This is a genomic window from Kosakonia oryzae, assembly GCF_001658025.2.
Lineage (GTDB): Bacteria > Pseudomonadota > Gammaproteobacteria > Enterobacterales > Enterobacteriaceae > Kosakonia > Kosakonia oryzae.
The window spans coordinates 3674690-3790032 of sequence record NZ_CP014007.2 but is presented as its reverse complement, the minus strand read 5'-3'; the positions used below and the strand labels follow the sequence as shown (position 1 = coordinate 3790032).

The window sequence follows — 115343 nt, the reverse complement described above, 5'->3', positions numbered from 1 at the left end:
TGAAAGTGACAACGTGCTGGAAACTAACCTGGCCTGCTTTGTGCATCTCAACCAGTGCTTTGTAAGCGGTGAGCGGTGTACCACCGGTTGGCAGACCAAGGATAAACGGACGATCTGCCGTAGGTTTGAATGCGTTGATACGATTTACGATATGGCGGGCTGCCCATTTTCCGACTTGTTCAGCTGTCGCCAGGGGAATCAGTCTCATTGTTCACCTCAAAGTTAAATGAATAAAGTTGGCGGAATGCTTGCTGGCTCGGTGTTTAGCGTAACCTGAATTCGTTACAGAGCGGGAGCAGTCCGCGTTGATATTTTTGATCATAAAATAAGTTTTGCTTGTTTGCTAGCAGTCGGGAGGCTTATTGACGATAGTTAGTGACTTTTATCACAAAAAAAATGCTTTTAATTTGCGAGGCGAATTAATTTTTCACACACTCTGCAAGGTAGTGAAAAAATAGCCTGTAGGGTAGTGAATAAATAGCCGTGATTTCAGGTTAGTTACACAATAAAAAACGACTGTTTCAGTGAGCTCACGATGGGTTCATAGGGGGAATAAAAGTGAGTATTCTAGGTTATTTACAAAAGATTGGCCGTGCGCTGATGGTGCCTGTCGCCACTCTGCCTGCGGCGGCGATACTGATGGGTGTCGGCTACTGGATTGACCCGGTTGGCTGGGGTGGACAAAACGCTCTGGCGGCGTTTTTCATCCAGTCCGGCTCTGCCATTATCGATAACATGGGCGTGCTGTTCGCGGTGGGTGTCGCTTACGGTATGTCCAAAGATAAAGATGGCGCAGCTGCGCTTGCCGGCTTTGTTGGCTTCCTGGTATTGACCACGTTGTGTTCACCTGCTGCGGTTGCCATGATCCAGAAGATTCCTGCGGATCAGGTTCCTGCTGCATTCGGCAAAATCAAAAACCAGTTTATTGGTATTCTGGTCGGGATTATTGCCGCCGAACTTTACAATCGCTTCAGCAATGTCGAATTGCCGAAAGCGCTCTCCTTCTTCAGCGGCCGCCGTCTGGTGCCGATCCTCACATCATTCGTGATGATCGTGGTCGCTTTCATCATGATGTTTATCTGGCCGGTTGTGTTTAGCGGTCTGGTTGGTTTTGGTGAGCATATCCAGAAAATGGGTTCAATCGGTGCGGGTGTCTACGCCTTCTTTAACCGTCTGCTGATCCCGGTTGGTCTGCATCACGCGCTGAACTCCGTGTTCTGGTTCGATGTTGCTGGCATCAATGACATTCCTAACTTCCTTGGCGGCGCACAATCTATCGAAGCCGGTAAAGCGGTTGTCGGCATCACTGGTCGTTACCAGGCGGGCTTCTTCCCGATCATGATGTTCGGTCTGCCGGGTGCGGCGCTGGCGATTTATCACTGCGCACGTCCGGAAAACAAAGCCAAAGTGCTGGGTATCATGATGGCTGGCGCGTTCGCCGCGTTCTTTACCGGTATTACTGAACCGCTGGAATTCTCTTTCATGTTCGTGGCGCCGGTATTATATGTCATCCATTCAATCCTGACGGGGATCTCTGTTTTCATCGCCGCGAGCATGCACTGGATTGCCGGTTTTGGCTTTAGTGCGGGTCTGGTGGATTTGGTGCTCTCTTCGCGCAACCCGCTGGCAACCCAGTGGTGGATGCTGATCCCGCAAGGGCTGGTATTCTTCGTTATCTACTACGTGATCTTCCGCTTCACGATCACCAAATTCAACCTGCTGACGCCGGGTCGTGAGCTGGCTGTTGCCGGTGACGAAGCTGATGGTCAGGATGTAAACGTAAGCGCGGACAGCGAGCAGGATGTGAGTGGGTTGGCGCGTCAGTATATTGCCGCAGTTGGCGGTACTGATAACCTGACCGGCATTGATGCTTGTATCACCCGTTTGCGTCTGAACGTGAAAGATTCTGCACTGGTGAACGATGTGCTGGCTAAACGCCTGGGCGCAACCGGCGTTATCCGTCTGAACAAAACCAGCGTGCAGATTATCGTTGGTTTTGTGGCGGAAAAAATCGCCAATGCGATGAAGACCACCGGTCATGTTCCGGCAGCAGGTAATGCAGCGCCGGCCGCTGCGCCAGTGGCGAGTGTTAAGCCTCAGGCTGTACCGAACGCAACTGTGATTGCTGAACTGGTATCGCCGGTAACGGGTGAACTGGTTGCGCTGGAGCAAGTGCCTGATGAAGCTTTCGCCAGCAAGGCTGTTGGCGACGGCGTGGCGGTGAAACCGACCGAAAGCATTGTGGTTTCTCCGGCAGCGGGCACCATCGTTAAAATCTTCAATACCAACCACGCATTCTGCCTGGAAACCGAAAAAGGCGCTGAAATCGTTGTGCATATGGGCATCGATACCGTAGCGTTGGGCGGCCAGGGCTTTACGCGACTGGTGGAAGAAGGTGCCGAAGTTGTGGCAGGCCAGCCGATACTGGAAATGGATCTGGCGTACCTCAATGCTAATGCCCGCTCAATGATTAGCCCGGTAGTTGTCAGCAATATTGATGACTTTAGCGGTCTGGTTATCAAGGCGCAGGGCCAGCTTGTTGCCGGTCAGACGCCGCTGTATGAGATTAAAGGCAAGTAGTCGCTCCTGAGTAAGCATTAATGCCTTAAGCGGCGGGGGAGAACCTCCGCCGCTTTTTTTTGCTCCGCATTTAATCAATGCCATACTGTTGCCGCTTTATTACAGGGGATACGATGAAACGGATGCGCTTTTCTCACTGTTTGCCACGGTTGCAGAGAGACTACCCACGAGCACAAGCCGTAGCCGATTACCTTTCCAGCGGGCAACGCTGATTTGTATAAGTAAAGGTTGTTTCCTGCGCCCTGTTATTAGATCATATGCCGTTATACGTTGTTTACGCCTTGAGGAACCCGTGATGAGTGAGGCAGAAGCCCGCCCGACTAACTTTATTCGCCAGATCATTGATGAAGATCTGGCCAGTGGTAAGCACACTACCATCCACACCCGTTTTCCGCCGGAGCCGAATGGCTACCTGCACATCGGCCATGCGAAATCTATCTGCCTGAACTTCGGCATCGCACAAGATTACCAGGGCCAGTGCAATCTGCGTTTTGATGATACCAACCCGGCGAAAGAAGACATCGAATACGTTGAATCGATCAAAAACGATGTGCAATGGTTGGGCTTTCACTGGTCTGGCGACATCTGCTACTCCTCGGATTACTTCGACAAGCTGTACCAGTATGCGATCGAACTGATCAACAAAGGTCTGGCCTATGTTGACGAGCTTTCTGCTGATGAAATCCGTGAATATCGCGGTACGCTGACTCAGCCAGGTAAAAACAGCCCGTTCCGCGATCGCAGCGTAGAAGAGAACCTGGCGCTGTTTGAGAAAATGCGTTCCGGCGGCTTTGAGGAAGGTAAAGCATGCCTGCGTGCGAAGATCGATATGGCATCGCCGTTTATCGTGATGCGCGATCCGGTGTTGTATCGCATTAAATTTGCAGAACACCATCAGACCGGCAACAAGTGGTGCATCTACCCGATGTACGACTTTACCCACTGCATTAGCGATGCGCTGGAAGGCATTACGCACTCCCTGTGTACGCTGGAATTCCAGGACAACCGTCGTCTTTACGACTGGGTGCTGGATAACATCACCATTCCGGTTCATCCGCGCCAGTACGAGTTTTCGCGTCTGAATCTGGAATACACCGTGATGTCGAAGCGCAAGCTGAACCAGTTGGTCACCGAGAAGCATGTGGAAGGCTGGGATGACCCGCGTATGCCGACCATCTCCGGTCTGCGCCGCCGTGGTTATACTGCCGCTTCCATCCGTGAATTCTGTAAACGCATTGGCGTGACCAAGCAGGACAACACTATCGAAATGGCTTCGCTGGAATCTTGCATCCGTGAAGATCTTAACGAGAATGCGCCGCGTGCAATGGCTGTTATCGATCCGGTGAAACTGGTTATCGAAAACTATCCGCAGGGCAGCAGCGAAATCGTCACCATGCCTAACCATCCGAATAAACCGGAGATGGGCACGCGTGAAGTGCCGTTTAGCGGCGAGATCTGGATCGATCGCGCTGATTTCCGTGAGGAAGCGAATAAGCAATACAAACGTTTGGTGTTGGGCAAAGAAGTGCGCCTGCGCAACGCGTATGTGATTAAAGCTGAACGCGTGGAGAAAGATGACGAAGGCAATATCACTACCATTTTCTGCTCTTATGATGCGGACACGTTGAGCAAAGATCCGGCTGATGGTCGTAAGGTGAAAGGTGTGATCCACTGGGTAAGCGCGCAGCATGCGTTGCCGGTAGAAATCCGTCTTTATGATCGCCTGTTCAGTGTACCGAACCCGGGAGCAGCGGACGATTTCCTTGCCACCATCAATCCGGAATCGCTGGTGATCAAGCAGGGCTATGCTGAACCCTCTCTGAAAGAGGCGCAGCCGGGTAAAGCGTATCAGTTTGAGCGCGAAGGTTATTTCTGCCTCGACAGCCGTTATGCAAGCGCTACCAAAGCTGTCTTCAACCGCACCGTTGGGCTGCGCGATACCTGGGCAAAAATAGGTGACTGATTAAGTCAACTACGGACAATCAGCTTAAAACGCCGCGAACTGCGGCGTTTTTTTTGTTTATCCATTAGGCCATTACCTCACAATGCATTCGCGACGCGAATTAATGTCGTCTCTTATTGATGTCTACTTATCCCACCTTAAAAGATCACATATCGATAATCTTAGCTAAATGTAATATGTAATCGCTACCAATGAGCATTATATGCTGGTTAATTGCGTTTAAATTATTCATTTAACCGATCTATGTAATTTGTTTCAAAACACTACCAATTATGTGCACTTCATCATAATCCTGCATTTTGCTCACTAAAAAGCATTGATAATTCGCGTCGCGAAAAATAGTCTTAAGTCGGCAGTTACTTCGGGGGTATTTCATAACTACCTAAACTTTTTGCTTTTTTTCTCGCCGTTGCGGCGGTTTATATGCGTCCAGAAGGAATCACTCATGCGTATGTTTAGTGGTAAACGTAGTGCACTGGCACTGGCTATTGCCAGCGTCACAGCAATGTCGGGCTGGGTTGTATCTCCACAGGCTCATGCAGCAGGTTTTATCGATGATTCCACGCTCACGGGCGGTATTTATTACTGGCAGCGTGAACGTGACCGCAAAGATGTTCTGGAAAATAAATACAAAACGAACCTTTCGCACTCGACCTGGAACGCCAATCTGGATTTCCAGTCGGGTTATGTCGCTGATATGTTCGGTCTGGATATTTCGGCTTTTACCGCGATTGAAATGGCAGAAAATGGCGATAGCGCGCATCCGAACGAAATTGCATTTTCCTCCAGTAACAAAGCTTACAAAGAAGACTGGTCAGGAGATAAAAGCGGGATCAGCCTGTATAAAGCCGCCGCGAAATTTAAATATGGCCCGGTCTGGGCGCGCGCGGGTTACATTCAGCCAACCGGGCAAACGCTGTTAGCGCCGCACTGGAGCTTTATGCCGGGCACCTACCAGGGGGCGGAAGCCGGGGCGAATTTTGATTACGGCAATGCAGGTGCGCTGAGCTTCTCGTATATGTGGACCAATGAATACAAGGCGCCGTGGCATATCGAGATGGATAAGTTTTATCAGAATGACAGAAAAACCAAAGTCGACTATCTGCACTCGCTCGGCGCGAAATATGACTTCAAAAACGACCTGGTGCTGGAGGCTGCATTTGGCCAGGCGGAAGGCTATGTCGATCAATACTTCGCTAAAGCCAGCTACAAATTTGATGTGGCAGGCAGCCCGCTCAGCACCAGCTACCAGTTCTATGGAACCCGCGACAAAGTCAGCAATGGCGGCGTGAACGATATTTACGACGGCACTGCATGGCTGCAGGCGTTGACCTTTGGCTACAAAATTGGTCAGGTTGATTTGCGTCTTGAAGGTACCTGGGTCAAAGCTGACGGCCAGCAAGGATACTTCCTGCAACGTATGACGCCAACTTATGCGTCATCCAACGGGCGCCTCGATATCTGGTGGGATAACCGCTCTGACTTTAATGCCAACGGTGAAAAAGCTCTCTTCTTCGGCGCGATGTATGACCTGAAGAACTGGAACTTGCCAGGCTTTACGGTCGGCGCATCTTACGCCTATGCGTGGGACGCGAAGCCGGCTGATATGGCAACACCGGATGCGTATTACGATCCAAACTACCGCCTGAAAGAATCCGCTTACAGCCTGGATGCGATCTATACCGTTCAGGATGGTCGCGCCAAAGGCACGATGTTCAAGTTGCACTTTACCCAATATGACAACCATTCTGACATTCCGAGCTTCGGCGGCGGCTACGGCAATATCTTCCAGGATGAGCGCGACGTGAAATTTATGGTTATTGCACCGTTCACTATCTTCTGATGCGTTTGCCGGGTTATGCCCGGCTGAAATACAAGGAATAAGTAATGAAATCAGTACATTTAAGCATCTTAGCCAGCGCAATCTTCGGGGTATTAAGCAGCCCCGTACTGGCAAACCAGAGCACTGTCGACGCCATCAGCCAGTTTCATCTTAACTACGCGGTGAAAGATAACTTTGCCGCACAGAACGGCATTGATTGTGCGAAGCTTGGTGCCGACTGGGCTTCCTGCAATAAAGCGGTGATCACGCTGACCAACAAGGGTGAGGCTGTAACCGACAAGGATTGGACGATTTACTTCCACAGCATCCGTCCGATTCTGGAGGTGGCAAATGATCAGTTCAAGGTCACCCATATCATGGGCGATCTGCACAAGCTGGAGCCAACGGACAAATTTACCGGCTTCCCGGCAAAGCAGGCGGTGGAAATTCCGATTGTTAATGAGTACTGGCAATTGTTCGTCACCGATGTGCTGCCTCGCTGGTATGTGACGGCCGAAGGGGCAACGGCAAAAGTGATTGCCAATACCGATACCGAAGATCTGTTCCAGTTTGTTACGCCGCTCGACGGCCAGTGGAAACGTACGCCGGATGATAAAAACATCCTGATGACCGCTGAAGCACGCTTTGAGAAAAATAGCGACGTAAAAGCGCTGAACCTCTCCACGTTGCGCGGCCAAATTGTCCCCACGCCGCAGGAGGTAAAAATCTCCGGTCAGGATGTGGATCTGAGCAAAGGCGTGAAGCTCGATCTCTCTGCGCTGGGTGCGGATGCGCAGGAAGCCGTGAAGTCGCGCTTCGCGCTGCTGGGCGTCAAAGAGGGCAGTTATCCCATCCGTACAGAGATCGCAGTGAAGGCTTTTGCGGGTGATGAAGCCATATCGGGTGCCTATCAGTTGCATATTGGGGCAAATGAGGCGGTAATCACTGGCTTTGATCAGGCTGGCGTGTTCTACGGCCTGCAATCTTTGCTGTCGCTGATCCCTTCCAGCGGCGAGCAGAAAATTGCACGGCTTGAAGCAAAAGACGCACCGCGCTTTGATTATCGCGGTATTCAGCTTGATGTGGGACGTAACTTCCACAGCAAAGATGCCGTACTGCGCCTGCTGGATCAGATGTCAGCTTATAAGCTGAACAAATTCCACTTTCACCTTACTGATGATGAAGGCTGGCGTATTGAGATCCCCGGTCTGCCTGAGCTGACCGACATCGGCAGTAAACGTTGCCACGATCTGAGCGAGAAAACCTGCCTGCTGCCGCAACTGGGTTCCGGCCCGGACAGCAACAACAATGGCAGCGGCCACTTCAGCCGTACCGATTACATCGACATACTGAAGTACGCGAAAGCGCGACAGATTGAAGTGATCCCGGAAATTGATATGCCGGCGCACGCCCGTGCAGCCGTGATCTCAATGGAAGCACGCTATGACCGCCTGATGAAAGAGGGTAAAGAGAAAGAGGCGAATCAGTACCGTTTGCTTGATCCGACGGACACCTCTAATACCACCGGGGTACAGTTCTATAACCGTACTGGCTATCTGAACCCTTGCCTCGATTCGTCGCGCAATTTCGTCGATAAGGTGATTGGCGAAATCCAGCAAATGCACAAAGAAGCGGGCGTACCGCTGAACACCTGGCATTTTGGCGGTGACGAAGCGAAAAACATCTATCTGGGAGCGGGTTATACCGACCAGAAAAAACCGGAAGCGGGCAAAGGCATCATCGATCAGAGCAACCAGGACAAACCGTGGGCGAAGTCTCAGGTCTGCCAGACCATGGTCAAAGAGGGTAAGGTTGCAGATGTTGAGCATCTTTCCAGCTACTTTGGTATTGAGGTTAGCAAGCTGGTGAAAGCGCACGGTATCGGCACCATGCAGGCATGGCAGGATGGCCTGAAAGATGCCAAAAATGCCGCCGAGTTTGCCACCGATCACGTCAATGTTAACTTCTGGGATACGCTCTACTGGGGCGGTTTCGATTCGGTAAATGACTGGGCGAACAAAGGGTTCCGCGTCATTGTCTCGAACCCGGACTATGTTTACCTCGACTTCCCGAACGAAGTCCACCCGGCGGAAAGCGGCTACTACTGGGGCACGCGCTTTAGCAATGAGCGCAAGATCTTCAGCTTTGCGCCAGACAACATGCCGCAAAATGCTGAAACCTCACTGGATCGTGATGGCAATCCATTCAACGCGAAATCAGATAAACCATGGCCTGGAGCCTATGGTCTTTCTGCTCAGCTGTGGAGTGAAGTGGTACGTACCGACAACCAGATGGAGTACATGATTTATCCACGCATGATTGCGGTCGCAGAACGTGCCTGGCACCGCGCCGGTTGGGAACAGGATTATCAGGCCGGTCGCGAGTACAAAGGCGGTGAAACTCATCTGGTCGATGTAAAAGCGCTGGATAAAGACTGGACCCGCTTTGCAAATCTGTTAGGTCATCGTGAACTGGCAAAACTGGACAAAGCCGGTATCAACTATCGCCTGCCTGTACCGGGCGCGCGCGTGGTTGGCGGCAAGCTGGAAGCCAATACCAGCTTCCCGGGAATGGTCGTGGAATATTCTACGGACGGCGGTAAAAACTGGCTGCGTTATGATGATAAAGCGCGTCCGCAGGTAAGCGGGGAAGTGCAGATCCGTACCGCCAGCCCGGACGGCAAACGTTTCAGCCGTGTGGATAGTGTGAAAGCGTAATTATTGTTGAAGTAATCTGCCCGGCGGCGAAAACCTGTCGGGCATTTTTGTTTCTGCAGGGCAAAAAAAAAGCCAACCTTAAGGTTGGCTTGAGTATGAAAAGGGGTTATTTCGCGTCGTGCGCGTGTTCATCTTCGCGGCAGTCACCCTCGGCGCAGTGGCCATACAGGTAAAGACTATGGTTCGTCAGACGAATGCCATGTTTCGCGGCGATTTCACGCTGGCGCGCTTCGATGGAATCATCACTGAATTCGATCACTTTGCCGCAGTCGAGGCAAATCAGATGATCGTGGTGATGTTGCTGAGTCAGTTCAAAAACGGATTTCCCGCCTTCGAAATTATGACGGGTCACAATGCCGGCGTCGTCAAACTGGTTCAGTACACGATATACTGTTGCCAGCCCGATCTCTTCGCCCATGTCGATCAGTCGTTTATATAAATCTTCCGCACTGACATGATGGTTATCCGGTTCCTGAAGCACTTCCAGGATTTTTAACCGAGGAAGCGTGACTTTCAGGCCAGCCTTCTTTAATGCGGTATTGTTGTCAGTCATGCGGAATCTGTCCTGTTGCTATACGATTCACTTCCTCAATGGAAGTTAGAAGGAATGCACCTGGGATAATGCGTCTCATTATAGAACTGCCATGGCTAAATGAAAACTGCAAGTCCTCAAGTAAAGTAAGCTTTTAAAACGTGGTGTCACCAGCAACTCCTGTGCTTCATGACACCACTTTAGCAGGGCTTATTGTACAGCGATGGAGAAAAAAGTTAAAAATTTGTAGCAATTATTTCCATTGCTTTTACCTATTAATACTACGTAACCCACAGATTACGCCGTAAAATCAGGCATTGATGATGTCATCAAGGTGCAGCTCTTCGCGAACTTGCTTAACCCATTTTTGTACACGTTCTGCGGTCATTTCTGGCTGACGATCTTCGTCAATCGCCAGACCAACGAAATGGTCATCATCCACCAGCCCTTTAGAGGCTTCGAAATGGTAGCCTGCAGTTGGCCAGTGGCCCACGATGGTCGCGCCGCGCGGCTCAATAATATCGCGGATCGTACCCAGCGCATCGCAGAAATACTCTGCATAGTCTTCTTGATCGCCGCAGCCAAACAGCGCAACTAACTTACCATTAAAATCAATCTCTTCCAGCGTCGGGAAGAAATCATCCCAGTCGCACTGCGCTTCGCCATAATACCAGGTCGGAATGCCGAGCAACAGAATGTCATATCCTTCGATATCTTCCTTGCTGCTCTTGGCAATGTCATGTACGTCGGCAACGTCCTTACCAAGCTGACTCTGAATCATTTTCGCAATATTTTCGGTGTTGCCGGTGTCGCTGCCGAAGAAAATACCTGTAATTGCCATGAGTAAAATAACCTCTTGAAACCTAATGAATATGATGGTGGCGCTCTGCCCACAGATAAGGGCAATCATAGCAGAACAGAGAAGCGCGCGAAAACAGCTATCGCCGCGGAGTGCACTGTATGACACATGAAAACGTAAAAATAAGAGAGGTGATTCGGAGTAATTACTTTCCGCGCAATGCGCTCAACTGTGCCAGCAGCATCTCTTCGATAAGTTCGCTGCGGCTCATGTCACGCGCATCGGCAAGTTCGTTTAACGCATCAACGGCTTCCACGTTCAGTTTTAACTCGACGCGTTTAAGCCCACGAACTTTATCGCGTTTTAGCTGATTGCGTTTGTTGATGCGTAACTGTTCATCACGCGAGAGCGGATTCGTCTTCGGCCGTCCCGGGCGACGCTCATTCGCGAACAGATCCAGGGTTGTACGGTCCGTTTGTTCTTTAGCCATGTTTAAGCATACTACGGGAAAGACAAGCAATCGGGCTGCCGCCCGGGCTGAATAGCGCGCCATCATACATCAGCATAACGGGCGCGCCAACGGGCGGACGCGTTCTGGCGACCGGTCGCCGCCTTTTTAATCAGTTTGACTTTTCAGCGAGATAACGATTAATTGCCCGCATCACCGCTTCAGGTTTTTCCGCATGCACCCAGTGGCCGGCGCCAGCAATCACATGCGCGCGCGCCTGCGGGAACTGTTCAAGCAAAGCGCTCCGGTACTGCTCTGTAACGTAAGGGGAGTTGCCGCCGCAGACAAACAGTGCCGGATAAGGCCATGCGGGAATGGTTTCCCAGCCGACAATATGCGGATATTGCTCCCACAACACCGGCACATTGAAACGCCACGCCCCCTCAACAAACGATTTCAGCAGAAACTGGATTACGCCTTCTTCTTTTATATGCTCGCGCATTAGCGAAGCCGCTTGCTGGCGCGTAGTGACCCGCGCGTCAGTGACCGCATTGATCGCGGCAAATATCTCGTCATGGCGGCGAACGTGGTAATCGACCGGTGCAATATCAATCGCCACCAGCTTTTCTACGCGCTCCGGCGCCAGCGCCGATAGCGCCATCACGGCTTTGCCGCCCATTGAGTGACCAATAAAGAGAGCTTTGTCGATGTGATGGTCATCCAGCGTATCCAGCAGATCTTGCGCCATTGCCGGATAGTTCATTTCGTCGGAACGGGGGGAAAGACCGTGGTTGCGCATATCAACCTGCACCACGTCGTACTCCTGCACCAGTTCGCGTGCCAGTACGCCGAGGTTATCAAGGCTACCAAACAGTCCATGGACAAGGACGACAGGAGAATTGTTGTGCGGATGTTGTGCAGATTGCGCTCGCGTATTCAATTTCATAGGAAAGTTCTTTTTTTCACTCTGGCGGGTTAGGTTATTATGGTGAACATTCTGCCGCCCGGCTGCAAGGTTAAGAATTACTCTTACTTTTGTCGCCATCCTGGTTTGACGCTATCCGCTGTTGAGATTTCACTTTATAATCCCAACACTTGTATTCAGATTAGATATAGCACTGGATTAAGATGAAAACGATCGAAGTTGATGATGAGCTCTACAGTTATATTGCCAGCCATACTAAGCATATCGGCGAGAGCGCATCCGACATTTTACGGCGCATGTTGAAATTTTCTGCCGTATCACCGGCACAGCCTGCTGCTTCTCTTGCACCGGTAAAAGAGCCGCGTACCGTCGTTGCTGTCGAAGGCATCAAACCGGCCAATACCGCAAAAGATAAAGTCCGCGCCGTGCGTGAACTGCTCCTCTCTGATGAATATGCCGAGCAGAAAAAGGCCGTCAATCGTTTCCTGATGGTGCTGTCTACCCTCTATTCACTCGACGACAAAGGCTTTACGGAATCCACTGAATCACTGCACGGGCGCACAAGAGTATACTTTGCCATCAATGAGCAAACCCTGTTGCAGAACGGCAACCAGACTAAACCGAAGCAGGTGCCGAACACCCCATACTGGGTCATCACCAACACCAATACGGGCCGTAAATGCAGCATGATTGAGCACATCATGCAGTCAATGCAGTTCCCGGCGGAATTGATTGAAAAAGTTTGCGGCACAATTTAATCCTTGCATTGAAAGGACCAGGCAATGGCTAACCACCCGCGTGCGGGTCAACCTGCACAACAGAGCGATTTGATTAACGTCGCCCAGCTTACTGCGCAGTACTATGTGTTGAAACCTGAAGTCGGTAATTCAGAACATGCGGTGAAATTTGGCACTTCCGGCCACCGTGGCAGCGCCCATCGCCACAGCTTCAACGAGCCGCACATTCTGGCCATCGCTCAGGCGATTGCCGAAGAGCGTGCAAAAAACGGGATTACCGGGCCGTGCTATGTGGGTAAAGATACTCACGCGCTGTCTGAACCGGCGTTTATCTCCGTGCTGGAAGTGCTGACGGCAAACGGTGTGGATGTGATCGTGCAGGAAAATAACGGCTTCACGCCGACGCCTGCCATCTCAAACGCCATTCTGGTACACAACAAAAACGGCGGCGCGCAGGCGGACGGTATCGTTATCACCCCGTCGCATAACCCACCAGAAGATGGCGGGATCAAGTACAACCCGCCTAACGGCGGCCCGGCGGATACCAACGTTACCAAAGTGGTCGAAGACCGCGCTAATGCGCTGTTGGCGGATGGTCTGAAAGGCGTGAAACGCCTTACGCTGGATGCTGCGCTGGCTTCCGGCCATGTGACAGAAAAAGATCTGGTGCAGCCATTTATTGAAGGGCTGGCGGATATCGTCGATATGGCGGCGATTCAGAAAGCGGGCCTGAAACTGGGCGTCGATCCGCTGGGCGGCTCCGGTATTGAATACTGGAAGCGTATCGCGGAGCACTACAAGCTGGATCTGAGCATCGTTAACGATCAGGTCGATCAGACCTTCCGCTTTATGCACCTGGATAAAGACGGCGCGATCCGCATGGATTGCTCCTCCGAATGTGCGATGGCGGGCCTGTTGGCGCTGCGCGACAAGTTCGATCTGGCGTTTGCTAACGATCCGGACTACGACCGTCACGGCATCGTTACCCCGGCCGGGCTGATGAACCCGAACCACTACCTGGCGGTTGCTATCAACTACCTGTTCCAGCACCGTCCGCAGTGGGGCAAAGATGTCGCCGTCGGTAAAACGCTGGTCTCTTCAGCGATGATCGACCGCGTGGTGAACGACCTTGGCCGTAAGCTGGTGGAAGTGCCGGTGGGTTTCAAATGGTTTGTTGATGGTCTGCATGACGGCAGCTTTGGCTTTGGCGGTGAAGAGAGCGCGGGCGCGTCCTTCCTGCGTTTCGACGGTACGCCGTGGTCAACGGATAAAGACGGCATCATCATGTGTCTGCTGGCGGCTGAGATCACTGCCGTGACCGGAAAAAACCCGCAGCAGCATTACAATGAGCTGGCGGCACGCTTCGGCGCGCCGAGCTACAACCGTTTGCAGGCTTCTGCCTCCTCCGCGCAGAAAGCCGCGCTGTCCAAACTCTCTCCGGAGATGGTGAGCGCCAGCACGCTGGCAGGTGACCCGATCACTGCGCGTCTGACGGCTGCTCCGGGCAATGGCGCATCGATTGGCGGCCTGAAAGTGATGACCGACAACGGCTGGTTCGCCGCGCGTCCGTCAGGTACTGAAGACGCCTACAAAATCTACTGCGAAAGTTTCCTCGGTGACGAACACCGGAAGCTGATTGAAAAAGAAGCGGTAGAAATTGTCAGCGAAGTGCTGAAAAACGCGTAATAAAAAGGCTCCTTCGGGAGCCTTAATTTTTTGCGGATCGGGCGTGTTACCCGCTACAAACTCACCCCAGCGCCACCATCAGTGCACCGGCAGTAATTAACGCCACGCCCGCTGCTGCCACCAACGAGACTTTCTCACCAAACAGGATCACGGCCAGGATCACGGCAAACACCACGCTCAGCTTATCGATGGGAGCAACCCGCGACACGTTGCCGCTTTTGATCGCCATAAAATAGAACAGCCACGACAGCGCGCCCGCGACGCCGCTCAGCACCACAAATAGCAGCGCTTTTTTATCGGCCAGCACGGTGGCGACCAGCGACAATTTGCCCTGCACTACGACCACACCGACCAGAAATACGGCCATGACCACCGCACGGATCGCCGTGGCGGTATTAGCGTCGAGATGTTGCAAACCGATCTTGCCGAAAATAGCCACCAGCGCAGCGGTGACCGCAGATAACAACGCATAAATTAGCCAGGCGCTCATCATTACCCTCCTAAAAAACAGCAGGATACGCCTTCAAAGCATAAACCGGTAGCCAATCCCTGTTTCAGTAAGTAAATGGCGTGGGCGGGCAGGATCGGCTTCGAGTTTCTGGCGCAGATGGCCCATATAGATGCGCAGGTAGTGGCTGTGCTCGATGGCATTTGGCCCCCAGACCTGGCTTAGCAGTTGTCGCTGAGTTAACACTTTGCCGTGATTGTTCAGCAGCACGGCCAGCAGACGAAATTCAATGGGCGTCAGATGGATCTCTTCCTCACCGCGTTGGATGCGGCGGTTAGCCAGATCGACGCGAATATCGGCAAAGGTCACCACTGGTTCGCCGGGGGTTGCGGCCGCATGACGGCGCAGGGCAACGCGCAGGCGGGCCTGTAATTCGCCAATGCCAAACGGTTTGCTGAGGTAATCGTCGGCGCCGGCATCAAGAGCCGCAATTTTGTCGCTCTCTTCAGCACGCGCCGAAAGGACAATCACCGGCATCTGGCTCCACTGGCGCAAATCGCGGATAAAATCCAGACCGTCGCCATCCGGCAGACCCAAATCTAGGATCACCAGATCGGGTTTGCGGGTGGCGGCTTCAATCAGGCCGCGCTGCAAGGTCTCCGCTTCATGGACGCGAAGCCCCTCAGCTTCCAGCGCGGTACGCAGAAATCGGCGAATGGCTTGTTCATCTTCGACAATCAGAACGTTGATCACAGATCCTCAGATAATTCATCCAGTTGCGGCGGTGTCTCACGTGGAAGTGTAACACAAAACAGCGCGCCCCCTTGTGAGCGATTGCGGGCACTAATGGTACCGCCATGAACCTCAACAATCGCCTGGCAAATCGCCAGCCCAAGACCGACGCCAGGAATCGCTGATTCCTTGGTTCCTCGCGCGAACTTATCAAAAATGGCCTGCTCCTGTCCTGCCGGAATACCTGGCCCGTTATCCCACACATCCAGCATCAACTGTTGCGGCGTATCATGGGCGGTAATACCGATCTCCGCCCGCTGTCCTGCGTATTTCACTGCATTTTCCAGCAGATTGATCAGCACCCGCTCAAATAATGGGCCGTCAACATGTACCAGCATTAACGGGTCGGGCAGGTCGAGGTTGATATGGCGGCCGCCAAGCCCGGGTTCCAGCGTTCTGAGTGCGCTGCCAACCACCTCTTCCAGCGTTAGCCACTCTTTTTTAAGATTAAAACCACCGGACTGAATACGCGCCATATCCAGCAGATTATTCACCAGCCGCGTGGTATTCAGCACATGTTGACGGATCTCGTTGGCCTGCGGCGCATGCGAGGAGCCTTCACTTGCCAGATCGAGCGTCAGGATCTCCGCCTGGCCAAACAGCACAGTCAGCGGCGTGCGCAGGTCGTGGGAGAGCGCGGCCAGCAAAGAGTTACGAATGCTTTCCCGCTCGCTGGCGAGGCGAGCCTGTTCTTCGCTGGTGGCTAACGCCTGGCGTTCAAGCGCGCTGGCAACCAGCAGAGTGAAGGTTTCCAGCAGGCGTTGCTGCTCCGGGATCATCAACTGGCGCAAGTTGGCCGGTTCCACAATCAATAACCCATGGGTTTTTTGGTCGCTTTTAAGCGGCAAAATTTGATACGGCACGCCGGGCAGGGTGTCGGTTCCCGCTCCGGCTGGCTGGCCTTTATCAAAACTCCAGCGGGCAATCGCATCATCCCAGGGGGTCATGCCGTGGGTTTGCGTTACCGCTTTCAACTGCCCGTGGCTGTCCGGCAGCAATAATTTGCTGCGCGCATCAAAGGTGGACTGGATAAACGTTTCGCTGGTAACGGCGATATCCTTGTTATTACGCCCGACCGCCAGCGCTTTCGACATCTCATAAAGATGGCGGGTACGCTGCTCGCGGTAGCGCGCCACGCGCGCCTGATAACGCACCCCGGCAGTGAGATTGCCAATGACCAAACCGACCGTCAGCATTACGCCAAAGGTCAGCAGATATTGCACATCGGAAACGGCCAGCGTGCCGCGCGGAGCGATAAAAAAGAGATCAAAACTGAGAACGTTAATCACCGCGGCGAACGCGGATGGCCAACGACCATAAAACAGCGCGACCAGCACCACGCCGAGCAGGTAAATCATCACCAGGTTGGCGGCATCGAAAGCCGCCAGCCACTGTGCGGCGATCACGGTAATTGCCGCGCAAAGGGCGAGGGCGACGGCACAACCTTTTAACTGTACCCGCCAGCGCTCAATAAACGGGCGTGCATCTCCGGTGCGAGAGGGCAAGGTAACCGGAGCATCGTCCAGCGCGATGATCACCAGGTCGAGATCCGGCGCGCGGCGCGCCAGCTTATCGGCAAACGATTCCGGGTTCCACCAGCGGTGCTTATTGCGTCGGCCAATAATAATTTTGCCGAGGTTATGCTCACGGGCGTAACGCAGAATCGCCTTATCTTCCGCCGGATCGGAAAGCGTGGCCGTTTCGGCCCCCAGTTCCTGTGCAAGGTGCAGGGCGCTTAAAATCGCCCGCCGTTGCGGTTCCGGTAATTTATGTAGCGACGGCGTTTCAACATACACCGCATGCCAGACGCTGCCCAGCTTGGCCGCCAGCCGCGCCGCCGTGCGAATCAATTTCTCATTGCCCGCGCCATGCCCGACGCAGAGCAGAATGGCATCACGCGTGTGCCAGACTTTCTCTTCGCCCTGACGATCGCGCCAGGCGCGCATCTGATCGTCTACGCGGTCGGCGGTGCGGCGCAGCGCCAGTTCGCGCAGGGCAATCAGATTGCCTTTACGGAAGAAGTGTTCGATAGCGCGCTCGGCCTGGCCGCCGATATAGACTTTGCCTTCGTGCAGGCGCTGGCGGAGATCGTCCGGCGGCAAATCCACCAGTACGACCTCATCTGCGCTGTCGAAAAAAGGATCCGGCACGGTTTCACGTACCTGGATACCGGTCACGCCGCTGACCACATCGTTGAGGCTTTCCAGGTGCTGGACGTTGACGGTTGTAAAGACATTGATACCCGCTTCCAGCAGCTCTTCTACATCCTGCCAGCGTTTCGGATGGCGCGAGCCGGGCGCGTTACTGTGCGCCAGCTCGTCCATTAAAATGAGCGCTGGACGGCGCGCAAGGGCGTCGTCCAGCGAAAACTCCTGAATAAGTCGCCCGCGATGGGCGATACGGTGGGGCGGCAGGATCGCCAGCCCTTCCAGCAGCGCGGCGGTCTCTTTGCGCCCGTGGGTCTCCACTACGCCAATGAGAATATCAAGCCCCTGCGCCCGCAGACGCTGCGCCTCTTGCAGCATTGCGAACGTTTTGCCCACACCGGCGCAGGCGCCGAAGAAGATTTTCAACTTTCCCCGGTGCGCTGTTGCGGCATGCTCCAGTAAGCGGTCGGGATTAGGGCGCAAAGGCTCGTCAGTCATGCTTTATTTATCCTTGAGCGCATCCAGCGCCAGATTGAGTTCCACAATATTGACCACCGGCTGGCCGATAAAGTTGACCAGCGGCGTGGTGGTATGTTCGGCCACCACTTTTTCCACTTCTGTCACTGGTAAGTGACGGGCTTGCGCCACACGCGGGATCTGCCAGGCGGTGGCAGCCGGAGAGAGTTGGCCATCAAGGCCGCTCGCCGAGGTAGTAATCAATTCCACCGGAACATGCGTATCCGCTTGTGGATTCTCGGCGCGCAGTTGCGCCACGCGCGCCGCCACTTCTTTATCCAGCTCCGGGTTGCTGCCCGCCAGGTTGCTACCGCCGGACGCCATTGGATTATAAGGCGCATCGGCCGTGGCAGAAGGGCGGCCGTGAAAATAAACCGGCGTGGTAAAGTCCTGACCCAGCAAGCGTGAACCGCGCACGGTATCGCCCTCACGGATCAGCGAACCGTTCGCCTGCGCGTTAAACCACCATTGCCCGAGCGCGGTGGTCACCAGCGGGTAGAGCCCGCCGGTAATCAGGGTGAAGAGTATCAAAAGCAGAAATGCGGGACGGAATAAAGTCATTTTTTATACCTCTTACACCAGGCCAAACAGGGTCAAAATCAGGTCGATCAGCTTGATACCGATAAACGGCACCACCAGCCCGCCCAGCCCGTAGATCCACAAGTTGCGGCGCAGCATGGCGGAAGCAGTAAGCGGCTTGTAGCTCACCCCTTTCAGCGCCAGCGGGATAAGAAACACAATCACCAGTGCGTTAAAGATCACCGCGCTTAAAATTGCCGACGCTGGGGAGTGCAGATGCATGACGTTCAGCGTATTCAGTTGCGGATAGGTTGCTGCAAACGCCGCCGGAATGATGGCGAAGTATTTCGCCACATCGTTGGCAATACTGAAGGTGGTCAGCGAACCGCGAGTCATCAGCATCTGCTTACCGATATGCACCACTTCAATCAATTTGGTGGGGTTTGAATCAAGATCCACCATGTTGCCCGCTTCTTTGGCGGCCTGGGTGCCGGAGTTCATCGCCACCGCAACGTCGGCCTGTGCCAGCGCTGGCGCATCGTTCGTGCCATCGCCAGTCATCGCCACCAGACGACCTTCCGCCTGATACTGGCGGATCAACGCCAGTTTTGCTTCCGGCGTCGCTTCCGCAAGGAAGTCATCGACACCGGCTTCAGCGGCAATCGCTGCAGCGGTTAAGCGGTTATCCCCGGTGATCATTACTGTTTTAATGCCCATTTTACGCAGTTGGGCAAAACGCTCTTTAATCCCGCCTTTGACGATATCTTTCAGCGCGATAATGCCCAGCACTTTCGCCCCTTCGGCAACGACCAGCGGCGTGGCGCCCTGGCGGGCGACGCGTTCGACCAGCGTTTCCACATCAGCCGGGAATTGACCGCCATTGGCGGCGATATGACGGCGGATAGCATCCACCGAACCTTTACGGATCATCCGATCCTGCACGTTGATGCCGCTCATGCGGGTTTGCGCAGTGAAGGGTATAAAGGTGGCTTGCAGGCTCTGCATATCGCGCTTGCGCAGATTAAAGCGGCGTTTCGCCAGTATCACAATACTGCGGCCTTCCGGCGTTTCATCCGCCAGCGAAGAGAGTTGCGCAGCATCGGCCAGTGTTTTTTCATCCACGCCCTGCGCGGGCAGGAAATCGGATGCCTGGCGGTTACCTAAGGTGATGGTGCCGGTTTTATCCAGCAGCAGCACATCGATATCACCTGCGGCTTCCACCGCACGGCCGCTGGTGGCAATCACATTCGCACCCAGCATGCGGCTCATCCCGGCAACGCCAATTGCAGACAGCAGCCCGCCGATAGTCGTTGGGATCAGGCACACCAGCAGGGCTACCAACACCGTCACGCTGACGGCCTGGCCACCATATACCGAGAATGGCCACAAAGTGGCGGTTGCCAGCAGGAAAACAAGGGTCAGGGCAACCAGCAGAATGGTCAGTGCGATCTCGTTCGGTGTTTTGCGCCGCTGCGCACCTTCCACCATCGCAATCATGCGGTCGAGGAACGTTTCGCCGGGGTTAACGCTGCACTGGATCACCAGCCAGTCAGAAAGAATGCGTGTCCCGCCCGTGACCGACGCGAAATCGCCGCCGGACTCACGGATCACCGGTGCCGATTCACCGGTGATCGCGCTCTCATCAACCGATGCACCGCCTTCAATCACTTCACCATCGCACGGAATAATGTCACCGGCTTCAACCAGCACCACATCGCCTTTACGCAGGTCGGCTGCCGGAATATGGTCGATTTGCGCATCATGCTGCGGGGCGCGTAATTTGCGGGCGAAAGCGGTTTTTTTCACCCCTTTCAGGCTATTGGCCTGCGCTTTGCTGCGGCCTTCCGCCAGCGCCTCTGCAAAGTTGGCGAACAATACCGTAACCCATAACCACAGGCTGACCGCGCCGGTAAACCACGCGCTGCCGTCAAGATGGCCTGTTGCCATTGCCACGGTCAGAATGGTGGTCAACAGGCTGCCGATCCAGACAATAAACATCACCGGGTTACGCCACTGTACCTGCGGGCTTAACTTGGTCACCGAATCCATCAGCGCCTGACGAACAAGATGCGGTTCGAACAGGGCCAGTTGTTTGCGACTCATAAAACGCGTCTCCGCCAGTCTCAAAATAAGAGGTATTCCGCCACCGGGCCAAGCGCCAGGGCAGGAACAAAGGTCAATGCGCCAACCAGCAGTACTGTGCCGATCAGCAGGCCGATAAACAGCGCGCCGTGTGTAGGCAGGGTGCCAGTGCTGGCGGGCTGGATTTTCTTGCCGACCAGTGAACCAGCAATCGCCATCACCGGAACAATCACACCGAAACGGCCGAAGAACATGCAGAACGCCAGCAGGCAGTTCCAGAACGGGGTGTTGGCGCTTAATCCGCCAAAGGCGCTACCATTGTTGTTGGCTGCCGACGAGACGGCGTATAGCACTTCACTAAAGCCGTGAATGCCGGGGTTAAACATGCCGCTACGCCCGGCGTCGGTCATCATCGCCAGCGCAGTGCCAAGCAGCACCAGTGCCGGGGTGACGAGGATCGCCAGCGCGGTCATTTTCATCTCGCGGACATCGATTTTTTTGCCGATAAACTCCGGCGTACGGCCAATCATCAACCCGGCAATAAATACCGCCAGCAGCACGAACAGCAGCATGCCGTAGAGACCCGAGCCCACGCCGCCGAACACCACTTCGCCAATCTGCATCAGCCACATCGGGATCATGCCGCCCAGCGCGGTAAAGGAGTCATGCATGGCATTTACCGCGCCGCATGAGGCGGCGGTTGTGACCACGGCATACAGGCTGCTCGCCAGAATGCCAAAACGACTCTCTTTACCTTCCATATTGATGGCGCTGTCGCCACCGAGCGTCAGGAAGTGCGGGTTACCCTGGAACTCAGCCCACATCACCACCCCGGCACAGACCACGAAAATCAGCGACATCGCCCACAGCAGCATGTGCCCCTGGCGACGGTCCGCCACGGCATCGCCAAAAGCAAAGCAAAGCGCTGCCGGGATCAGGAAGATCGCCAGCATCTGCACGAAGTTGGTCAATGCAGTCGGGTTTTCAAACGGGTGCGAAGAGTTGGCATTGAAGAAACCACCGCCGTTGGTGCCGAGCATTTTGATCGCTTCCTGAGACGCGACTGGCCCCATCGGCATCAGGTGCTGAACGCCTTCCAGCGAGGTGTAAGACTGATAAGGCAAAAAGTTCTGCAGAACGCCTTGCTGAATAAAGAACAAGGCAATGATCAGTGAAATCGGCAGTAGCACCCACAGGGTAATGCGGGTGAGATCCACCCACGCATTACCGAGCGTATCCATGCTGCGGCGCGCAAAGGCGCGGATCAGCGCGAATACCACTGCAATCCCCGTCGCTGCAGAGAGGAAGTTTTGTACTGTCAGCCCGACCATCTGGCTGAAATAGCTCAGCGTGCTTTCGCCGGCATAGGATTGCCAGTTGGTATTCGAGACAAAGCTGACCGCCGTGTTCAGCGCCAGATGCCAGGAGAGGCCGGGCAAGTTTTGCGGGTTCATTGGCAAAATACCCTGCAACATCAGCATGGCAAACAGCAGTACAAGGCCGAGTATATTCAGCCACAGAATGGCGAACAGATAGTGCCGCCAGTTCATTTCGCGGGTATCTATACCCAGTCCACGCCAGAGTATATTTTCGATTGTCGCCGTACCGGGCAGCGCCTGTCCGGCAATCAGTTTTGCCAGCAGCGATCCCAGCGGGCGCGCAAGAATAAGCAGCACCAGCAAAAAGCTGGCGACCAGAAGAAACGCCTGAGCGGCCATCAGAAAGCCTCCGCGTTAATGAGGGCATAAACCAGGTAGCCCAATAACAGGAAAACCAGCACGATGCCGATTATCACGCCTGCACTCACAATCCACCTCCAGGGTGCTTTTAAGAAGTGCTATCAAAGTAGTTTATTCGTTGCAAAAATCTCGAAAAAATCAGAAGGGTAGGTGTAAAAAAAATATAAAAACGGAAGGGCGAATTTTTACTCGAATCGTCCTGGTGGGCAGGTATGCGTCGCGCTATTTCGCAAAGTAGCGTGATGAGAGCCTTTAATCCTTAAATTAACTAATGGTTAGTACTAATTTAACGGTTTTGTAACTAATTTACCCCTGGATATAAATAAATCCTAAATTTACAGAAAAATAGTGGTCGGATGAGTAGTAAAATTACGAATAAAGCGATACTATTTTAACCAGATTTCAGCGCCGCCCTGATTTTCTGTAAGGCGGGAACATTTTCCGGTAGCGATTGCCGGCCTGACAAAGGGGAGAGGATTATGAACACATATAAAGCGTTTCCGACACACGTTGTGTTGATGCGTCGCGCTTTCGCCATTCTGGCAGGCGTTCTGGCATTACCGGTGATGTTGTTCTGGAAAGATCGCGCACGTTTTTACAGCTACCTGCACCGCGTCTGGGCGAAAACCAGTGAAAAACCGGTGTGGATGGAGCAGGCCGAAAAAGTAGCCTGTGACTTTTATTAATCGATTACACACAGCAAATCCTCTGAGCCACCGCCTTGCGGTGGTTTTTTTTTGCAGTAACCTTTTTGCTACATTTACACTGTGCCGCCAGGCGCAGCGAAGCAAAGATCCGCAGCGCTGCGCCTTCGTTACGGACATAAGGAGTGATATGACCACCCATCTGGTCTGGTTTCGCGCGGATTTACGCGTACATGATAATCTTGCGCTCGCCGCCGCTTGCCGCTTTCCAAACGTCCGGGTTATTGCGCTTTTCATTGCCACGCCAGCGCAGTGGCAGCAGCATCACATGGCACCGCGCCAGGCGGCGCTGCTCAACGCTCATCTTAATGCGCTGCAACAAGCGCTGGCGGAGAAGGGCATTCCGCTGCTCTACCGCGAGGTGGATGATTTTGCTGCTTGCGCGCAGGCCATTGCCCAAATCTGTGCCAGCGAGCAGGTAAGCCATCTTTTTTATAACTATCAATATGAATTCAATGAACGCCAGCGTGATGCGGCGGTAGAAAAAGCGTTGCCGAACGTATCCTGCCAGGGGTTTGATGACAGCGTGATGCTGGCGCCGGGCAGCGTAATGACCGGCAATCGCGAGATGTATAAAGTCTTTACGCCGTTCAAAAACGCTTTTTTACGTCGGTTAAAAGAGGAACTGCCGGAATGCGTCGCCGCGCCGCGTGCGCGCGAAGGGGCGCTGCCCGTCGCTGAGCCGATCGCCCTTAACTACCCGCAGCAGCCGTTTGATGAACAGCTTTTCCCCGCCGATGAGAAAAGCGCGATTGCCCGGCTGCGCCATTTTTGCCAGCAGCAGGCGGCGGAGTACGAGCAGCAGCGTGATTTTCCGGCGATTGAAGGTACCAGCCGCCTCTCCGCCGCGCTGGCGATTGGCGCACTGTCGCCGCGCCAGTGTCTGCATCGTTTACTGGCCGAGCAGCCGCAGGCGCTCGATGGCGGAAGCGGCGCAGTATGGCTCAATGAGCTGATCTGGCGAGAGTTTTACCGTCATCTAATGACATTCCATCCGGCACTCTGCAAGTACAAGCCCTTTATCCCCTGGACCGATAAGGTACAGTGGCAGGAAAACCAACAGCAGCTTGAGGCCTGGCAAAAGGGCAGCACGGGCTTTCCGATTGTTGATGCCGCAATGCGCCAGTTGAACAGTACTGGCTGGATGCATAATCGGCTGCGGATGATCGCGGCAAGCTTTCTGGTCAAGGACTTACTTATCGACTGGCGCTGCGGAGAGCGCTATTTTATTTCTCAGTTGATCGATGGCGATCTGGCGGCAAACAATGGCGGCTGGCAGTGGGCAGCCTCAACAGGGACCGATGCAGCGCCTTATTTCCGCATTTTCAACCCCACCACGCAGGGGGAGCGCTTTGACGCCAGCGGCGCGTTTATTCGTCGCTGGCTACCTGAACTGCAAGCGGTGCCGGAAAAGCATCTCCATCAGCCCTGGGCGTGGGCGGATAAACAGGGGCTACGTCTCGATTATCCTCGCCCGATTGTCGACCATAAACAGGCGCGAGCCGCCACCCTGGCGGCGTATGAAGCCGCCCGTAAAGCGTAAAAGAGAGCATTGATGAAAAATACCGAACTGGAAAAACTGATTAACGAGAAGCTGAACAGTGCGGCATTCAGTGATTACGGCCCGAACGGCCTCCAGGTTGAAGGGCGGGAAACGGTGCAAAAAATTGTCACCGGCGTGACCGCCAGCCAGGCGTTGCTGGATGAAGCGGTGCGTCAGCAGGCGGACGCGGTCATTGTCCATCACGGCTATTTCTGGAAAAACGAAGCGCCGGTCATTCTGGGCATGAAGCGTAACCGCCTGAAAACGCTGCTGGCGAACGACATCAACCTGTATGGCTGGCATCTGCCGCTCGATGCGCACCCTGAGCTGGGCAATAACGCGCAACTGGCGGCGCTGCTCGGTATTACCATTCAGGGCGAAATCGAAGAGCTGTTGCCGTGGGGCGAACTCACGATGCCGGTACCGGGGCTGGAACTGGCTTCCTGGATCGAAGCGCGTCTGGGCCGTAAGCCGCTCTGGTGCGGCGATACCGGGCCGGATGTTGTGAAACGTATCGCCTGGTGTACCGGCGGCGGACAGGGTTTTATCGATAAAGCCGCCCGCTTTGGCGTGGATGCCTTTATCACCGGCGAGGTGTCGGAGCAGACCATTCACTCCGCGCGCGAGCAGGGGCTGCATTTCTACGCGGCGGGGCACCATGCCACCGAACGCGGCGGCATTCGCGCCCTGAGCGAGTGGCTGAATACCCATACCGATCTTGACGTCACGTTTGTGGATATTCCGAACCCGGCCTGAGGAGCGAACAAGTGCAGCGAGCGCGTTGTTATTTATTAGGGGAAACCGCCGTGGTGCTGGAGCTGGAGCCTCCTGTACAGCTGGCGACGCAAAAGCGGATCTGGCGGCTGACGCAGCGGCTGTCGACGGTGCCGGAGGTGGCGGAAGTCATTCCGGGAATGAATAACATTACGGTTGTGCTGCGCGATCCGGGCACACTGGCGCTGGATGCCATTGAGCGCTTACAGCGCTGGTGGGAAGAGAGCGAGGCGCTGGAGCCGGAATCTCGCGCCATTGAGATCCCGGTGCTGTACGGCGGCGATGCCGGGCCGGATCTCGGACGGGTGGCGGAACATTGTCGGATGAGTGAAAAACAGGTAGTGGAGCTGCATGCCTCTGTTGATTACGTGGTCTGGTTTATTGGCTTCCAGCCGGGTTTTCCCTATCTGGGCGGCCTGCCGGAAGTGCTGGCCACGCCGCGCCGCGCTGAGCCGCGCGTTCGCGTGGCGGCCGGTTCTGTTGGTATTGGCGGCGCACAAACCGGTATTTATCCGCTGGAGACACCCGGCGGCTGGAACCTGATTGGACGCACTGATTTGGCGCTTTTTAACCCGCGTTTAGCGGAGCCTTCATTGCTGCGTCCTGGCGACACGCTGCGCTTCATTCCGCGCAAGGAGGGCGTATGTTGAAAATTATCCGCGCCGGTATTTACACCTCTTTGCAGGGGGGGAAGCGTACCGGCTTGCGCCAGTCCGGAATCAGCTATTGCGGCGCGCTGGACGCGCCTGCGCTGCAAATTGGCAATGCGCTGGTGGGCAATGCGCCCGATACGGCCGGGCTTGAGATCACGCTCGGCCAGTTCGAAGCCGTGTTCGAAAGCCGCTGCTGGTTTGCCCTGACTGGCGCCGGTTGTGAAGCGAAACTCGACGGTAAACCTGTGTGGACGGGCTGGCGTTTTGTGGCAAAAGCCGGGCAGCGGCTGGTGCTGAAACGCCCGCTGCACGGTGTGCGTAGCTATCTGGCGGTGGCGGGCGGTTTTGCGCTGCCGGAGGTGCTGGGTTCCGGGAGTACCGACCTGAAAGCCGCTGTCGGCGGGCTGGAAGGGCGCCTGTTACGTGATGGCGATACGCTGCCTCTGGTAAAACCGAAGCGGCAGTTTCGTACCCAGCAGGGCGTAAAACAACTGCTGTGGGGCAACCGTATTCGTGCGCTGCCGGGGCCGGAATATCACGAATTCGCCACGGCTTCGCAGGAAGCATTCTGGCGTCTGCCGTGGCAGATAAGCCCGCAGAGCAACCGCATGGGGTACCGTTTACAGGGGCAACCACTATTGCGTACGACCTCGCGCGAGCTGCTCTCCCACGGCTTATTACCCGGTGTTATACAGGTGCCATCAAATGGCCAACCGATTGTGCTGATGAATGATGCTCAGACAACCGGCGGATACCCGCGTATTGCCTGCATTATCGAGGCCGATATGTACCATCTGGCGCAAATTCCTCTTGGGCAGCCAGTGCATTTTGTTCAGTGTTCACTGGATGAAGCGCTGCATGCCCGCCAGGACCAACATCGTTACCTTGAACAACTGGCATGGAGGTTAACGCATGAAGATTGACTTAAACGCCGATCTTGGCGAAGGCTGCGGCAATGATGCTGCGTTGTTGAAACTGGTTTCGTCGGCCAATATCGCCTGCGGTTTTCATGCGGGCGATGCCGGGACGATGCTGACGTGCGTGCGCGAAGCGCTGCGTAACGGGGTCGCTATCGGCGCACATCCCTCGTTTCCCGATCGGGAAAACTTCGGTCGTACGGCGATGCAACTGCCGCCGGAAACCGTATATGCCCAGATGTTGTACCAAATCGGCGCACTGGCAGCGATGGTGCGTGCTGAGGGCGGTAAATTACAGCATGTGAAGCCCCACGGCATGTTATATAACCAGGCGGCAAATGATGCGCAACTGGCCGACGCTATCGCCGGTGCGGTACACGATGTTGATGCGGATTTGATTCTGGTCGGGCTGGCGGGCAGCGAGCTGATCCGCGCCGGGAAAAACTGGGGGCTGATCACCCGCAAGGAAGTGTTTGCCGATCGTGGCTATCGCAGCGATGGTCGGCTGGTACCACGCAGCGAGCCGGGCGCGTTGATTACTGATGACAATGTGGCGCTGGCGCAAACGCTGGAGATGGTGCTGGCAGGGCGTGTAAAAAGTGTTGATGGCGAGTATGTTCCCGTGCAGGCGCAAACGGTATGTCTGCACGGTGACGGTGAACATGCGTTACTGTTTGCCCGCCGTCTGCATGCTGCTTTTACCCAGCGTGGGGTGATCATTTCCGCGCGATAACACAAGGAGTTTTACATGCCGGAAGGACCGGAGATCCGCCGGGCGGCGGATATGCTTGAAGCGGCAGTTCAGGGAAAACCACTGACCGATGTCTGGTTTGCTCCGCCGACGCTAACCGATTTTGCACCAGGTCTGGTGGGGCAGCGCATCGAGCAGATTGAAACACGCGGTAAGGCGCTGTTGACGCACTTTTCCGGAGGTTTGACCCTCTATAGCCATAACCAGCTTTACGGCGTCTGGCGCGTGGTGGATGCGGGCGAAACGCCGCAAACCAACCGCGTGCTGCGCGTAAAACTACAGACGGCCGATAAAGCCATCTTGCTTTACAGCGCGTCAGATATCGCCATACTCACGGCAGAACAACTGGCGCAGCACCCGTTTTTACAGCGGCTTGGGCCGGATGTGCTGAACATGACGCTCACCGCGGCGCAGGTGAAAGAACGTCTGTTATCGCCGCGTTTTCGCCGTCGTCGCTTCTCCGGTTTGCTGCTCGATCAGGCGTTTCTGGCCGGGCTGGGTAACTATTTACGCGTAGAGATCCTCTGGCACTGCGCGTTGGCGCCGCAGCATAGTGCCGCCGAACTGGATGATACTCAGCTTAACGTGCTGGCACAGGCGTTGCTGGATATTCCTCGTTTGTCCTGGCAGACGCGCGGTAGTGTGGATGAGAACAGGCATCACGGCGCGCTGTTTCGCTTCCGGGTCTTTCACCGGGCCGGGGAGATGTGCGAGCGCTGCGGTGGGATGATCGAAAAAACCACGCTCTCATCACGCCCGTTTTACTGGTGCCCTGGCTGCCAACGCTGAAACAAAAAACGCACCCACAGGCGCGTTTTTTTAGGCGGATTCACCCTTAATCTTTTTTCAGATCGGAGGAGAATTCGCGTTTGGCGTAGCCGGTGTAAAGCTGACGCGGACGGGCAATCTTGATGCCGTCGTCGTGCATTTCGTTCCAGTGCGCAATCCAGCCCACGGTACGCGCCATCGCAAAGATAACGGTAAACATGGAGGCCGGAATACCCATCGCTTTCAGGATAATACCGGAGTAGAAATCGACGTTCGGGTAGAGTTTGCGTTCGATGAAGTACGGGTCGTTGAGCGCAATGTGCTCCAGCTCCATCGCCACTTCCAGCAGATCGTCTTTCGTTCCCAGCTCGCGCAGCACTTCGTGGCAGGTTTCACGCATCACAGTCGCGCGTGGGTCGTAGTTCTTGTAGACACGGTGACCGAAGCCCATCAGACGGAACGAATCGTTCTTGTCTTTGGCGCGACGCAGGAATTCCGGAATATGTTTCACGGAGCTGATCTCTTCCAGCATTCTCAGCGCGGCTTCGTTGGCGCCGCCATGCGCCGGTCCCCACAGAGAGGCGATACCGGCCGCGATGCAGGCAAACGGGTTCGCACCGGAAGAACCGGCGGTACGCACGGTAGAGGTGGAGGCGTTCTGCTCGTGATCGGCATGCAGGATCAGAATACGATCCATGGCGCGTTCCAGCACCGGATTCACTTCATACGGTTCGCATGGAGTAGCAAACATCATATGCAGGAAGTTGCCAGCGTAGGAGAGATCGTTGCGCGGATAGATAAACGGCTGACCGATGGAGTATTTGTAACACATCGCCGCTACGGTCGGCATTTTAGACAGCAGGCGGAAGGCCGCGATTTCGCGGTGACGCGGATTATTCACATCCAGCGAGTCGTGGTAGAACGCCGCCAGCGCGCCGGTCACGCCACAAAGTACCGCCATAGGATGTGAGTCGCGACGGAAACCGTGGAACAAGCGGGTGATCTGCTCATGAATCATGGTGTGGCGGGTGACCGTCAGTCTGAACTCTTCAAACTGTTCCTGTGTCGGTTTTTCGCCGTACAGCAGGATGTAGCTCACTTCCAGGTAGTTGGATTCGGTCGCCAGTTGATCAATCGGGAAACCGCGGTGTAACAAAATACCTTCGTCACCGTCGATAAACGTGATTTTTGATTCGCACGATGCGGTAGAGGTAAAACCAGGGTCAAAAGTAAAAACCCCTTTTGAACCGAGACTACGGATATCAATAACATCCTGACCGAGCGTGCCTTTTAGCACATCCAGTTCAATAGCAGCGTCACCATTGTAGGTGATGTTTGCTTTTATATCAGCCATTTACGGTCTCCTTAGCGCCTTATTGCTTAAGACTGCCAGTTACCGGATTTGCTTTCAACTGCCCGTCAACGTTACCAGTTTGTTATTAGCTCGCAGCTCTGTGGAGAGGGAGAACCAGGGTACAGAGCAATGGCGCGTGCCAGTACACATTGAAAATACAGTGAAAAAACAGCAAATCAGCGTCTCAGCAGTCCGAATTTATCAAACCTGTATATCACTAATAACCGTCCTGATTACATCGGTCAATACCATCACACTGTTACATAACTTATTCTCAGGTGAAAGCAAGACCCCATAACTTTTGCGAATTATAAGCCTTATTCGGCGTAGTTTGTAACAAGAATGTTTAACTTTTGTCAAATCAGATGATTAAATTTTAAAAGAATGTTGTTATCGTGATGGGCGTCACTGTTCTGCATAAAACCCGACAAACTATATGTAGGTTAATTGTAATGATTTTGTGAACGACCTATACTGCCGCCAGGTCTCCGGAATACCCTGCCATCCCGAGCCACCCAGCGTTGTAACCTGTCGTTTAGCATCTGGAAGCTAATTTTTTGCATGACGAGCAGTTATAGAAAAGGACGCTGTCTGACCCGCACGCAGACCGGAGGAAGGAAACTATAAGAATAGCATGTGGGCGTTATTCATGATAAAAAATGTGAAAAAACAAAGACCTGTCAATCTGGATCTGACAACAATTCGGTTTCCTGTTACGGCTATAGCTTCCATTCTTCACCGCGTCTCCGGCGTCATTACGTTTGTGGCCGTCGGTATTCTGCTGTGGTTACTGGGCCTGTCGCTGTCATCTGAAGACGGCTTCCTGACTGCCGCTGCCATCGTGAACAGCTTCTTCGTGAAATTCATTCTGTGGGGCATCCTCACCGCGCTGGCGTATCACGCTGTCGGCGGGATTCGTCACATGCTGATGGATTTTGGCTGGCTGGAAGAAACCTTCGAAGCAGGAAAACGTTCCGCTAACCTTTCTTTTGTGATCACTGTCGTGCTTTCAATTCTCGCAGGAGTTCTCGTATGGTAAGCAACGCCTCCGCATTAGGACGCAACGGCGTACATGATTTTATTCTTGTCCGTGCTACTGCCATCGTCCTGACGTTATACATCATCTATATGGTGGGTTTTTTCGCCCTGCATGGCGACCTGACCTGGGTGGTCTGGACCGGTTTCTTCTCCTCCGCCTTTACCAAAGTCTTCACTCTGCTGGCTCTGTTTTCCATTCTGATCCATGCCTGGATTGGCATGTGGCAAGTGTTGACCGACTACGTTAAACCGCTGGCTGTACGTCTGATTCTGCAACTGGTTATTGTTGTGGCACTGGCGGCTTACGTGATTTATGGATTCGTTGTGGTGTGGGGTGTGTAATGAAATTGCCAGTCAGAGAATTTGATGCTGTTGTTATAGGCGCGGGCGGCGCAGGTATGCGCGCGGCGCTGCAAATTTCCCAGAGCGGGCAAACCTGTGCGCTGCTCTCCAAAGTTTTCCCAACCCGTTCCCACACTGTGTCTGCGCAGGGCGGCATCACCGTTGCACTGGGCAATACCCATGAAGATAACTGGGAATGGCACATGTATGACACGGTAAAAGGTTCCGACTATATCGGTGACCAGGACGCGATTGAATATATGTGCAAAACCGGCCCGGAAGCGATTCTTGAGCTGGAGCATATGGGTCTGCCGTTCTCCCGCCTTGATGATGGTCGTATCTATCAGCGTCCGTTTGGCGGCCAGTCGAAGAACTTCGGCGGCGAGCAGGCGGCACGTACCGCAGCGGCAGCGGACCGTACCGGCCACGCGCTGTTGCATACCCTTTATCAGCAGAACCTGAAAAACCACACTACCATCTTTTCCGAGTGGTACGCGCTGGATCTGGTGAAAAACCAGGATGGCGCTGTCGTGGGTTGTACCGCGCTGTGCATTGAAACCGGTGAAGTCGTCTACTTCAAAGCCCGCGCAACCGTGCTGGCAACCGGCGGCGCAGGCCGTATTTACCAGTCCACCACCAATGCGCACATTAATACCGGCGACGGCGTGGGTATGGCACTGCGCGCGGGTGTTCCGGTGCAGGATATGGAGATGTGGCAGTTCCACCCGACCGGTATCGCCGGGGCAGGGGTGCTGGTGACGGAAGGCTGCCGTGGTGAAGGCGGCTATTTGCTGAACAAACACGGCGAGCGCTTTATGGAGCGTTATGCGCCGAATGCCAAAGACCTGGCGGGTCGTGATGTGGTAGCGCGCTCCATCATGATCGAAATCCGTGAAGGTCGCGGCTGTGATGGTCCGTGGGGGCCGCACGCCAAACTGAAACTCGATCACCTGGGTAAAGAGGTGCTGGAATCGCGCCTGCCGGGGATCCTGGAACTGTCGCGCACTTTTGCACACGTAGATCCAGTAAAAGAGCCAATCCCGGTGATCCCGACCTGCCACTATATGATGGGCGGTATTCCGACCAAAGTGACCGGTCAGGCGTTGACGGTCAACGAGAAGGGCGAAGATGTGGTGATCCCGGGGCTGTTTGCGGTGGGCGAAATTGCCTGCGTATCGGTTCACGGCGCCAACCGTCTGGGCGGCAACTCGCTGCTCGACCTGGTGGTCTTCGGCCGTGCGGCAGGTCTGCATTTACAAGAATCTATCGCTGAACAGGGTACGCTGCGCGATGCCAGCGAATCGGATATCGAAGGGTCGCTCACGCGCCTCAACCGCTGGAACAACAACCGCAGCGGCGAAGATCCGGTCACCATCCGCAAAGCGCTGCAAGAGTGTATGCAGCATAACTTCTCGGTGTTCCGCGAAGGTGATGCGATGGCGAAAGGTCTTGAACAACTGAAAGTGATCCGCGAGCGCCTGAAAGAGGCCCGTCTGGATGATACGTCGAGCGAATTCAATACTCAGCGCGTTGAGTGCCTGGAGCTGGATAACCTGATGGAAACCGCTTACGCAACGGCTGTTTCCGCAAACTTCCGTACCGAAAGCCGTGGCGCACACAGCCGCTTCGACTATCCGGATCGTGACGATGAAAACTGGTTGTGCCACAGCCTGTATCTGCCAGAAACGGAATCCATGACGCGCCGTAGCGTGAATATGGAACCGAAACTGCGTCCGGCGTTCCCGCCGAAGATTCGTACTTATTAATGCGGAGACAGGATGATGAAACTCGAATTCTCGATTTATCGCTATAACCCGGATGTGGATGACGCGCCGCGTATGCAGGATTACACGCTGGAAGCGGAAGAAGGGCGCGACATGATGTTGCTGGATGCATTAATCCAGCTGAAAGAAAAGGATTCTACACTGTCGTTCCGCCGCTCCTGCCGTGAAGGTGTATGTGGTTCCGATGGTCTGAACATGAACGGTAAGAATGGTCTTGCCTGCATCACCCCGATTTCCGCGCTTGGCAACGGCAAACAGAAAATCGTTATCCGCCCGCTGCCGGGGTTGCCGGTTATCCGCGATTTGGTGGTGGACATGGGACAATTCTATGCCCAATATGAGAAGATTAAACCTTACTTATTGAATAATGGGCAAAATCCACCGGCCAGAGAACATTTACAGTCACCAGAGCAGCGTGAAAAGCTCGATGGCCTGTACGAATGTATTCTTTGCGCCTGCTGTTCAACGTCATGCCCGTCGTTCTGGTGGAACCCGGATAAGTTTATCGGCCCGGCTGGCTTGCTGGCGGCGTATCGCTTCCTGATCGACAGCCGCGATACCGAAACCGACAACCGTCTGGAAGGGTTGAGCGATGCTTTCAGCGTATTCCGCTGCCACAGCATCATGAACTGCGTCAGTGTATGTCCGAAAGGGCTGAACCCGACGCGCGCCATCGGCCATATTAAGTCGATGTTGTTGCAAAGAAGTGCGTAATGAGTCCGTGCCGGATAGCGCTTGCGCCTATCCGGCCTACAGTATGAGTGATGTTTGTCGGCCCGGTAGGGGCGATACAAAAGCAGGAAATCTTTAAAAACCGCCACAAAGACATAATCGAGATGTCTGGAGCGAGACAAGGCGGCAACTGAGCGCATCCCTGGGAACATAGTGAACTATGTGACCAGGGTAAGTGAAGGCAGCCAACACAGTCGCAGCCCGGACAGCGAAGATTAGGGCAGTTTTTAAAGGTTCCTTCGCGGGCCGCCAAGAGCCCGCAAGTGAACCCTGGGACGTGCGCTACTCGGTGTACGTCGTAGTTATCCACGGCGAAGTAAGCATAACAATGCTTAAGGGATCACGATGCAGAACGGCGCAATGAAAGCCTGGCTGGACTCTTCTTTCCTCTCTGGGTCAAACCAGAGCTGGATAGAACAGCTCTATGAAGACTTCTTAACCGATCCTGACTCGGTAGATGCTAACTGGCGATCTATGTTCCAGCAGTTACCGGGCACCGGAGTCAAACCGGATCAGTTCCACTCCAAAACACGTGATTATTTCCGTCAACTGGCGAAAGATGCCTCACGTTACTCTTCCTCTATCTCCGACCCCGACACCAACGTTAAGCAGGTCAAAGTCCTGCAGTTGATCAACGCCTACCGCTTCCGTGGTCACCAGCATGCGAATCTCGATCCGTTGGGACTGTGGCAGCAAGAACGCGTTGCCGATCTGGATCCGGCATTCCATGATTTGAGCGAAGCGGATTACCAGAACAGCTATAACGTAGGTTCCTTTGCGATTGGGAAAGATACCCTGCCGCTGGGCGAATTGATCAAAGCGCTGAAAGAGACCTATTGCGGTTCGATCGGCGCGGAATACATGCACATTACCAGCACCGAAGAGAAGCGCTGGATCCAGCAGCGGATTGAGTCAGCAGCCGGAAAATCGAGCTTCAGCAGCGAAGAGAAAAAACGTTTCTTAAGCGAACTGACGGCGGCTGAAGGTCTGGAGCGCTACCTCGGGGCGAAGTTCCCGGGCGCGAAACGCTTCTCGCTGGAAGGCGGCGATGCGCTGATACCGCTGTTGAAAGAGATGATTCGCCATGCAGGCAAAAGCGGCACCCGCGAAGTGGTGCTGGGCATGGCGCACCGCGGTCGTCTGAACGTGCTGGTCAACGTGCTGGGCAAACAGCCGCAGGATCTGTTCGACGAGTTTGCCGGTAAACATAAAGAACACCTCGGTACCGGCGACGTGAAATACCATATGGGCTTCTCGTCTGACGTTGAGACCGAAGGCGGGCTGGTGCACCTGGCGCTGGCGTTTAACCCGTCGCACCTGGAAATCGTTAGCCCGGTGGTGATTGGTTCCGTACGCGCGCGTCTTGATCGTCTCTCTGAGCCGAGCAGCAATAAAGTGCTGCCGATCACCATTCACGGTGACGCGGCGGTGGCGGGTCAGGGCGTGGTACAGGAAACCCTGAACATGTCCAAAGCGCGCGGCTATGAAGTGGGCGGTACGGTGCGCGTGGTGATCAACAACCAGGTCGGTTTCACCACCTCGAACCCGCTGGATGCCCGCTCTACGCCGTACTGTACCGATATCGGTAAAATGGTGCAGGCACCCATTTTCCACGTCAACGCGGACGATCCGGAAGCGGTTGCTTTCGTTACGCGTCTGGCGCTGGACTTCCGTAATACCTTCAAACGCGATGTATTTATCGACCTGGTGTGCTACCGCCGTCACGGCCATAACGAAGCCGACGAGCCGAGCGCAACCCAGCCGTTGATGTACCAGAAAATCAAAAAACATCCGACGCCGCGTAAAATCTACGCCGATCGCCTGGAGCAGGACAAAACCATCACGCTGGAAGATGCCACTGAGATGGTTAACCTGTACCGCGACGCGCTGGATGCGGGCGAGTGTGTGGTCGCTGAATGGCGTCCAATGAATATGCACTCCTTTACCTGGTCGCCGTACCTCAACCACGAATGGGATGAGAGCTACCCGAACAAAGTAGAGATGAAACGCCTGCAAGAGCTGGCGAAGCGCATCAGCACGGTGCCGGAAGCCATTGAGATGCAATCCCGTGTGGCGAAAATTTATGCCGATCGCCAATTAATGGCGAATGGCGAGAAACTGTTCGACTGGGGCGGCGCTGAAACGCTGGCTTACGCCACGCTGGTTGATGAAGGCATTCCGGTGCGTCTCTCCGGCGAAGATTCCGGGCGCGGTACTTTCTTCCATCGCCATGCTGTGATCCATAACCAGGCCAACGGTTCAACCTATACACCGCTGAGCCACGTGCATAATGGCCAGGGCGCATTCCGCGTGTGGGACTCCGTGCTCTCTGAAGAAGCGGTGCTGGCTTTTGAATATGGCTACGCCACCGCTGAGCCGCGTACGCTGACCATCTGGGAAGCGCAGTTCGGCGATTTCGCTAACGGCGCACAGGTGGTGATTGACCAGTTCATCAGTTCCGGCGAACAGAAGTGGGGCCGTATGTGCGGGCTGGTAATGCTGTTGCCGCATGGCTATGAAGGGCAGGGCCCGGAGCACTCCTCGGCCCGTCTGGAGCGTTATCTGCAACTGTGCGCTGAGCAAAACATGCAGGTTTGCGTCCCGTCCACCCCGGCACAGGTTTACCATATGCTGCGTCGTCAGGCGCTGCGCGGTATGCGTCGCCCGCTGGTGGTGATGTCACCGAAGTCGCTGCTGCGTCATCCGCAGGCGGTCTCCACGCTGGATGAACTGGCGAATGGCACCTTCATGCCGGCGATTGGTGAAGTGGATGATTTGGATCCGCAAGCCGTGAAGCGCGTTATCCTTTGTTCTGGTAAGGTTTATTACGACCTGCTTGAACAGCGTCGTAAAAATGACCAGAAGGATGTCGCCATTGTCCGTATTGAGCAGTTGTACCCGTTCCCGCATCAGTCGGTGCAGGACGCGTTGAAACCTTATGCGCACGTACATGATTTTGTCTGGTGCCAGGAAGAGCCGCTTAACCAGGGCGCATGGTACTGCAGCCAGCATCATTTCCGTGATGTGATACCTTTCGGGGCCGCTCTGCGCTATGCAGGACGCCCGGCCTCCGCCTCCCCGGCGGTGGGATATCTGTCCGTTCACCAGAAGCAACAGCAAGATCTGGTGAATGACGCGCTGAACGTCGATTCAATAAAGGATAAATAATGAGTAGCGTAGATATTCTTGTTCCCGATCTGCCTGAGTCCGTTGCTGATGCGACTGTCGCGACCTGGCACAAAAAACCAGGCGATAGCGTCCGACGCGATGAAGTATTGGTAGAAATCGAAACGGACAAAGTGGTACTGGAAGTACCGGCTTCAGCGGACGGTGTTCTGGACGCGGTGCTGGAAGACGAAGGTACGACGGTCACTTCCCGTCAGATCCTTGGCCGCCTGAAAGAAGGCAACAGCTCAGGTAAAGAGAGCAGCGCCAAATCTGAAGCGAAAGAATCCACGCCAGCTCAGCGCCAGCAGGCGTCGCTGGAAGAGCAAAATAACGACGCGCTCAGCCCGGCGATCCGTCGCCTGCTGGCTGAACACAGCCTTGATGCCAGTGCGATTAAAGGTACCGGCGTTGGCGGCCGCATCACTCGTGAAGATGTGGATAAGTACCTGGCAAAAGCCCCGGCTAAAGAAGAGAGCAAACCGGCCGCTCAGCCGGCAAGCAGCCCGGCGCCGCAGCTGGCTGGCCGTTCAGAAAAACGCGTGCCGATGACCCGTCTGCGTAAACGCGTAGCTGAGCGTCTGCTGGAAGCGAAAAATTCTACTGCCATGCTGACGACTTTTAACGAAGTCAACATGAAGCCAATTATGGATCTGCGTAAGCAGTACGGTGATGCGTTTGAAAAACGCCACGGCATCCGTCTGGGCTTTATGTCGTTCTACGTGAAAGCGGTCGTTGAAGCGCTGAAACGCTATCCGGAAGTGAACGCCTCTATTGATGGCGATGATGTGGTTTACCACAACTATTTCGATGTCAGCATGGCGGTTTCCACACCGCGTGGTCTGGTTACGCCGGTACTGCGTGATGTGGATACGCTGGGCATGGCCGACATCGAGAAGAAAATTAAAGAACTGGCGGTAAAAGGCCGTGACGGTAAGCTGACCGTTGAGGATCTGACCGGTGGTAACTTTACCATCACCAACGGCGGTGTATTCGGTTCGCTGATGTCCACGCCGATCATCAACCCGCCGCAGAGTGCGATCCTTGGCATGCACGCCATCAAAGATCGCCCAATGGCGGTCGATGGCAAAGTTGAAATCCTGCCGATGATGTACCTGGCGCTCTCCTACGACCATCGCTTGATTGACGGACGTGAGTCTGTAGGCTTCCTGGTTGCAATTAAAGAAATGCTGGAAGATCCGACGCGTCTGCTGCTGGATGTGTAGTGTCCTTTGCCCGGCGGCGCAGGCGGCTGGGCCTATAACGAACACCTGCTTTGCAGGCCGGAAAGCCCAGGCGCTTCCGGCATGACAAATTAAATAAAGGATGGATAGAACACATGAACTTACACGAGTATCAGGCGAAACAGCTTTTTGCCCGGTCAGGTCTGCCGACTCCGGTTGGCTACGCCTGTGCTACCCCACGTGAAGCAGAAGAAGCCGCATCGAAAATCGGCACCGGCCCGTGGGTGGTGAAATGCCAGGTCCACGCGGGCGGCCGTGGTAAAGCGGGCGGCGTAAAAGTCGTTAGCAGCAAAGAAGAGATTCGCGCATTTGCGGAACACTGGCTGGGTAAACGCCTGGTAACTTACCAAACAGACGCCAACGGTCAGCCGGTTAACCAGATCCTGGTGGAAGCGGCTACGGATATTGGCAAAGAGCTGTATCTGGGCGCGGTTGTTGACCGCAGCTCACGCCGTGTGGTGTTCATGGCGTCGACGGAAGGCGGCGTGGAAATCGAAAAAGTGGCAGAAGAGACGCCACACCTGATCCACAAAACCACCATTGATCCGCTGACTGGCCCGATGCCGTACCAGGGACGTGAACTGGCGTTCAAACTTGGTCTGGAAGGCAAACAGGTTCAGCAGTTCACCAAAATTTTCATGGGGCTGGCGACCATTTTCCTTGAGCGCGATCTGGCGCTGATCGAAATCAACCCGCTGGTCATCACCAAACAGGGCGACCTGATCTGCCTCGACGGCAAACTGGGCGCTGATGGCAACGCACTGTTCCGCCAGCCGGAACTGCGCGAAATGCGCGACCAGTCGCAGGAAGACCCGCGTGAAGCGCAAGCTGCGCAGTGGGAGCTGAACTATGTTGCGCTGGATGGCAACATCGGTTGCATGGTCAACGGTGCTGGCCTGGCGATGGGTACCATGGACATCGTTAAGCTGCACGGTGGCGAACCGGCAAACTTCCTCGACGTCGGCGGCGGTGCGACCAAAGAACGTGTTACTGAAGCGTTTAAAATTATCCTCTCCGATGAGAACGTGAAAGCGGTGCTGGTGAACATTTTCGGCGGTATCGTGCGTTGCGACCTGATCGCCGACGGCATCATCGGTGCGGTAGAAGAGGTGGGTGTTAACGTTCCGGTCGTTGTCCGTCTGGAAGGTAACAACGCCGAGCTGGGTGCCAAACGTCTGGCGGACAGCGGTCTGAACATTATCGCAGCGAAAAGTCTGACGGATGCAGCACAGCAGGTTGTTGCCGCAGTGGAGGGGAAATAATGTCTGTTTTGATTGATAAGAACACCAAAGTTATCTGCCAGGGTTTTACCGGTAGCCAGGGGACTTTCCACTCCGAGCAGGCGATTGCTTACGGTACGCAGATGGTTGGCGGTGTAACGCCAGGCAAAGGCGGCACCACGCATCTGGGTCTGCCGGTATTCAATACCGTACGTGAAGCGGTGGAAGCCACTGGCGCGACAGCCAGCGTGATTTACGTTCCGGCGCCGTTCTGTAAAGACTCAATTCTGGAAGCCATCGACGCGGGCATCAAACTGATCATCACCATTACTGAAGGCATCCCGACGCTGGATATGCTGACAGTAAAAGTGAAGCTGGACGAAGCTGGCGTGCGCATGATCGGCCCGAACTGCCCTGGTGTAATCACCCCGGGCGAGTGTAAAATCGGTATCATGCCGGGCCATATCCACAAACCGGGTAAAATCGGTATTGTGTCGCGTTCCGGTACGCTGACCTATGAAGCGGTTAAACAGACCACCGATTACGGCTTTGGTCAGTCAACCTGCGTCGGTATCGGCGGCGACCCGATCCCAGGCTCTAACTTTATCGATATCCTGAAACTATTCCAGGAAGATCCGCAGACCGAAGCGATCGTTATGATCGGTGAGATCGGCGGTAGCGCAGAAGAAGAAGCCGCAGCTTACATCAAAGAACATGTGACCAAACCGGTTGTTGGCTACATCGCGGGTGTCACTGCGCCGAAAGGTAAACGTATGGGGCATGCGGGCGCTATCATCGCGGGTGGTAAAGGTACCGCGGATGAGAAATTCGCTGCGCTGGAAGCTGCCGGGGTGAAAACTGTGCGTAGCCTCGCCGATATCGGCGAAGCACTGAAATCTATCATTAAATAAAACTATTGCTCCTCCCTGAGGGGAGCATAAACTTGTCTCGACATGGTTGGCCGCTCTCGTAGCGGCCTTTTTTATGGCCGTAATTTACGTACTTCAGTATTTGCAGCGGTAAGCCGGTGCCCGTCAGCCGCTTGCAGCAGCGAGAGCCGGGGAGGAAGCGGATCGTGGTAATGCACAACGCACAAGCTTGCTGTCGCTCCTGCGGTTGCTTCTTGCCAGGTGGCCGCTATCAAAGCTGGAGCACTCTCTGGCTCGGCTGATTCTGGGGATTGTACTGCTTGATCCCGGCGGGCAGGCGCTGCATGTCACGAACCAGAGCCAGATTTTGCGCAGCAACGTTGCTCAACACGACAGTCTGGTGGCGTTATATGGGCTGTTTTACGCGACAGGCAGTGGGCTGTGCACCATGGCGACAACCGTTATTTATGCCGGATTCGGCTGGCAGGGCGTTTGTTTGCTCGGCGCTACCATAAGTCTGCTGGTGCTTATCGTTTGAGCCACGGCACAGCGTTGGATACAGTTGAACAATACCCCCTAAAATAAAATGGGTTTAGTGCGTGCGAAAATAAAAAGAATAATCACGGTGCGGTGTTAAGTATGGTAATCGTAATAGTGAAATATTTGTAAAATAAAAAAGATGTGCAATACGTCTAATTTCTCAAATTCTTTATCTCATCATGGATGACCCATTTTTTTACGCAGGGGATAAACGTTAAATATACTCGCCATTATTTCCCTTTACCCGCCGATTGATAACTATTAATTACGTTAAAATGAACATGCTGTTAACAAGGTTTTTACCACGGTCATACACCGGCTACAAAATTAACAATAAAGAATAAAAATGATTTAAATCAATACGTAAAAGCTTGGAAAAGATTATGAAAATCGTTAAATTGTCTCAGATCAAATTGGCTAAAAAGCGGTAGGATCGGCATAAATTGATCGGTGTCGAAAAACGTAAAATTAACTCAATAAAAACCTATTTATCGTAAGGGTTTTCCGAGTTAATATGTTCGCGAGATCAATTCGAAATTTTTATTAACCTGGTTGTAACTTTTTTCATTCATTACCACATTTATGTGGCAGTGAATAAAAGCAGTGCAACAAATTTGTATTGGGGCATGCGTGTGAACCCACGCTAACGGGGTTTACTCTCGGAGTCTTCATGCGATGAGCAAGGAGTCAGAATGTTAGATATAGTCGAACTGTCGCGCTTACAGTTTGCCTTGACTGCGATGTACCACTTTCTGTTTGTGCCACTGACGCTCGGTATGGCGTTCCTGCTGGCAATTATGGAAACGGTCTATGTCCTCTCCGGCAAACAGATTTATAAAGATATGACCAAGTTCTGGGGCAAGTTGTTTGGTATCAACTTTGCTCTGGGTGTGGCAACAGGCCTGACGATGGAGTTTCAGTTCGGGACTAACTGGTCATACTATTCCCACTACGTCGGGGATATCTTCGGTGCGCCGCTGGCAATCGAAGGGTTGATGGCCTTCTTCCTCGAATCCACATTTGTTGGTTTGTTCTTCTTCGGTTGGGATCGTCTCGGTAAAGTGCAGCACATGGCAGTCACCTGGTTAGTTGCGCTGGGTTCTAACTTGTCGGCATTGTGGATCCTTGTTGCTAACGGCTGGATGCAGAACCCCGTCGCCTCTGATTTCAACTTCGAAACCATGCGCATGGAGATGGTGAGCTTTGCTGAATTGGTGCTGAACCCGGTTGCTCAGGTGAAATTCGTTCACACCGTCGCTTCTGGTTATACCTGCGGTGCCATCTTTATCCTCGGCATCAGCTCTTATTACCTGCTGCGTGGTCGCGACATCGCTTTTGCTAAACGCTCCTTTGCTATCGCTGCCAGCTTCGGCATGGCTGCAGTGCTGTCTGTTATTGTGCTGGGTGATGAATCCGGTTACGAAATGGGCGACGTGCAGAAAACCAAACTGGCTGCCATTGAAGCTGAATGGGAAACGCAACCGGCTCCGGCGGCATTTACCCTGTTTGGCGTGCCGGACCAGGATAAACAAGAGAACAAATTCGCTATCCAGATCCCTTTTGCGCTGGGCATTATCGCAACCCGTTCGGTGGATACCCCGGTTATCGGCCTGAAAGATCTGATGGTGCAGCATGAAGAGCGTATCCGTAACGGTATGAAAGCGTACCAGTTGCTGGAGCAGCTCCGCTCTGGTTCTGCCGATCAGTCCGTTCGCGATCAGTTCAACAACGTCAAGAAAGACCTCGGTTATGGCCTGTTGCTTAAACGCTACACGCCGAATGTGACCGATGCGACTGAAGCGCAAATCCAGCAGGCGACAAAAGACTCTATCCCACGCGTTGCGCCGCTGTACTTCGCGTTCCGTATCATGGTGGCGTGCGGTGTTCTGATGCTGTTGATTATTGCTGCGTCCTTCTGGACGGTGATTCGTAACCGTATTGGCGAGAAGAAATGGCTGTTGCGCGCGGCGCTGTATGGTATTCCGCTGCCGTGGATCGCCATTGAATCCGGCTGGTTTGTTGCCGAGTACGGACGTCAGCCGTGGGCGATTGGTGAGGTGTTGCCGACCGCAGTGGCTAACTCGTCGTTAACCGTTGGCGATCTGCTGTTCTCTATGATTCTGATTTGCGGCCTTTATACGCTGTTTATGGTGGCGGAAGTGTTCCTGATGTTCAAATTTGCTCGCCTTGGGCCGAGCAGCCTGAAAACAGGTCGCTATCACTATGAGCAGTCCACTGTGGCTTCTCAGCCGGCACGCTAAGACAGGAGTCGTCAAATGATCGATTATGAAGTATTACGTTTTATCTGGTGGCTGCTGGTTGGCATTCTGCTGATCGGTTTTGCTGTCACCGATGGCTTCGACATGGGTGTGGGCATGCTGACCCGCGTGCTGGGGCGTAGCGATACTGAGCGCCGCGTAATGATTAACGCCATTGCGCCGCACTGGGACGGTAACCAGGTTTGGCTGATCACCGCTGGCGGCGCGCTGTTTGCTGCCTGGCCGATGGTTTACGCTGCCGCGTTCTCCGGCTTTTATGTCGCGATGATCCTCGTGCTGGCTTCTCTTTTCTTCCGTCCGGTGGGTTTCGACTACCGCTCGAAGATTGAAAACAATCGCTGGCGCGGGATGTGGGACTGGGGCATTTTCATCGGTAGCTTCGTACCGCCGCTGGTGATTGGCGTGGCGTTTGGCAACCTGTTGCAGGGCGTGCCATTCCACCTCGACAACGATATGCGTCTGTTCTACACCGGAAACTTCTTCCAGCTGCTGAATCCGTTTGGTCTGCTGGCGGGTGTCGTTAGCGTGGCGATGATCCTGACGCAAGGCGCAACCTATCTGCAAATGCGTACCGTGGGCGAACTGCATCTGCGTGCCCGTGCTACTGTGCAGATCGCCGCACTGGTGACATTGGTCTGTTTCGTACTGGCCGGTGTGTGGGTGGTTTACGGCATTGATGGCTATGTAGTGACCTCAGCGATGGATCATCACGCCCCGTCTAATCCACTGCTTAAAGACGTTGCGGTACAGGCTGGTGCCTGGCTGACTAACTTTAACAACACGCCTGTGTTGTGGGTTATCCCGGCGCTGGGCGTAGTCCTGCCGCTGTTGACCGTACTGACCGCGCGTCTGGATAAAGCGGCCTGGGCGTTTGTGTTCTCTTCGCTGACCCTGGCTTGCATCATTCTGACCGCCGGTATCGCGATGTTCCCATTCATCATGCCGTCAAGCACTATGCTGAAAGCCAGCCTGACCATGTGGGATGCAACATCGACCCAACTGACGCTGAATCTGATGACCTATGTTGCGCTGGTGTTTGTGCCAATCGTTCTGCTCTACACCATCTGGTGTTACTGGAAAATGTTCGGCCGTATCACCAAAGAACATATTGAAAGCAATACCCACTCTATGTACTAAGTAAGGAGCTGAATATGTGGTATTTCGCATGGATTTTAGGAACGCTTCTTGCCTGTGCATTTGGAGTGATTACCGCTCTGGCGCTGGAACATGTTGAAGCGTCGAAAGCCGGACAAGAAGAACAGTAATGGAAAAAGTTATCGCAAAATTATATGCGGTAATGGATAAGGGCCCGTTAAGGGCCCTTTCCTTAATAATGGCGCTTTTGCTGGCTGGCTGCATTTTCTGGGATCCGTCCCGTTTTGCTGCGAAAACCAGCGAGCTGGAGATCTGGCACGGATTGCTGCTGATGTGGGCAGTCTGTGCCGGGGTTATCCACGGCGTCGGTTTCCGTCCGCGCGCCATTCACTGGCAGGGTTTTTTCTGCCCGCTTATCGCTGATGTCGTTCTGCTGGTCGGACTTATTTTTTTCTTCTTTTGAATAAGAAATATCCGCTATCCTCATGGGCTTGCAAAAGCCCATAAATTTTTACTATCCGTTTACCTGAACCCATTCCAAAGCACCTTTCCCGCGCGTATAGTAGCGAAGTTTAAAAGCTCTAACTTTTTTTGCATTACCGGGATGTAAAGTGAATACAACGCTGTTTCGATGGCCGGTTCGTGTCTATTACGAAGATACCGACGCCGGTGGTGTGGTTTACCACGCCAGCTACGTAGCTTTTTATGAAAGAGCCCGTACAGAGATGCTGCGCCATCATCACTTTAGCCAACAAGTTCTGCTGGCTGAGCGCGTCGCGTTCGTGGTACGCAAAATGACGCTGGAGTATTTTGCGCCCGCCAGACTCGACGACATGCTCGAAGTCCAAACGGAAATTACATCAATGCGTGGTACCTCCATGGTTTTCACGCAACGGATTGTCAACGCAGAGAACAAAGTGCTGAATGAAGCTGAGGTGCTGATTGTCTGTGTTGATCCACTCTTAATGAAGCCTCGTGCGCTTCCCAAGTCTATTGTCGCGGAGTTTAAGCAGTGACTGACATGAACATCCTTGATTTGTTCCTGAAGGCTAGCCTTCTGGTCAAACTTATCATGTTGATTTTGATTGGTTTTTCAATCGCATCCTGGGCAATCATCATCCAGAGAACGCGCATCCTTAACGCAGCAGGGCGCGAAGCGGAAGCATTCGAAGACAAGTTCTGGTCCGGCATTGAACTGTCACGTTTGTATCAGGAAAGTCAGGGGCGCCGCGATAATCTGAGCGGTTCGGAACAAATCTTCTACAGCGGGTTCAAAGAGTTTGCCCGTCTGCATCGCGCGAACAGTCACGCGCCAGAAGCGATTGTCGAAGGGGCATCCAGGGCGATGCGCATTTCGATGAATCGCGAGCTGGAAAATCTGGAAAACCACATTCCTTTCCTTGGCACCGTGGGTTCCATCAGCCCGTATATCGGTCTGTTCGGTACGGTGTGGGGGATCATGCACGCCTTTATCGCGCTGGGCGCAGTGAAGCAGGCCACACTGCAAATGGTTGCACCGGGGATCGCAGAAGCGCTGATCGCTACTGCAATCGGTCTGTTTGCCGCAATCCCGGCGGTGATGGCCTATAACCGCCTGAACCAGCGCGTGAACAAACTGGAACTGAATTACGACAACTTTATGGAAGAGTTCACGGCTATTCTGCATCGCCAGGCATTCGCCAGCAGCGACAGCAACAAGGAGTAATCCATGGCCAGAACGCGTGGGCGGGGCAGTCGTGGCCTCAAGTCTGAAATCAACATTGTACCGTTGCTGGACGTGTTGCTGGTGCTGCTGCTGATCTTTATGGCAACAGCGCCGATCATCACGCAGAGCGTAGAGGTCGATCTGCCGGATGCGACGGAATCGCAGACCGTCAGCACCAATGACGATCCTCCGGTCATTATTGAGGTTTCCGGTGTCGGACAATACAGCGTGGTGGTGGAAAAAGATCGTATGGATCAGCTACCGCCAGAGCAGGTGATTGCCGAGGCGCAGCGTCGCCTGCAATCCAATCCGAAAACCGTGTTCTTAATCGGCGGGGCGAAAGACGTGCCGTACGATGAAATCATTAAAGCGCTGAACCTGTTACATAGCGCGGGTGTGAAATCGGTTGGCTTGATGACGCAGCCTATCTGATCACTCGCCTGACAGGCGGACAGTTTTTGGGAACCGAGAGTGTCAAAGGCAACCGTACAAAACGACAAGCTTAAGCGAGCGATAATCATCTCAGCCGTGCTGCACGTAATTCTGGTGGCGCTGCTGATTTGGAGTTCGTTCGACGAGCATATTGATGCGTCTGCGGGCGGCGGCGGTGGCTCGGCGATCGATGCGGTGATGGTCGATCCCGGCGCTGTAGTGGACAATTACAATCGTCAACAGCAGCAGCAAGCCAGCGCGCAACGAGCCAAAGAGCAGCGCGAAAAACAGGCGCAACAGCAGGCGGAAGAGCTGCGTGAAAAGCAGGCTGCCGAGCAGGAGCGTTTGAAACAGCTAGAGCAGGAGCGTTTGCAGGCGCAGGAAGCCGCGCGCGAACAGGCCGAACAGCAGAAGCAAGCGGAAGAGGCGGCGAAAAAAGCGCAGCAGCAACAGAAGCAAGCTGAAGAAGCCGCAGCAAAAGCAGCCGCTGATGCAAAAGCTAAAGCAGACGCCCAGGCAAAAGAAGCAGCAGAAGCAGCGAAGAAAGCCGCTGCCGATGCGCAGAAAAAAGCGGAAGCTGAAGCCGCAAAAGCCGCTGCCGACGCACAGAAAAAAGCGGAAGCTGAAGCCGCAAAAGCCGCCGCCGACGCGAAGAAAAAAGCCGAAGCAGAAGCTGCGAAGAAAGCTCAGGCAGACGCTGAGAAGAAAGCACAGGCCGAAGCGGCTAAACAAGCCGCCGCGGAGAAAGCAGCAGCAGAGAAAGCCGCTGCGGCTGAGAAGGCTGCTGCTGCGAAAGCTGCTGCCGCTGAAAAAGTTGCAGAAGAGAAGAAAGCTGCCGCCGCAGAGAAGGCTGCCGCCGATAAGAAAGCGGCAGCTGAAAAAGCGGCCGCTGCCAAGAAAGCCGCCGCTGAAAAAGCCGCTGCCGCCGCTGGCGTTGACGATCTGTTTGGCGATTTAAGCTCTGGTAAGAATGCGCCGAAAACAGGTGGCGGGGCGAAAGGTAGTAATGCAGCCGCAGCCGGTTCTGGTAACACTAAGAACAACGGCGCATCGGGTGCTGACATCAGTAACTATGCCGGGCAGATTAAATCGGCGATTGAAAGCCGCTTTTATGATGCCTCCTCCTATGCGGGGAAAACCTGTACGTTACGTGTCAAACTGGCGCCGGATGGCATGCTGTTAGATATTCAGTCCGAAGGTGGCGACCCGGCGCTTTGTCAGGCGGCTCTTGCAGCTGCAAGACAGGCGAAAATGCCGAAGCCGCCAAGTCAGGCTGTGTATGAAGTGTTCAAAAATGCGCCGCTGGACTTTAAACCAGGACCTTAACCATAAGGTACACTTTCCTTCGCACCGCGCGGGGGGAATCGTACTGGTTGTTCCGACGCGGGTAGTTTTGTCTTATTGAGTTTGTTAAAATTCTGCTAAATTATCGCGGGTTTTCCACCCGGATAAGGGAGATATGATGAAGCAGGCATTACGTGTTGCATTTGGTTTTCTGATGCTGTGGGCAGCGGTGCTGCACGCAGAAGTACGTATCGAGATCACCCAGGGGGTGGACTCGGCACGCCCGATTGGCGTTGTGCCTTTCCAGTGGGCAGGCCCAGGTGCCGCGCCTGAAGATGCTGGCGGTATCGTTGCTGCGGATCTGCGCAACAGCGGCAAATTCAATCCCCTCGATCGTTCCCGCCTGCCGCAGCAACCTGGTAGCGCACAGGAAGTTCAGCCAGCCGCATGGTCTGCGTTGGGCATTGATGCGGTGGTTGTTGGTCAGGTAACCCCGAATCCTGACGGCAGCTATAACGTCGCTTACCAGCTGGTGGATACCGGCGGCGCGCCGGGTACCGTGCTGGCGCAGAACTCCTTTAAAGTGAACAAACAGTGGCTGCGTTATGCTGCTCATGCCGCCAGTGATGAAGTATTTGAAAAACTGACCGGTATCAAAGGTGCGTTCCGTACCCGTATTGCTTACGTAGTGCAGACGGCGAACAGTCAGTTCCCGTACGAGTTGCGCGTTTCAGACTATGACGGCTACAACCAGTTCCTGGTACACAAATCGCCGCAGCCGCTGATGTCTCCGGCCTGGTCCCCGGACGGGTCCAAACTGGCTTACGTGACGTTTGAAAGTGGTCGTTCTGCTCTGGTTATCCAGACGCTGGCGAATGCAAGCATCCGCCAGGTTGCTTCTTTCCCGCGCCACAACGGTGCGCCGGCCTTCTCACCGGACGGTTCTAAACTGGCGTTCGCGCTGTCTAAAACCGGTAGCCTGAACATTTATGTCATGGATATCGGTTCCGGCCAGATTCGTCAGGTTACTGATGGCCGCAGCAACAACACCGAACCGACCTGGTTCCCGGACAGTCAGACGCTGGCCTTTACGTCTGACCAGGCGGGTCGTCCGCAGGTGTATAAAGTAGGTATCAATGGCGGCGCAGCGCAGCGTATCTCCTGGCAGGGTTCACAAAACCAGGATGCTGACGTGAGCAGCGACGGCAAATTTATGGTGATGGTAAGCTCTGACGGTGGTCAGCAGCACATTGCTAAACAAGATCTGGCAGCGGGTGGCGTACAGGTTCTGACGTCAACGTTCCTGGATGAAACGCCAAGTCTGGCACCTAACGGCACAATGGTAATCTACAGCTCTTCTCAGGGGATGGGATCCGTGCTGAATCTGGTTTCTACAGATGGGCGTTTCAAAGCGCGTCTTCCGGCGACTGATGGTCAGGTTAAATTCCCTGCCTGGTCTCCGTATCTGTAATAATAAATATTTATAAAGGAATCAAAGAAATGCAACTGAACAAAGTGCTGAAAGGCCTGATGCTGGCTCTGCCTGTTATGGCGATTGCTGCGTGTTCTTCTCACAAGAACAACACCAGCGACCAGAGCGGCGAAGGCATGATGGGTGCTGGCACTGGCATGAACGGTAGTGGCAACATGTCCTCCGAAGAACAAGCGCGTCTGCAAATGCAACAGCTGCAGCAGAACAACATTGTTTACTTCGATCTGGACAAATATGACATCCGTTCTGACTTCGCAGCGATGCTGGATGCTCACGCTAACTTCCTGCGTAGCAACCCGTCCTACAAAGTCACCGTAGAAGGTCACGCGGACGAACGTGGTACTCCGGAGTACAACATCTCCCTGGGTGAACGTCGTGCTAACGCCGTTAAAATGTACCTGCAGGGTAAAGGCGTTTCCGCAGACCAGATCTCCATCGTTTCTTACGGTAAAGAGAAACCTGCAGTACTGGGCCATGACGAAGCGGCTTACGCTAAAAACCGTCGTGCCGTACTGGTTTACTAAGAGAATTGCATGAGCAGTAACTTCAGACATCATTTGTTGAGTCTGTCGTTACTGGTTGGCATAGCGGCCCCATGGGCCGCTAATGCTCAGGCGCCAATCAGTAGTGTCGGCTCAGGCTCGGTCGAAGACCGTGTCACTCAACTTGAGCGTATTTCTAATGCTCATAGCCAGCTTTTGACTCAACTCCAGCAACAACTCTCCGATAATCAGGCCGATATTGATACTCTTCGTGGACAAATCCAGGAAAATCAGTATCAGCTCAATCAGGTGGTTGAACGCCAACAGCAAATTTTGCAGCAGATAGGCAATTTGAGCAGTGGCACAGCGGGACAGACGCAGCAAGCTTCCGGCGATCAGAACGGTGCGGCGGCGCAAGCGCCAGCAGCGGATACGGGCGCAAATAACGGTGCGGCAACATCTGGTGCTCCTGTTCAAAGCGGCGATGCGAATACGGATTACAATGCGGCGATTGCGCTGGTACAGGATAAATCCCGTCAGGATGACGCGATCGTTGCTTTCCAGAATTTTGTCAAAAAGTACCCAGATTCAACCTACCTGCCGAATGCCAACTACTGGCTTGGTCAGTTGAATTACAACAAGGGTAAAAAAGACGATGCTGCTTATTACTTTGCCTCTGTGGTGAAGAATTACCCGAAGTCGCCTAAAGCGCCTGATGCCATGTTCAAGGTCGGCGTGATTATGCAGGACAAAGGTGACAGTGCTAAAGCGAAAGCGGTTTACCAGCAGGTGGTCAGTAAATACCCTGGTACCGAAGGTGCGAAACAAGCGCAAAAACGCCTTGGTTCTATGTAATGCATAGCGCATGACCAGAAATCGCGTTTTTTCTGGTCTTGTCGCATGAATCATAAGCAGTTAAGTCATTCTGGTTGAAATTGTTGTTGCGCTGAAATCTTAAATCAGTAATATATGCCGCCGTTGCCACGGGATATGTCTTAAGCCAGAAGCAACATGAAAGTGGGTCGTTAGCTCAGTTGGTAGAGCAGTTGACTTTTAATCAATTGGTCGCAGGTTCGAATCCTGCACGACCCACCAATTTAACATCGGGGTGGAGATGTTAAGCGTGAAGGATAACGTTGCATAGCAACGGCCCGACAGGGCAAGGCAAAGCCGAGTCATCCTGCACGACCCATCACTTAAAGCAGTATCCAGCAAGTAGTATCGGGTGATTAGCTCAGCTGGGAGAGCACCTCCCTTACAAGGAGGGGGTCGGCGGTTCGATCCCGTCATCACCCACCACTCGGGTCGTTAGCTCAGTTGGTAGAGCAGTTGACTTTTAATCAATTGGTCGCAGGTTCGAATCCTGCACGACCCACCAATTTAACATCAATCAAATGGTGTTAAACGTGGAGGATAAGGTTGCGGCAGCAGCGACGCCACAGGGCGAGGCAAAAGCTAAATTATCCTGCACAATCCGCCACTTAATGTGGTTCCTGATAAAATTATCTTCGAAGTCACTACCCTTATGGGTCGTTAGCTCAGTTGGTAGAGCAGTTGACTTTTAATCAATTGGTCGCAGGTTCGAATCCTGCACGACCCACCATTTTCAAAGTGGGCGATTACTTCGAAGAGCAATCCCGTAAGGGGTCGTTAGCTCAGTTGGTAGAGCAGTTGACTTTTAATCAATTGGTCGCAGGTTCGAATCCTGCACGACCCACCAATGTAAAAAAGCGCCCTAAAGGCGCTTTTTTGCTTTCTGCCGATCCTGAAGATTCGACAGAATTGTCGGGAACAATTTTGAACAACGCGCAGCGTTGGCCCGAAGGGCGAGTCTCAGGATGAGACGAGTATACCTGCGGCAGGTTCGAGTCGAACGTAGTGAGACAACGGAGCCGCTTGCGGCGACGGCCCGAAGGGCGAGCGAAGCGAGTCATCCTGCACGACCCACCAATGTAAAAATGGCGCTGGCGGCGCTTTTTTGCTTTCTGCCGATCCATTTACCATCCGTAAATCCCGCGATGCCCATCTGTTGATCTGCTAAGCGTAGCGCTAGCAGGAGCTGCTGTCGGAAGGGGATCTGCCATTCCTTCAAAATTCCTCACGACATTTTTTACGCAATCGGCTATCTTGTTTAGTATATAAAACATCTCCGCCGTATTACCCGCTTCCCGGCGGCTAACCCGGTTATTAAGTTCAGCAAGAAAAACGAGTAAGCATGATGAGCGTAATGTTTGATCCTGAAACCGCAATCTATCCTTTTCCGCCAAAACCCCTGCCGCTGAATCAGCAAGACAAGCAATTTTACCGCGAGAAAATCAAACGCTTGCTGAAAGAGCGGGATGCAGTGATGGTCGCGCACTACTATACCGACCCGGAGATCCAACAACTGGCAGAAGAGACCGGCGGCTGCATTGCGGATTCACTGGAGATGGCACGTTTTGGTGCCAGACATCCAGCCTCCACGCTGCTGGTTGCGGGCGTTCGTTTTATGGGCGAGACGGCCAAGATTCTCAGCCCGGAAAAAACTATTCTGATGCCAACGCTGCACGCCGAATGTTCACTCGATCTGGGCTGCCCGATTGAGGAGTTTACCGCTTTCTGCGACGCTCACCCGGATCGTACCGTTGTGGTCTACGCGAATACCTCGGCAGCAGTAAAAGCGCGCGCCGACTGGGTTGTAACATCCAGTATTGCCGTGGAGTTGATTGAACACCTCGATAGCCTCGGCGAGAAAATTATCTGGGCGCCGGACAAACATCTGGGAAGTTACGTGCAGAAACAGACCGGTGCAGATGTGCTGTGCTGGCAGGGCGCCTGTATTGTTCATGATGAATTTAAAACCCAGGCGCTGATGCGCATGAAAGCGCTCTACCCGCAAGCTGCGATTCTGGTGCATCCGGAATCGCCGCAATCGGTCGTGCAACTGGCGGATGCCGTGGGGTCTACCAGTCAATTGATTGCCGCGGCGAAAACGCTGCCACATCAACAGCTTATTGTCGCCACTGACCGGGGGATCTTTTATAAGATGCAGCAAGCCGTACCGGAAAAAGAGCTGTTAGAAGCACCGACGGCGGGCGAAGGCGCGACTTGCCGTAGCTGCGCGCACTGTCCATGGATGGCGATGAATGGCCTGAAAGCGATTGCTGAAGGGCTGGAGCACGGCGGTGCTGAGCATGAGATCCATGTTGATGCGGCATTACGCGAAGGCGCGTTGGTATCACTGAACCGCATGCTGGATTTTGCAGCTACACTACGACCGTAATACTTTTTAACGCGTAACAATAACGCTCAGGGGAAAGAATGGATTTTTTTAGTACACAGAACATCCTGGTGCACATACCGCTGGGTGCCGGTGGGTACGATCTCTCATGGATTGAAGCCACAGGCACGCTGGCGGGTTTACTGTGTATCTGGCTGGCGAGCCTGGAGAAAATCAGTAATTACGCGTTTGGTCTGATAAACGTCACGCTGTTCGCCATTATCTTTTTCCAGATCCAGCTCTACGCCAGTCTGTTACTCCAGCTCTTTTTCTTTGCTGCCAATATTTACGGCTGGTACGCCTGGTCACGCCAGACATCGCAAAACGAGGCCGAGTTGCAAATTCGCTGGCTGCCATTGCCGAAAGCGCTGGCGTGGCTGGCTGTGTGCGTGGTCGCGATTGGCCTGATGACCGCGTTTATTGATCCTGTCTTTGCGTTTCTGACGACAATAGCTGTCTCAGTAATGCAAACGCTGGGGCTGAATGTGACGATGCCGCAGCTGCAACCCGATGCTTTCCCGTTCTGGGATTCTTCCATGATGGTATTGTCGATTGTGGCGATGATCCTGATGACCCGCAAATACGTTGAAAATTGGCTGCTTTGGGTGATTATCAACGTCATTAGCGTGGTGATTTTCGCTTTACAAGGCGTGTGGGCGATGTCGCTTGAATATCTGATCCTGACATTTATTGCGCTTAATGGCAGCCGGATGTGGATGAACAGCGCGCGTGAGCGGGGTTCTCACGCGTTTTCACATTAATGGTGATGGTCAGGCTGTGATTCCCCCAGCGTGCAGTCTGGCCCTTTACAGAGCTGATACTCCATCTGCACGGTGGAATGCTCAATCTGGTAATGGTGGGTAAGGAAATGCTGGATCTCAGCGAGTAGCTTATCGTGATCCCGCGGTGGAATAACCTGCACATGCAATGTCATGAGAGGTTTTTCACCGACCAGCCAGACATGGACATGATGTACGTCGCGCACTTCCGGAATGGCGCGGCGCAAATGGCGTTTCAGTGCACCAATGTCGAATGTTGACGGTGCACCTTCCAGCAGTTCATTGACGCTTTCTTTCAATAAGCGCCAGGCGCTGCGCAACACCAGCGCGGAAACCAGCACGGAAAGTATCGGATCGACTGGCGTCCATCCGGTCAGCATAATCACCAGCGCGGCGGCGATTGCCCCAACGGAACCGAGCAGATCCCCCAGTACATGCAGCGCTGCAGCACGCACGTTGAGGTTCTTCTCTTCGCTACCGCGATGCAGCAACCAGAACGCGAGTAGATTTGCCAGCAGACCGGCAATAGCGATCACCATCATGGTTAACCCGGCCACCGGCTGCGGATGGTAAAAACGCTGAAGGGCTTCCCAGATAATCCACACGGTAATCAGCACCAGCGCCAGCGCATTCACAAAGGCGGCCAGCGTCGTCAGCCGCAGCCAGCCAAACGTGCGATGCGCGCTGGGCGGCTGGCGAGCAAACCAGACAGCTAATAGCGCGAAGAGCAGGGCAGCGGCATCGGTAAGCATGTGACCGGCATCAGCCAGCAGTGCCAGCGAGCCGGAAATAATCCCACCAGCCACCTCCACCAACATAAAAACGGCGGTGACAATAAATGCCAGCAACAAACGCCGGGCGTTGGCATCGGCGGGGGCGTGTGAATGTGAGTGCGCCATGAATGGCTCCTTCCTTTTAACCAGGCTTAACGCCTTACATCATTACAGATTTTTAACCGCTGAGAAGAAAAAAATAAGGAGAGCCGAAGCTCTCCTCATGTGTCATGGCGTCACTCTTTACTGGGTTGTGCCATCGGTTTTGGTATTGGCGTCATTATTAGTGCCATTACCGGTTTCGACTTTTTTGTTTACGTCCGGGCAACGCCCGTCCTTACACATGGTGTTTTTGTGCACTTCATCTTTGCTCATATGCTGCGATGAGTGAGTCTGGTTTGTACCAGTAGCAGAATTTGTGCTGCCGCTGTTAATTTTGCTGTTATCAACCCCTTTTGGCGCAAGGTTCTGCTGCGCATCCGGGGCTGTCTGACCCGCCGCTGCCGAGGAGTTGGCCTGGCCGTTATTGGTCGAGGCGTCAGATGCCGAATCGGCGGCCCATGCTGCGCCGCCTGCAAGGGTCAGTGTCGAGGTCAGTAAAAGCGTCGCTAATTTATTCATTTTCATCATAAAGCTCCTGTTCTGGTCGTTTTTATCACCGGCAAAGGTGATAAAAGCAGAGCGAACGAGTTATCACGCTCAGTGGTGAAAGATGCCGCTTTAATGATTAACGGCAGAATGTAATATTGCTAAAATTCAATTTAACGGTGTTTACAGTTAAAAAGTGTAGCCTCAATCTAACAGCCTGCGACTTTTGCATGGCTTTTTGCGCCATTCCAGGAATTATCCGTCCGAAGTGTAAAAGGGCGTTTACACTTCGGGCCTGACAAGATAGATTGGAAAGATTGCATTCATTACAAAAAGTATGGCCACACTGGAAAGATCATGAATTATCAGAACGACGATTTACGTATTAAAGAGATCAACGAGTTATTACCTCCTGTAGCGCTCCTTGAAAAATTCCCCGCCACTGAAACTGCCGCCCAGACAGTATCCAGCGCCCGCAAAGCGATCCACAATATTCTGCGCGGCAACGACGATCGTCTGCTGGTGGTGATTGGCCCGTGTTCCATTCATGATCCTGCGGCGGCGAAAGAGTATGCTTCGCGCCTGCTGGCATTGCGTGAAGAGCTCAGCGGCGAGCTGGAAGTAGTAATGCGCGTCTATTTTGAAAAACCGCGTACTACCGTGGGCTGGAAAGGGCTGATCAACGATCCGCATATGGATAACAGCTTCCAGATCAACGACGGCCTGCGCATCGCCCGCAAGTTACTGCTGGAAATCAATGACAGCGGCCTGCCGGCTGCGGGTGAATTCCTCGATATGATTACGCCGCAATATCTGGCGGATCTGATGAGCTGGGGGGCAATTGGCGCCCGTACTACGGAATCGCAGGTACACCGCGAGCTGGCTTCAGGTCTCTCCTGTCCGGTTGGATTCAAAAACGGCACCGACGGCACCATCAAAGTGGCAATCGATGCCATTAACGCTGCCAGCGCGCCGCACTGCTTCCTGTCCGTCACCAAATGGGGCCATTCTGCCATTGTGAATACCGCCGGTAATGGTGATTGCCACATTATTCTGCGCGGCGGTAAAGAGCCGAACTACAGCGCAAAACATGTGGCAGAAGTGAAATCAGGTCTGACCAAAGCAGGTCTTGAGCAGCAGGTGATGATCGATTTCAGCCATGCGAACTCCAGCAAGCAGTTCAAAAGGCAAATGGACGTTGGCAGCGATGTCTGCCAGCAGATCGCCAACGGTGAAAAAGCGATTATCGGCGTGATGATTGAAAGCCACCTGGTGGAAGGTAATCAGAGCCTGGAGAGCGGCGAACCGCTGGTCTACGGTAAGAGCATCACCGATGCGTGCATCGGCTGGGAAGATACGGACACCATCCTGCGTCAGTTAGCGGCAGCGGTAAAAGCACGTCGCGCCTGATTCGGCTGGCTTTCCCCGCTAACCCCGGCCGCTTACTTTAGTTAGCCGCCGGGAATTAGCCGCATCGTCGCCTTTCTGCAATGCGAATTATTTTGTGTATCTGATTGCGTGTGAAATGCAAAAAAAAGCGTGGAGCAATCCACGCTTTTTTTATGGGGGAAAACTTACTTCGCTTTACCCTGGTTTGCGACTGCAGCAGCTTTCGCTGCGATCTCTTCGGCATTGCCCAGGTAGTAGTGTTTCAGCGGTTTGAAGTTTTCATCGAACTCATAAACCAGCGGTACGCCGGTCGGGATGTTCAGTTCGAGGATCTCTTCTTCGCTCATATTGTCGAGGTATTTCACCAGCGCACGCAGGGAGTTACCGTGCGCAGCGATGATCACGCGCTCACCGCTTTTCAGGCGCGGCAGAATGGTTTCATTCCAGTAAGGAATAACGCGATCGATGGTCAGCGCCAGGCTTTCGGTCTGCGGCAGCTCGGCTTCGCTCAGTTTAGCGTAGCGCGGATCGTGGCCCGGGAAACGCTCGTCATCTTTGGTCAGCGCTGGCGGGGTAACGGCAAAGCCACGACGCCACTGTTTAACCTGCTCGTCACCGTATTTCTCAGCGGTTTCGGCTTTGTTCAGACCCTGCAACGCACCGTAGTGGCGTTCGTTCAGTTTCCAGCTTTTTTCTACCGGCAACCACGCCTGATCCAGTTCGTCCAGCACGTTCCACAGGGTGTGGATGGCACGTTTCAGCACGGAAGTGTAAGCAAAATCGAAGGAGTAGCCTTCCTCTTTCAGCAGTTTGCCTGCTGCTTTCGCTTCACCAACGCCTTTCTCTGACAGATCGACATCGTACCAACCGGTGAAGCGGTTTTCGTTGTTCCACTGGCTTTCGCCATGACGAACCAGAACCAGCTTAGTAACAGCCATACTCTTACTCCTGTAAGCCTGATTGAATGATAACAATTCTCATTATATTGCCGGAGAAAGAGCCCCGGCAACGATTACCCATAACCATAGCGAAAATAGCCGCGCAGTGTAAGGTGCTTGTGAACCAGGGGTTATAGTTTTGTCGATAAGTGGCGCTTATTTCAGCAAAATGAGCAAAAAAAAGCCCTCCGGAAGGAGGGCTGAGATTAAAGCGCGATAAAGTGATATTCCGTCAGGCTGACATATTCGTTGCCGGGGCGTAAAACACAGTCCGGCTGCGGATAGTCCGGGCGATTCGGGCTGTCGGGCAAAAATTCGCTCTCCAGCGCCAGGCCTTGCCATGCGGCGTAGGTTTTTCCCCCGCGCGCTGGCGTACCGTCGAGATAATTGCCGGAATAGAACTGGAGCGCAGGGGCGCTGGTATAAACCGTCATTTGCAGTTGGTTATCCGCTGACCACAAGTGTGCCGCAGGCTGGCTGGCATCACCCTTCGCCTGCAACAAAAACGCATGATCGTAGCCTTTTACTACACGCTGATCGTCATCGCTGAGAAACTCTTCCGCTACGGTTTTGGGCGTACGGAAATCAAAACTGGTCAGTGCGACTTTTTTCAACCCGCCGGTCGGTATCCCCATCTCATCCACAGGCAGATATTCATCTGCCAGCAGTTGCAGCGAGTGGCTACGCACATCAGACTGATGCCCATCGAGGTTGAAATAGGCGTGGTTGGTCAGGTTGACCGGGCAGGGTTTATCGGTCGTGGCGCGATATTCAATGGCCAGACGGTTATCCTCGCCGAGGCGAAAATGCGCCGTGGCGTTTACGTTGCCCGGAAAACCCTGATCGCCATCCGGCGAAGTCAGCGAAAACAGCACCTCATTTCCATTCTGACGCTCAATCCGCCAGCGACGCTTGTCGAACCCCTCCGGGCCGCCGTGCAACTGATTTTCGCCCTGGCTGGGCGTAAGCGCATATGTCTGGCCATCAAGCTGAAAACGGCTTTTGCTGATACGGTTGGCGTAACGGCCTACCGAAGCGCCAAGAAACGCCGATTGTTGCAGATAGTATTCCGGTGACGCGCAGCCGAGCAGCGCTTCACGCACGGAGCCATCTTTCAGTGGGACGCGTGCCGAGAGCAGCGTCGCGCCCCAGTCCATGAGTGTTACCACCATTCCGGCGCTGTTGCGCAGAGTGATGAGACGGAAGGGCAGCCCGTCCGGAGCCGCCGTCGCAGATTCGTTTAGCACTGTCCTGCTCCCTGTGAAGGTTTGCACACATAAAAGGTTTCTTTGATGCCGGTTTTGGCTTCGTACTGGCTTTCCACGGCCTGTTGCACCGTAGGAACCAGCGCTTCCGGTACCAGCGCGACAACGCAACCGCCAAAACCGCCGCCGGTCATGCGCACGCCGCCTTTATCACCGATGGTGGCTTTTACAATCTCGACCAGCGTATCGATTTGCGGCACGGTGATTTCAAAATCATCGCGCATCGACGCGTGGGATTCGGCCATCAGCACGCCCATGCGTTGCAGATCGCCTTTCTCCAGCGCGGCGGCCGCTTCTACTGTACGCGCGTTTTCTGTCAGCACATGGCGTACGCGTTTGCTGACCAGCGGATCCAGCTCGTGCGCTACCGCATTGAACTGGTCGATGCTGACATCACGCAGCGCTTTCTGTTGGAAGAAACGTGCGCCGGTTTCGCACTGCTGACGACGCGTGTTGTATTCACTGCCAACCAGCGTGCGTTTGAAATTGCTGTTAATGATGACAATTGCTACGCCTTCCGGCATCGACACCGCTTTGGTGCCGAGCGAGCGGCAGTCGATCAGCAACGCGCTGCCTTTTTTGCCCAGCGCCGAGATCAACTGATCCATAATGCCGCAGTTACAGCCGACGAACTGGTTTTCCGCTTCCTGGCCGTTAAGGGCAATCTGCGCGCCATCCAGCGGCAGATGGTAAAGCTGCTGGAAGACGGTGCCGACCGCCACTTCCAGCGATGCTGAGGAGCTTAACCCCGCACCTTGCGGTACGTTGCCGCTGATCACCAGATCGGCGCCGCCAAAGCCCGCGTTGCGTTTTTGCAAGTGTTTCACTACGCCACGCACATAGTTGGACCACTGCTGGCTGTCGTGAGTAACAATCGGGGCATCGAGGGAAAATTCATCCGTCTGGTTATCGTAATCGGCGGCAATTACCCGCACGATGCGATCGGCGCGCGGTGCGCAGCTAATCACCGTCTGGTAATCAATGGCGCAGGGCAGTACAAAACCGTCATTATAGTCAGTATGTTCACCAATCAGATTCACACGGCCCGGAGCCTGAATGGTATGGGTGGCAGGGTAGCCAAATTTCTCAGCAAACAGGGATTGTGTTTTTTCTTTCAGACTCATTGTTATTCTCCGGATTCGCGAAAATGGACATCGCTCAGCGCACGCAGGCGTTCGGCGGCTTGTTCTGCCGTCAGATCGCGCTGGGTTTCCGCCAGCATTTCGTAGCCCACCATAAATTTACGTACGGTAGCGGAACGCAGCAGCGGCGGATAGAAATGCGCGTGCAACTGCCAGTGATCATTCTCTTCGCCGTTAAACGGCGCGCCGTGCCAGCCCATCGAGTAGGGGAAAGAGCACTGGAACAGATTGTCGTAACGGCTGGTCAGTTTTTTCAGCGCCAGCGCCAGATCGCTGCGCTGCGCTGCGGTTAAGTCGGTAATGCGCTGGATATGCGCCTTCGGCAACAGCAGCGTTTCGAACGGCCAGGCCGCCCAGTAAGGCACCACGGCCAGCCAGTGATCGGTTTCCACGACCGTACGGCTGCCGTCATTCAGCTCGCGCTGCGCATAATCGACCAGCATCGGCGAGTGATGTTCAGCAAAGTACGCTTTTTGCAGGCGGTCTTCGCGTTCCACTTCGTTGGGCAGAAAACTGTTCGCCCACACCTGGCCATGCGGATGCGGGTTGGAGCAGCCCATTGCTGCACCTTTGTTCTCAAACACCTGCACCCATGGATACTGCTGGCCCAGCTCGGCGGTTTGCTGTTGCCAGGTTTTCACCACCTCTTCCAGCGCATTCAGGCTCAGTTCCGGCAGCGTTTTGCTGTGATCCGGCGAGAAACAAATAACCCGGCTGGTCCCGCGCGCGCTCTGGCTGCGCATCAGCGGATCGCTGCTTTCCGGCGCCTGCGGCGTATCGGTCATCAGCGCTGCAAAATCATTGGTGAACACGTAAGTACTGGTGTAATCCGGGTTTTTATCGCCCGTTACGCGAGTATTGCCCGGACACAGGAAGCAATCCGGATCGTGTGCAGGCAATGTTTGCTTCGCTGGCGTTTCCTGCGCCCCTTGCCAGGGACGCTTTGCGCGATGCGGAGAAACCAGGATCCACTGATCGGTCAGCGGGTTGTAGCGGCGATGCGGGTGATCGACCGGGTTAAATTGCGTCATTACTGCTCCTTCAATCCGGATAGCCCTGCGGATGGCGTGACTGCCAGCGCCAGGTATCTTCTGCCATTTCGTCAAGCGTACGGGTCACGCGCCAGTTCAGTTCTTTATCGGCTTTGGTCGCGTCGGCCCAGTAGGCCGGTAAATCGCCCTCGCGGCGCGGCGCATAGTGCCATGCCACCGGTTTGCCGCAGGCTTTACTGAAGGCGTTAACCACATCCAGTACGCTGCTGCCGACGCCGGCACCGAGGTTGTAAATATGGACGCCCGGTTTGCCAGCCAGCTGTTGCATCGCCGCAACGTGACCGTCAGCCAGGTCCATCACATGAATGTAATCACGCACGCCCGTGCCATCCGGCGTCGGATAATCGTTGCCGAAAATCGCCAGAGAATCACGACGGCCAACGGCAACCTGCGCGATGTAAGGCATCAGGTTATTCGGGATACCCTGCGGATCTTCGCCCATATCTCCTGACGGATGCGCGCCAACCGGGTTGAAGTAGCGCAGCAGCGCGATGCTCCACTCTGGCTGTGCTTTTTGCAGGTCGGTGAGGATCTGTTCCACCATCAGCTTGCTTTTGCCGTACGGACTTTGTGGCGTCCCGGTGGGGAAGCTTTCGACATAAGGGATTTTCGGTTGATCGCCGTAGACCGTCGCGGAGGAGCTGAAAATCAGGTTTTTGACGTTGGCGGCGCGCATGGCATTGATCAGGCGCAGCGTACCGTTGACGTTGTTGTCGTAGTACTCCAGCGGCTTCGCCACGGATTCGCCCACGGCCTTCAGCCCGGCAAAGTGAATGACCGCTTCAATGGCATGATCGTGCAGGATTTCGGCCAGCAGCGCTTCATCGCGAATATCACCTTCAACGAACAGCGCGGATTTTCCGCCAAAGCGCTCGATTTCATTGAGCACGCTGCGCTTACTGTTACAGAGGTTATCCAGAATGATCACGTCATGGCCGTTTTGCAGCAGTTGTACGCAGGTGTGGCTTCCTATGTAACCGCTACCACCAGTAACCAGAACTCGCATATTTCACTCCATAAAGCATTTGATATGAACAAACCTTAGCATAACAGAGAGGTGAAAACTGTGACATGGGATAAATTAGTGGAATCGTTTACACTGAATTTTCTGCCGTCCGGTTTGTCGCGTAACCGCTGGAAAACGCTGCTTTAGCGGCGCTTATCCGGCGAATATGAATAGTCTTAAAATGACTGCATTGCGTTACAGCAACGCAGACGCTGCCGGCAAAAGCCGGACAACGTCCCGAGGAGGTTATAAGTCATTGATGGCAGTCAGGCAATCGGCGTACAGGATAAAAGACTATATTCCAGATGTTCGCCAGAGTGATGCTGCTCAGGAAGCGTGCGTTTCGAATTGGTAGCGATAGCTGTCGCCTTCCGGCACAAAGGTCAGCCGGTGAGTGATGCAGGCTGGCGCATCGTCGGCATGGTGCGAAACAAACAGCAATTGGGTTTGTCCTTCACTGATTAACACATCAACAAAGCGGCGGATCAGCTGGCGGTTTAGCGGATCCAGCCCTTGCAGCGGCTCGTCGAGGATCAGTAATGTCGGATGTTTCACCAGCGCACGGACAATCAGCGCCAGCCGCTGTTGTCCCCATGAAAGGCTGTGGAAGGGCGCATCGGCGGTGCGGGCGTCGAAACCTAAAATATCCAGCCAGCGCTGCGCCAGTTTGTGCTGCTTATCTGACACCGCCTGATAAATGCCAATTGAGTCAAAGTAGCCGGAGAGGATCACGTTGCGCACATTAGTGCTGACGCGGTAATCAAGGTGCAGGCTGCTGCTGACGTAACCAATATGTTTTTTGATATCCCAGATAGTTTCACCGCTGCCGCGACGGCGGCCAAACAGCGTCAGATCGTTGCTGTAACCCTGCGGGTGATCGCCGGTGATCAGGCTCAACAGCGTCGATTTCCCGGCGCCGTTCGGGCCGACGATCTGCCAGTGTTCGCCGGGATTTACCGTCCAGGAAAGCTGGTTGATGATCGACCTGTCATTATAAGAAACGACGCCATCGTTCAGCACAATCAGCGGTTCGCCCGCGCGTAACGTTTCTCGGGCCGGGGGCGCGTCAGGTTCCGGCAGGGCAATACCGGCCAGTTTTTCACTGTGTGCCAGTTGCGCAATCAGCGCCTGTTGCAGCAGGGCGGACTTTTCACCGGTTTCCGTCAGAGTGCAATCCACCAGTACGCCAGCGTGCTGTACAAAATCCGGGATTTCATCAAAGCGGTTAAGCACCAGCACTACCGTGTAACCCTCACCATTCAGCCGCGCCAGCAGTTCCGCCAGTTGCTGGCGGGAGTTCACATCCAGCCCGTCGAAGGGTTCATCCAGAACCAGCAGTTCCGGCTCGGACATCAGCGCCTGACACAGCAGCGTTTTGCGCGTTTCGCCAGTCGAAAGGTATTTAAAGCGGCGTGTCAGCAGATGTGCGATGCCGAATTGCGCTGCCAGTTGTTCACAGCGCTGTGGGTTTTTGACCTCATCCTGAATGATGTCGGCCGTAGTGCGCCCGGTATCCTCTTCGCCAGGGCTGAGCATATCGGTGTTGTTGCGCTGCCACTCTTCGCTGACCAGTTTTTGTAACTGCTCAAAAGAGAGGCGCGTCAGGCGAGTAAATTGACACTGACGTTCGCCGTTCAGCAATGTCAGTTCGCCCGAAAGCGCGCGGGCCAGCGCGGATTTACCGCTGCCGTTAGCGCCAACAAAGGCCCAGCTTTCGCCCGCCCGCAGGATTAACTGTTCAAGGTGCAGCGTGCGTGTATCGCTAAGACGAAACGTACCTTGCGAAATTTGCAATGATGACATGATATATCCCGTTTTTTGCAGCAATGAAGTTCAGGGATACGTGCAATGCACTCACTTGTCAATGCGATTAGCATAACGTGGCGAGAATGACCCGATCGGCATTAAAATATGCCGTCACTTCGCGCTGTTCCTGCAAATTATCCACGTCATGCGTTGGCACCGTGGCGCAGAGCTGCTGTCCGTCTGGCAGTGTCATCAGCACTTCGCTTTGCTGTTCGCCACGCTCAATATGGCTGATAAATCCTTTAAGCTGGTTGTCGGCAAGCGCCGCGCGCTGCGCATCCTGCGTGATATTCACCCAGGGCGCTTTCAGCAATACCAGCACCTCTTTTCCTGCCTCAAGGCCAAGTCGTTCGCCGCTTTGTGCGGTGATAGCGACTTTCAGGCGCGTTTCACCGTCGGCCAGCAGCACTTCAATATGCTGCTGCACCTGCTGGTGATCGCGGGTGGTTACGGTGCCAAACCACTGGTTGCGGGCGCTGGTTTGCAGGGAAAAGCGCGAAATGGCCGCCAGCAGGCTGTTCAGCGGCAGCGCGTCGTCATCGCTCAGCACGTCAAACGCCTTCTGCTGGATCTGCGCCAGCAGATCGTAAAGCTGAATCAGCCGTTGCCCGTAACGGGTCACTACCGCGCCGCCGCCGCCTTTACCGCCTGTCGCACGATCAACCAGCGTATGTTCGCTCAGTTGGTTCATTTCATTGATGGCATCCCAGGCGCTTTTGTAACTGATGCCTGCGTTCTTCGCGCCCTGGCTAATCGAACCCGTTTGTTCGATCTGTTTCAGCAGAGAAATACGGCGCGGATCGGCAAAAAGGCGTTCCTGAAGTTTGAGGGTTAAGAGAATTTCAGCCTGCATTACGCAATGTCCTGGCAAAAAGAGTATTGTGAAGGAAAAGCGGTATTACGCCTAGCCTGAGCCCTGATTTTGATAGCAAAGCGGCGCATGCAATCGCACAAAAGGCGAGTGTTTTTCTGTGGAATCAGGCTAAAATGCCTGCTTCGCAATATCCGGAGTCGATCATGTTAGAGTTGTTGAAAAGCCTGGTTTTTGCCGTGATCATGGTTCCTGTGGTGATGGCTATCATCCTGGGGCTGATTTATGGCTTGGGTGAAGTATTTAACGTCTTTTCCGCCGTCGGTCGTCGCGACCGTTCCAGCCAGCAGCGCTGATCCTTTCGAAAACGCCCACTTTGGTGGGCGTTTTACTGTTCAAGATTTTGTGACATCCTGCCGATATATTTACTGAAGTTACTCATTCTTTATGGGTATTACCTGCCGCCATGAAAACTCTGATAACATCGTTATGTTTCAATGTATATAACGATACTCAGAGGAGCTACAAATGGCAGGTACATGGTTACGCCTTTTTGCTGGGGCGACTTTATCGCTTTCTGTTGCCGGGCATGCACTGGCGGAAGAGGGCAAAATTACTGTTTTTGCAGCAGCGTCGCTGACCAATGCGCTGCAGGATATTGCGGCGGCGTATAAAAAAGAGAAAAACGTTGAGGTAGTCTCTTCGTTCGCCTCCTCGTCAACGCTGGCGCGGCAGATTGAAGCCGGTGCGCCGGCCGATCTGTTTATTTCTGCCGATCAGAAATGGATGGATTACGCCGTCGAGAAAAAATCCATTGATACGGCGACGCGTGAAACCCTGCTGGGCAACAGCCTGGTGGTTGTGGCACCGAAAAGCAGCGCTCAGGGCGAAATTACCGTTAATGCCAAAACCAACTGGAGCAGCCTGCTGAAAGGCGGCCGCCTTGCCGTTGGCGATCCGGACCACGTTCCGGCAGGGATTTACGCCAAAGAAGCGCTGCAAAAACTGGGGGCATGGGAAACCCTGTCACCGAAGCTGGCTCCGGCAGAAGATGTACGTGGCGCGCTGGCGTTGGTAGAGCGCGGAGAAGCGCCGCTGGGCATCGTTTACGGTTCTGACGCGGTGGTCAGCAAAGGCGTGAAAGTGGTGGGGACCTTCCCGGAAGATTCGCACCAAAAAGTGGAATACCCGCTGGCTATTATCAATGGGCATAAAAACGCAACGGTAACGGCGTTTTATGATTACCTGAAAGGCCCGCAGGCTTCTGAAATTTTCAAACGTTACGGATTTACGACGCACTAATGATATTGACGGATCCCGAATGGCAGGCGGTACTGCTGAGCCTGAAAGTCTCATCCCTCGCGGTATTATTCAGTTTGCCCTTTGGGATCTTCTTCGCCTGGTTGCTGGTGCGTTGCACATTTCCGGGCAAAGCCCTTCTTGATAGCGTACTGCATCTGCCGCTGGTTTTACCGCCGGTGGTGGTCGGTTATCTGTTGCTGGTAGCGATGGGCAGACGCGGTTTTATCGGCCAGTGGTTGTATGACTGGTTCGGTATTACCTTTGCGTTTAGCTGGCGCGGCGCGGTGTTAGCCGCTGCGGTGATGTCTTTTCCGTTAATGGTGCGCGCGATCCGTCTGGCGCTGGAAGGCGTGGACAGAAAGCTCGAACAGGCAGCACGTACGCTTGGCGCAGGGCGCTGGCGCGTCTTTGCCACCATCACGTTACCGCTGACGTTGCCGGGAATTATTGTCGGTACGGTGCTGGCCTTCGCCCGCTCGCTCGGCGAGTTTGGCGCGACCATCACCTTCGTCTCTAATATTCCGGGGGAGACGCGCACTATTCCCTCGGCGATGTATACCCTGATTCAGATGCCAGGCGGCGAAAGCGCGGCGGCGCGGCTGTGTGTGATCTCGATTGTGCTGGCGCTGATTTCGTTGCTGGTATCGGAATGGCTGGCGCGCATCAGCCGTGAACGGACAGGGAGATAACCGATGCTGGAGCTCGATTTCACCCAGACGCTGGGAACACATCAACTGCGTGTCGCCGAATCGCTGCCTGCCAGCGGAATTACGGCGATTTTCGGTGTTTCCGGCGCCGGGAAAACCTCGCTGATTAACGCGATCGGCGGCCTGACGCACCCGCAAGAGGGGCGCATCACCCTGAACAATCGCGTGCTTCTCGATACCACGCGTAAAATTTGCCTGCCACCGGAAAAACGGCGTGTTGGCTACGTTTTTCAGGATGCGCGCCTGTTCCCGCACTATAAAGTGCTCGGGAACCTGCGGTACGGCATGGCGAAATCCATGGCCGGGCAATTCGACAAGCTGGTGGCGCTGCTGGGCATTGAGCCTTTGCTGGAGCGGCTTCCGGGTACGCTCTCCGGCGGCGAAAAACAGCGTGTCGCCATTGGCCGCGCGTTATTAACCGCGCCGGAACTGATGTTGCTGGATGAGCCGCTGGCATCGCTGGATATTCCGCGTAAACGGGAGTTGTTACCCTATTTGCAGCGGCTGGCGCAGGAGATCAACATTCCGATGCTGTATGTCAGCCACTCGCTGGATGAGATCCTGCATCTCGCCGATAACGTGATGGTACTGGAAGCGGGTGAAGTGAAAGCGTTCGGCAGACTGGAGGATGTCTGGGGTAGCCGCGTGATGAACCCGTGGCTGCCGCCTGAGCAGCAAAGCAGCGTGCTAAAAGTGATAGTGCTGGAACACCATCCGCATTACGCCATGACCGCGCTGGCACTTGGCGATCAGCATATCTGGGTGAATAAAGTCGATCGCCCGCTGCAAAGCACGCTGCGCATTCGTGTGCAGGCGACGGATGTTTCTTTGGTGCTGCAACCGCCGATGAATACCAGTATCCGTAATATTCTGCGTGCCAAAGTGGCGCAGTGTTTCGATGTTGATGGGCAGGTAGAAGTTCAACTTGAGGTGGGCAGCCGTACGTTGTGGGCGCGCATCAGCCCCTGGGCGAGAGATGAACTGGGTGTGAAAGCGGGTCAGTGGCTGTATGCGCAAATCAAGAGCGTGTCGATAACCGCCTGATAACGGCGTAATACAAAGAAGGGGAGCTGAGCTCCCCGTCATTGCGAAAGTGGCTGGCGTTGATGAGCCTTAGAGATCATCCGTGGTATGGTGGACAACGATCTCCAGCGTATTGCGGATCACGTCGCTCGTCACCACGTCTTGTGTCGTTTCGATCATCTTAATCAATTCAAGAATCAGCGCTTTGTGCGTGATGCTTTGCCCTGCGGCAGAAATACGCCGAATGGCGGCACCAAGTATTGCTGACTCCTCTGATAACACATTGCCGCCGCTGCGGAAGTATTCAGCAAGAGAAGCATCGGGCAGGTTTTCGTAACCATATGATTGTTCTTGCATAGCCTGGCTCATCGGGTGGATCCTGTTGTGGTTGAATATGACTGAGCGGCCTCAGTGTTTTTTATTGTTTAGCGATTTTTCGCCAAACAGAGGGAAAACGTTACTTCTGTTTTCCTTGTCCCAGAATGCTTCACTTCCGGTAGCGGATCGTAACGAGGAAATATTATTGCTGATAATTTCGGCAATAATGCGCCCCAGCATGTTACGCCGCTCAATATCGGTTTCGTTTCGCTCCATTGACCTCAGCCGGTTAATCAGTGCCTGAGTGCTAATGGGCGAATTGTCCTTAAGGAGTGACAGTACCGCCACGCCAATAAGTTCATCGGTGAGTTGTTCAATTTCACTACTGTTCATAACTGCATCTCGGGTTGCCGCCGATTGCCGATTTGCAAGGACGGCTTGAAGCCCATTCTCCCGTGGAAACATACTCAGAACGCTATGTGACCCGCGAGAATTGACTCAAATACCAGATAATTTTTGCTGTTTAAGCGGAGCCTTAGCGATCAAACAGCATACCAATCAACGCATGATAGTGGCTCTCCTCCTCCGGGCTGGATGCCTGTTCGAGGCGGCTGAGCAGTTTGGTACAGATGGCTTTACGACTGAGATTACGCCCTTCACTGAGGATTTCTACCGCAATTTTCCCGAGCGTTGCTTGTTGGGTCGGCAGCGTCGCTTTGTTGAAATAACGGGTAACGGCAGTTGCTGTGTTCGGAAGATAACCGTTCTGTTGCATTTGTCACTCCTCAGGAAAATGTCAGTTAAATAAGTACAATTAAAGTTATACAAACATGGCGAAAATGTATATTAAAATTGTACAAAATTATTAGCACTCTATAGAAACACTCGCTAATTGGTTGTTTTATTGAGTTAATAAATTTCTGAAAATTCAGGAAAAAACAGGCGTTGTACAACCTTTCCTCGGATAAGTCTGATATTGATCCATTATCCCATCCGGCGATAAACCAAGGAAAATCAATGCAAGACGCCCCGGAAAGCATCTGCTAAGGTTGCTGTTCTTTCACTTCGCCCCGGAGCCTTTATGCTCACCACCATCATTTACCGTAGCCATTTGCATGAACATGTCTCTTATGAAGTGCTTAAAGAGATGGTCGTCGCCGCGAATATCAAGAATGGTCAGGCAGGCGTCACGGGGATTTTGTTGTTTAACGGCACCCATTTTTTCCAGTTACTGGAGGGGCCTGAAGAGGGCGTCGCCGCCATCTATCAGGACATTTGTGCAGACAACCGTCATTACAATCTGGTTGAGTTATTGCGTGATTACGCTCCTTCGCGGCGGTTCGGTAAGACCGGAATGGAACTGTTTGATTTACGCGATCATCGCCGGGAAGAGGTGTTGCAGGCGGTATTCGACAGAGGCACATCGCGTTATCAACTGATCTACGGCGATCGCGCGCTGCAATTTTTCCAGACCTTTGTCGAGGACAGTGAAAAAGAGAACTACTTTGAGATCCCGCCGGGCGATACATGGGAATTCATTGCGGATGAGCAGCCGGTTTCGCTGCCGGCAAAGGCGCTCGACAGCCTTGCCGAATGCCGTTTTGCATTCCAGCCGATAGTCGATCCGTTTGCCCGGCAAATCGTGTCGCTGGAAGCGCTACTGCGAACGCCGGAAGGCGGCTCGCCGCAGGCCTGGTTTGCTGGTCTTTCGGGAGAAGATATCTATGCGGCAGATTTGCACAGTAAGAAAGTGGCGTTTGCGCTGGCAGCCACCTTGCGCCTGGGCGCGCAAACCCTCTCGGTGAATCTCCTGCCAATGACGCTGGTCAAAGTCCCCAATGCGGTGGAGTTTTTCCTGCAGGAAATTCGCGCCAACGGACTGGTGCCGGAGCAGATTGTCGTTGAATTTACGGAGAGTGAAATTCTTTCGCATCTGGACGAATTTACTCAGGCGGTGAAGCTATTAAAAGGCGCGGGCATCCGCGTGGCGATTGAGCACTTTGGCGCCGGGTTTGCCGGATTGCTGCTGCTGGCGCAGTTTCAGCCGGACCGGATCAAAATCAACCGCGCGCTAATTCAGGACGTACACAAAAGCGGCTCGCGGCAGGCCATTGTTCAGGCGATTATCCGCTGCTGCACTTCGCTTGAGATTGCCGTCACCGCCGTTGGCATCGAAACAGCAGAAGAGTGGATGTGGCTGGAATCAGCGGGCATTACCCATTTCCAGGGCTATTTGTTCGCGCCGCCTTCGCTGTCGGGGATCCCGGCGGTGGCCTGGCCTGAGAAAAGAGAAGACTTACCGTCATAAAGTTGTACAAAAGTATTTGTACAAGCTGGCAGAGTTAATTAGTCTTGCAACCGAGTAAACCGGCGTTACCAGTAGAGGAAGTCCATGGCATTTTACAGCATTGGCGAGGTTGCCGAGCGATGCGGCATTAACCCGGTCACACTGCGTGCATGGCAACGTCGTTATGGTTTGTTAAGGCCACAGCGCAGCGAAGGCGGGCACCGTCAATTTGATGAGTCCGACATTCAGCGTATTGAAGAGATCAAACGCTGGATCGAGAGCGGCGTGTCCGTCAGTAAAGTGAAAGCGTTGCTCGATGAGAACAAGCTGGCAGGCCAGGCCGGATGGACATCGGTGCAGGAAGAGATGATGTCCACGCTTCGGCAGGTCAATCCTGACCGTTTGCAGACAACGCTAACCACGCTGGCGCAGCAATACTCCGCAGAGCAGTTTATTGAGGATATTGTCATGCCGGTCAGGCAGCGCATGAGCCTCGATCCTAATACCGCACGCGTTATGCTCAGTTTGCTGGATGGCGTGCTGATTGAATATGCCGCCGCGGCTATCGCACAGGCCCGTTCGCCGGCGGCGAAAGCGGCGCTGCTGGTGGCCTGGGACAATCACGATCGAACGCGCTTGTGGCTGGAAGCCTGGCGGCTTTCTCAGCAGGGCTGGCGCATTCACGTGCTTGCCGAACCGCTCGATTCCCCACGCCCGGAGTTCTTCCCCGGCCAGCAGCTTTTCGTCTGGACAGGAAAACCGCTGACGCGCAGTCAGTTGCAGCAACTGACGCACTGGCGCAATCAGGGGTTCACTGTCGCCATTCATCCCGAGACGAAACTTCCCTGATCGCTTGCAAAACAATGCGCTGAGCTTTCGGGCTGAAGCACATTTTCAACAGCCCGGACGGTAACGGGTCGATCACAGCAGCTCTTTGTAGATAAAGCTGGCAATGCTGTCGACGGTATTGTCGCCAATCACCACATCGGCGTGCGCTTTGACTGCATCGTCGGCATTCCCCATCGCCACGCCCACGCCAGCCGCTTCCAGCATGCTGATATCGTTATAATTATCGCCAAACGCCACCACGTTCTGCATCGACAAACCTTGTGACGCCACCCATTCGGCCAGGCGTTTGCCTTTGCTGTTTCCGGCGCGGGCAATATCGACCTGATCGTGCCATGACCATTCACATTCCAGCCCCAGCGTCTGCTCAATGTGGTGGGCGAAATCCTTCAGCTTTTGCGTATCTTCATCGGTGAGCGCGAACTTCCAGATGGCTTGCACTTCCTGCGCCGCGCTGCTCAGCGATGCCACTTGCTGGAAAACCGGGCGTTGCTCTGGCGGCAGCGATTGCGCCCAGTTGTTGGTGCGCAGCACATGGCCGGTGGGTTTCTCGTACAGCATGGCGTTATCGACATACATCAGGCCATGAATGCCATGCTCGTTAAGCTGAGTAATCAATTGTTGCGCTTGTGGCACCGGCAGTGGATCGGCAGAGAGTACTTTTTTTGCGTGATAATCATACAAATAAGTGCCATTACAACAAATTGCAGGTGTATCCAGCGCCAGTGCCTGATAAAAAGGGTGGATGGCAACATGATGCCGACCGGTGACGATGATGAGTTGATGTCCTGCCGCTTTTGCGCGGGCCAACGCTTCAATAGATGAGGGCAGAAGCGTTTTTTTCGGTGTCAGTAGCGTACCGTCTAAATCCAGAGCAATAACTCGCGAAGTCATAACAAATTCCGTGGTCGATGTTGAAATTTTTGCGTCCGGGCATGGTACACCGCGTCGCCGGATGCGCAAAATCTGGCGCAGAAAATCAGCAGCAAGCCAGAAAAAAGGCTATCCTGGTTACTTAACGCAAATAAGAATTAGAGGAAAGGAGTGTTCATGAAACAAACCGTTTATACCGCAAGTCCGGAGAGTCAGCAGATCCACGTCTGGCGTTTGAATTCTGAAGGCACCCTGACGCTGGTTCAGGTCGTTGATGTGCCGGGTCAGGTTCAGCCGATGGTGGTCAGCCCGGACAAACGTTACCTCTACGTGGGCGTTCGCCCTGAATTTCGCGTTATCGCTTACCGTATCGCCCCTGACGACGGTGCGCTGACGCTTGCGGCGGAAGCGCCGTTGCCGGGCAGCCCGACGCATATTTCCACCGATCACAGCGGCCGCTTCCTGTTCAGCGCCTCTTACAATGCGGGCAGCGTCAGCGTGACGCGCCTGGAAGACGGTATTCCGACGCAGAACGTTGATGTCGTGGAAGGGCTGGAAGGGTGCCACTCGGCGAACATCTCTCCGGACAACCGTACGCTGTGGGTTCCGGCGTTGAAGCAGGATCGCATCTGCCTGTTCACGCTGGCGGATGACGGCAATCTGACGGCGCAAAATCCGGCGGAAGTGACCACCGTGGAAGGCGCAGGTCCGCGTCATATGGTGTTCCATCCGAACGCGCGTTTCGGCTATTGCGTGAATGAGCTGAACAGCTCCGTTGATGTCTGGCAGTTGAGCGATGTACACGGCAAAATCGAGTGCGTACAGACGCTGGATATTATGCCGCCAGATTTTACCGATACCCGTTGGGCGGCAGATATTCATATCACGCCGGATGGTCGCCACCTTTATACCTGCGATCGTACCGCCAGCGTGCTGACCATTTTCAGTGTCTCGGAAGATGGCAGCGTGCTGTCGCTGGAAGGTTTCCAGCCGACGGAAACACAGCCGCGCGGTTTCAACATTGATAAGAGCGGTAAATATTTGATCGCGGCCGGGCAGAAATCGCATCACATTGCGCTATATGAAATCACCGGTGAGCAGGGGTTGCTGACCGAGAAAGCGCGCTATGCAGTAGGTCAGGGGCCGATGTGGGTGGTTGTTAACGCCTTCTGATACCGAACGTCAGCCATAAAAAAACCTCGCCGTGGCGAGGTTTTTTATTACCGCAGAATTACTTCTTCGGCTCAGCGACAACCTGGCTGCCCACGCCGCGGTTGTTGAACTCCCACATACGGTTGAACTGCGGGTTGTTCAGCTCGCGCTGTACATTGCCTTTATCATCCACCACGCCGACATTGCCTGCGTATGCACGGCCAGAAACCGCAGCATCTGCCCATGGTTTAGCGACGTTAAAGCCTTCATTAATTACGCTGTCGCGGATAACGACCTGACCGTTGGTGTTGCCATCAACATCCAGTGAACGGCCGAGCTGCGCCACGCCGTTGCCGGTAAAGCGGCTGTTCACGGCGAGGAAGCCGTAGTACAGGTTAGAGAGCGTCGCCGGGGCGAAGACGTAGCCTTCTTTCTGCGTGCGTGAGTTCACTACGCGGAAATCGGTGTTATCAAACACCACCGCGCCGCGACCAGAAACGATATCCACATCCCCTTCGAGGTAGCTGTTGGTCACCAGCGTACGGGTCTGGCGATCGCTACGCAGGGTGTTGTCCACGCTGCTGTTGGTGACAAAGAAGGTGTTCTGGCGACCCAGAATGTTGACGTTGTTGATCTGCACTTTATCGCCGTCGCTGCGCAACGCTACCGCCTGGTGGTTGCCCGCATCAACACTGTCGCCCAGCGTGTTTTCAATGGTCAGGTTCTGCAATTGCAGGCCGTTGTTCTGTGACCAGAAAACCGCAGAACACATTACACCGACCGTTGCAGCGCGTTTGCTCTGGCAGTTATCGAACATGTACCAGGCAGGTTTACCCGGCATATATTTGCCTGATGGATTGACCAGACGACGCCAGCTGTTCGGGTCGATTTCAGAGTCAATCGCCATACCGATTTTTACGTCCAGCGCTTTCTCGCCGGTACCGTAAATGGTCACGCTGCCCGAGGCGGCAGGGACATACACCGTGCCTTCATACTCGCCCGGCATCACTGCGATATATTGACGATCGCTGGCATGCTTGTTGATTGCCGCGTCTACCGCAGCCTGAATAGTGGTATGCGTTACGCCTGGAGTCCCAGCCGGGCCAACCACGAAGTCCGCTTTTTCCGGCAGACGAATCGACACCGGTTTCCATACCGCGCCGTCCGGCGTCAGCGAGGTGAAGTAGCGATCCGCCACGAAGTTTTTCGCTTCGCCCGCACTGAGGATCGGACGCGACGTCGTGCCCGGTGCTTTCTGTTCAGAGGGACGTTCAGCCGGCGGGGTTGAGCTACAGGCGGTCAGTGTCACGCCAAAAGCGAGCGCCAGCGCCAGACGGGAAACCGATGATGTGTTCAAAGCGTGCTCCAGACTATGCAAAGTTGAAAGGGTTGCGTCAAAGCCTGCTTTTTTATACTAAGTTGAGCGAAACGGGAAGCCAAAATCGAAAAAAGTCAGCGGTAAGTGAGCGAAAGTGACCGTTATTTGGCGGATGGGGAAATTCCCGCCGCGCAAAGGCCCCGGCGGGAGGGGAAATTAAGGATGCAGGGCGAGGCCTTTGATCACTTTATCGATGGCTTTTTTCGGCCCGCGCAGGGCAATGCCGACCAGGTTCATCGCATCCGCATCTTCCTGCTGAAACACGGCGCGGTTAGCGTCATCATTGCCGGTAGAGAACATCGCTTCCACATACGGCACAACCGTCACGTCCCGCTCCAGCCCTTTGCGGTGGGTACGCTGCAAATCGGCCAGCGTACCGGCGAAAATCAGCATCGGCTGCCCGGCAATGCGCTCGTAGCGGCGCCCGGCGGCATCCACATAGGGTTCACCCAGCACCTCCGGCGCAGCAGAGACCACGCCGGTGGCGAGAAACGCCACCACATTCAACCGTTGCCAGCTTTCCAAATCGTCACGTACCACAAGGGCAACTTTGGTATCAAACATGCGTTTTTCTTCTCCGTCTGTCGTAAAAAGCCCATCTTCGGAGAAGCGCATTCAGCGGGATAGAACGTTTGTGCACTGGCGCTGGAAGGCGGCGGGAGAGAGGCGATACGCGCGCTGGAACCATCGGCCAAGGTGGCTTTGATCGGCAAAACCCACCTGCGCCGCCACCTGCGCGGGTTCCAGCCCGTGCGCCAGCAAGGCTCTGGCGGTGCGCAAGCGCAGGCGCACCAGATACGCGTGCGGCGTCTGGCCAAAGGCTTTCTGAAATTGTCTGCTCAGGCGAAAACGGTCAATACCGCAGTGCGCCGAAAGCGCGTCCAGCCCGATATCGTCCGCCATCTGGTCATGCAGCATCTCTTTCACCTGCTGCATACGCAGCACGGTTTCATCCGGCGGCAGGGCTGTTTTGCCATCAATATGGCGGGTGAGCAGCTTCATAAGATGATCCAGACTCTGATCGCGGGCGAGGCGGCCTTCATGGTGATGAATGGCAAAAAATGCCTGCTGAATGGCGTGGATCAGCATGTTGTCATCGGTCAGGGTGTTACGAAAGGCCGCTTCGATTTGCGATACGTCTCTGTGTCCGCGCTGTTGCAGCATGGTGGTGACCCACTGTTGCGGCAGGTAAAGCATCACATAGGTGAAGCCATTTTCGTCCGGCGCATGTCCGTCATGCACCGCGCCCGGCTCAATCAAAATCGCGCGGCCGGGGCGGCTGGTATGCAACTCGCGGTGGCAGTTAAAACGCTGCACGCCCTGCTGGGTCACGCCCACCAGCATTTCATCATGATCGTGCGGATCGTAGGCGTGCCCGGTGAAGTGGGCGCTGACGCTCTCAATGCCGGTTTCCTGCTCGCGGCGAAAATCCACCCAGTCGCCGGATGCACTACGTTGCGCGCACATGAATTAGCTGAACATCGCCGTAATGCTGGCGCTGGCGAGTTTATGGAAATGGACGTTAAAACCGACCATCGCACCGCTGGCATTTTCATCCACCTCCAGATGATCCACATCCAGCGCGTAGACGGTAAAGATGTAGCGATGGGTTTCGCCTTTCGGCGGCGCAGCGCCGCCGTAACCGGCTTTGCCGAAATCGGTGCGCGTCTGAATCGCGCCTTCCGGCAATTCAGCGACGCCGGAACCGGCACCCTGCGGCAGAACGCGCGTGTCGGCAGGTAGATTGGCGACAACCCAGTGCCACCAGCCGGAGCCGGTCGGCGCATCCGGGTCATAGCAGGTGACGACAAAACTTTTGGTTCCGGCAGGAACATCGTCCCATGCCAGATGCGGCGAGAGGTTGTCGCCATCGTAGCCCATGCCGTTAAACACATGGCGATGCGGCAGTTTTTCGCCGTCGCGTAAATCGTGACTGATAAGCTTCATTACGAGCTCCTCTGTTCGTTCAGGCTGAAGTGTAGCCTATGCGAACAGATCGCTGCGCGCAACGGCACGATTCACCGCGCCGGTCAGTTGCGACAACTGCTCTGGCGTAATGATGTACGGCGGCATCAGGTAGATGAGCTTGCCAAAGGGCCGGATCCACACGCCTTGTTCAACGAAGAAACGCTGTAGCGCCGCCATATTTACCGGCGAGCGGGTTTCCACCACGCCAATCGCGCCGAGCACGCGAACGTCTGCCACCGTGGCGGCTTGCGCCGCAGGAGCGAGTCCTTCTTTGAGCTGGGCTTCAATGGCCGCAACCTGCTCGCGCCATGCGCCGCTCTCAAGTAGCGTCAGGCTGGCGGTGGCTGCCGCGCAGGCCAGCGGGTTGCCCATAAATGTCGGGCCGTGCATAAAGCAGCCCGCTTCGCCGTTGCTGATGGTTTCGGCGACCTGGCGCGTGGTCAGGGTGGCGGAGAGCGTCATCGTGCCGCCGGTCAGCGCTTTCCCCAGGCACAGAATATCCGGCGTGATCGCTGCATGTTCGCAGGCAAACAGTTTGCCGGTGCGGCCAAAGCCCGTGGCAATTTCGTCAGCAATCAGCAAAATGCCTTCACGATCGCACATCTTGCGTATGCGTTTTAGCCACTCCGGGTGATACAAGCGCATGCCGCCCGCGCCCTGCACGATGGGTTCGAGGATCACTGCCGCGATCTCATGGCGATGCGCCGCCATCAGCCGGGCAAACGCCACCATATCAAGCTCGTCCCATTCACCGTCGAAGCGGCTTTGTGGCGCAGGCGCAAACAGGTTCTCCGGCAAATAGCCCTTCCACAAGCTGTGCATGGAGTTGTCCGGATCGCAGACCGACATTGCGCCAAAGGTATCGCCGTGGTAGCCGTTGCGGAAGGTGAGAAAACGCTGTCGCGCTTCACCTTTTGCCTGCCAGTACTGCAACGCCATCTTCATTGCCACTTCCACGGCCACCGAGCCGGAATCAGCCAGGAACACACACTCCAGTGCCCCGGGCGTCATCGCGATGAGCTTGCGACAGAGGTCGATCGCCGGTTGATGCGTTATGCCGCCGAACATCACATGCGAAACCGCATCAATCTGCGCTTTCATCGCCGCATTCAGCGCCGGATGACCATAGCCATGAATCGCCGCCCACCAGGAGGACATGCCATCCACCAGCCGTTCGCCGCTGCTGAGGTGAAGCTCGCAGCCTTGTGCGGATTGCACCGGGTAAACCGGCAGGGGAGAGGTCATTGATGTATACGGGTGCCAGATATGGCGCTGGTCAAAAGCGAGATCGTCTGCGGTCATAATCGACTTGTAAACCAAATTAAAAAGTTTTAGGTTTACGAGTCTACACCGAATCAAAAATTAACAACACCCTTTGGAGACGCCCGATGGCTCACCACGCACGCTGGACAATGTCGCAAGTTACCGATCTGTTTGAAAAACCGCTCCTTGAACTGCTGTTCGAGGCGCAGCAGGTTCACCGTCAGCATTTTGATCCGCGCCAGGTTCAGGTCAGTACGCTGCTGTCGATCAAGACCGGCGCCTGCCCGGAAGATTGCAAATATTGCCCGCAGAGCGCGCGCTACAAAACCGGGCTGGAATCCGAGCGGCTGATGGAAGTGGAACAGGTGCTGGAATCCGCGCGCCAGGCGAAGCTCGCCGGATCAACGCGTTTCTGTATGGGCGCAGCCTGGAAAAACCCGCACGATCGCGACATGCCCTACCTTGAAAAAATGGTTGAAGGGGTCAAAGCGATGGGGATGGAAGCCTGTATGACGCTCGGCACGCTGAATGAAAACCAGGCGCAGCGCCTTGCCAGCGCCGGGCTGGATTACTACAACCACAACCTCGATACCTCGCCGGAGTTCTACGGCAATATCATCACCACCCGCACCTACCAGGAGCGTCTCGACACGCTGGATAAAGTGCGCGAAGCCGGGATCAAAGTCTGCTCGGGCGGCATCGTCGGGCTGGGAGAAACGGTGAAAGATCGCGCCGGTCTGCTGCTGCAACTGGCGAACCTGCCCACGCCGCCGGAGAGCGTGCCGATTAACATGCTGGTGAAGGTCAAAGGCACGCCGCTGGCTGATAACGAGGATGTTGATGCCTTCGATTTTATCCGCACCATCGCCATTGCTCGCATCATGATGCCCACTTCCCACGTGCGCCTTTCTGCCGGTCGCGAACAGATGAACGAACAGACCCAGGCAATGTGTTTTATGGCCGGGGCGAACTCCATTTTCTACGGCTGTAAACTGCTGACCACGCCGAACCCGGAAGAGGATAAAGATCTGCAACTGTTCCGCAAACTGGGGCTGAACCCGCAGCAGACGGAAGTGCTGAATGGCGATAACGAACAGCAACAGCAGATTGAGCAGCAACTGCTGCACGCCGACACGGAGCAATTCTACAACGCGGCAGCGCTATGAGCTGGCAACAACGCATTGATGCCGCGTTGAGCGAACGCCGCGCGGCAGATGCCCTGCGCTCGCGACAGACGGTGGCGCAAGGCGCAGGGCGTTGGCTGACGGTCGGTGAGCGGCGTTTTTGCAACTTCTCCAGCAATGATTACCTCGGCTTAAGCCAGCATCCGGCGGTGGTGCGTGCCTGGCAACAGGGCGCGGAACGCTACGGCGTGGGCAGCGGCGGTTCGGGGCACGTCAGCGGCCACACCGTGGCGCATCAGGCGCTGGAAAGCGAGCTGGCCGAATGGCTGGGCTATCCGCGTGCGCTGCTGTTTATCTCTGGCTTTTCCGCCAACCAGGCGGCGATCGCCGCACTGACCGGCAAAGAGGATCGCATTGTCGCCGACAAGCTGAGCCACGCGTCGTTGCTGGAAGCGGCCAGCCACAGTCCGGCGCAGTTGCGACGTTTTGCGCACAACGATGTGGCGCAGATGCGAACGCTACTGGCAAAGCCCATTGACGGCCAGCAACTGGTGGTCACCGAAGGCATTTTCAGTATGGATGGCGACAGCGCGCCGCTGGGGGAAATCGCCCAGGCGGCAGGCGAGGCGCAGGCGTGGCTGATGGTTGACGACGCGCACGGCACCGGCGTGGTGGGCGAGCAGGGGCGCGGCAGTTGCCATCTGCATGGCATTAAACCGGAGATATTGATTGTCACCTTCGGCAAAGGCTTCGGCGTCAGCGGCGCGGCGGTGCTGTGCAGCGAAACGGTTGCCGACTATCTGCTGCAATTCGCCCGTCATCTGATTTACAGCACCGCAATGCCACCGGCGCAGGCAATAGCGCTCAGCGCGGCATTGCGGGTGATCCGCAGTGATGAAGGCGAGCAACGCCGGGCAACACTGGCGGCGCTGATCGCGCGTTTTCGCCACGGTGCTGCGCAACTGCCGATGACGCTGGCAGATTCAGAGAGCGCCATTCAGCCGCTGATCGTCGGTGATAACGCGCGCGCCCTGCGTCTGGCGGAGCGTCTGCGTCAGCAGGGTTGCTGGGTGACAGCGATCCGTCCGCCGACCGTACCGCCGGGTACCGCGCGCCTGCGCCTGACGCTGACGGCGGCTCACCAGGCGGAAGATATTGATAGTCTGCTGGAGGCGTTATATGGCGGTGAATAAACGCGCCGTTGCCGCTGCATTTGGCCGTGCGGCGCAAAGTTACGCCCACCACGACGCATTGCAGCGGCTGAGCGCCGATCTGCTGCTGACGCAACTGGGTGAAATCACCCCGGCGCAGGTGCTCGATGCCGGCTGCGGCCCCGGTGCCATGAGCCGTTACTGGCGTGGTCTGGGCAGTAGCGTGACGGCGTTGGATCTCTCGGCCACCATGCTGGATGAAGCGCGCCGTCAGCAGAGCGCCGATCGCTATCTGCTGGGGGATATCGAGGCGCTGCCGCTGGCGGATGCTCAGTTCCCACTGGTGTGGAGCAATCTCGCCGTGCAGTGGTGTGATGATTTATGCCAGGCCATCAATGAACTCTGTCGAGTGACGCAACCCGGCGGCCTTGTGGCATTTACCACGCTGGTGGAAGCCTCGTTGCCAGAATTGAATCAGGCCTGGCAGGCGGTGGACGACCGGCCGCATGCCAATCGCTTTTTATCCCTTCCGGCAATCGAGCAGGCTTTAGCGGGCTGGTCGCTACGCAGCGGTGTTGAGAGCATCACCTTGCACTTTGATGACGCTGCCCGCGCGCTGCGGTCGCTGAAAGGCATTGGCGCGACACATTTACACGACGGCAGGCAGCAGGGGCTGACGCGGGGCAAACTGCAGCGTCTGCAACTCGCCTGGCCGCAGCAGCAGGGGAAATATCCCCTGACGTATCATCTTTTTTGGGGAGTTATCACGCGTGATTGAACGCTATTTTGTCACCGGCACGGATACAGAAGTAGGGAAAACCGTCGCCAGCTGCGCGCTGCTACAGGCGGCAAATCTGCGCGGTTTGCGCAGCGCAGGGTATAAACCGGTTGCTTCCGGTAGCGAAATGACGGCGCAGGGGCTGCGTAATAGCGACGCGCTGGCGTTGCAGCATCACAGCAGTCTGCCGCTGGATTATAAAACCGTGAACCCTTATACCTTCGCGGAACCGACCTCGCCGCATATTGTCAGCGCCGATCTGGGCGAACCGATTGATGCCACCGTGATGTCTGCCGGGTTACGCACGCTGGAGGCGCAAGCAGAATGGCTGCTGGTAGAAGGGGCGGGCGGCTGGTTTACTCCGCTTTCAGAAACGTTCACCTATGCGGACTGGGTTATCCAGGAGCAGTTGCCGGTGATTCTGGTGGTAGGCGTGAAATTGGGCTGTATCAACCATGCCATGCTGACAGCGCAGGCGGTACGCCAGGCTGGATTAAGGCTGGCAGGATGGATTGCTAACGATGTGGTGGCACCGGGCGCGCGTCATCGGGAGTATATGGCGACGCTGCGGCGCGTGATGCAGGCTCCACTAATCGGTGAAATCCCCTGGTTTGCTCACGCGCCCGAAAAAGAAAAAACAGGCCATTTTCTCGATCTCAGCGTACTGACTCCCGTGTCATCCAGTGTGACAGCATCTGATCATCCAGTTGTCTGACATCGCCCTGCGCGACGTTGCGCCCCCGATGCAACAGACAAAAACGGTCGGCAACCCGGCGAATGAATGAGAGATGCTGCTCGGCCAGTAAAATGGTCATGCCGAACTCCTGATTCAGCCGCACAATCAGGTTGCCGAGTTTATGGATAAACGCCTGGCCCAGCCCGCGTGTCGGCTCATCAAGCAGGAGTAATCGCGGGCGGGTGACCAGCGCACGCGCCATCGCCAGTTGTTGCTGGTTATCCTCTGACAGTTCTGCGCCACGTACCGGGCGCAGCGTATACAGCTCCGGGAACAGATCGTAAATATCGCGACCCATGACGCTTCCCGGTTCGCTGACAGCACGCATGGCAATATGCAGATTCTCCTCCACGGTCAATTGCGAAAAGATGCGCCGGTCCTGCGGCACATAGCCAATGCCCATCGCGCTGCGGTGCTCTGCCTGAATATTCAGCAGATCGCGCGGTGGTGCGCCGGCTTCCTGCCAAATCATGCTGCCGCTCTCAATGGGCAAATAACCGGAAATGCAATTTATCAGCGTCGTTTTGCCCATTCCAGGCATGCCGATGATCGAATTACAGACGCCCGGGGTTAAATCAAGATCAACATTCCATAACGTATGCTGATTACCGTAGTACTGGTTTACTGCGCGTAAGCTCAACATTGTCCGCTCCTTCTTACGGCTCTGGTGACCCTTCCATATTGCAAAAGGCTTGCCAGAAGCGAAAAAAAGGCTTTTTTTTCGGATGAGGCTGATAAAACTGCCGTTTAACATGCAGGAGAGAGAGAACGCAGGTAAATATCCTGCACTTTGCCAGTGCTACCAGTGTTGGATTGTGGTGCAGCAAAATGACAATTTGTGATGGGTATCTCATGAGGATGACGTCTTTGTTTAGCTGATAATGAGCAAAAAGAAGTGATAAAAATTTTTTAACGAACAGCGATTGGGTCTTGTTGGGAATTTGTCGGCTGGCGGGGTATACGGGCTGGCGGCAGTTATCCACTATTCCTGTGGATAACCTTGTGTATTAGAGTTAGAAAACATGCGGCAAGCGAGAGAGGACGCGGCTTGCGTCTGAATTGGTGCGAAACCCGGCTTTTTAAATTAGTTATTACTTATCAATTGGTTATATAAAATCAATGGTTGTAAGAAAAGTGTCACCGGTTGCCACAAAACTTTCAAGGTGCGGCTTGACAATTGTTAAAAAGTGAAGATTCCTGGGGATAACCCTGCGGGTCTGGTGTTTTATCTTGTCGGGGAGAAAATTTAACGCGGAAACGCATTTCCTTATCGCGGGTAGACCAGATCAGCTAACCCGCCACTGTTTTTTCATCCAGTATTATTTATTGGCAAAAGTGAACAGGGTGAGTAAAATATGTTACCTGCCCGCTCATTCCTTCACCAGGTAGCCGTTCATGAGTAAACCGTTCAAACTGAATTCTGCTTTTCGCCCCTCCGGCGACCAGCCTGAGGCGATTCGTCGGCTTAAGGAAGGTCTGGAAGACGGCCTCGCGCACCAGACGCTGCTGGGGGTTACCGGCTCGGGTAAGACGTTTACCATTGCCAATGTTATTGCCGATCTGCAACGCCCGACGATGGTGCTGGCGCCGAACAAAACGCTGGCGGCGCAGCTGTATGGCGAAATGAAGGAGTTCTTCCCGGAAAACGCGGTGGAGTATTTCGTCTCCTACTATGACTACTACCAGCCGGAAGCCTATGTGCCCAGTTCGGACACCTTTATCGAAAAAGATGCCTCGGTGAACGAGCATATCGAGCAGATGCGTCTTTCAGCGACGAAGGCGCTGCTGGAACGCCGTGATGTGGTGGTTGTGGCGTCCGTTTCGGCCATCTATGGTCTGGGCGATCCGGATCTCTACCTGAAAATGATGCTCCATCTGACCAACGGCATGATTATCGACCAGCGTTCGATTCTGCGTCGTCTGGCAGAGCTTCAGTACACCCGCAACGATCAGGCTTTCCAGCGCGGGACGTTTCGCGTGCGTGGGGAGGTGATTGATATCTTCCCGGCGGAATCGGATGACCTGGCGCTGCGCGTGGAGTTGTTCGATGAAGAAGTAGAACGTTTGTCGCTGTTTGACCCGCTCACCGGACATGTGGAATCGACGGTTCAGCGCTTTACCATCTACCCGAAAACGCACTACGTGACGCCGCGCGAACGTATCGTGCAGGCGATGGAAGAGATCAAAGATGAGCTGGCAGAACGGCGCAAAACGCTGCTGGCGAACAATAAGCTGCTGGAAGAGCAGCGTCTCAGCCAGCGCACGCAGTTCGATCTGGAGATGATGAACGAGCTGGGCTACTGCTCCGGCATTGAAAACTACTCGCGCTATCTCTCCGGACGCGGCCCTGGCGAACCGCCGCCGACGCTGTTCGATTACCTGCCAGCCGATGGCCTGTTAGTGATCGACGAATCCCACGTCACCATCCCGCAAATCGGCGGGATGTTCCGTGGCGACCGGGCGCGTAAAGAGACGCTGGTGGAGTATGGTTTCCGTCTGCCGTCGGCGCTGGATAACCGTCCGCTGAAATTTGAAGAGTTTGAAGCGCTGGCACCACAGTCTATCTATGTTTCGGCGACGCCGGGCAATTACGAGCTGGAGAAATCCGGCGATGAAGTGATTGACCAGGTCGTTCGTCCGACAGGTTTGCTGGATCCCATCATCGAAGTGCGCCCGGTCGCTACGCAGGTTGACGATCTGCTGTCGGAAATTCGCATCCGCGCGGCCATTAACGAGCGCGTGCTGGTGACGACGTTGACCAAGCGGATGGCGGAAGATCTCACCGAATATCTGGAAGAGCACGGTGAGCGGGTGCGTTATTTGCACTCGGATATTGATACGGTTGAACGTATGGAAATTATCCGCGACCTGCGTCTTGGCGAGTTTGATGTGCTGGTGGGCATCAACCTGCTGCGCGAAGGGCTGGATATGCCGGAAGTGTCGCTGGTGGCGATTCTGGATGCGGACAAAGAGGGCTTCCTGCGTTCGGAGCGTTCACTGATTCAGACCATTGGCCGCGCGGCGCGTAACATCAACGGGAAAGCGATTCTGTACGGCGATAAGATCACACCGTCGATGGCGAAAGCGATCGGAGAAACCGAACGTCGCCGTGAAAAACAGCACGCCTATAACGTCAAGCACGGCATAACGCCACAGGGCCTGAACAAGAAGGTGGTGGATATTCTGGCGATGGGCGAAGGGCTGGCGAAAACGCGTGCGAAAGGGCGTGGCAAAACCCGCACCCCGGCGCAGGTGGAAGCGGCAGAACTGGCGCTGACGCCGAAAGCGCTGCAACAGAAAATCCACGAGCTGGAAGGGCTGATGATGCAGCATGCGCAGAATCTGGAATTCGAAGAGGCGGCGCAGGTACGCGATCAACTGCACCAGTTACGTGAACTGTTTATTGTCGCATCTTAATGTTTGCTTAACCTACTCCTGACACACTGCCCCCACTATTCTGGAGGGCAGTGTCATGCAGCAGTTTAACGTTCGTGAATTTTTAGCCGTCGCCTTCGCACTGGCATTAGTGATCGGTTTCGCTCATCTGTGGGTGCTGAGTTACTGATGGCAAATGGCGGGCGGTCGGAAGAAATTTAATCCACGCCCGCACTCCGGATTGCGTCAGGCGATTGTGCAAAAAGAACTGTGCGTCATGAAGCTGCGCGATGCGTGACACAATGCTTAATCCCAGCCCGGTTCCGCCGTAACGGCTATCCATGCGAACAAACGCTTTGCTCAGTTCTCCGCTGCGGCTCTCATCAATGCCCGGGCCTTCATCCTCCACGGCCAGCACTGGCGTAGCAGCCGGTTCGATGCGTATCGTAATGACCGAACCTTCCGGGCTATAGCGGTACGCGTTCTCCACCAGATTTCTCACCAGCAGCCTTAACAGCGTGGCATCGCCGGAGACGGCAATATCGGCGTCAATTTCCGGCACCTCCAGCGTTTGCTTGCGCGCGGCGAGCATAGTTTCCAGCTCGCTGCGAATGGGTGCCACCACGTCGGCCATCAGCTGTACCTGCTGGTAACTGCCTGCCGAAAAAGACTGACCGACGCGGGCAAGCAGCAACAACTGCGCAATGTTTTCCGTCATCTGTTCGAGCCGCTGTACCAATGGCTCGACGTTGATGCCGTTGGTTTTTGCCATCAGCTCCAGGTGCAACCGCAGCCCGGCCAGCGGCGTGCGTAGCTCATGCGCCACGTCTGCTGTAAATAATCGCTCGCGATCCAGCGTGAGCGTCAGCCGCGAGACGAGGTCGTTAATTGATGTTGTAACAGCTTCCACTTCGCTGACGCTGTTGTTTAACGTAATCGGTTGCAGGTTGTTCGGCGTACGTTTATTAAGCTCTTCCTGCAACTCCAGCAACGGGCGGGTAATGGCTTTGACCGCCTGCATACAAAGCAGCAACGCCATCCCGATAATCAGCAGGCTTGGCACCAGCAGGCTGGCGACCGCCTCGCGAACTTCATGTTCAACATGTTTACGGTTGTTATGGTTGTGGAGCGCCGCCTGCACCAGTAACTGGATCTGCTCTTCACTTTCATGCCACAGCCAGAACACACTGACCAACTGGCAAAACACCAGAATCCCGCCGATGGTCAGCAGCAAACGGCGGCGCATGCTCCAGTGGCTGAAATTGAAAAACGCCATTGATTACTCCCGGTGTTGCGGCTGAACCAGCATGTAGCCAAACCCGCGGACAGTACGGATGCGCGACTTGCCGATTTTGTCGCGCAGATTATGAATATGTACTTCCAGCGTATTGGTCGAGGGCTCGTTGTCCCAGTTGTAGATATCGTTATAGAGAATTTCCCGGTGCACCGGACTGTCGGCTTTCAGCATCAGGCGCGAAAGCAGGGCGTACTCTTTCGGCGTCAGATCCAGCAACTGGTTGTCCAGCCACGCCTGGCGGCGGGTGACATTCAGCGTCAGATTACCGTGGGTGATTTCGTTATCACCCTGATTATGATGACGGCGCAGCAGCGCGCGGATGCGGGCATTCAGTTCATCCAGTGCGAAGGGTTTGACCAGATAGTCATCCGCGCCGGTATCCAGCCCGGCGACGCGATCTTCCAACGTATCGCGGGCGGTGAGAATCAGCACTGGCTGGGTATATTTTTCGCGCCGCAAACGGGCGAGCAGATGTAAACCGTCTTCATCGGGCAGACCAAGATCGAGCACGATCAGGCTGTAGTGGCCGTTCGCCAGGCACAACACCGCTTCGTGCGCGGTGGATACGCCATCGCAGGCATATCCTTCGCTTTGCATCGCCAGAATCAACCCCTGCAACAGCAGAGCATCGTCTTCAACCACCAGAATCTTCATTTCGCCTGCTCCCGGCAAGACGTTAAAATATCGTCTTCAGCACGGTACTCTTTCGTGCTGACCCCCAGTATACCCAACATTGTCGGGAAGAGGTTGTCCTGTGAAACCGCCTTCTCCCGCGCATTTTTTTGCAGACACTGGTTATTCACGCCGTAACGTTTCTGGTAGTCGTCGGACAACCAGATCAGCATCGGAATATGTTTTTGTGTTTCCGGTGCGATGGAATAAGGCAGACCGTGCAAATAAACGCCATTTTCACCCAACGATTCACCATGATCGGAGAGATAAACCAGACTGGTGGTAAATCTGTCCTGTTTGGATTGCAATAATTTAATCGCTTTATCAACAATATAGTCGATATACAAAATGGTATTGTCGTAGGTATTTACTAATTGCTGCTGTGAGCAGCCCTGAATTTCGTTGGTATCACAGGTTGGCGTAAATTTGCGGAACTGCGCCGGATAACGGTTGTAATAAGTCGGCCCGTGGCTACCAATGGTATGTAAAACGATAATGCCGTCGCCCTGTAATTTGTCGATATAGCTGGCGAGATCGTGGAATAGGATCTCATCCTGGCATTCGCCCTTAATGCAATATTCCGGCAGGTTTAATTGCGTCATATCCTGGTGCGGCACGCGATCGCAGGCGCCTTTACAACCGCCGTCATTTTCATTCCACAAAACCTGAATGCCGGCGCGTTGGATAATATCCAGCAACCCTTCCTGATGATGGGCAAGCTGATCGTCGTAATGTTCCCGCGTCATCCCCGAAAACATGCACGGCACCGAGACAGCGGTGGCGGTGCCGCAGGAAGTCGCGTTCGGGAAGTAAATAACATTATCCTGTTTTAACAGCGGGTTAGTTTCGCGATCATAACCGCCAAGCGAGAAATTCGCCGCGCGGGACGTTTCACCCACGATCAGGATGGTCAGGTTCTTATGCGGACCATTTTTCATTTCCGGGCGTTGCTGAGCATCTTCGCCAATACGCACCAGCGGCAAATTATCCATGCGATTATGGGAATACCAGGACAGAGACGCCACAATAGAGTTGGACGGGCTGAGAGATTTCACCAGCTCTTTATTATTGCGGAACAGCGAGGCGTAATCTTTATAAAATAGCAGCGCTACCAGCACGATAAGCAGCGCAGAAATAACGATACTGACTGCGCGATACGTGATGCTGCGCAGCGCTGATTGCGCCGGTTTAATTTTAATAAACCAGGCAATGAGTACCGGCACAATGGCCGTCAGCAAAATCGTCAGCACCATTTTTGTCGACATCAGGGCGAAACTTTCCGCCGGCGTGGTGTCGAGAATATTGGTGATCATCGAGCGGTCAATGACGATGCCAAAGGTCGAAATAAAATATTGCGCTGCCGCACTGACCAGCACAAACACTGTGATCAGCGGGCGTTCAAGAAAGAGGAATGACGCCAGCGACAGCACGATATTGATCACACTGAACGCCACCACCGGCATTGACAGAAACACCAGCCAGTTACGCAGCGAGTTTACCGGTAATAGCGTAAAAGCCTGATGGTAGAAAACGATATTCAGCGCCAGCGCAATATAGAGTGCAAACAGAATAATAAACTGAAGACGGCTTAACGCCGGCCGACGAAGGGGAAGCATACGTATTCTCTGGTCCAGTAAAGGAAAGTAGCGCTATGCTGACAGGCGTTTTTTAAGACAACCTTAAGAAATTAAGTAATCCAGCGGCGGCTAAAAATGGCCGCTGAAAAGCTAACCCAGTTGTTGTACCGCCTTTTCCAGCGCGGCGCGCAACAGATGACGATCGTGGCGATAGGGAATATCGCCGGCTTCCAGCACTTCCTGAATAATTAATCTTTCAGTCACGGCGCTGACATTCACTTTCGGCCCGACCACCACGGCATCGATAATCTTTCTGCCGACATATTGTTCCATAATGGCCAGTTTTTCGGCGAGGGACAGGTTGGCGGCTGCGGGGCTGAGTTCTTTCCCCAGATTGCTGATAAACACAACGGGCGCGGGCGTGCGGCGCAGCGCCTGAGCTAACTCTTCCAGCAGCAACAGCGGCAGCAGACTGGTGTAAAAGCTGCCGGGACCGATGAGAATCAAATCCGCTTCGGCAATCGCCTGTATGGCTTCCCGGGTGGCAGATACCCTGGGAAACAACATTAATTCCTCAATCGGCGCATGGAGCTGGTCGATATTCACTTCGCCATACACCTGATGCCCTTCACTGTCGGTGGCCATTAAATCGACAGGCTGTTCCGACATGGGAATTAAAAAGGCATCCACTTTTAATAAATTACGAATTAAATTAATGGCCTCTAAAGGCCGCACGCTCAGGTGATCCAGCGCTTTTAACATCAGATTTCCGAGGTTATGCCCGGAAAGTTCGCCATTGCCGCTAAAACGATACTCAAACATCGCCGAGGCGACGCTTGGCTCGGTGATTAATTGGTTCAAACAGTTGCGCATATCGCCCCAGGCAATGCCGCCTTCTGAGCGGCGAATTCGCCCGGTAGAACCACCATTATCGGTAGTGGTTACAATGCCCGTGAGACGCGATCCCAGCGACGCAAGCGAAGACATCACACGCCCCAGACCATGCCCGCCGCCGAGTGCGACAACACGATCCAGATCTGCCAGTGTGCGATTACGCATAGTGATTCCTTAGTAAGATTTACCGCGCTACGTTAGCCTAAATACCACCAAAAGACGATGCCTCGCTGAGTGGAAAATGACACGTATCAATGCAAATACGCGATTTTCTCGTACTCTGTAGCGAAAGCGCACGATCATTGCGCTATATATAAAAATATATAGCGATATTCATGATGGCGAAAAGGATTCTCCCGCGCTACTATCGCCTTAAGCAATTTTAGCGTTACTGACAAAACATACACTCTAGCCTCTTCGTCTACGTTTCCGGTTTATCGTGAAATATGACGATTTGGCCGTAGCAAAACCGGCGACGGTTTTCGCTGCCAGGGTGCAGGAAGAAATGACTGCATCTCCCGTATTTGGAAAGGTGTACATGGCCTCACAACTTACTGATGCGTTCGCGCGTAAGTTCTATTACTTGCGTTTGTCGATCACGGATGTGTGCAACTTTCGTTGCACCTACTGCCTGCCGGACGGTTACAAGCCGGGCGGCGTCAACAACAATGGCTTTCTCAGCGTCGATGAAATTCGCCGTGTCACGCGCGCTTTCAGCGCCATGGGCACCGAAAAAGTGCGGCTGACGGGCGGAGAACCGTCACTGCGCCGGGATTTCCCCGACATCATCGCCGCTGTCCATGAAAACTCTGCTATTCGCCAGATCGCGGTAACAACCAACGGTTATCGGCTGGCTCGCGACGTTGCGCTGTGGCGTGATGCCGGGCTTACCGCCATCAATGTCAGCGTCGACAGCCTCGATGCCCGCCAGTTTCATGCAATTACCGGGCAGGATAAATTCCGCCAGGTGATGGACGGCATCGACGCCGCGTTTGCCGCCGGTTTTGCCAAAGTCAAAGTGAACACCGTGCTGATGCGCGATGTAAATCATCACCAGCTCGACACCTTTCTGGCGTGGATCAAATCGCGTCCCATCCAGTTGCGTTTTATCGAATTGATGGAGACCGGCGAGGGCAGCGAGCTGTTCCGCAATCATCACATTTCCGGCATGGTGCTGCGCGACGCGCTGCTCAAACGTGGCTGGATCCACCAGTTGCGCCAGCGCAGCGACGGCCCGGCGCAGGTATTCTGCCACCCGGATTACGTCGGTGAAATCGGTCTTATCATGCCGTATGAAAAAGATTTCTGCGCCAGTTGCAACCGCCTGCGCGTCTCCTCCACGGGCAAACTGCATTTATGCCTGTTCGGCGATGGCGGCGTGAATCTGCGCGACTTGATGCAGGCCGATGCGCAGCAAACGCTGCTGGAGCAACGCATTGCCGTCGCGCTGACGCATAAAAAGCAGACGCACTTCCTGCATGATGGCAACACGGGCATTACGCAAAACCTTTCATACATTGGCGGCTAAGCCGCAAGGAGAATGAGATGAGCCAGGTCAGCGCTGAATTTATTCCGCTCAGGCTTGCTATTTTGACGGTCTCAAACCGTCGTGGCGAAGAGGATGATACCTCCGGTCACTGGCTGCGCGACGCTGCGCACGATGCCGGTCATAAGCTGGTGGCGAAAGCGATTGTCAAAGAGAACCGCTACGCGATCCGTGCGCAGGTCTCCGCATGGATCGCCAGCGACGACGTACAAGTGGTGCTGATCACCGGCGGCACGGGGCTGACCGAGGGCGATCAGGCGCCGGAAGCGCTGCTGCCGCTGTTCGATCGCGAAGTTGAAGGGTTTGGCGAAGTGTTCCGCATGCTCTCCTTCGAAGAGATTGGCACCGCGACATTGCAGTCCCGCGCGGTGGCGGGTATCGCCAACAGAACGCTGATTTTCGCCATGCCCGGTTCGACCAAAGCCTGTCAAACCGCCTGGGAAAATATCATTGCGCCGCAGCTTGATGCGCGCACGCGTCCGTGTAATTTCCATCCCCATCTTAAGAAGTAAGTTATGTCACAACTGACCCATATTAATGCCGAGGGTGAAGCGCATATGGTGGATGTTTCCGCCAAGGCCGAAACCGTTCGTGAAGCGCGCGCGGAAGCGTTTGTCACTATGCAGGCCCGCACGCTGGCGATGATTGTCGACGGCAGCCACCACAAAGGCGATGTGTTCGCCACCGCACGTATTGCGGGCATTCAGGCGGCGAAACGTACCTGGGAGCTGATCCCGCTGTGCCACCCGTTACTGCTGAGCAAAGTGGAAGTCCAGTTGCAGGCGCAGCCGGAGCACAACCGTGTGCGCATCGAAGCGGTCTGCCGTTTGAGCGGTAAAACCGGCGTCGAAATGGAAGCGCTGACGGCGGCTTCGGTTGCCGCGCTGACTATCTACGATATGTGTAAAGCCGTGCAGAAAGATATGGTGATTGGCCCGGTGCGCCTGCTGGAAAAAAGCGGCGGCAAATCGGGGGATTTTAAGGTGCAACACGATGATTAATGTTCTTTTCTTTGCGCAGGTGCGCGAACTGGTCGGCTGCGACAGCCTGGTCTCGGAGACGGTTTTCCCGTCCGTTGAAGCGCTACGCCAGCATCTGGCGGCAAAGAGCGACCGCTGGGCGCTGGCGCTGGAGGAGGGCAAGCTGCTGGCGGCGGTGAACCAGACGCTGGTCAGCTTCGAACACCCGTTAAGCAGCGGTGATGAAGTGGCGTTTTTCCCGCCGGTCACCGGAGGCTAAAATGAGCGATACGCGAATTTGTGTCGAACGCGCAGCATTTAACGTCGGCGAAGAGTACAGCTGGCTGGCGGCGAATGATGAAGATGGCGCCGTGGTGACCTTTACCGGCAAAGTGCGCAACCACAATCTCGGCGACAGCGTCAGCGCATTAACGCTGGAGCACTATCCAGGCATGACTGAAAAATCGCTGGCGGAAATCGTCGAACAGGCGCGTAGCCGCTGGCCGCTTGGCCGCGTAACAGTTTATCACCGCGTCGGGGAACTCTGGCCGGGCGATGAAATCGTGTTTGTCGGCGTCGCCAGCGCCCATCGCAGCAGCGCCTTTGATGCCGGGCAATTTATTATGGATTACCTGAAAACCCGCGCGCCGTTCTGGAAGCGTGAAGCCACTGCGGATGGCGATCGCTGGGTTGAAGCCCGCGACAGCGATAAACAGGCTGCGCAGCGTTGGTAATTCATTGAACCAGGATGTGTTAACCTTAGTGATGTAACCCCATCTATCAGGAGTGACTATGGACCGTTATCCTCGTTCTGATTCTATCGTCCAGCAGAGCCGCACCGGGCTTCAGACCTATATGGCGCAGGTCTATGGCTGGATGACCTGCGGCCTGCTGCTCACCGCTTTTGTCGCCTGGTATGCGGCCAACAGTGAAGCGGTAATGTCGTTTGTCTTCTCCAGCCGGATAACCTTTTTTGGGCTGATTATCGCGCAACTGGCGCTGGTATTTGTGCTTTCCGGGTTAATTCAGCGTTTGAGTGCGGGCATGGCGACCACGCTATTTATGCTCTATTCCGCGCTGACCGGGCTGACGCTCTCCAGTATTTTGCTGGTTTACACCGCGCAATCTATTGCCGCGACCTTTGTGGTAACCGCCGGCATGTTTGGTGCGATGAGCCTGTACGGCTACACCACCAAACGGGATCTCAGCGGTTTCGGCAACATGCTGTTTATGGGGCTGATCGGCATTGTGCTCGCTTCGCTGGTGAATTTCTGGCTGAAAAGTGAAGCGCTGATGTGGGCGGTGACTTATATCGGCGTGGTGATTTTTGTTGGCCTGACGGCGTACGACACGCAAAAGCTGAAAAACATTGGCGAGCAGATCGATACCCGCGATGCTTCGCTGCTGCGTAAGTATTCCATCCTCGGCGCGCTGACGCTGTATCTCGACTTTATCAACCTGTTCCTGATGCTGTTGCGCATTTTCGGCAACCGCCGTTAATTTGTCAGTCGCCATCAGGCAAATCGCCTGATGGCGCTACGTTTTGCTCATCCCGCAAGACGCCATCGAATCCATCAGCCCGCTTTCTCCATCGCGCGTTCATTTTTCTCCCGCAGTTTCTTCGCCCGGCTTTCCAGCGCCAGATAACCGATCAGCGCCAGCAGCAGCGGCAGAAAATAGTAGAGCACGCGATAAGCGAGCAGGGCCGCAATAATGGTTCCCTGCGCCACATGTTCACCCGCCAGCAGGGCGATAAATACCGCTTCCAGCACGCCGATACCCGCCGGAATATGCACAATCACCCCGGCAATACTGCTTACCAGCAGCACGCCGAGCACAAAAAAGAAATCCGCTTTCATGCCCAGCAGCAACCAGATAATCGCGCCCATCGCTATCCAGTTGGCGCTGGAGATCACTAACTGGGCGACGGCGAATTTCCATGAAGGTAACACCAGTTTGTGGCCTTTCACCGTCAGATGACGGCGCTTAGCGAAAGCGCAGCACCACAAATAGCCGATAATCACCAGCAGCAGCACCACACCCACAATGCGCAGCGTGCGTTCATCGATATACCAGTGCGTCGGGATCTGCACCACACCAAAGGTGAAGATCACACCGCCCAGCAAGATGTAGCCCAGCCAGTTGGTGGTAATACTGAGTGAGAAAATCCGCGTGATCGTGCTGCCTGGCAGCCCAAGGCGTGAATAGAGCCGGTAGCGCATGCCGATGCCGCCAACCCAGGTGCTGAGCGTCAGGTTAAAGGCATAACAGATAAACGACACCAGCATCACCTGGCGTTTCGCCAGTTTATGCCCGCAGTAAGCGCGGCCGAGCAGATCATAAAACCCGTACAGCACATAGCTGACAATCACCAGCGCGACGGCGCTCAGCAACGCGGTACGGTTGTAGTCGCCAATGACTTGCCAGACATCGTCCCAGTTGACCTTCTGCGCATAGAGCACCAGCAGCACGGCCACGGCGATAAAAAACAGCGCCGTCAGGATCTTTTTCGCCAGCCGCCAGCGAGGATGTGATTTCTTCATCAGGGCTTCACCCCCGAACGTTCCGTTTCCGCGCGATCCTGGGTTTCGATTTCTGGCTGGATGGGCGGTTTCACCTGCGCCAGTTGCGGCGTATGTGCGGGAAGCCAGCCGGCCATGGCCGGAAAATGGCGTAAGAAGTGGAATACGACAATGCTCTTGCCGAGGTTCCACCAGGTGCGCTTCGGTGCCATCGACTCATCCACTCGCACGCAGTCCTCGCGAATAATGGCCTGCAAATTATCGCGCAGCGTCTGGTTAAATTCACGGTCATGGATAATCAGGTTAGCCTCCAGATTCAGCGACAGGCTGAGCGGATCGAGGTTGCTGGAACCGACGGTTGCCCAGTGATCGTCCATCAGCGCCACTTTGCCGTGCAGCGGGCGGCGGCGATATTCATACACCTGAACGCCGCCTTTCAGCAGATAGTTGTACAGTAGCTCCGCGCCGACTTTGACAATCGGCATATCCGGCTCGCCCTGCACAATCAGCTTCACCGACACCCCGCGCCGGGCAGCGTTGCGCATGGCGTGCAGCAGGCGGTAACCTGGAAAGAAGTAGGCGTTGGCAATAATCACTTCGCGGCGGGCGTTGGCCAGCATCTTTAGATAATGGCGTTCAATATCGTCGCGATGATCGTTATTATCGCGCCAGATAAACAGCGCCTGCGCTTCGCCGGGCGTACGGTTCTCTTCCGGGCGATGGCGTCGGCGCTGCCACCAGCGTTTTGCTGGCGCGTTATCCGGCAGATTCTCCAGCTCGAATTGCAGAATATCTTCCACAATCGGCCCTTCAACGCGCACGGCGTAATCCTGCTTGGCTTCCGGGCCATAGCTGGTGAGATGTTCCGCTGAATAGTTAATGCCGCCGACGAAAGCCACGGTGTTATCGATCACCACAATTTTACGGTGCATGCGGCGAAAGAGATTGGTTCGCATACCGAGCAGGCGCGGGCGCGGATCGTAATAGCGGAATACCACGCCAGCGGTGGTCAGCTCGTTGACAAACGGTTCGCTTAAATCCGGCGAGCCGTAACCATCCAGCAGCACTTCGATGTTGATCCCGCGCCGGGCGGCCCGCAGCAGTACCTGCTGCAACTGGCGGCCAACGTTATCCTCAAACCAGATAAAGGTTTCCAGAATGACGCGTTGCTGTGCATGGTCGATGGCGTCATACAGCGCCGGATAGTAGTTGTCGCCGTTTTCCAGCAACTGAATACGGTTACCTTCCCGCCAGGTGCATTTCATAGGTGGATCTCCGCGCTCAGAGGGGCGTGATCGGAAAGGTGTCGCCAGTTACGCAGCGGCAGCGCGGTCGGCGCGCTGGCATTGGCGTTTTTCACATAGATGCGATCGAGCCTCAACAATGGCAGTGCGACCGGGAAAGTGCGGGCAGGGCGGCCATGAGCGCGGGTAAAAATCTCCTCCAGCCCGGCCTGCATCTTCAGCGGATGGTTCGCTTTTTGCCGCCAGTCATTAAAGTCGCCCGCCACCACGACGGGTTCGCCCTCGGGCAGCGCATTTACCCACTCTGCCAGCATAGTGAGCTGCGCCTGGCGATGGGCTTCCCGCAGGCCAAGATGAACGCAAATGACATGTAATGAATGACCGAGATCCGGTGGCGTAATGCGGCAGTAGAGCAGGCCGCGTTTTTCGCTGCCATCGACCGAAACATCACGATTTTCAAAGTGTTCAATCGGATAGCGGGAAAGCACCGCATTTCCGTGGTGCCCCTCGGGGTAAACCGCGTTGCGTCCGTAGGCGTAATCGCTCCACATGGTATCGGCAAGAAATTCATAGTGGGTGGTGTCCGGCCAGTTCTCCACATGCAGTGGATGCACTTCGTGGGCACCCATCACTTCTTGCAGGCAGACAATATCCGCGCTGACGGTCCGTACTGCGTCACGCAGCTCAGGCAAAATAAAGCGCCGGTTAAACGCGGTAAAGCCTTTGTGGGTATTGATGGTGAGCACTTTCAATGAAAAATGTCGCGCGTGTTGGGTCATAATTCTCCTGCCAGCGTCACTCTCCTCGTGAAAATAAATTGTAGTCCCTGTCACAAATTGTGGCGGGGTTACGGAATTTTCCGTAAATCCGCGTACTCTTCAGAAAGACAAAAATTCTTCAGGAGAGAGGCCATGAAGTGGCAACAGCACGTTCGTGATGTAACAGGCCTGAGTTGCTGGCAGATTATGTTGCATATGCTGATAGTCGCGCTATTGGTGATGGGCTGGATGAGCGGCTCTCTGGTGCGCGTCGGCCTCGGCCTGTGCGTACTTTACGGTGTGTCCGTACTGTTGATGCTGTTTCTTCAGCGCCACCACGATGCACGCTGGCGCGGCATCGGTGATGTGCTGGAAGAGTTGACCACCACCTGGTATTTCGGCGCGTCGCTGATCGTTATCTGGTTACTTTCCCGCGTGTTGCCTAATCACTTTATTCTGGCCGCCGCCGGGCTGGTTATTCTTGCGGGTCCGGCGGTGGTATCGCTGCTGACCAAAGAGCGCAAGTTAGGCAATATTTCTGCGAAACAGCGCATACGCCGCTGAACCGGTGATGGCCGCAATCACCACCAGCGGCCATAAACTCTGCCAGACAATCGTTAAGCTGGCATCCTTCAGATAAATCTCCTTGGTGATATCGGTAAAGTGCCGGATAGGATTGGCCCAGGTCAAATCCTGCAACCAGACCGGCATGTTCTCGACCGGCGACACATAGCCTGACAGCAGGATCGCCGGCATCATAAAGACAAACACGCCAATAAATGCCTGCTGCTGTGTGGCGCAAAGCGACGAAATCAGCAGGCCGAAACCCACCAGCGACAAGCCATAAATCAGCATCGAGAAATAGAACAGCAGTAGCGAGCCGGCAAAGGGAATTTTATAAGCCAGAATGCCGACAGCGAGCACAATCGTCGCCTGAAACGTTGCAACAATTAGCGCCGGCACGGCTTTGCCGACAAAAATTTGCCATGTGGAGAGCGGCGAGACCAGGAGCTGATCCAGCGTGCCCTGTTCGCGTTCACGCGCCACCGATAGCGAGGTCACAATCATCACGCCGATGGTGGTGATCATGGCGATCAGCGACGGTACCACAAACCATTTGTAATCGAGATTGGGGTTGTACCAGTTGCGTATCACCAGCTCGCTGTTATTCGGTTTCTGCTGGCCGCTCAGCAGCTCCTGCTGATAATCCTGCACGATTTGTTGCAGATAGTTGGCGGCGATTTGCGCGCTGTTGGAGTTGCGCCCGTCGAGGATCAACTGCATTGGTGCGGTGATGCCGCTATCAATATTGCGGGAAAAATCGGCCGGGAAACGCACCAGCAATAACGCTTTTTGCGTATCGATGGTCGGGCGTATCTCCTGCGGACTTTTCAGCAGCAGAATATGAGTAAAGGCTTTGGCGCGGGCAAAACGCTGCGTCAGCTCAACCGCATGCTTACCGTTATCTTCGTTATAGATGGCGATAGTGGCGTTGGTCACTTCCAGCGTGGCGGCAAAGGGGAACAGCAGCACCTGCAACAGCACCGGCAGGATCAGAATGGCGCGGGTTTGCGGTTCGCGCAGTAGCGACTGTAACTCTTTGCGGATAAGCGTCAGTAAACGGTGAAACATGGGTTTTCCTTAATCCAGTCTGCGTTTGGTTTTCAGCCACGTCAGGCCAATAAACATCAGCGCCGAGGCAATCAAAAACAGGACGTTAACCATCAACACCACCGGGATATTGCCCGCCAGGAACAGGCTTTGCAGGGTACTGACAAAATAACGCGCCGGAATGATATAGGTCACCACGCGGATCACGGCGGGCATGCTGTCAATCTGGAAGATAAAACCGGATAGCATAATCGACGGCAAAAAGGCGGCATTCAGCGCGACCTGCGCGGCATTAAACTGGTTACGTGTGACGGTGGAAATTAGCAGCCCCATTCCCAATGTGCTGAGCAAAAACAGGCTGGTGATGAGGAATAAAATCAGCAGCGAGCCGCGATAAGGCACGCCAAGAATAAACACCGACACCAGCATGCACAGCAGCATCGCCAGCATGCCGAGAAAATAGTAGGGAATCAGTTTGCACAGCAGCAATTCCGCGCGCGTCACTTCGGTTGAAAGCAGGGCCTCCATCGTGCCGCGCTCCCATTCGCGCGCCACCACCAGCGAGGTGAGGATGGCGCCAATCACCGTCATGATGATGGTCACCGCGCCAGGAATAATAAAATGCTGGCTGATGGCGGCGGGGTTAAACCAGTAGCGGGTCTGCACATCGATCAACGGATCAAATGTCTGGCCACGATCTTCTGCCCGCTGCTGCTGCCAGAGCTGCCAGATCCCCTGTACGTAGCCCTGCACAAAGTTGGCGGTATTCGGTTCGCTGCCATCGGTGATCACCTGAATCGGCGCAACTTCATTGGCGCGCGCCATCTGCGCGGCGAAATTCGTCGGCACCACCACCAGACCGCGAATACGCCCGGCCTGCATCATCTGGATAAGCTGCGGGCGGTTATCGCTGATCGTGGCATCAATATAGGGCGAGCCGGTCAGCGTATGGGTGAAATCCATCGCCTCTTTGCTCTGCTGCTCCAGCAGCACGCCAATACGTAGCTTGCTGGAATCAAGGTTGATGCCGTAGCCGAAGATAAATAGCAGCAACAGCGGGATGACGACGGCAATCAGCCAGCTACTGGGGTCGCGGACAATCTGCCGCGTCTCTTTGACGCACAGCGCCCGCACGCGCCGCCAACTGAGAGTGTTAAGATGCATGGCCGTGCTCCTTATCCCAGTTATGGATAAGCGTAATAAAAGCCTGCTCCATTGTCGGATCCGGGTTATCCGCATCGGCGCTTTGCGCCTTTAAATCATCCGGCGTACCGCTGGCGATAAGCTTTCCGCGATACACCAGCCCGATACGATCGCAATATTCGGCTTCGTCCATAAAGTGCGTGGTGACCATCACGGTGACGCCTTTCTCCACCATGCTATTGATGTGCAACCAAAACTCCCGGCGCGTCAGCGGATCGACACCGGAAGTAGGTTCATCAAGGAACAGAATATCCGGTTCATGCATCAGCGAGCAGGCCAGCGCCAGGCGCTGCTTAAAGCCCAGCGGCAATTCATCGGTCGCATGATGAGCAATGGCTTTCAGCCCGAACGCCTCGCTCATGCGGGTTATCTTTTCGTTTTGCGCCCGTCCGCGCAGGCCGTAGACGCCGGAGAAAAAGCGCAGATTCTGCTCCACCGTCAGGTTGCCGTACAGCGAGAATTTTTGCGCCATATAACCCAGATGCTGACGCGCTTTGCCGGAGCTGACTTTGAGATCGAGATTCAGCACCAGCGCCTGGCCGTCGGTGGGCACCAACAAGCCGCACATCATCTTAAAAGTGGTCGATTTACCCGCGCCGTTTGGCCCCAGCAGGCCGAAGATTTCACCGCGCTTGACGGCAAAATTGACATGGTCGGTGGCGGCGAAATCACCAAACTTTTTGGTCAGCGAGCGGGCTTCAATCACTGTTTCGTCCGTGCTGCCTTCCACCGTATGCAGAATTGCCCCCAGCGGGGATTCGGACGCGCCAGCGCCGCCGAGCAGATCGATAAACGCATCTTCAAAGCGCGGCGCGGTTTCCGTGATCTCTACTGGCGGCATGTTGTCGGCGTGGCGAATTTCGTCGGCGTGCGCCTCTTTTTTCAGGATCATGCGCACCGAACGCCCCTGGATCATGCCATCGCTGACCTGCGGCTGACGCAGAATAAGACGCAGCAAGCGGCGGTTGTTCTCCTGCGCGCTGGTGACAAGAAAACTGCGGCCGGCCATGCGTTGCGTCAGCGCGGTCGGCTCGCCCTGATACAGCAATTCGCCTTCGTTCATCAGCAGTACATCGCGGCACTGCTCCGCTTCATCAAGATAGGAGGTGCTCCAGAGGATCAGCATCCCTTCGCCCGCCAGTTCATGCACCATTTGCCACAGTTCGCGACGGGAAATTGGATCAACGCCGACGCCCGGCTCATCCAGCAACAGCACTTTCGGTTCGCCGACCAGCGTGCAGGCCAGCCCCAGTTTCTGCTTCATCCCGCCGGAGAGCTTTCCGGCCAGCCGTCCGGTAAACGGGGCGAGGGCGGTAAACTCCAGCAGGCGTTCGAAGGTCTGACGGCGCTGCTCGCCGGTGACGCTGCGCAGATCGGCATACAGATTGAGGTTTTCCATCACCGTTAAATCTTCATACAGCCCGAACTTTTGCGGCATATAACCGAGCATGGCGTGCAGTTCGCTATCCTGACGCAGCGGATCCAGCCCCATCACCTGCACGCTGCCTTCGTCCTGCTTCATCAACCCGGCAAGAATGCGCATCAACGTGGTTTTCCCTGCGCCATCCGGGCCGACCAGCCCGGTGACATAACCGGCGCGAATCTCGCAATCAAGCTTTGCGACAGCGGGTTTTTCCATACCCGGAAAGCGTTTTACCAGCCCGCGTAAATGGATGGATGCCTCATTCATGACGCGCCTCGCCCGCAAAACGCACGGTTACTGGCATCCCCTGGCGCAGCGAGTTGTCGGCATCGGTAACGATAATGCGCAGGCGATACACCAGATCGGTTCGCAGATCCGGGGTTTGCACGGTTTTGGGCGTAAATTCGGCCGTGGGCGAGACAAAGCCGATTTTGCCGTGATACGGCTTATTCGGCCGTCCATCGGTGTAAAGCAGTACTTCCTGCCCTGGCTGCGCCTGCTGCAAATTGATCTCATCAACATATGCGCGCACCCATACCGGACGGGTTAACGACAAGGTGAATACGGTGCCGCCTGCGCTGAGCATGCTGCCCGGCTCGACGGCGCGGGTCAGGATTGTCCCGGCGGAAGGGGCGACCAGCGTGGTGTCATGCAGGTCCAGTTGCGCCTGCGCCAGCGCGGCCTGCGCCTGTTCAAGGCCCGCTTTCGCCTGTTCAATCTCCTGCGGGCGGTTACCGGTGCGGTACTGGCTTAACTTGTCCTGCGCGGATTTCAGCGTGGCCTGCGCCTGATCTCGTGTGGAACGGGCATTTTCCAGATCGTTGGCAGAGATCACCCGGCTTTTCCATAACCCTTGCTGACGTTGATAGTAGTTTTGCGCGTAGTCATAGGCGGCCCGCGCCTGATTCACTGCCGCGACAGCCTGGGCAATCTCTTCATCACGATAACCGGCGGTAGCCAGATCGTATTTCGCTTGCGCGGTGGAGACGTTGGCCTTCGCCTGCAACAAGGCGTTCTCATAAGGCGCTTTATCGATCTCACCGAGCGTCTGTCCGGCCTTGATCGCATCGCCCTCATCAACGTTTAGCGAAGCGAGCCGTCCGCCGACGCGGAAACTCAAATTCACCGTGCGAATATCAACGTTACCGTACAGGGTGAGCGCGCGCTCTTGTCTGCTCTGATACCACATCCAGCCGCCAGCCAGCGCGGCGATAACGACCACCACAATCAACACCGTAACGAGAGGTTTTTTCATCACTCCGGACTCCTGTGCGTTAATCCTTGCAAAATGAGATCGATATGGCAGGTGATAACCTGATAAATCTGCGCGGTTTTCTCTTCGTCAAACTGCGACCAGCCTGCACGCAGCAAGAAGGTTTCCCGCCCGAGACGAAACGCGAGAATTTCACCGAGCAGCGCGTGGGTATGAATAATGGTTTCGGTATCTGTGGCATCCCGCCCGGTATAGGCCGCCAGCAGGGCGGTGAGATGGCTGTGCATCGGCGCAATGACCTGATCGTGCACCCGCTGATACGCCCGCGTTGGTGAGAGCTGCTCGCGGGAGATAAATTTGCTCAGATTCAGCGTTTCATCATGGGTGAGCAGCGTGATCATGCTGCGGCAGGCGCTATGGATCAGGGCGCGTATTGCTGCTTTATCCGGCTCCGGCTGCGCAAACAGCGCCTCTGCTGCCTGGACATGCGGGTGGAAATTCTTATTGATAAAGTCGGCGATCCACTGGGCGCAGGCGAGGTATAAATCCTCTTTCGAACCAAAGTAATAGGTGATCGCCGCAATATTTTGCCCGGCCTGCGCGGCGATATCGCGGGTAGTAGCGTGCAACCCGTATTCACCGAATTGCGCCAGCGCGGCGGCAATCAACTGTTGTTTGGCCTGTTCGCCTTTACTGGTCGTGGGGGTTGTATTCATGGCGGCAAAATAATTAATCAATCGATTGATTAAATTTATGCTTCAGGGCGAAGCTTGTCCAGCACCAGGCAGGGAAAAGGTGACGGGTGAAGCGGAAACCGGTTCAGCAGGCGCTGGAAGGGGTTGCTATGCTGACCTGCAACAGGCGGAAAGATTGCAGATGATCCCTGGCCGGATATTTATGCGCTCGATCACAAAAGCTGATACACTCCGCACCTTCATGACATTGTGGTTTTTGTCATCAGTCAAATTATATCTCCCTGAAAACTACACCTGTGACAGGTCGGGGCGGTGCGGAGTTGTTATGTCATTTGATGCCCTTGGCCTGAATCCGGAAATTCTGCGCGCAATCGCCGAGCAGGGTTATGTTCAGCCGACCCCTATTCAGCAGCAGGCGATCCCCGCCGTACTGCAAGGCCGCGATCTGATGGCCAGCGCCCAGACCGGTACCGGTAAAACGGCTGGCTTCACCCTGCCGTTGCTGCAACTGCTGGTGCAAAAAGAGCCGCACGCGAAAGGCCGCCGCCCGGTGCGTGCGCTGATCCTGACGCCAACCCGTGAACTGGCGGCGCAAATCGGTGAAAACGTACGCGACTACAGCCAGTATCTGAACATCCGTTCGCTGGTGGTGTTTGGCGGCGTCAGCATCAACCCGCAGATGATGAAACTGCGCGGTGGCGTTGATGTGCTGGTGGCTACGCCTGGCCGTCTGCTGGATCTGGAACACCAAAACGCGCTGAAACTCGATAGCGTGGAAATTCTGGTGCTGGATGAAGCCGACCGCATGCTGGATATGGGCTTTATCCACGATATTCGCCGCGTGCTGGCAAAACTGCCGCCGCGCCGTCAGAACCTGCTGTTCTCCGCGACCTTCTCCGACGACATCAAAGCGCTGGCGGAAAAGCTGCTGCATAACCCGCTGGAAATTGAAGTGGCACGCCGCAACACCGCCTCCGAGCAGGTGACGCAGCATGTGCATTTTGTAGATAAAAAACGTAAGCGTGAGCTGCTGTCACAGATGATTGGTCAGGGGAACTGGCAGCAGGTGCTGGTCTTTACCCGCACCAAGCACGGCGCCAACCACCTGGCGGAACAACTGAATAAAGATGGCATCACCAGTGCGGCGATCCACGGTAACAAGAGCCAGGGCGCACGTACCCGTGCGCTGGCAGATTTCAAATCCGGGGATATTCGCGTGCTGGTGGCCACGGATATCGCCGCGCGCGGTCTCGACATCGAAGAGCTGCCGCACGTAGTGAACTACGAGCTGCCAAACGTACCGGAAGATTACGTCCACCGTATCGGCCGTACCGGGCGCGCGGCGGCTATCGGTGAAGCGCTGTCGCTGGTCTGCGTTGATGAACACAAACTGCTGCGCGACATTGAACGTCTGCTGAAAAAAGAGATCCCACGCATTGCCATCGAAGGCTATGAGCCGGATCCGTCCATCAAAGCCGAACCGATCCAGAATGGTCGCGGCCAGGGGGGCGGTCGTCAGGGTGGTGGCCGCGGGCAGGGCGGTGGTGGACGTGGTCAGTCTGCGCCGCGCCGCAATGAGGGCGAGGAGCAGAAACCGCGTTCCCCGCGTCGCACGGATGGTGAAGCGCAAAAACCACGTGCTCCACGCCGCAGTGAAGGGGGTTCACGCCGTCTGGATGGTAACGCTCAGCCTGCGCGTGACGGCCAGAGTAAACCGGCAGGAAACGGCGCCCGCCGTCGCCGTCCGCGTAAACCGACCGCCGCTCAGTAAGGCATTTTGCAGGCCGGATATACTTTATCCGGCAATCGACGCCGCCAGCGGGCAATGGACCTGCTGGCGGCGTCGTTTTATCAGGCTTGCGATCGGCGATTAACGCACGCCAGCCAGGCCTGACGCGTTTCCCGCGCCCGCAGCGCCCGCCATCAACCGCACGGGAACACCATGCGAGCCTCAGCCTTACAGCACTTCACCCTGGCTGGCGATAACTTGCTGATACCATTCAAAACTGCGTTTTTTGCTGCGCTTCAGCGTACCGTTGCCGTCGTTATCTTTGTCGACATAGATAAAGCCATAGCGCTTTTTCATCTCGCCGGTTCCGGCACTGACGATATCAATCGGTCCCCACCAGGTGTAACCCATAATGTCGCAGCCATCGTCAATGGCTTCTGCCATGGCCTGAATATGGCGGCGGCCATAATCGATTCGCGCCAGATCGTTAATCTGCCCGTTGGCATCCGGCTCATCGACGCCGCCATAGCCATTTTCGACAATAAACAATGGCTTGCGGTAGCGATCCGCCAGCTCATTACAGACGATACGGAAACCCTGCGGATCGATCGGCCAGCCCCAGGCGGTTTTTTCAAGAAACGGATTATCCAGCCCGGCAGTACCGCCGGTATCAATGCGAAACTGGCCGCCCGCCTTATGCAGTACGCTGCGGTAGTAGCTAAAGCCGAGGTAGTCCGACGGATAGTCAGCCAGCAGTTGCAGATCGCCATCGGCAATGGCCAGCTCCACGCCCAGCTCACGGAACAGACGCGGCGCAAATGCCGGATAGTGGCCGAGCATCATCACATCGGAGAAAAACAGCGAACGGCGGCGTAACTGCATAGTAGAGAAGATATCTTCCGGGTTGCAGGTTGCCGGGTAAACGGTGCTCAGCGACAGCATGCAGCCGATTTGTGCGCCGGGAATGATGTCGTGGCACAGCTTGTTCGCCAGTGCGTTAGCGACAAACTGGTGGTGATTCGCCTGCCAGATATCCTGCGCGCCAGCGCTGGCATCCACCGCGCCGGTGGCGAATGGCATGCGGTTCATGTTGTTCAGTTCGTTGAAGGTCATCCAGTATTTGACCTTGCGCTGGTAACGGCGGAATACCGTTTCGCAGTAGCGGCTGAAGAAATCAATCAACTGGCGATTCTTCCAGCCGCCATACTCCTGATACAGCGCCAGCGGCGTCTCATAGTGGGAGAGGGTAATCACCGGTTCAATGCCGTACTTCAGCAGCTCATCAAACAGATCGTCGTAAAATTTTAGCCCCGCTTCGTTTGGCGTAGTTTCATCGCCACGCGGGAAAATGCGCGACCAGGCAATCGAGGTACGAAAGCATTTGAACCCCATCTCTGCGAACAGCGCGATGTCTTCTTGGTAGCGATGGTAGAAATCAATCGCTTCGTGGCTGGCGTAATAGAGATTCGGGTCAATCACCGCATCATGTTTGCCGGAAGCGATACCGCCGCGCACTACATCAGCAATCGATGGCCCTTTGCCATCCTCGTTCCATGCGCCTTCCGCCTGGTTGGCGGCAATCGCGCCACCCCACAAAAAATCTTTCGGGAAAATAGCCATCTCAGCTCCTTAATCGCGTAAGTCTGCGCCGTTAGAGGCGATCAGTTTTTTGTACCAGTGATAGCTTTTCTTTAGCGAGCGCGCCTGTGTGCCGTTGCCCATATCATCCTGGTCAACATAGATAAAGCCGTAGCGTTTGGAAATTTGCGCCGTACCGGCGCTGACCACGTCAATCGGCCCCCACCAGGTGTAGCCAAACAGATCGACGCCGTCGCCAATCGCTTCCTGCATCTGCTCGACATGCTGGCGCAGATAATCGATACGATAATCATCGTCGATAGAGCCGTCCGGGTTGACGGTATCCACTGCGCCGAGACCGTTTTCGGCAATAAACAGCGGCTTCTGGTAGCGGTCATAGAGCTGGTTTAAGGCGAGACGCAGCCCTTTCGGGTCAATCTGCCAGCCCCACTGGCTGGTTGGCAGGTACGGGTTGCGGATACCGCCAGTCACCATATTGCCTTCCGCTATTTCCCGTTTTTCCGGGTGTGCGCTAACGGTGCTCGACATGTAGTAGCTAAAGGAGACGAAATCGACCGGGTGCTGGCGCAGGATCTCATCATCGCCGACCACTTTTTGCAGCGTGACGCCTTTTTCCGCCAGCATGCGATCGGTGTACGCCGGGTAGTAACCGTGCGCCTGCACATCGCTAAAGAACAGCGACACGCGTTGCATCTCTTCGCAGGCCTGCAAATCGTCCGGGTGGCAGGTGTGCGGATAGAGCATCTGGTAGCTGATCATGCAGCCGACCTGCGAGCCGGGAATAATGGCATGGCAGGCTTTGGTGGCCAGCGCACTGGCGACAAACTGATGGTGCGCGCCCTGGTATTTATCCTGTTCGAGATGCGGATTGTCCTCTTCGATCACGCCAACGCTGACATACGGATGATGCTTCACACAGTTGATCTCGTTGAAGGTCATCCAGTACTTCACTTTTTTGCGGTAGCGGGTGAAGACCGTGGTGGCGAAACGCACGTAAAAATCCACCAGTTGGCGGTTCGGCCAGCCGCCATAGTCGGTCACCAGCGCCAGCGGCATCTCGTAGTGCGATAGTGACACAATCGGCTCAATACCGTGCGCCAGCAGCGTATCGAACACCTCGTCGTAGAATTTCAGCCCGGCTTCGTTCGGCGTGGTTTCATCGCCGCGCGGGAAGATGCGCGTCCAGGCAATCGACATGCGAAAACACTTAAAACCCATCCCGGCGAACAGGGCGATATCCTCTTTAAAGCGGTGGTAAAAATCGTTGCCTTTGCGTTTCGGGTAGTACTTTTTGCTGTCCGGATCCTGCGCTTCGCGTATCTGCGCGTGCGTCATGCCAAGCCATTGATCGAGCCAGCGCTCGCGCGGCGTATTGATATCAAACGTGTAGACATCAGAAACGGAAAGCCCTTTACCACCCACATTCCATGCGCCTTCCAGTTGATTCGCCGCTGTTGCGCCACCCCATAAAAATCCTTCCGGGAATGCTTTCGAAAATGCCATACCTTTGCTCCTTACGCCGCTGTCGCGGTCAGTGTGAGAAATGCGTCCCGGCTGGCGACATCGCCTTGTACTTTGACCGGGCTGATATCGCCGTATTGTTCGCTGTTGGTGACGACCACAATCACGCTCGGATCGATGCCAGCGGCCTTCAGGGCCGCCAGATCAAAGCTCACCAGCAGATCGCCTACCTCGACGCTCTGCCCGGCGGCGATGTGGCTGGTGAAGTGCTTACCGCCCAGTTTTACCGTGTCGATACCGATATGAATGAGGATTTCCGCGCCGGTATCGCTTTGCAGCGCCAGTGCGTGATGGGTTTCAAACAGGGATTCCACCTTGCCGTTAACCGGGGAGCGCAGCTCGCCGCTGGTGGGGTAAATCGCCAGCCCTTTACCGAAAATCTCATCGGCAAATACCGGATCGCTAAGGGCATTGAGGGGTTTCAGCTCGCCGCTCACCGGGGCAAACAGTTTTTCTTCGGTACGCGCTACCGACATCGGGCTGACCCCGGCCACCACCGTCTCTTCAAATCCGAGGATCACCGTGACGACCGCAGCGCAGACAAACGAAATGGCGATACTGACCAGTGCCCACAAAAATGTCGGGCCGACCAGCGCCGGAAGGCCAGGCAGACCGCTGAGCGCAAAGGCGTAGGTTTTCACCCCCATCGCCATGGCAACACCGCCGCCGCACGCGCCGCCAATCAGCGCGGCGGCAAACGGGCGTTTATAACGAATATTGATGCCGTACATCGCCGGTTCGGTAATCCCCATGACCGCGCTGAAGCTGGTAGTCAGCGCCAGCGATTTCAGCTTTTTATCCCGCGCCCGCAGGAACACGCCAAAGGCCGCGCCCGCCTGGCCGAGGTTGGCAACATAGAAGAGGATTTTGAACGGATCGAAACCCAGGGTGCTGATGTTGTTGATCATGATTGGCACCAGCACATAGTGCATGCCGGTGATAATGATCATCGACAGCGTTCCGCCAACCACTACGCCCGCCACGATACCAGCATTTTCCACCAGCCAAATAATGCCGCCGGAGAGCGCACTACCGGCGAAAATCCCCAGCGGGCCAATGGCAATCAGCGTAATCGGCGTGACAATCACCAGGCTCAGTAGCGGCACAAACATCGTTTTCAGTACGCCGGGCATGATGCGATCAATCAGCTTCTCTACCCGGCTCAGCAGCCAGATGGCCAGCAGGATCGGGATCACCGTTGAGGCATAATTCACGGTTGGCACCGGCAGGTGCATAAAATTGATCGGCGCGCCGGATTTAAACAGCGCCTGAATTGCAGGATGGAAGAGGGCGGCGGCCAGCGCGACTGCCACGTAAGGATTCGCGCCGAACTTATTAGCGGCGCTGAAAGCCAGTGCCAGCGGCATAAAGTAAAACACGCCGTCGCTGATGGCGAGCAGGATTTGGTAGGTCTGGTTGCTGGTTTCCAGCCACTGCATCGCGACCACTAGCGCCAGGACGCCTTTCAGAATACCGGCTCCGGCAATCGCCGGGATGATCGGCGAGAAGATACTGGACAGCCCCTCCAGCAGCACCGATACCGGGTTGCGGCGTTTATCATGTTGTACAGCGCCGCCGGACGAAACGCCGGGTAATTTGGCCAGCAGCGCGTCGCACAGTGGCGCCACATCGTTACCGATAATCAACTGAAACTGATCGCCAGAGATATTGACACCTATCACGCCATCCAGCGCTTCCAGCGCCGCGCGATCGGCCTTGTCGTTATCTTTGAGTAAAAAACGCAGACGGGTAATACAATGAAACAGCGACAGAATATTGTCCTTGCCGCCGATCCTGTTGATGATCTGCTGCGCGGTATCCTGATAATTCATGATAATTCCTCCAGACTGACGCCCGCATCGCCGGCATCATCCACAATCACCGGCTTTACGCCGATACCTTGTTTCCTCTGGGGTTTGCCTGATTAAACAGTAACAAGCCTGGACGGAATCTATACACTCTCCTTCGGGCTGCCGCTTTGTTGGCTGCGGCTACGCGAATGATTTCTGTAAACTAATTGGGTTCTGCCCGCTGCACGACGTTTTCGATATGCACGGTCAGATAGAGCTTTTCCGAGTTACTCATGGTGTGGTGATAATGTTTGCCGACAAACTCATTGATGGTATCGACGCATTTCAGGGTGGTCTGATAGCGGCGCTGTACCATGGCAAATAACTCTTCGTCGTCATTATTTAACACCACCCCATCAATCACCCGCTGGGCGAAAAATTTTAAATGGGTAATGAAACGCTGGTAATTCAGGCTGTGCTCGTCGAGCGGCAGGCTAAAAAAGTATTTAACGATATTCTGTAATTGATAAATAAGCCGCGTGATTTGCGTGGTTTTTCCCATGCTGTCGTTCAGCCCGGCATTCACAATATGTAGCGCAATACTGCAGGCTTCGCCGTCAGGTAATAATTGCCCGGTGCGCGCCATCACCATACCAATCGCCTGGCGACCAAGAGCATATTCAGCGGTATAAAAATGGCGCACTTCCCACTCCAGCGGATTCGGCAATTGCTCATGTTTTTCATTGCGTTGCAGCGCGAAATGGAGATGGTCAGCGAGCGTGACGTACAAGCCTTCGCTTAATTTGTGCGATAGCTGACTGCGGGCCAGCGCGACAATGTCGGCGGTCAGTTGCACTATTTCGACAGGCACTTCGCTAACCAGATCTTTAAAACGGGCCGAGACCTGCGAATCCTGCAAATGGAATATTTTCTCGATGGCTTGCTCGTTAACGCTGGCGCCGTTCTGCGTATTAAAACCCAGCCCTCGCCCGGTCAGAATAACCTCAAAGCCACGATCGTCGATGGCGCTGACCACGTTATTATTTAAGATTTGTTTGACCAGCATCGCTAACTCCTGCAAACAAAAACGGGCAAAACATAAATACAGCAACGGACATAATCTGTCCTTGTTCTCTGCATTTAGGTTTTGCCCGATATTCGGTAACAAGCGTAATGCAGGTAAAAACTAGCATTGCCCTGTTCAATGATCAACGCGCGACATAGCGTACTGATGAATGGATCTGCTAATTTGTGATCCGCCCGGCGAAAAATATCCTGTATTGCAGAAGCAGAAAATGGCTTTCCGCGGCCGCTTCCAGAATGGCAAAAAGGGTTACCCAGCGGGCGCTAAAAATGCCACAATAGTGGCTGTTTATACAGTATTTCAGGTTTCTTCATGGCTCTTACCGCCGCGCTAAAAGCGCAGATCGCCGCCTGGTATAAGGCGTTGCAACAACAGATCCCGGACTTTATTCCCCGTGCGCCGCAGCGGCAGATGATTGCTGATGTCGCGAAAACTCTGGCGGGGGAAGAGGGCCGGCATCTGGCGATCGAAGCGCCGACCGGCGTCGGGAAAACGCTCTCTTATTTAATTCCGGGCATTGCTATTGCCCGCGAAGAGCAAAAAACGCTGGTGGTCAGCACCGCCAACGTGGCGTTGCAGGATCAGATCTACAGTAAGGATCTGCCGCTGCTGCGCAAAATTATCCCCGATTTACGTTTTACCGCCGCGTTTGGCCGTGGGCGCTATGTCTGCCCGCGCAATCTGGCCGCGCTGGCCAGCAGCGAGCCGGACCAGCAGGATCTGCTGGCTTTTCTGGATGATGAGCTGACGCCGGGCAGCAAAGAGGAACAGAAGCAGTGCGCGACGCTGAAAGCCGATCTCGACAGCTACAAATGGGACGGCCTGCGCGATCACACCGATAAAGCCATCAGCGATGATTTATGGCGTCGCCTCAGTACCGATAAAGCCAGCTGCCTGAACCGCAACTGCCACTACTACCGGGAATGCCCGTTCTTTGTTGCGCGGCGTGAAATTCAGGAAGCGGAAGTGGTGGTGGCGAACCACGCGCTGGTGATGGCGGCGCTGGAGAGCGAAGCCGTCTTACCGGAGCCGAAAAACCTGCTGCTGGTGCTGGATGAAGGCCATCATCTGCCGGATGTGGCGCGCGATGCGCTGGAGATGAGCGCCGAAATAACGGCGTCCTGGTATCAGTTACAGCTCGACCTGTTTACCCGGCTGGTGGCGACATGCCTGGAGCAGTTCCGGCCGAAAACCCTGCCGCCGCTGGCGACGCCGGAGCGGCTCAACGCCCACTGCGAAGAGCTGTTCGGGCTGATTTCCTCACTGAATAACATACTCAACCTCTATCTTCCTGCCGGTCAGGAAGCCGAATACCGCTTCGCTATGGGCGAGCTGCCGGATGAGGTGATGGCGATTTGTCAACGGCTGGCGAAGCTAACAGAGATGCTGCGCGGGCTGGCGGAGCTGTTCCTCAACGATTTAAGCGAAAAGACCGGCAGCCACGATATTGTGCGTTTGCACCGGGTGATCCTGCAAATGAACCGTGCGCTTGGCATGTTTGAAAGCCAGAGCAAACTCTGGCGGCTGGCCTCGATGGTGCAGGCTTCCGGCGCGCCGGTATCGAAATGGGCGACGCGCGAAGTGCGTGAAGGGCAGCTGCATCTGCTGTTTCACTGCGTGGGCATTCGCGTCAGCGATCAGCTGGAGAAGCTGCTGTGGCGCAGTGTGCCGCATATTGTTGTCACCTCCGCCACGCTGCGATCGCTCAACAGTTTTAATCGCCTGCAAGAGATGAGCGGCCTGAAAGAGAAAGCGGGCGACCGCTTTGTCTCGCTGGATTCGCCTTTCAATCACGTCGAGCAGGGGAAGATTGTTATCCCGCAAATGCGCTACGAACCGCTGATTGAAAATGAAGAGCAGCATATCGCCGAAATGGCGACCTGGTTTCGTGAGCAGGTAGAAAGTAAAGCCCATCCGGGGATGCTGGTGCTGTTCGCCAGCCAGCGCGCGATGCAGCTATTTTTAAGCTACGTAGCGGATTTACGCCTGCTGCTGTTGGTGCAGGGCGATCAACCGCGCTACCGGCTGGTGGAACTGCACCGTAAACGGATCGACGCGGGTGAGCGCAGCGTGCTGGTTGGCCTGCAATCCTTCGCCGAAGGGCTTGATCTGAAAGGCGATTATCTGACACAGGTGCATATTCATAAAATCGCCTTTCCGCCGATTGATAGCCCGGTGGTGATCACTGAAGGCGAATGGCTGAAGAGCCTCAACCGTTATCCTTTTGAAGTACAGAGTTTGCCCAGCGCCTCGTTTAATCTTATCCAGCAGGTCGGCAGGCTTATCCGCAGCCACGGCTGTCGCGGCGAAGTGGTGATTTACGATAAGCGCCTGCTGACCAAAAGCTACGGAAAACGTCTGCTTGATGCGCTACCGGTGTTTCCTATTTCCCAACCGGCAATGCCGGACGTTATAGTGAAGAAACCGGTGAAAAAACCAGAACAAAAGCGCCGCAGGCGCCGTTAACGATGTGAGCATGCGAGGAACTGTCATGGATTACCGTAAAGTTATCAAAGAGATTGGTCGCGGGAAGAACCACGCCCGAGACCTGGATATTGACACCGCGCGTGGTCTCTATACGCAGATGCTGAACGGCGACGTGCCGGATCTGGAGATGGGCGGCATTCTGATTGCGCTGCGCATTAAAGGCGAAGGCGAGGCGGAAATGCGCGGCTTCTACGAGGCGATGCAACAGCACACGCTGTCGCTGACGCCGCCGGTGGCCAAACCGATGCCGATTGTTATTCCCAGCTATAACGGCGCGCGCAAACAGCCTAATCTCACGCCATTGTTGGCTATTCTATTGAATAAGCTGGGTTTCCCGGTGCTGGTGCACGGCGTCAGCGCCGATCCCACGCGCGTGATTAGCGAAAGTATTTTCACCCTGCTGGGCATTGAGCCGACGCTGCACGCCGGGCAGGCGCAGGCGAAGCTGGAAGGTCATCATCCGGTCTTTATGCCGGTACACGCGCTCTGTCCGCCGCTGGAAAAACAACTGGCGATGCGCTGGCGCATGGGCGTGCGCAACAGCGCGCACACGCTGGCGAAGCTGGTCACTCCGTTTAAAACCGACGCGGCGCTGCGTTTATCCAGCGTTTCTCATCCCGAATATCTTACGCGGGTGGGGAAATTTTTCGCCGACATCGGTGGCCGTGCGCTGTTGATGGCGGGTACGGAAGGGGAAGTGTATGCGAACCCGCAGCGCTGTCCGCAGATCAACCTGATTGACGCAGCAGGCGAGCGGATCCTCTTTGCGCGCAACGATGCTGATGAGCAGGTGGCGCTGGAGGGCGTGGCAAAGGATGCAGAGAGTACGGCTCGCTGGATTGAACACTGCCTTGCCGGGCGCGAAGCGATACCGGAGTCATTAAAAATTCAGCTGGCCTGTTGCCTGGTGGCAACCGGAGAAAGTGCGACGCTGGAAGAGGGACTGGCGCGGGTCGCGCAAAGTTTTTAAGCAAAAAAAAGCCCGTCACAATCCAGGACGGGCAAAAACAGGGTAACAACAGGGTCAATGAGGGTGGAGCATCCCGGCAGAGGGTTAATTTGCCGGGGGGTATAACTTCGGTTGGGTTATTTGTAGATAACCGCAGTGCCGCTCAGTTTGTTATTGCCGGCAGCAGAGATGATGCTGTAGCCGCTGGCGCCAGCAGCCTGCGCTTTGGCAGCCAGTTTGGCTTCCAGACCGTCCAGCGTGGTTGCGCCGTGAGCAGAAACAACACCGATTTTGTCCAGGCTTTCGGCCTGCGCGGCAGTCACAGACTGAGCAGCAAAGGCACCGAAAGAGAGGGTAGAAAGCGCGATAGCAGCAACAGCATATTTAATGGTTTTCATAGTCAATTTCTCGCAGGTTATTCTGTATTGGGGACGTTGTTCCGTCGATGTGATAAGTATCACGGTTTTTCACAAGAGATAAAATCGAAGAGAATTGACGGCCTTATTCTAAAAAATTGAACAAGATCTAGCTGTTTGATTTGAAAGGCTTTTGTGCAAGAAAAAAGGGCGTTCGTCAGCAGGTCAGCGCAGCGGACAATTTTGCGGCACATTTTGCTACTTTCACAGCGGGATTTTGTGGATGTAAAGGCAACCGCTTGCGCTGGTTGAAAACGTCAGGAAAGGTCAACGTAGCTGGCTATCCTTAGAACCTCTGCGATTATATCCTGAGAATGTAGAGTTATGTAAATCTTTCTCCTGCTGGCAGGTAACGCATAAGCGCACCCCGGGAATCGCTTTACGACGCGCTTCCGGGATCGGTTCGCCACACTCTTCGCAGGTCAGCAGACTTTCACCGTGGGGTAAATCACGACGCGCGCGCGCCACGGCATCTTCAATCGTACTGTCGATCTGCTGCTGTACCGCACCGTCATTTGCCCAGCCTGAAGCCATCATCGCCTCCTTAGTTGCCATAGCGTAATTATAGCAAACGCCTGATGGCATCGGGCCCCAGGCTCAGGCTGGGGCAGGTAAACGGGGTTAGCGGTTATCCGGGCGGATCAAATCGAAGCGCTGTGCTTCACTGATCCCGTAATAGGCAGACGGGCCGCCCGCGCGCAGCACGGGCTGCGCTTTCGCAGTCTGATAAATGCCGTTTTCCAGCAGCGATTCATCAATGTGTACCGCGACCACTTCACCCAGCACCAGCCAGCTATCGATGGCGCGGCCGTCGGCGGTGGTCAGTTGAATACACTGGGAGAGACGACACTCGAAGTTGACCGGGCTTTCCGCCACGCGCGGCGCGCTGACGATACGACCTGCAACGGGCGTCAGGCCTGCACGGGTAAACTCATCTTCGCCGTGGGGCAGTGATGCGGAGGTTTCATTCATCCGCACCGCTAAATCGCGGGTCGTCAGGTTCCAGACAAACTCTTTGGTTTCAGTGATATTGCGTACGCTATCTTTCCAGCCGCTGCTGGCGAAACCGATAATCGGCGGGCGATAATTGAAACAGTTAAAGAAACTGTACGGCGCAAGATTTCGCTGGCCTTTGCCATCCAGCGAGGCAATCCAGCCAATAGGACGCGGGCCAATAATCGCATTCAGCGGATCGTGCGGCAGGCCGTGGCCTTTCGCCGGTTCATAAAAATACATAGCGTTTCCTGGTTGTCAGACAAGTTTCTTCAGCCTCACTTATTTACCCGGCCAACGTCAACGGGTATCTTACGCCGCTGCTAACAGGAGAATGCCATGAATGCCCAGAAGCCGGGTTTGCACCCGCGTAACCGCCACCACAGCCGCTACGATCTTGACGCATTGTGCGTCGCGAATCCGTCATTGCGCGACTTTATCACCGCGAACCCA

General features: G+C 54.9%; 111 protein-coding genes, 5 tRNA genes, 1 other RNA gene, 1 pseudogene and 1 riboswitch (2 of these 119 running past the window's edge). Of the genes and pseudogenes, 65 read left to right on the top strand and 53 right to left on the bottom strand.

Annotated elements, in window-relative coordinates; genetic code table 11:
* A protein-coding gene (gene nagB, locus AWR26_RS17980; protein ID WP_064567848.1) for a glucosamine-6-phosphate deaminase crosses the window boundary here: on the bottom strand, positions 1-208 show its beginning. 593 nt of this gene lie to the left of the window's left edge; only the first 208 of its 801 coding nucleotides appear in the window; the start codon lies at positions 206-208; its stop codon lies beyond the left edge, outside the window.
* Positions 209-558: 350 nt separating this feature from the next.
* On the opposite strand from nagB, the gene nagE reads away from it, so the two are divergent.
* The 4 genes from nagE (at position 559) to AWR26_RS17960 (ending at position 9082) form a co-directional block, all read left to right on the top strand.
* Positions 559-2580, top strand: coding sequence for an N-acetylglucosamine-specific PTS transporter subunit IIBC (gene nagE / locus AWR26_RS17975; RefSeq protein ID WP_071892744.1), 2022 nt, complete (start codon positions 559-561; stop codon positions 2578-2580).
* 295 nt (positions 2581-2875) lie between these two features.
* Entirely contained in the window at positions 2876-4543 is a 1668-nt protein-coding gene (gene glnS / locus AWR26_RS17970) for a glutamine--tRNA ligase (RefSeq protein WP_064567846.1), read from the top strand.
* A gap of 445 nt (positions 4544-4988) precedes the next feature.
* On the top strand, positions 4989-6386 hold the full coding sequence (gene chiP / locus AWR26_RS17965) for a chitoporin ChiP (RefSeq protein WP_064567844.1): 1398 nt from the start codon (positions 4989-4991) through the stop codon (positions 6384-6386).
* A gap of 44 nt (positions 6387-6430) precedes the next feature.
* Entirely contained in the window at positions 6431-9082 is a 2652-nt protein-coding gene (locus AWR26_RS17960; RefSeq protein WP_064567842.1) for a beta-N-acetylhexosaminidase, read from the top strand.
* Between the two features lie 106 nt (positions 9083-9188).
* Here AWR26_RS17960 and fur read toward each other — a convergent pair whose 3' ends face one another.
* From fur to ybfF, 4 genes are all read right to left on the bottom strand, one after another.
* A complete protein-coding gene (gene fur, locus AWR26_RS17955) occupies positions 9189-9635 on the bottom strand; it encodes a ferric iron uptake transcriptional regulator (RefSeq protein ID WP_007373881.1) in 447 nt (148 codons plus the stop codon).
* A gap of 289 nt (positions 9636-9924) precedes the next feature.
* On the bottom strand, positions 9925-10455 hold the full coding sequence (fldA, locus tag AWR26_RS17950) for a flavodoxin FldA (protein ID WP_064567840.1): 531 nt from the start codon (positions 10453-10455) through the stop codon (positions 9925-9927).
* A 163-nt stretch (positions 10456-10618) separates the two neighbouring features.
* Positions 10619-10903 (bottom strand): LexA regulated protein, encoded by a 285-nt coding sequence (gene ybfE / locus AWR26_RS17945; protein ID WP_007373883.1) that lies wholly within the window; start codon positions 10901-10903, stop codon positions 10619-10621.
* 130 nt (positions 10904-11033) lie between these two features.
* Positions 11034-11807 (bottom strand): esterase, encoded by a 774-nt coding sequence (ybfF, locus tag AWR26_RS17940; protein ID WP_064567838.1) that lies wholly within the window; start codon positions 11805-11807, stop codon positions 11034-11036.
* 182 nt (positions 11808-11989) lie between these two features.
* Here ybfF and seqA point away from each other — a divergent pair, with 182 nt between their 5' ends.
* Together seqA and pgm are read left to right on the top strand one after the other, a co-directional pair.
* Positions 11990-12544, top strand: a complete 555-nt coding sequence (gene seqA, locus AWR26_RS17935) for a replication initiation negative regulator SeqA (protein ID WP_064567835.1) — start codon at positions 11990-11992, stop codon at positions 12542-12544.
* 24 nt (positions 12545-12568) lie between these two features.
* Complete coding sequence (gene pgm, locus AWR26_RS17930) at positions 12569-14209, top strand: phosphoglucomutase (alpha-D-glucose-1,6-bisphosphate-dependent) (RefSeq protein WP_064567833.1); 1641 nt, start codon at positions 12569-12571, stop codon at positions 14207-14209.
* Positions 14210-14270: 61 nt separating this feature from the next.
* Here pgm and AWR26_RS17925 read toward each other — a convergent pair whose 3' ends face one another.
* From AWR26_RS17925 to kdpF, 7 genes are read right to left on the bottom strand one after another with little or no spacing between them, the layout of a single operon-like run.
* Positions 14271-14699, bottom strand: a complete 429-nt coding sequence (locus AWR26_RS17925) for an EamA family transporter (RefSeq protein WP_043956909.1) — start codon at positions 14697-14699, stop codon at positions 14271-14273.
* Between the two features lie 33 nt (positions 14700-14732).
* On the bottom strand, positions 14733-15410 hold the full coding sequence (kdpE, locus tag AWR26_RS17920) for a two-component system response regulator KdpE (protein ID WP_064567831.1): 678 nt from the start codon (positions 15408-15410) through the stop codon (positions 14733-14735).
* Positions 15407-18094 carry a two-component system sensor histidine kinase KdpD gene (gene kdpD, locus AWR26_RS17915; RefSeq protein ID WP_064567829.1) on the bottom strand — a complete coding sequence of 896 codons (2688 nt, stop codon included), beginning with the start codon at positions 18092-18094 and terminating at the stop codon, positions 15407-15409. The genes kdpE and kdpD overlap by 4 nt, the downstream gene beginning before the upstream one ends.
* A gap of 3 nt (positions 18095-18097) precedes the next feature.
* Entirely contained in the window at positions 18098-18673 is a 576-nt protein-coding gene (gene kdpC / locus AWR26_RS17910) for a potassium-transporting ATPase subunit KdpC (protein WP_064567828.1), read from the bottom strand.
* A gap of 12 nt (positions 18674-18685) precedes the next feature.
* Positions 18686-20734: a potassium-transporting ATPase subunit KdpB gene (gene kdpB, locus AWR26_RS17905; protein WP_064567826.1), complete on the bottom strand. Its 2049-nt coding sequence runs from the start codon at positions 20732-20734 to the stop codon at positions 18686-18688.
* A gap of 20 nt (positions 20735-20754) precedes the next feature.
* The gene (gene kdpA, locus AWR26_RS17900) at positions 20755-22431 is read right to left on the bottom strand and encodes a potassium-transporting ATPase subunit KdpA (RefSeq protein WP_064567824.1); all 1677 of its coding nucleotides are present in this window, start codon (positions 22429-22431) and stop codon (positions 20755-20757) included.
* The gene (kdpF, locus tag AWR26_RS17895; protein ID WP_035885978.1) at positions 22431-22520 is read right to left on the bottom strand and encodes a K(+)-transporting ATPase subunit F; all 90 of its coding nucleotides are present in this window, start codon (positions 22518-22520) and stop codon (positions 22431-22433) included. The genes kdpA and kdpF overlap by 1 nt, the downstream gene beginning before the upstream one ends.
* Positions 22521-22931: 411 nt before the next feature.
* Here kdpF and AWR26_RS17890 point away from each other — a divergent pair, with 411 nt between their 5' ends.
* The 7 genes from AWR26_RS17890 to nei all read left to right on the top strand — a co-directional run bounded on the left by AWR26_RS17890 (position 22932) and on the right by nei (position 28583).
* Entirely contained in the window at positions 22932-23138 is a 207-nt protein-coding gene (locus tag AWR26_RS17890) for a YbfA family protein (RefSeq protein WP_064567822.1), read from the top strand.
* A 148-nt stretch (positions 23139-23286) separates the two neighbouring features.
* Positions 23287-24699, top strand: coding sequence for a deoxyribodipyrimidine photo-lyase (phrB, locus tag AWR26_RS17885; RefSeq protein ID WP_064567820.1), 1413 nt, complete (start codon positions 23287-23289; stop codon positions 24697-24699).
* Between the two features lie 12 nt (positions 24700-24711).
* Positions 24712-25455 (top strand): type 2 GTP cyclohydrolase I, encoded by a 744-nt coding sequence (locus tag AWR26_RS17880; RefSeq protein WP_064567818.1) that lies wholly within the window; start codon positions 24712-24714, stop codon positions 25453-25455.
* An 11-nt stretch (positions 25456-25466) separates the two neighbouring features.
* On the top strand, positions 25467-26123 hold the full coding sequence (gene pxpB / locus AWR26_RS17875) for a 5-oxoprolinase subunit PxpB (RefSeq protein WP_064567816.1): 657 nt from the start codon (positions 25467-25469) through the stop codon (positions 26121-26123).
* Complete coding sequence (pxpC, locus tag AWR26_RS17870; RefSeq protein WP_064567814.1) at positions 26117-27049, top strand: 5-oxoprolinase subunit PxpC; 933 nt, start codon at positions 26117-26119, stop codon at positions 27047-27049. The genes pxpB and pxpC overlap by 7 nt, the downstream gene beginning before the upstream one ends.
* Complete coding sequence (gene pxpA, locus AWR26_RS17865; protein ID WP_064567812.1) at positions 27039-27776, top strand: 5-oxoprolinase subunit PxpA; 738 nt, start codon at positions 27039-27041, stop codon at positions 27774-27776. Before pxpC ends, pxpA begins: the two co-directional genes overlap by 11 nt.
* A 15-nt stretch (positions 27777-27791) precedes the next feature.
* Positions 27792-28583 carry an endonuclease VIII gene (gene nei, locus AWR26_RS17860; RefSeq protein ID WP_064567811.1) on the top strand — a complete coding sequence of 264 codons (792 nt, stop codon included), beginning with the start codon at positions 27792-27794 and terminating at the stop codon, positions 28581-28583.
* A gap of 46 nt (positions 28584-28629) precedes the next feature.
* Here the strand turns inward: nei and AWR26_RS17855 are convergent, their stop codons facing one another.
* Both AWR26_RS17855 and AWR26_RS25970 read right to left on the bottom strand, forming a co-directional pair.
* Positions 28630-29916 (bottom strand): citrate synthase, encoded by a 1287-nt coding sequence (locus tag AWR26_RS17855; protein ID WP_043954241.1) that lies wholly within the window; start codon positions 29914-29916, stop codon positions 28630-28632.
* A 201-nt stretch (positions 29917-30117) separates the two neighbouring features.
* Entirely contained in the window at positions 30118-30276 is a 159-nt protein-coding gene (locus tag AWR26_RS25970; protein ID WP_456077401.1) for a hypothetical protein, read from the bottom strand.
* 274 nt (positions 30277-30550) lie between these two features.
* Between AWR26_RS25970 and sdhC the strand changes: the two genes are divergently transcribed.
* From sdhC to pnuC, 28 genes and pseudogenes are all read left to right on the top strand, one after another.
* Entirely contained in the window at positions 30551-30955 is a 405-nt protein-coding gene (sdhC, locus tag AWR26_RS17850; protein WP_064567809.1) for a succinate dehydrogenase cytochrome b556 subunit, read from the top strand.
* Complete coding sequence (gene sdhD / locus AWR26_RS17845) at positions 30949-31296, top strand: succinate dehydrogenase membrane anchor subunit (protein ID WP_007373902.1); 348 nt, start codon at positions 30949-30951, stop codon at positions 31294-31296. The genes sdhC and sdhD overlap by 7 nt, the downstream gene beginning before the upstream one ends.
* A complete protein-coding gene (sdhA, locus tag AWR26_RS17840) occupies positions 31296-33062 on the top strand; it encodes a succinate dehydrogenase flavoprotein subunit (protein ID WP_043954239.1) in 1767 nt (588 codons plus the stop codon). The genes sdhD and sdhA overlap by 1 nt, the downstream gene beginning before the upstream one ends.
* A gap of 15 nt (positions 33063-33077) precedes the next feature.
* Positions 33078-33794, top strand: a complete 717-nt coding sequence (sdhB, locus tag AWR26_RS17835) for a succinate dehydrogenase iron-sulfur subunit SdhB (RefSeq protein ID WP_064569053.1) — start codon at positions 33078-33080, stop codon at positions 33792-33794.
* Between the two features lie 363 nt (positions 33795-34157).
* A complete protein-coding gene (sucA, locus tag AWR26_RS17830; RefSeq protein ID WP_064567807.1) occupies positions 34158-36980 on the top strand; it encodes a 2-oxoglutarate dehydrogenase E1 component in 2823 nt (940 codons plus the stop codon).
* Positions 36980-38203, top strand: a complete 1224-nt coding sequence (gene odhB / locus AWR26_RS17825) for a 2-oxoglutarate dehydrogenase complex dihydrolipoyllysine-residue succinyltransferase (protein ID WP_035885971.1) — start codon at positions 36980-36982, stop codon at positions 38201-38203. Before sucA ends, odhB begins: the two co-directional genes overlap by 1 nt.
* Positions 38204-38316: 113 nt before the next feature.
* Positions 38317-39483, top strand: coding sequence for an ADP-forming succinate--CoA ligase subunit beta (gene sucC, locus AWR26_RS17820; protein ID WP_064567806.1), 1167 nt, complete (start codon positions 38317-38319; stop codon positions 39481-39483).
* Positions 39483-40352: a succinate--CoA ligase subunit alpha gene (sucD, locus tag AWR26_RS17815; RefSeq protein ID WP_064567804.1), complete on the top strand. Its 870-nt coding sequence runs from the start codon at positions 39483-39485 to the stop codon at positions 40350-40352. The genes sucC and sucD overlap by 1 nt, the downstream gene beginning before the upstream one ends.
* A 115-nt stretch (positions 40353-40467) precedes the next feature.
* Positions 40468-40848 (top strand): annotated as a pseudogene (locus AWR26_RS17810) (MFS transporter); the annotation flags it as partial.
* Between the two features lie 694 nt (positions 40849-41542).
* Positions 41543-43111, top strand: a complete 1569-nt coding sequence (gene cydA / locus AWR26_RS17805; protein ID WP_064567802.1) for a cytochrome ubiquinol oxidase subunit I — start codon at positions 41543-41545, stop codon at positions 43109-43111.
* A gap of 15 nt (positions 43112-43126) precedes the next feature.
* Entirely contained in the window at positions 43127-44266 is a 1140-nt protein-coding gene (gene cydB, locus AWR26_RS17800) for a cytochrome d ubiquinol oxidase subunit II (RefSeq protein WP_064567800.1), read from the top strand.
* 14 nt (positions 44267-44280) lie between these two features.
* Positions 44281-44394, top strand: coding sequence for a cytochrome bd-I oxidase subunit CydX (cydX, locus tag AWR26_RS17795; RefSeq protein WP_007373915.1), 114 nt, complete (start codon positions 44281-44283; stop codon positions 44392-44394).
* A complete protein-coding gene (ybgE, locus tag AWR26_RS17790; protein ID WP_043954224.1) occupies positions 44394-44687 on the top strand; it encodes a cyd operon protein YbgE in 294 nt (97 codons plus the stop codon). The genes cydX and ybgE overlap by 1 nt, the downstream gene beginning before the upstream one ends.
* 148 nt (positions 44688-44835) lie before the next feature.
* A complete protein-coding gene (gene ybgC, locus AWR26_RS17785) occupies positions 44836-45240 on the top strand; it encodes a tol-pal system-associated acyl-CoA thioesterase (protein ID WP_064567798.1) in 405 nt (134 codons plus the stop codon).
* Positions 45237-45929 (top strand): Tol-Pal system protein TolQ, encoded by a 693-nt coding sequence (gene tolQ, locus AWR26_RS17780; RefSeq protein WP_088237114.1) that lies wholly within the window; start codon positions 45237-45239, stop codon positions 45927-45929. The genes ybgC and tolQ overlap by 4 nt, the downstream gene beginning before the upstream one ends.
* Before the next feature lie 3 nt (positions 45930-45932).
* Positions 45933-46361, top strand: coding sequence for a colicin uptake protein TolR (gene tolR / locus AWR26_RS17775; protein WP_007373919.1), 429 nt, complete (start codon positions 45933-45935; stop codon positions 46359-46361).
* Between the two features lie 39 nt (positions 46362-46400).
* Complete coding sequence (gene tolA, locus AWR26_RS17770) at positions 46401-47687, top strand: cell envelope integrity protein TolA (RefSeq protein WP_064567796.1); 1287 nt, start codon at positions 46401-46403, stop codon at positions 47685-47687.
* A gap of 136 nt (positions 47688-47823) precedes the next feature.
* A complete protein-coding gene (gene tolB, locus AWR26_RS17765) occupies positions 47824-49116 on the top strand; it encodes a Tol-Pal system beta propeller repeat protein TolB (RefSeq protein ID WP_035885966.1) in 1293 nt (430 codons plus the stop codon).
* Between the two features lie 29 nt (positions 49117-49145).
* Positions 49146-49661 carry a peptidoglycan-associated lipoprotein Pal gene (gene pal, locus AWR26_RS17760; protein WP_007373922.1) on the top strand — a complete coding sequence of 172 codons (516 nt, stop codon included), beginning with the start codon at positions 49146-49148 and terminating at the stop codon, positions 49659-49661.
* Positions 49662-49670: 9 nt separating this feature from the next.
* The gene (gene cpoB / locus AWR26_RS17755) at positions 49671-50474 is read left to right on the top strand and encodes a cell division protein CpoB (protein ID WP_064567794.1); all 804 of its coding nucleotides are present in this window, start codon (positions 49671-49673) and stop codon (positions 50472-50474) included.
* A 164-nt stretch (positions 50475-50638) separates the two neighbouring features.
* A tRNA-Lys gene (locus tag AWR26_RS17750) sits at positions 50639-50714 on the top strand.
* A gap of 128 nt (positions 50715-50842) precedes the next feature.
* A tRNA-Val gene (locus AWR26_RS17745) sits at positions 50843-50918 on the top strand.
* Between the two features lie 3 nt (positions 50919-50921).
* Positions 50922-50997: transfer RNA gene (locus tag AWR26_RS17740), tRNA-Lys, on the top strand.
* A 149-nt stretch (positions 50998-51146) separates the two neighbouring features.
* Positions 51147-51222 (top strand) — tRNA-Lys (locus AWR26_RS17735).
* Positions 51223-51263: 41 nt separating this feature from the next.
* A tRNA-Lys gene (locus AWR26_RS17730) sits at positions 51264-51339 on the top strand.
* A 94-nt stretch (positions 51340-51433) separates the two neighbouring features.
* Positions 51434-51569: non-coding RNA, RtT sRNA (locus AWR26_RS17725), on the top strand.
* Between the two features lie 268 nt (positions 51570-51837).
* A complete protein-coding gene (gene nadA, locus AWR26_RS17720) occupies positions 51838-52881 on the top strand; it encodes a quinolinate synthase NadA (RefSeq protein ID WP_064569052.1) in 1044 nt (347 codons plus the stop codon).
* 38 nt (positions 52882-52919) lie between these two features.
* A complete protein-coding gene (pnuC, locus tag AWR26_RS17715) occupies positions 52920-53639 on the top strand; it encodes a nicotinamide riboside transporter PnuC (protein ID WP_064567792.1) in 720 nt (239 codons plus the stop codon).
* On the opposite strand, the gene zitB is transcribed toward pnuC, so the two are convergent.
* Together zitB and AWR26_RS17705 are read right to left on the bottom strand one after the other, a co-directional pair.
* A complete protein-coding gene (zitB, locus tag AWR26_RS17710) occupies positions 53636-54556 on the bottom strand; it encodes a CDF family zinc transporter ZitB (protein WP_064567790.1) in 921 nt (306 codons plus the stop codon). The two genes, pnuC and zitB, sit on opposite strands and share 4 nt — an antisense overlap.
* A gap of 117 nt (positions 54557-54673) precedes the next feature.
* Positions 54674-55057: a YbgS-like family protein gene (locus tag AWR26_RS17705; protein WP_064567788.1), complete on the bottom strand. Its 384-nt coding sequence runs from the start codon at positions 55055-55057 to the stop codon at positions 54674-54676.
* A 318-nt stretch (positions 55058-55375) separates the two neighbouring features.
* Here AWR26_RS17705 and aroG point away from each other — a divergent pair, with 318 nt between their 5' ends.
* Positions 55376-56428: a 3-deoxy-7-phosphoheptulonate synthase AroG gene (gene aroG, locus AWR26_RS17700; RefSeq protein ID WP_064567786.1), complete on the top strand. Its 1053-nt coding sequence runs from the start codon at positions 55376-55378 to the stop codon at positions 56426-56428.
* 164 nt (positions 56429-56592) lie between these two features.
* Here the strand turns inward: aroG and gpmA are convergent, their stop codons facing one another.
* The 7 genes from gpmA to modE form a co-directional block, all read right to left on the bottom strand.
* Positions 56593-57345, bottom strand: coding sequence for a 2,3-diphosphoglycerate-dependent phosphoglycerate mutase (gene gpmA / locus AWR26_RS17695; protein WP_043954207.1), 753 nt, complete (start codon positions 57343-57345; stop codon positions 56593-56595).
* A 206-nt stretch (positions 57346-57551) separates the two neighbouring features.
* Entirely contained in the window at positions 57552-58592 is a 1041-nt protein-coding gene (galM, locus tag AWR26_RS17690; RefSeq protein ID WP_064567784.1) for a galactose-1-epimerase, read from the bottom strand.
* On the bottom strand, positions 58586-59734 hold the full coding sequence (gene galK / locus AWR26_RS17685; protein ID WP_064567783.1) for a galactokinase: 1149 nt from the start codon (positions 59732-59734) through the stop codon (positions 58586-58588). The genes galM and galK overlap by 7 nt, the downstream gene beginning before the upstream one ends.
* A gap of 2 nt (positions 59735-59736) precedes the next feature.
* Complete coding sequence (galT, locus tag AWR26_RS17680) at positions 59737-60783, bottom strand: galactose-1-phosphate uridylyltransferase (protein ID WP_064567780.1); 1047 nt, start codon at positions 60781-60783, stop codon at positions 59737-59739.
* 10 nt (positions 60784-60793) lie between these two features.
* A complete protein-coding gene (gene galE, locus AWR26_RS17675; RefSeq protein ID WP_064567778.1) occupies positions 60794-61810 on the bottom strand; it encodes a UDP-glucose 4-epimerase GalE in 1017 nt (338 codons plus the stop codon).
* A gap of 327 nt (positions 61811-62137) precedes the next feature.
* Positions 62138-63613, bottom strand: coding sequence for a molybdate ABC transporter ATP-binding protein ModF (modF, locus tag AWR26_RS17670; protein ID WP_064567776.1), 1476 nt, complete (start codon positions 63611-63613; stop codon positions 62138-62140).
* Positions 63614-63680: 67 nt separating this feature from the next.
* Positions 63681-64469 carry a molybdenum-dependent transcriptional regulator gene (gene modE, locus AWR26_RS17665; protein WP_064567775.1) on the bottom strand — a complete coding sequence of 263 codons (789 nt, stop codon included), beginning with the start codon at positions 64467-64469 and terminating at the stop codon, positions 63681-63683.
* A gap of 164 nt (positions 64470-64633) precedes the next feature.
* Between modE and AWR26_RS17660 the strand changes: the two genes are divergently transcribed.
* The 4 genes from AWR26_RS17660 to modC all read left to right on the top strand — a co-directional run bounded on the left by AWR26_RS17660 (position 64634) and on the right by modC (position 67480).
* A complete protein-coding gene (locus AWR26_RS17660) occupies positions 64634-64783 on the top strand; it encodes an AcrZ family multidrug efflux pump-associated protein (RefSeq protein ID WP_035885954.1) in 150 nt (49 codons plus the stop codon).
* Between the two features lie 172 nt (positions 64784-64955).
* The gene (modA, locus tag AWR26_RS17655; RefSeq protein WP_064567773.1) at positions 64956-65729 is read left to right on the top strand and encodes a molybdate ABC transporter substrate-binding protein; all 774 of its coding nucleotides are present in this window, start codon (positions 64956-64958) and stop codon (positions 65727-65729) included.
* Positions 65729-66418 (top strand): molybdate ABC transporter permease subunit, encoded by a 690-nt coding sequence (gene modB, locus AWR26_RS17650; RefSeq protein WP_007373940.1) that lies wholly within the window; start codon positions 65729-65731, stop codon positions 66416-66418. The genes modA and modB overlap by 1 nt, the downstream gene beginning before the upstream one ends.
* Positions 66419-66421: 3 nt before the next feature.
* Positions 66422-67480: a molybdenum ABC transporter ATP-binding protein ModC gene (gene modC, locus AWR26_RS17645; RefSeq protein WP_064567772.1), complete on the top strand. Its 1059-nt coding sequence runs from the start codon at positions 66422-66424 to the stop codon at positions 67478-67480.
* Positions 67481-67549: 69 nt separating this feature from the next.
* Here modC and AWR26_RS17640 read toward each other — a convergent pair whose 3' ends face one another.
* From AWR26_RS17640 to ycgZ, 3 genes are all read right to left on the bottom strand, one after another.
* On the bottom strand, positions 67550-67816 hold the full coding sequence (locus AWR26_RS17640; RefSeq protein ID WP_064569051.1) for a biofilm development regulator YmgB/AriR family protein: 267 nt from the start codon (positions 67814-67816) through the stop codon (positions 67550-67552).
* Positions 67817-67867: 51 nt separating this feature from the next.
* A complete protein-coding gene (locus AWR26_RS17635; protein ID WP_064567770.1) occupies positions 67868-68170 on the bottom strand; it encodes a hypothetical protein in 303 nt (100 codons plus the stop codon).
* A 142-nt stretch (positions 68171-68312) separates the two neighbouring features.
* On the bottom strand, positions 68313-68552 hold the full coding sequence (gene ycgZ, locus AWR26_RS17630) for a regulatory protein YcgZ (RefSeq protein WP_064567768.1): 240 nt from the start codon (positions 68550-68552) through the stop codon (positions 68313-68315).
* A 306-nt stretch (positions 68553-68858) separates the two neighbouring features.
* On the opposite strand from ycgZ, the gene AWR26_RS17625 reads away from it, so the two are divergent.
* Positions 68859-70085 (top strand): diguanylate phosphodiesterase, encoded by a 1227-nt coding sequence (locus tag AWR26_RS17625; protein ID WP_064567767.1) that lies wholly within the window; start codon positions 68859-68861, stop codon positions 70083-70085.
* Positions 70086-70169: 84 nt separating this feature from the next.
* Positions 70170-70913: a MerR family transcriptional regulator gene (locus AWR26_RS17620; RefSeq protein WP_064567765.1), complete on the top strand. Its 744-nt coding sequence runs from the start codon at positions 70170-70172 to the stop codon at positions 70911-70913.
* 72 nt (positions 70914-70985) lie between these two features.
* Here the strand turns inward: AWR26_RS17620 and AWR26_RS17615 are convergent, their stop codons facing one another.
* Positions 70986-71804, bottom strand: coding sequence for a pyridoxal phosphatase (locus AWR26_RS17615; RefSeq protein ID WP_064567762.1), 819 nt, complete (start codon positions 71802-71804; stop codon positions 70986-70988).
* A 156-nt stretch (positions 71805-71960) separates the two neighbouring features.
* Here AWR26_RS17615 and pgl point away from each other — a divergent pair, with 156 nt between their 5' ends.
* Positions 71961-72956 carry a 6-phosphogluconolactonase gene (gene pgl / locus AWR26_RS17610; RefSeq protein WP_064567760.1) on the top strand — a complete coding sequence of 332 codons (996 nt, stop codon included), beginning with the start codon at positions 71961-71963 and terminating at the stop codon, positions 72954-72956.
* Between the two features lie 58 nt (positions 72957-73014).
* Here pgl and AWR26_RS17605 read toward each other — a convergent pair whose 3' ends face one another.
* The 5 genes from AWR26_RS17605 to bioA all read right to left on the bottom strand — a co-directional run bounded on the left by AWR26_RS17605 (position 73015) and on the right by bioA (position 77583).
* On the bottom strand, positions 73015-74292 hold the full coding sequence (locus AWR26_RS17605; RefSeq protein ID WP_064567758.1) for a putative acyl-CoA thioester hydrolase: 1278 nt from the start codon (positions 74290-74292) through the stop codon (positions 73015-73017).
* A 177-nt stretch (positions 74293-74469) separates the two neighbouring features.
* Positions 74470-74877 (bottom strand): DUF2000 family protein, encoded by a 408-nt coding sequence (locus tag AWR26_RS17600; RefSeq protein ID WP_064567756.1) that lies wholly within the window; start codon positions 74875-74877, stop codon positions 74470-74472.
* A gap of 51 nt (positions 74878-74928) precedes the next feature.
* On the bottom strand, positions 74929-75780 hold the full coding sequence (locus tag AWR26_RS17595; RefSeq protein WP_064567754.1) for an AraC family transcriptional regulator: 852 nt from the start codon (positions 75778-75780) through the stop codon (positions 74929-74931).
* Between the two features lie 3 nt (positions 75781-75783).
* Positions 75784-76260 (bottom strand): kinase inhibitor, encoded by a 477-nt coding sequence (locus tag AWR26_RS17590; RefSeq protein ID WP_064567752.1) that lies wholly within the window; start codon positions 76258-76260, stop codon positions 75784-75786.
* Between the two features lie 36 nt (positions 76261-76296).
* Positions 76297-77583: an adenosylmethionine--8-amino-7-oxononanoate transaminase gene (gene bioA, locus AWR26_RS17585; RefSeq protein ID WP_064567750.1), complete on the bottom strand. Its 1287-nt coding sequence runs from the start codon at positions 77581-77583 to the stop codon at positions 76297-76299.
* Between the two features lie 86 nt (positions 77584-77669).
* Between bioA and bioB the strand changes: the two genes are divergently transcribed.
* The 4 genes from bioB to bioD are packed head-to-tail and all read left to right on the top strand — an operon-like array spanning position 77670 to position 81312.
* The gene (gene bioB, locus AWR26_RS17580) at positions 77670-78710 is read left to right on the top strand and encodes a biotin synthase BioB (RefSeq protein WP_064567748.1); all 1041 of its coding nucleotides are present in this window, start codon (positions 77670-77672) and stop codon (positions 78708-78710) included.
* Entirely contained in the window at positions 78707-79861 is a 1155-nt protein-coding gene (bioF, locus tag AWR26_RS17575) for an 8-amino-7-oxononanoate synthase (RefSeq protein ID WP_064567746.1), read from the top strand. The genes bioB and bioF overlap by 4 nt, the downstream gene beginning before the upstream one ends.
* Positions 79848-80597, top strand: a complete 750-nt coding sequence (bioC, locus tag AWR26_RS17570; protein ID WP_064567744.1) for a malonyl-ACP O-methyltransferase BioC — start codon at positions 79848-79850, stop codon at positions 80595-80597. Before bioF ends, bioC begins: the two co-directional genes overlap by 14 nt.
* Positions 80590-81312 carry a dethiobiotin synthase gene (gene bioD / locus AWR26_RS17565; RefSeq protein WP_064567743.1) on the top strand — a complete coding sequence of 241 codons (723 nt, stop codon included), beginning with the start codon at positions 80590-80592 and terminating at the stop codon, positions 81310-81312. Before bioC ends, bioD begins: the two co-directional genes overlap by 8 nt.
* Here bioD and AWR26_RS17560 read toward each other — a convergent pair.
* The gene (locus tag AWR26_RS17560) at positions 81254-81976 is read right to left on the bottom strand and encodes an ABC transporter ATP-binding protein (RefSeq protein WP_064567740.1); all 723 of its coding nucleotides are present in this window, start codon (positions 81974-81976) and stop codon (positions 81254-81256) included. The two genes, bioD and AWR26_RS17560, sit on opposite strands and share 59 nt — an antisense overlap.
* A gap of 13 nt (positions 81977-81989) precedes the next feature.
* Positions 81990-82316 carry a hypothetical protein gene (locus AWR26_RS17555; protein ID WP_071892738.1) on the bottom strand — a complete coding sequence of 109 codons (327 nt, stop codon included), beginning with the start codon at positions 82314-82316 and terminating at the stop codon, positions 81990-81992.
* 412 nt (positions 82317-82728) lie between these two features.
* Here AWR26_RS17555 and uvrB point away from each other — a divergent pair, with 412 nt between their 5' ends.
* The gene (uvrB, locus tag AWR26_RS17550; RefSeq protein ID WP_043954181.1) at positions 82729-84750 is read left to right on the top strand and encodes an excinuclease ABC subunit UvrB; all 2022 of its coding nucleotides are present in this window, start codon (positions 82729-82731) and stop codon (positions 84748-84750) included.
* Positions 84751-84856: 106 nt separating this feature from the next.
* Here uvrB and pmrB read toward each other — a convergent pair whose 3' ends face one another.
* The 4 genes from pmrB to yvcK form a co-directional block, all read right to left on the bottom strand.
* Positions 84857-85984 (bottom strand): two-component system sensor histidine kinase PmrB, encoded by a 1128-nt coding sequence (gene pmrB / locus AWR26_RS17545; protein ID WP_064567739.1) that lies wholly within the window; start codon positions 85982-85984, stop codon positions 84857-84859.
* A 3-nt stretch (positions 85985-85987) separates the two neighbouring features.
* Positions 85988-86659 carry a two-component system response regulator PmrA gene (pmrA, locus tag AWR26_RS17540; protein WP_043954179.1) on the bottom strand — a complete coding sequence of 224 codons (672 nt, stop codon included), beginning with the start codon at positions 86657-86659 and terminating at the stop codon, positions 85988-85990.
* Positions 86656-88299, bottom strand: a complete 1644-nt coding sequence (gene eptA / locus AWR26_RS17535; RefSeq protein ID WP_064567737.1) for a phosphoethanolamine transferase EptA — start codon at positions 88297-88299, stop codon at positions 86656-86658. Before eptA ends, pmrA begins: the two co-directional genes overlap by 4 nt.
* Positions 88300-88404: 105 nt before the next feature.
* Positions 88405-89313: a uridine diphosphate-N-acetylglucosamine-binding protein YvcK gene (yvcK, locus tag AWR26_RS17530; protein WP_064567735.1), complete on the bottom strand. Its 909-nt coding sequence runs from the start codon at positions 89311-89313 to the stop codon at positions 88405-88407.
* A 227-nt stretch (positions 89314-89540) separates the two neighbouring features.
* Positions 89541-89699: riboswitch (molybdenum cofactor riboswitch) on the top strand.
* Between yvcK and moaA the strand changes: the two genes are divergently transcribed.
* The 6 genes from moaA (at position 89687) to AWR26_RS17500 (ending at position 93153) form a co-directional block, all read left to right on the top strand.
* Positions 89687-90676: a GTP 3',8-cyclase MoaA gene (gene moaA / locus AWR26_RS17525; RefSeq protein ID WP_064567733.1), complete on the top strand. Its 990-nt coding sequence runs from the start codon at positions 89687-89689 to the stop codon at positions 90674-90676. It overlaps the preceding riboswitch by 13 nt.
* Positions 90677-90693: 17 nt before the next feature.
* The gene (gene moaB / locus AWR26_RS17520) at positions 90694-91206 is read left to right on the top strand and encodes a molybdenum cofactor biosynthesis protein B (RefSeq protein WP_064567731.1); all 513 of its coding nucleotides are present in this window, start codon (positions 90694-90696) and stop codon (positions 91204-91206) included.
* 3 nt (positions 91207-91209) lie between these two features.
* Positions 91210-91695: a cyclic pyranopterin monophosphate synthase MoaC gene (moaC, locus tag AWR26_RS17515; protein ID WP_064567729.1), complete on the top strand. Its 486-nt coding sequence runs from the start codon at positions 91210-91212 to the stop codon at positions 91693-91695.
* Positions 91688-91933 (top strand): molybdopterin synthase sulfur carrier subunit, encoded by a 246-nt coding sequence (moaD, locus tag AWR26_RS17510; RefSeq protein ID WP_064567727.1) that lies wholly within the window; start codon positions 91688-91690, stop codon positions 91931-91933. Before moaC ends, moaD begins: the two co-directional genes overlap by 8 nt.
* A 1-nt stretch (position 91934) precedes the next feature.
* Positions 91935-92387, top strand: coding sequence for a molybdopterin synthase catalytic subunit MoaE (gene moaE, locus AWR26_RS17505; protein WP_064567725.1), 453 nt, complete (start codon positions 91935-91937; stop codon positions 92385-92387).
* A 58-nt stretch (positions 92388-92445) separates the two neighbouring features.
* Complete coding sequence (locus AWR26_RS17500) at positions 92446-93153, top strand: Bax inhibitor-1/YccA family protein (RefSeq protein WP_007373970.1); 708 nt, start codon at positions 92446-92448, stop codon at positions 93151-93153.
* A gap of 74 nt (positions 93154-93227) precedes the next feature.
* On the opposite strand, the gene AWR26_RS17495 is transcribed toward AWR26_RS17500, so the two are convergent.
* From AWR26_RS17495 to AWR26_RS17485, 3 genes are read right to left on the bottom strand one after another with little or no spacing between them, the layout of a single operon-like run.
* A complete protein-coding gene (locus tag AWR26_RS17495) occupies positions 93228-94196 on the bottom strand; it encodes a lysylphosphatidylglycerol synthase domain-containing protein (RefSeq protein WP_064567723.1) in 969 nt (322 codons plus the stop codon).
* Positions 94196-95440 (bottom strand): cardiolipin synthase ClsB, encoded by a 1245-nt coding sequence (gene clsB / locus AWR26_RS17490; protein WP_064567721.1) that lies wholly within the window; start codon positions 95438-95440, stop codon positions 94196-94198. Before clsB ends, AWR26_RS17495 begins: the two co-directional genes overlap by 1 nt.
* On the bottom strand, positions 95437-96198 hold the full coding sequence (locus AWR26_RS17485; RefSeq protein ID WP_064567719.1) for an endonuclease/exonuclease/phosphatase family protein: 762 nt from the start codon (positions 96196-96198) through the stop codon (positions 95437-95439). Before AWR26_RS17485 ends, clsB begins: the two co-directional genes overlap by 4 nt.
* Before the next feature lie 132 nt (positions 96199-96330).
* Between AWR26_RS17485 and AWR26_RS17480 the strand changes: the two genes are divergently transcribed.
* Entirely contained in the window at positions 96331-96741 is a 411-nt protein-coding gene (locus AWR26_RS17480) for a YbhQ family protein (RefSeq protein WP_064567717.1), read from the top strand.
* On the opposite strand, the gene AWR26_RS17475 is transcribed toward AWR26_RS17480, so the two are convergent.
* From AWR26_RS17475 to cecR, 5 genes are read right to left on the bottom strand one after another with little or no spacing between them, the layout of a single operon-like run.
* Positions 96703-97809 (bottom strand): ABC transporter permease, encoded by a 1107-nt coding sequence (locus tag AWR26_RS17475; protein WP_064567715.1) that lies wholly within the window; start codon positions 97807-97809, stop codon positions 96703-96705. The two genes, AWR26_RS17480 and AWR26_RS17475, sit on opposite strands and share 39 nt — an antisense overlap.
* A 9-nt stretch (positions 97810-97818) precedes the next feature.
* Positions 97819-98952 carry an ABC transporter permease gene (locus AWR26_RS17470; protein WP_064567713.1) on the bottom strand — a complete coding sequence of 378 codons (1134 nt, stop codon included), beginning with the start codon at positions 98950-98952 and terminating at the stop codon, positions 97819-97821.
* Positions 98942-100681 carry an ATP-binding cassette domain-containing protein gene (locus tag AWR26_RS17465; RefSeq protein WP_064567711.1) on the bottom strand — a complete coding sequence of 580 codons (1740 nt, stop codon included), beginning with the start codon at positions 100679-100681 and terminating at the stop codon, positions 98942-98944. Before AWR26_RS17465 ends, AWR26_RS17470 begins: the two co-directional genes overlap by 11 nt.
* The gene (hlyD, locus tag AWR26_RS17460; protein ID WP_064567709.1) at positions 100674-101669 is read right to left on the bottom strand and encodes a secretion protein HlyD; all 996 of its coding nucleotides are present in this window, start codon (positions 101667-101669) and stop codon (positions 100674-100676) included. The genes AWR26_RS17465 and hlyD overlap by 8 nt, the downstream gene beginning before the upstream one ends.
* On the bottom strand, positions 101669-102343 hold the full coding sequence (cecR, locus tag AWR26_RS17455; protein ID WP_064569050.1) for a transcriptional regulator CecR: 675 nt from the start codon (positions 102341-102343) through the stop codon (positions 101669-101671). The genes hlyD and cecR overlap by 1 nt, the downstream gene beginning before the upstream one ends.
* Before the next feature lie 304 nt (positions 102344-102647).
* Here cecR and rhlE point away from each other — a divergent pair, with 304 nt between their 5' ends.
* On the top strand, positions 102648-104093 hold the full coding sequence (rhlE, locus tag AWR26_RS17450; RefSeq protein WP_064567707.1) for an ATP-dependent RNA helicase RhlE: 1446 nt from the start codon (positions 102648-102650) through the stop codon (positions 104091-104093).
* A gap of 186 nt (positions 104094-104279) precedes the next feature.
* Here the strand turns inward: rhlE and AWR26_RS17445 are convergent, their stop codons facing one another.
* The 4 genes from AWR26_RS17445 to licT all read right to left on the bottom strand — a co-directional run bounded on the left by AWR26_RS17445 (position 104280) and on the right by licT (position 110027).
* A complete protein-coding gene (locus AWR26_RS17445) occupies positions 104280-105671 on the bottom strand; it encodes a glycoside hydrolase family 1 protein (RefSeq protein WP_064567706.1) in 1392 nt (463 codons plus the stop codon).
* A 9-nt stretch (positions 105672-105680) separates the two neighbouring features.
* A complete protein-coding gene (locus AWR26_RS17440) occupies positions 105681-107153 on the bottom strand; it encodes a glycoside hydrolase family 1 protein (RefSeq protein WP_064567704.1) in 1473 nt (490 codons plus the stop codon).
* A gap of 11 nt (positions 107154-107164) precedes the next feature.
* A complete protein-coding gene (locus tag AWR26_RS17435; RefSeq protein ID WP_064567702.1) occupies positions 107165-109003 on the bottom strand; it encodes a beta-glucoside-specific PTS transporter subunit IIABC in 1839 nt (612 codons plus the stop codon).
* A 181-nt stretch (positions 109004-109184) separates the two neighbouring features.
* Positions 109185-110027: a BglG family transcription antiterminator LicT gene (licT, locus tag AWR26_RS17430; RefSeq protein WP_064567700.1), complete on the bottom strand. Its 843-nt coding sequence runs from the start codon at positions 110025-110027 to the stop codon at positions 109185-109187.
* Positions 110028-110357: 330 nt separating this feature from the next.
* On the opposite strand from licT, the gene dinG reads away from it, so the two are divergent.
* Both dinG and ybiB read left to right on the top strand, forming a co-directional pair.
* On the top strand, positions 110358-112511 hold the full coding sequence (gene dinG / locus AWR26_RS17425; protein ID WP_043954156.1) for an ATP-dependent DNA helicase DinG: 2154 nt from the start codon (positions 110358-110360) through the stop codon (positions 112509-112511).
* A gap of 25 nt (positions 112512-112536) precedes the next feature.
* Positions 112537-113502 (top strand): DNA-binding protein YbiB, encoded by a 966-nt coding sequence (ybiB, locus tag AWR26_RS17420; protein WP_064567698.1) that lies wholly within the window; start codon positions 112537-112539, stop codon positions 113500-113502.
* A gap of 116 nt (positions 113503-113618) precedes the next feature.
* Here ybiB and ybiJ read toward each other — a convergent pair whose 3' ends face one another.
* The 3 genes from ybiJ to AWR26_RS17405 form a co-directional block, all read right to left on the bottom strand.
* Positions 113619-113879 carry a DUF1471 family protein YbiJ gene (gene ybiJ, locus AWR26_RS17415; protein ID WP_007373990.1) on the bottom strand — a complete coding sequence of 87 codons (261 nt, stop codon included), beginning with the start codon at positions 113877-113879 and terminating at the stop codon, positions 113619-113621.
* A gap of 285 nt (positions 113880-114164) precedes the next feature.
* A complete protein-coding gene (locus AWR26_RS17410; RefSeq protein ID WP_007373992.1) occupies positions 114165-114431 on the bottom strand; it encodes a DksA/TraR family C4-type zinc finger protein in 267 nt (88 codons plus the stop codon).
* Positions 114432-114518: 87 nt separating this feature from the next.
* Positions 114519-115133 carry a flavin reductase family protein gene (locus AWR26_RS17405; RefSeq protein ID WP_064567696.1) on the bottom strand — a complete coding sequence of 205 codons (615 nt, stop codon included), beginning with the start codon at positions 115131-115133 and terminating at the stop codon, positions 114519-114521.
* A gap of 96 nt (positions 115134-115229) precedes the next feature.
* On the opposite strand from AWR26_RS17405, the gene rlmF reads away from it, so the two are divergent.
* Positions 115230-115343 carry the start of a 23S rRNA (adenine(1618)-N(6))-methyltransferase RlmF gene (rlmF, locus tag AWR26_RS17400; protein ID WP_064567694.1) on the top strand. Its footprint extends 822 nt past the window's final position, so 114 of the gene's 936 nt are visible here — the first part of the coding sequence; the start codon lies at positions 115230-115232; its stop codon lies beyond the right edge, outside the window.

Bases quoted from the DNA above. Each gene is read 5' to 3' on its own strand.
- glnS (WP_064567846.1), top strand. From the start codon at position 2,876: ATGAGTGAGGCAGAAGCCCGCCCGACTAACTTTATTCGCCAGATCATT.
- chiP (WP_064567844.1), top strand. From the start codon at position 4,989: ATGCGTATGTTTAGTGGTAAACGTAGTGCACTGGCACTGGCTATTGCC.
- AWR26_RS17960 (WP_064567842.1), top strand. From the start codon at position 6,431: ATGAAATCAGTACATTTAAGCATCTTAGCCAGCGCAATCTTCGGGGTA.
- fur (WP_007373881.1), bottom strand. From the start codon at position 9,635: ATGACTGACAACAATACCGCATTAAAGAAGGCTGGCCTGAAAGTCACG.
- fldA (WP_064567840.1), bottom strand. From the start codon at position 10,455: ATGGCAATTACAGGTATTTTCTTCGGCAGCGACACCGGCAACACCGAA.
- ybfE (WP_007373883.1), bottom strand. From the start codon at position 10,903: ATGGCTAAAGAACAAACGGACCGTACAACCCTGGATCTGTTCGCGAAT.
- ybfF (WP_064567838.1), bottom strand. From the start codon at position 11,807: ATGAAATTGAATACGCGAGCGCAATCTGCACAACATCCGCACAACAAT.
- seqA (WP_064567835.1), top strand. From the start codon at position 11,990: ATGAAAACGATCGAAGTTGATGATGAGCTCTACAGTTATATTGCCAGC.
- pgm (WP_064567833.1), top strand. From the start codon at position 12,569: ATGGCTAACCACCCGCGTGCGGGTCAACCTGCACAACAGAGCGATTTG.
- AWR26_RS17925 (WP_043956909.1), bottom strand. From the start codon at position 14,699: ATGAGCGCCTGGCTAATTTATGCGTTGTTATCTGCGGTCACCGCTGCG.
- kdpD (WP_064567829.1), bottom strand. From the start codon at position 18,094: ATGACTGACGAGCCTTTGCGCCCTAATCCCGACCGCTTACTGGAGCAT.
- kdpC (WP_064567828.1), bottom strand. From the start codon at position 18,673: ATGACTTTATTCCGTCCCGCATTTCTGCTTTTGATACTCTTCACCCTG.
- kdpB (WP_064567826.1), bottom strand. From the start codon at position 20,734: ATGAGTCGCAAACAACTGGCCCTGTTCGAACCGCATCTTGTTCGTCAG.
- kdpA (WP_064567824.1), bottom strand. From the start codon at position 22,431: ATGGCCGCTCAGGCGTTTCTTCTGGTCGCCAGCTTTTTGCTGGTGCTG.
- AWR26_RS17890 (WP_064567822.1), top strand. From the start codon at position 22,932: ATGAACACATATAAAGCGTTTCCGACACACGTTGTGTTGATGCGTCGC.
- phrB (WP_064567820.1), top strand. From the start codon at position 23,287: ATGACCACCCATCTGGTCTGGTTTCGCGCGGATTTACGCGTACATGAT.
- AWR26_RS17880 (WP_064567818.1), top strand. From the start codon at position 24,712: ATGAAAAATACCGAACTGGAAAAACTGATTAACGAGAAGCTGAACAGT.
- pxpC (WP_064567814.1), top strand. From the start codon at position 26,117: ATGTTGAAAATTATCCGCGCCGGTATTTACACCTCTTTGCAGGGGGGG.
- pxpA (WP_064567812.1), top strand. From the start codon at position 27,039: ATGAAGATTGACTTAAACGCCGATCTTGGCGAAGGCTGCGGCAATGAT.
- nei (WP_064567811.1), top strand. From the start codon at position 27,792: ATGCCGGAAGGACCGGAGATCCGCCGGGCGGCGGATATGCTTGAAGCG.
- AWR26_RS17855 (WP_043954241.1), bottom strand. From the start codon at position 29,916: ATGGCTGATATAAAAGCAAACATCACCTACAATGGTGACGCTGCTATT.
- sdhC (WP_064567809.1), top strand. From the start codon at position 30,551: ATGTGGGCGTTATTCATGATAAAAAATGTGAAAAAACAAAGACCTGTC.
- sdhD (WP_007373902.1), top strand. From the start codon at position 30,949: ATGGTAAGCAACGCCTCCGCATTAGGACGCAACGGCGTACATGATTTT.
- sdhA (WP_043954239.1), top strand. From the start codon at position 31,296: ATGAAATTGCCAGTCAGAGAATTTGATGCTGTTGTTATAGGCGCGGGC.
- sdhB (WP_064569053.1), top strand. From the start codon at position 33,078: ATGAAACTCGAATTCTCGATTTATCGCTATAACCCGGATGTGGATGAC.
- sucA (WP_064567807.1), top strand. From the start codon at position 34,158: ATGCAGAACGGCGCAATGAAAGCCTGGCTGGACTCTTCTTTCCTCTCT.
- odhB (WP_035885971.1), top strand. From the start codon at position 36,980: ATGAGTAGCGTAGATATTCTTGTTCCCGATCTGCCTGAGTCCGTTGCT.
- sucC (WP_064567806.1), top strand. From the start codon at position 38,317: ATGAACTTACACGAGTATCAGGCGAAACAGCTTTTTGCCCGGTCAGGT.
- sucD (WP_064567804.1), top strand. From the start codon at position 39,483: ATGTCTGTTTTGATTGATAAGAACACCAAAGTTATCTGCCAGGGTTTT.
- cydA (WP_064567802.1), top strand. From the start codon at position 41,543: ATGTTAGATATAGTCGAACTGTCGCGCTTACAGTTTGCCTTGACTGCG.
- cydB (WP_064567800.1), top strand. From the start codon at position 43,127: ATGATCGATTATGAAGTATTACGTTTTATCTGGTGGCTGCTGGTTGGC.
- cydX (WP_007373915.1), top strand. From the start codon at position 44,281: ATGTGGTATTTCGCATGGATTTTAGGAACGCTTCTTGCCTGTGCATTT.
- ybgE (WP_043954224.1), top strand. From the start codon at position 44,394: ATGGAAAAAGTTATCGCAAAATTATATGCGGTAATGGATAAGGGCCCG.
- tolR (WP_007373919.1), top strand. From the start codon at position 45,933: ATGGCCAGAACGCGTGGGCGGGGCAGTCGTGGCCTCAAGTCTGAAATC.
- tolB (WP_035885966.1), top strand. From the start codon at position 47,824: ATGAAGCAGGCATTACGTGTTGCATTTGGTTTTCTGATGCTGTGGGCA.
- pal (WP_007373922.1), top strand. From the start codon at position 49,146: ATGCAACTGAACAAAGTGCTGAAAGGCCTGATGCTGGCTCTGCCTGTT.
- cpoB (WP_064567794.1), top strand. From the start codon at position 49,671: ATGAGCAGTAACTTCAGACATCATTTGTTGAGTCTGTCGTTACTGGTT.
- nadA (WP_064569052.1), top strand. From the start codon at position 51,838: ATGAGCGTAATGTTTGATCCTGAAACCGCAATCTATCCTTTTCCGCCA.
- pnuC (WP_064567792.1), top strand. From the start codon at position 52,920: ATGGATTTTTTTAGTACACAGAACATCCTGGTGCACATACCGCTGGGT.
- zitB (WP_064567790.1), bottom strand. From the start codon at position 54,556: ATGGCGCACTCACATTCACACGCCCCCGCCGATGCCAACGCCCGGCGT.
- AWR26_RS17705 (WP_064567788.1), bottom strand. From the start codon at position 55,057: ATGAAAATGAATAAATTAGCGACGCTTTTACTGACCTCGACACTGACC.
- aroG (WP_064567786.1), top strand. From the start codon at position 55,376: ATGAATTATCAGAACGACGATTTACGTATTAAAGAGATCAACGAGTTA.
- gpmA (WP_043954207.1), bottom strand. From the start codon at position 57,345: ATGGCTGTTACTAAGCTGGTTCTGGTTCGTCATGGCGAAAGCCAGTGG.
- galK (WP_064567783.1), bottom strand. From the start codon at position 59,734: ATGAGTCTGAAAGAAAAAACACAATCCCTGTTTGCTGAGAAATTTGGC.
- galT (WP_064567780.1), bottom strand. From the start codon at position 60,783: ATGACGCAATTTAACCCGGTCGATCACCCGCATCGCCGCTACAACCCG.
- galE (WP_064567778.1), bottom strand. From the start codon at position 61,810: ATGCGAGTTCTGGTTACTGGTGGTAGCGGTTACATAGGAAGCCACACC.
- modF (WP_064567776.1), bottom strand. From the start codon at position 63,613: ATGTCATCATTGCAAATTTCGCAAGGTACGTTTCGTCTTAGCGATACA.
- modE (WP_064567775.1), bottom strand. From the start codon at position 64,469: ATGCAGGCTGAAATTCTCTTAACCCTCAAACTTCAGGAACGCCTTTTT.
- AWR26_RS17660 (WP_035885954.1), top strand. From the start codon at position 64,634: ATGTTAGAGTTGTTGAAAAGCCTGGTTTTTGCCGTGATCATGGTTCCT.
- modA (WP_064567773.1), top strand. From the start codon at position 64,956: ATGGCAGGTACATGGTTACGCCTTTTTGCTGGGGCGACTTTATCGCTT.
- modB (WP_007373940.1), top strand. From the start codon at position 65,729: ATGATATTGACGGATCCCGAATGGCAGGCGGTACTGCTGAGCCTGAAA.
- modC (WP_064567772.1), top strand. From the start codon at position 66,422: ATGCTGGAGCTCGATTTCACCCAGACGCTGGGAACACATCAACTGCGT.
- AWR26_RS17640 (WP_064569051.1), bottom strand. From the start codon at position 67,816: ATGCAAGAACAATCATATGGTTACGAAAACCTGCCCGATGCTTCTCTT.
- AWR26_RS17635 (WP_064567770.1), bottom strand. From the start codon at position 68,170: ATGAACAGTAGTGAAATTGAACAACTCACCGATGAACTTATTGGCGTG.
- ycgZ (WP_064567768.1), bottom strand. From the start codon at position 68,552: ATGCAACAGAACGGTTATCTTCCGAACACAGCAACTGCCGTTACCCGT.
- AWR26_RS17625 (WP_064567767.1), top strand. From the start codon at position 68,859: ATGCTCACCACCATCATTTACCGTAGCCATTTGCATGAACATGTCTCT.
- AWR26_RS17620 (WP_064567765.1), top strand. From the start codon at position 70,170: ATGGCATTTTACAGCATTGGCGAGGTTGCCGAGCGATGCGGCATTAAC.
- AWR26_RS17615 (WP_064567762.1), bottom strand. From the start codon at position 71,804: ATGACTTCGCGAGTTATTGCTCTGGATTTAGACGGTACGCTACTGACA.
- pgl (WP_064567760.1), top strand. From the start codon at position 71,961: ATGAAACAAACCGTTTATACCGCAAGTCCGGAGAGTCAGCAGATCCAC.
- AWR26_RS17600 (WP_064567756.1), bottom strand. From the start codon at position 74,877: ATGTTTGATACCAAAGTTGCCCTTGTGGTACGTGACGATTTGGAAAGC.
- AWR26_RS17595 (WP_064567754.1), bottom strand. From the start codon at position 75,780: ATGTGCGCGCAACGTAGTGCATCCGGCGACTGGGTGGATTTTCGCCGC.
- AWR26_RS17590 (WP_064567752.1), bottom strand. From the start codon at position 76,260: ATGAAGCTTATCAGTCACGATTTACGCGACGGCGAAAAACTGCCGCAT.
- bioA (WP_064567750.1), bottom strand. From the start codon at position 77,583: ATGACCGCAGACGATCTCGCTTTTGACCAGCGCCATATCTGGCACCCG.
- bioB (WP_064567748.1), top strand. From the start codon at position 77,670: ATGGCTCACCACGCACGCTGGACAATGTCGCAAGTTACCGATCTGTTT.
- bioF (WP_064567746.1), top strand. From the start codon at position 78,707: ATGAGCTGGCAACAACGCATTGATGCCGCGTTGAGCGAACGCCGCGCG.
- bioC (WP_064567744.1), top strand. From the start codon at position 79,848: ATGGCGGTGAATAAACGCGCCGTTGCCGCTGCATTTGGCCGTGCGGCG.
- AWR26_RS17560 (WP_064567740.1), bottom strand. From the start codon at position 81,976: ATGTTGAGCTTACGCGCAGTAAACCAGTACTACGGTAATCAGCATACG.
- uvrB (WP_043954181.1), top strand. From the start codon at position 82,729: ATGAGTAAACCGTTCAAACTGAATTCTGCTTTTCGCCCCTCCGGCGAC.
- pmrB (WP_064567739.1), bottom strand. From the start codon at position 85,984: ATGGCGTTTTTCAATTTCAGCCACTGGAGCATGCGCCGCCGTTTGCTG.
- pmrA (WP_043954179.1), bottom strand. From the start codon at position 86,659: ATGAAGATTCTGGTGGTTGAAGACGATGCTCTGCTGTTGCAGGGGTTG.
- yvcK (WP_064567735.1), bottom strand. From the start codon at position 89,313: ATGCGTAATCGCACACTGGCAGATCTGGATCGTGTTGTCGCACTCGGC.
- moaA (WP_064567733.1), top strand. From the start codon at position 89,687: ATGGCCTCACAACTTACTGATGCGTTCGCGCGTAAGTTCTATTACTTG.
- moaB (WP_064567731.1), top strand. From the start codon at position 90,694: ATGAGCCAGGTCAGCGCTGAATTTATTCCGCTCAGGCTTGCTATTTTG.
- moaC (WP_064567729.1), top strand. From the start codon at position 91,210: ATGTCACAACTGACCCATATTAATGCCGAGGGTGAAGCGCATATGGTG.
- moaD (WP_064567727.1), top strand. From the start codon at position 91,688: ATGATTAATGTTCTTTTCTTTGCGCAGGTGCGCGAACTGGTCGGCTGC.
- moaE (WP_064567725.1), top strand. From the start codon at position 91,935: ATGAGCGATACGCGAATTTGTGTCGAACGCGCAGCATTTAACGTCGGC.
- AWR26_RS17500 (WP_007373970.1), top strand. From the start codon at position 92,446: ATGGACCGTTATCCTCGTTCTGATTCTATCGTCCAGCAGAGCCGCACC.
- AWR26_RS17495 (WP_064567723.1), bottom strand. From the start codon at position 94,196: ATGAAGAAATCACATCCTCGCTGGCGGCTGGCGAAAAAGATCCTGACG.
- clsB (WP_064567721.1), bottom strand. From the start codon at position 95,440: ATGAAATGCACCTGGCGGGAAGGTAACCGTATTCAGTTGCTGGAAAAC.
- AWR26_RS17485 (WP_064567719.1), bottom strand. From the start codon at position 96,198: ATGACCCAACACGCGCGACATTTTTCATTGAAAGTGCTCACCATCAAT.
- AWR26_RS17480 (WP_064567717.1), top strand. From the start codon at position 96,331: ATGAAGTGGCAACAGCACGTTCGTGATGTAACAGGCCTGAGTTGCTGG.
- AWR26_RS17475 (WP_064567715.1), bottom strand. From the start codon at position 97,809: ATGTTTCACCGTTTACTGACGCTTATCCGCAAAGAGTTACAGTCGCTA.
- AWR26_RS17470 (WP_064567713.1), bottom strand. From the start codon at position 98,952: ATGCATCTTAACACTCTCAGTTGGCGGCGCGTGCGGGCGCTGTGCGTC.
- AWR26_RS17465 (WP_064567711.1), bottom strand. From the start codon at position 100,681: ATGAATGAGGCATCCATCCATTTACGCGGGCTGGTAAAACGCTTTCCG.
- hlyD (WP_064567709.1), bottom strand. From the start codon at position 101,669: ATGAAAAAACCTCTCGTTACGGTGTTGATTGTGGTGGTCGTTATCGCC.
- cecR (WP_064569050.1), bottom strand. From the start codon at position 102,343: ATGAATACAACCCCCACGACCAGTAAAGGCGAACAGGCCAAACAACAG.
- rhlE (WP_064567707.1), top strand. From the start codon at position 102,648: ATGTCATTTGATGCCCTTGGCCTGAATCCGGAAATTCTGCGCGCAATC.
- AWR26_RS17445 (WP_064567706.1), bottom strand. From the start codon at position 105,671: ATGGCTATTTTCCCGAAAGATTTTTTGTGGGGTGGCGCGATTGCCGCC.
- AWR26_RS17440 (WP_064567704.1), bottom strand. From the start codon at position 107,153: ATGGCATTTTCGAAAGCATTCCCGGAAGGATTTTTATGGGGTGGCGCA.
- AWR26_RS17435 (WP_064567702.1), bottom strand. From the start codon at position 109,003: ATGAATTATCAGGATACCGCGCAGCAGATCATCAACAGGATCGGCGGC.
- licT (WP_064567700.1), bottom strand. From the start codon at position 110,027: ATGCTGGTCAAACAAATCTTAAATAATAACGTGGTCAGCGCCATCGAC.
- dinG (WP_043954156.1), top strand. From the start codon at position 110,358: ATGGCTCTTACCGCCGCGCTAAAAGCGCAGATCGCCGCCTGGTATAAG.
- ybiB (WP_064567698.1), top strand. From the start codon at position 112,537: ATGGATTACCGTAAAGTTATCAAAGAGATTGGTCGCGGGAAGAACCAC.
- ybiJ (WP_007373990.1), bottom strand. From the start codon at position 113,879: ATGAAAACCATTAAATATGCTGTTGCTGCTATCGCGCTTTCTACCCTC.
- AWR26_RS17410 (WP_007373992.1), bottom strand. From the start codon at position 114,431: ATGGCTTCAGGCTGGGCAAATGACGGTGCGGTACAGCAGCAGATCGAC.
- AWR26_RS17405 (WP_064567696.1), bottom strand. From the start codon at position 115,133: ATGTATTTTTATGAACCGGCGAAAGGCCACGGCCTGCCGCACGATCCG.